Source organism: Pseudovibrio sp. SCP20, assembly GCF_057774105.1.
The window spans coordinates 1-114401 of sequence record NZ_JBYMDH010000003.1 but is presented as its reverse complement, the minus strand read 5'-3'; the positions used below and the strand labels follow the sequence as shown (position 1 = coordinate 114401).

Sequence of the window (114401 nt, the reverse complement as noted above, 5' to 3'; positions counted from 1 at the left end):
CCATGGCGATATCTTCATGGTCGGATCTTTCGTTGCACTTATTCTAATTGTTGCACTTGGCATTACTGCCGCTACACCGGTGCTTCTTTTGATTTTGGCTCTGGCCCTCGTTCTTGTGGTGGCCATGGCTCTGACTGCTGTTTGGGGGTGGACAGTAGAACGTATTGCCTATCGGCCTTTGCGTGGCTCATTCCGCCTTGCACCGCTGATTACTGCAATTGGTGCATCAATTGCTCTTCAGAACTTTGTTCAGGTTTCTCAAGGCGCGAAAAACAAACCACTTCAGCCGCTGATTCCGGGAGGATTTCAGCTGACTGATGGTGGAGCTGACGGCTCTGGCTTTATCGTTAATCTGTCTTACGTGCAGATCCTGATTGTGGTGACCACCGTCATTCTGATGGTTGGGTTTACTTACCTCATCAACAATACAAATCTTGGCCGTTCGCAGCGCGCTTGTGAGCAGGACCGTAAGATGGCAGCGTTGCTTGGCGTGAACGTCGACCGCACCATCTCGCTGACCTTTGTGATGGGTGCTTCTCTGGCAGCTGTAGCCGGTCTGATGTTCCTTCTCTATTACGGCGTTGTTGACTTCTACATTGGCTTCCTTGCTGGTGTTAAGGCGTTTACCGCTGCGGTGCTGGGTGGCATTGGCTCCCTGCCGGGTGCAATGCTTGGTGGCCTGCTGATTGGTCTGATCGAGACATTCTGGTCCGGTTATTTCTCAGTTGAGTATAAGGACGTGGCCGCATTCTCGATCCTGGCGATCGTGCTCATCTTTATGCCGGAAGGTCTTCTCGGCCAACCTGAGGTGGAGAAGGTATAATGCAAGCAAGACAAAGAGATAGCTTGCTTGTTGCAAGCCTGAAAGACAGTCTGGGTGGTGCGGTTATTACCTTCGCACTGGCCTGTGTCATGGTGGGTCTCAAGGTTGATGTTGCCTCTGGCCGTGGTGCCGAACTCTTCCTTGAACACCGTTGGCTGGCGGTTGCCACCGCTGTGATTGTTGTGTTCGCAGGTCGCTTCCTGCTGAACATGTTCTTCTGGAAGCGCGAAGATGCACCAAGCATCGGGATTTCCGGTTTTCTGCCAAAAGGTGGTTTGGGTACCGGCAGTGCGAACATGCTGAAATACGGCATGCTGGTGCTGGCTGTGGTGCTTCCGTTTGCGTTGATGTTCTGGCTCGGCTCCCGTGGTTCCCGTCAGTATATTGACCTTGCTATCCTCGTGCTCACCTATGTGATGCTGGGGTGGGGCCTGAACATTGTGGTTGGCCTTGCTGGTCTTCTGGACCTTGGCTATGTGGCCTTCTACGCGGTGGGTGCTTATTCCTACGCGTTGCTGGCGCACTACTTCGGCTTCTCCTTCTGGATCTGTCTTCCGCTGGCCGGTATTCTGGCTGCATTCTGGGGCATTATTCTGGGCTTCCCGGTTCTGAGGCTTCGAGGGGACTACCTTGCCATTGTGACGCTTGCGTTTGGTGAGATTATCCGTGTGGTTCTGCTGAACTGGTACGAGTTTACCGGTGGTCCTGATGGTCTTTCCGGCATTCCGCGCCCAAGCTTCTTTGGCCTGGAGTTCACCCGTGGTGAAGGCGGTTTTGCTGACTTCTTTGGCCTGAAGTACAACAGTATCCATCGCATTATCTTCCTGTACTACCTCATCTTTATCATGGCGATGGTCACCAACTTCGTGACTATGCGTTTGCGCAGAATGCCGATTGGTCGTGCATGGGAAGCGCTGCGTGAAGATGAGATTGCGTGTCGTGCGCTTGGCATCAACACCACCAACACCAAGCTGACAGCTTTTGCTCTTGGCGCGATGTTCGGCGGGTTTGCTGGCTCCTTCTTCGCAACACGTCAGGGCTTTATTTCTCCCGAGAGTTTCACCTTCCTTGAATCTGCGATCATTCTTGCGATCGTGGTGCTGGGTGGTCTCGGTTCGCAAATGGGCGTTGTGATTGCAGCGGTTGTGATGATCGGTGGCTTCGAGTTCTTCCGTGAGTTTGAAGAATATCGCATGCTTGTCTTCGGTCTGATCATGGTTGTCATCATGGTCTGGAAGCCTCGTGGGCTTGTTTCCAGCAGAACGCCGAGTGTGGCACTTTCCAAAAACGCAAAAGGCATATCTGCCGATCTTGTTCAGGAGGGCCACGGATGAGCACCTGGGACAACAACCCTGTTCTGAAGGTCGAACACCTGACCATGCGCTTTGGCGGTCTGACCGCTGTTGGCGACCTGAGCTTTAACGTTGGGCGCGGTGACATTACTGCGCTGATCGGACCGAACGGTGCGGGTAAAACCACAGTGTTTAACTGCATCACCGGGTTCTACAAGCCGACTGAAGGTCGTCTGGTGATGAACCGCTCCAACGGAGAAAAGCATCTTCTGGAGCGCAAGCCGGACTTCAAGATTACGGCTGAGGCGAAAGTTGCCCGTACCTTCCAGAATATCCGTCTGTTTGGCGGTATGACCATTCTGGAAAACCTGATGGTGGCACAGCACAATCCGCTGATGGTTGCTTCCAACTGGACGATTGGTGGTCTGCTCGGTCTGGGCGGCTACAAGAAGTCCAACGTGGATGCGATTGAGACTGCCAAGTACTGGCTGGAGCGGATCGATCTGATTGATCGGGCTGATGCACCTGCTGCGGACCTTTCCTATGGTGATCAGCGCCGTCTGGAAATTGCCCGTGCCATGTGTACCGGTCCTGAGCTTCTTTGTCTGGATGAACCAGCTGCTGGTTTGAACCCGAAAGAGAGCCTGGAGCTGAACACTCTGCTTCAATACATCCGTAAAGAGCACGACACGTCTGTTCTGCTGATTGAGCATGACATGTCTGTTGTGATGGAAATCTCCGACCACGTTGTGGTGCTGGATTACGGCGTGAAGATTTCTGATGGCACCCCAGAGTTCGTGAAGAACGATCCGCACGTGATTGCGGCTTACCTGGGTGTTGAGGATGATGAAGTTGATCAGGTTGAAGAGGAGGTGGGCATCGTATGAGCGCACAACAACCACTCCTGAGCATTCGCGGTGTTCAAACTTTCTACGGCAAGATTCAGGCGCTGCATGGTGTTGATCTTGATGTGTATGAAGGGGAGATCGTGACGCTGATTGGTGCCAATGGCGCCGGCAAGTCGACCCTGATGATGACCGTTTGCGGCACGCCGCAGGCCCGTCATGGTTCGGTGTCGTATTGCGGTGAGGACATCACCTACAAGCCGACGTTCGAGATCATGCGCACCGGTATCGCTCAATCTCCTGAAGGACGCCGTATCTTCCCACGCATGACGGTTCTGGAGAACCTGATGATGGGCGGTATGGTTGCTGGAAACGAGCACTTTGAAGAAGACTTGCGTCGTGCGTTTGAGCTGTTCCCGCGTTTGAAAGAACGTCAGCAGCAGCGCGGCGGGACGCTTTCCGGTGGTGAACAGCAGATGCTGGCGATTGCCCGCGCGCTGATGAGCCGTCCGCGTCTTCTTCTGCTGGATGAGCCGTCTCTTGGTCTGGCACCGATTATCGTATCGCAGATCTTTGAGGCGATTGCTGAGCTGAACCGCACCGATGGTCTGACCGTGTTCCTTGTTGAGCAGAATGCGTATCATGCGCTGAAGCTGGCTCATCGGGGTTACGTGATGGTCAACGGCACAATCACCATGACCGGCACAGGTAAGGAGCTTCTGTCTCGTGAAGAGGTGAAAGCGGCTTATCTTGAAGGCGGCGCACATTAGAGCATGGCTATGACAGACGAAATTTTGAGCCATGCTCTAATGAATTGTTTTTGCGCGGATCCTTGTCCGAAAACCGGTTCCCACTTTTCGGGAATGCGCTCGACGGAGGCTTAGAGATGGGTATTCTTTATGGCAGCTCGATGCCTGCCTTTATCATGCTGGTTGTTGTTCTTGGCGGTTTGGCTGCTGCTGCAACGGGTCGTTCCATTGCGACCACGTGGCGACCTTTGCCGATCCTGTTCTGGTTCATCTTCCTGCTGTCGCTGGCGATGCGTTTTCTGTCGTTTGCGCTGTTTGAAGAGCCGCTGCTGTCTATTCAATATCTGGTGGTGGACTACGCCATTCTCATCGGCATTGCGCTGGTGAGCTACCGCGTGACCCGCACCAACCAGATGGTGACGCAGTACAGCTGGCTTTATCAGAAGACAGGTCCGTTTGGCTGGAAGCTGAAGCCGGGCCAGCAAGATAATTACTAATTCGCAAAATTACTTAGATAATTGTTGCGCATTCGGTCAGTTCTGGTTCAAACTGGTTTCTGGCTAGGCATCCAGATGATGAGTACGGAGAGGTCTCATTGTCGGAAGCATTGAGCAGGCGAGGGGTTTGCCTGCTCTGGTGGGAGACGGTTGCGTTTCCCGCTCAATTTCAATTGAGAAATGCACCTGACTCGGGGAGTTTTTTATGAAAAAGTATCTTTTGGCGAGCGTTGCCGGTGTTGCTGCTATGGCAATGTCTGGCGCGGCTATGGCTGAAATCGTTATTGCTACTGCAGGCCCAATGACTGGTCAGTACGCATCGTTTGGTGCGCAGATGAAAGCTGGTGCTGAGCAGGCTGTTGCTGACATCAACGCTGCTGGCGGTGTGAACGGCGAGATGCTTGTTCTGGAAGTTGGCGATGATGCATGTGACCCTAAGCAGGCTGTTGCGGTTGCGAACCAGATGGTTGGTAAAAACGTAGCATTCATGGCTGGTCACTTCTGCTCCGGTTCTTCCATCCCAGCTTCTCAGGTATATGCTGAAGAGGGTATCATCCAGATCACCCCAGCTTCTACCAATCCGAAGTACACCGACGAGCGTCCTGGTCCTGGTACCTACCGTGTGTGTGGCCGTGATGACCAGCAGGGTAAAGTTGCCGGTACTACGCTTGCGACAGAATTCGGCGGCAAGAACATTGCTGTGATCCACGACAAGACCGCTTACGGTAAAGGTCTTGCTGATGCGACCAAAGCTGTGATGAATGCTGCTGGTAAGCAGGAAGCGCTTTATGAAGCTTACACCGCTGGTGAAAAAGACTACACCGCGCTGGTTTCCAAGCTGAAGTCTGAAAAAGTCGACGTGCTTTATGTTGGTGGTTACCACACTGAAGCTGGTCTGATGAAGCGTCAGATGGTTGATCAGGGCATGGACACCATTCTGGTTTCCGGTGACGCCCTGGTGACTGATGAGTACTGGTCCATCACTGGCCCTGCTGGTGAAGGCACTCTGATGACCTTCCCACCGGATCCACGTAACAACGAAGAAGCTGCTGCTGTTGTGGCTGCTCTTGAAGCTGCTGGTAAAACCACTGAAGGTTACGCACTTTACACCTACGCTGCGATCCAGACATGGGCGGCTGCTGCTGCCGAAGCTGGCACCACCGACTACGACGCAGTTGTAGAAAAGCTGAACGCAGGCAAGTTCGACACAGTTCTTGGCGAACTGTCCTTCAACGAGAAGGGTGACGTGTCTCTGCCAGGTTACGTTTGGTACGAGTGGAAAGACGGTTCCTACGGTTACCGCTAAGATTTAAGACCTGATTATCGTCAGGTTTTATGAGGGTTTCGGGGCGCTGCTCCGGAACCCTTTTTTGTTGCAGTTTAGCGAGGCTGGCAGAACACCATTAAGGGTGAAAGTGCTTGATTACGGTAACCTACAGTAGGCTTAAGGTTCAGTGCGTAAACTAGCACCTTCCCAAAGCAGTTGCAGATGAACTGCTTGCGTTTGTATTGCGTATCTTTGCCAGAAACCGGTGTCCATTTTCCGGAGATACGCACTGATGGAAGGTGTGCCATGATCATCCGGTGTCTGGTGTTTCTCGCGTTTTTGAGTTCCTCTGCTGTTGCCCTTGCTCAAGGGCCGAACCAGCCACGAGCTGATGAGATTAAGGTGTTTCATGAGTGCCTGCAAAAAGGGGGGCTTGTGTTCACTAACAGAGTCCAGTGCATTGGAAAGGTGTTTGAACATTGCGCCATGAAGTTGCAGGACCAGACCAGCATGGGCATGCGGGAATGCTACTCACGGGAAACAGCGCTTTGGGAGAAGATGATTTCGAACTCTGAAAAGGAGTTGAGGCGGAACGAGAACAAGGCCACGAAGACCGAGCTTGTTGAATCCACTCGGAACTGGAAGGCCTTTCGAAACAACGCCTGCAACATTCCCTTTGCCATGAACCCTAAGGGAACACTGGCGCCGGTGCTTGGGATGGAGTGTTTTAACCGCATAACGGCTTTGTGGGCGCTTCAACTGTCAGAGTTTGCAACACCTTTGGGAGATTAAGGCCTGATGAGATTATGGGCGTGTTTGGTTGTCTTTACTGCGGTTAGCTTTAGCTCCGTTCAGGCTGCGCAGATTGATCTGCCGGTGTGTAAGGCTGGTGACGGCAAAACACCTGTGCCGCGCTGGGAAGTGACGGCAATGCCCGTCGATACGCCTGAAGGGGAACCAGCCGAGCCTTTTACCTACACAGTCACCTATCCGCCGCCTGCCTATCACGGATTGATGGGCCACCTGCGGGTGAAGCTGGGCACGTTGGATGAGCAGTATTGCAGTGCTTTGCGGGAAGAGCTTATCGAGATCAAAAGAAGCACGGGTCAACCGATCCCGATCGTGATTGAGTGGCTGTTTGATGACAACGGCCCAAAGGATGATGTGCGGTCGCTGGACTTTTATGAGCTTCCCGAGTTTACGCAGGAAGGGTGCTGGCTGGATGGTGTCTATCAGTTTGTCGCGCTTGGGCACTCAGAGGCGCAGCCCGAAGAATACATGCTGAACCTGGTGCCTCTGGAAGCCATCCAAAAGTCGGGTTCTTTCTGTCGTCCTATTCAAGAAGGGTGAGCTGGCTCTGTGACGCCTTGCTTGTTTTGATAGTACTTCAGCCGTGTGTGCGGGCCCGGCGTCTTATCTCTTTTGCATATAGCCCTGTTTCCCTAAGGTGAGAAACGGCGTAGGCTTGGTTGTTGCAGCCAATGCGTGAGGGGGAGTTATGGGGCAGACGGTTGAACATGATACGATCATCATTCGGGAAAAGTTGGAGGCATCTGCTGACGAGGTGTTTGCTGCTTGGGAAGATCCAAACGCCCGGATGGTTTGGGGCGTTCCTTCTGATGATGAAGCCATTGCATTCTTAGAAAATGACTTTTGTGTTGGTGGTTTGGACGTTCACCAGTGCGGCCAGAAAGGTGATCTGCGATTTCGTGTTGAGACGCGTTATCACGACATTCGTCGCCCGGATCTCCTGCTGTTTACTGAGCGGGTCTCAACCGGTGACATGCTGCTGAGTGCTTCCCTGATCACGGTTGTTCTGAAAGAGCAGGGCAGTGCTACTGAGCTTGACGTGACTGTTCAGGTCACATCCATGGTTGGCTCCGACATGATTGAGGCGACCCGTGGAGGTTGGCAAGCGTCTCTGGCGAGGCTGGCTGGTTATCTGGAGCGGTCCTATCGCGTACAGTCCGGTGCTTGATTGCCCGCTGGTGAACTGCTGTTGCACAGGTGTAAAGCTTATCAGTACATGCCAGGTGCAGTGCTGATTAAAGCCGGATAGCATTTTGGTTCTGTTTGCCGGCTTACTAAAGCAGGATGATCCCTCATCCGCAGTATAGTGGAATATTCTCTCTGTAATTCGAGGAATTACCTTATGTATTCATGGTGTTGTATGCTGTGATGCGTATGAGGAACTCACTTTAATAGTGAATACTTCAGAGTTTTGTCTGTTCAAATCACTCCCAGGTTTACTAGGGTAAAATATCAATTTGATTCAATTTTTCTGTATTGGAAGATTGAAGGATATGGGTGCAGGCAGCTGATGTGGGGCGTTTTAGCGGTTTGTCTGTGCATGGTCAGGGGCATACATGCGGATCAAAACCCTTTTAATTTCAACCTGTTTGGTCGTGTCCGGCTGCGTGCCGCACATTAGCGACAGTGTTGAGGAACTGGCTGAGACGACGGTTAAAAAATCTAACGAAAAACCCGTTGTTGAACGTGCCAGAAAAACCGAAGCAGAGCTAGCCGCTGTCAATGCGCTTGCTGGTAAATGGTCTGTGGTGCGCAAACAAGGGCAAAAACCGTGCGCGCTGCAGCTGAAAACAGCGCAGTTTGGCAAGAATTATTCGGCGAGCTCCGTGTGTTCCGGCAAGCCAAATGTCTGGGCCTGGAACACAAAAGAGGATGCTCTTGTCCTTTACGATCACAGAAGTGAGGTGATCGGGTCTTTTCATAAAAATGAGGTGGGCAGCTGGAAGGAAGCGAAAGCGGGTGGGGACCCTGCGCTTCGTCTGATCCGGCACGGGCAATAAGACCCAACGTATTCTTTGGGGGGAATGACATGAGGAAGTTTGTTGTTGCTGCAAGCCTGTTGGCGCTTGCTGGCTGTCAAAGTGCCGGAGGCGGCGGGGAGACCTACAGCGCGCCTGCACCCGCAGCGCAGCCACCTGCCAGCGTTGCCGATGCTCAGGCCGTGGTGGCGCAGGACCAGACCGCGCAAAGCAAAACCTATCGCAAAGCAGATGGGACGGTTGTGACCGAGACCACTACGACCTCAGCGCAGGCCAATGTTGATCCGGGGACAGCAACGGCATTTCTGGCGGGTGTTGTGGCCGCTGCTGCTCTTGGCAAGAAAGAAGAGCGCAGGTCTCAGCCCATTGTGAAAGCTGATGATATGGTTGGCAAATGGACGGTTTATCTGAACTCTGATGACCGCGTGTGTCAGCTCAATCTCAGTACTGAACCCAAGGATGAAGGCTTTGCTGCGAGCTTCAATCACTGCATGGATGGGGACCTGTTCTTCGTTTCCAACTGGCGGATGAAAGGGCAGGAGCTCGTGTTGTTCGACAACTTCTCCCGCGCCAAAGGCAGCATGCGCATGACCGAATGGAACCGCTGGGAAGGCCAACTGGCCAGCAACAGTAAGCCAATTACTATTGCGCGGTAAGGCATTGGTGTTCAGGCAGGCACTGCGCTCTTAAGTGCTGCTGAGAGCGCAGTGATGGCTTCTTTGCTCTTGGAGTCCTTCACTATTGTATGCAGCATGATTGGTAAAGATGGCAATGCGGGTAGCGCTAGCCGTTCTCCCACATCCACCGCACCTATTGGCAACATCCGCCGTGCGAGGGCTGCAACGCCCAACCCTGCCATGACGGCGGCAGAAACAGCAGTGACACCTCCACCGACAAACACTTCCGTCCATGGGATGTCTGCGTCATCGAGCAGCTTTCCGGCCATAATACGCACGCCGCATGGCTCTGGCATGGTGGCGATGGGAAGCGGCTCATCTGCGCGGGGCTGCCAGTCTTGAGAGGCAAACCAGCCAAACTTTTCATTTGCGATGAGCTTGCCGTCATTTCTGTCTGCATGTTGGCGGATGATGACGGTGCTGAGTTCCTGCCGGTCGAAGCTCTTGAGGAGTTCGCCTGAAGAGCCAATCCTGATCTCGATGAGAAGCTGCGGGTCTTGCGCGTTCATGCGGGCGATCAGCAGGGGCAGCTCAGGCCCTGCAACGTGATCGCTGATGCCGATGGTCAGACGTTGACGTGTGTTGGTGAGGGAAGCGAGGGCGTGGTCGTGTTGTTTCAGGAGTTCTCTGGCATGCTCCAGAAACGTGGTGCCTTCTGCTGAGAGCTGAACGTAACGCGGAGTTCGTTCAATCAACTGGCAGCCCAACCGCTTTTCCAGCCGTTTCAGCTTTAAACTTACTGTCGACTGGGTTGTCTGAAGTGCTTCGGCAGCCTGCGTAAAGCTGCCAAGTTCTGCAATGCGAACAAAGGTTTGCACGGCGTCGAGATCAAGTGGCCGGTTTGTCATTTGAATGCTCAATAACTGATATCGCTAAGTATTGTATATTCAAATAGATGGGGTGCGTCTAGGTTTCTTTCCATGACTTAAAGGAGGAAGCGTCATGCCACTTGTCCATATCTCATTGCGTTCAGGGAAATCTGATGTCTATCGACAGGCTATTTTTGACGGTGTTTACCACGCCATGCGGGATGTGCTGGATGCGCCGGAAGACAACCAGTTTATGGTGATTACCGAGCACACAAGTGCCAACTTCCGTTTTGGGGCGTCCTATCTGAACATCGCCCGAAGTGAGGATTTGGTTTTCATCCAGATTACACTCAACAACACGCGGAGCTCAGAGCAGAAGAAGGCGCTGTTTCGTCGGATTGTTGAGCTGCTGGGAGAGAGCCCTCAAATCCGGCCTGAGGATGTCTTCATCAATCTGGTTGAGGTTGAAAAAGAGAACTGGTCGCTCGGCAATGGCGTTGCGCAGTACGCATGAGCGCACAGTTACCCTGTCAGTTGCGCCTGCAGCTGACGAGTGAGATATAGCAATGTCTGATACGAGGTTGTATCAGACTTGCTTGTCCATGATTTCTGCTGGCAGGTGGGCCATCCACTTGCGGCGGATTGCTTTTTCCAGGTCCAGGTTGTTGCGGTCCGCGTAGAGCAGAAGGTGAGCCAGCAGGTCTGCGGCTTCGTCTTCTTTCTGGGCGTGCAACTCTTTTGGTGTTGCAGAACCGGAGCGGCCACGGCGGGTTGCCTTCATATGGGCTGCCGTCAGCTCTCCGAGCTCTTCCTGAAGTTTGGCAAGGTACCAGATCTCATCACGGTTGATGTTGAACCGCTTGGCGTAGATTGCTGATACTGTTTTTACAATGTGCAGAAGTACTTTGAATGTCATCGGCTCTGACGGAATGGTTGGGCTCTCTGCGAACTGGCAGAAGGAAGCTGAAGGATTGTCAGGAACTTATGTGAAAGCGTATCTTTATCCGAAAACCGGTTCCCACTTTTCGGAGATACACACTAGAGGAATCTCTGCGTGGCATCATATGAGCTATTTATGCGCTTGTCATTCAGGGCGAGGCAAAGATCTTTGACTGCATCCAGCGAATGGATTGCCCGAAACTCATCGGTATGGGGCAGTATCGCCTGAATTCCGCGGGCTTTGGCTTCGAACTTATCGTAGCGCAGCAGCGGATTGAGCCAGATGAGCCGTCTGCAAGATCTGTGGAGACGATCCATCTCAACGGACAACTCATCGTACGCTTCCCGCTCCAGCCCATCCGTGATGAGCAGGACGATTGGTCCGCCGTGGCAGACGCGTCTGAGCCAGGTGCGGTTGAAGGTTTGCAGGGAGCTGGCAATGCGGGTGCCGCCGGACCAGTCCTCTACTTCATCGGTACAGGCTGCGAGGGCCTCGTCCGGGTCCTTCATGCGCAGGGCGCGGGTGATGTTGGTGAGCCGTGTGCCAAACAGAAATGTATGAGTTTTGCGCTTTTCTGACAGGGCATGCAGGAAGTGCAGCATGATGCGGGAATACTGGCTCATGCTGCCGGAGATATCGCAGAGGGCGATCACGGGCGGATGGACCTGTGCCGGTGCTTTGTGCTTGAGATCGATGATTGACCCGCCCGCCTTCAGTGTGGCACGCATGGTTCTTCTGGCATCCACCTGCTTGCCGATGGTGTGTGAATGTACCGGCTTGAAGCGGCGGGATCTGACCTGATCGGCTGGCATTGTGAGATGAGTGAGGGATCTGCGTGCTTCCGCGATCTCCTCAGCTGTCATCTGAGCGAAGTCCTTCTTCTGCAGGACTTCCTTTTCTGAGACGGTGAAGCGGGCATCTACCTCCAACAGCGGCTTGGTTTCCTTCGCCTCACGCTGTTTGTTGGCTTCAAACGCGTTGGCGACGCGGGATTGGGCTGCGCGTGGCTTTTCCGGTTCACGCTGTCCGGCTGGAGCAACTGGAGAGAGCAGGGCGAGCATCTTTTCGACGAGGCCTTTGCTTTGCCAGTAAAGGCGGAAGGTTTCGTCAAAGACGGGTTGCTGGTCGCGTTTGTGGACGAAGACGGAGTGCAGGGTCCAGTAGAGGTCCTGCTTGTTTTCAATGCCATTGATGGTTACTGCGCTTACCGCATCCACCACGGAAGACGGCCCCGCAGGCAGACCCGCTTTGCGCAGGGTTCTGGCAAAGTGGACGATGTTTTCCGTGATGCGCCCGTGAGGTGGGCGGGGAGAGGGAGCGAAGTCGTCCTGCATCAGATGAGGCTACACGGTTGGGGCAGGCATGCTGCCGGCAATGGTGGCCTGTGAGTTGGCTTCCATGCGGATCTCATCAAGGATCGCGCGGGTTCTGGAGCCTTTGATGCGGTCGATATCTTCCTGATACTTGAGCAGCACGCCGAGGGTATCGGAGACCATCTCCGGATCCAGCGCAACTTCCTGCAGTTCAGTGAGCGCGGTGGCCCAGTCCAGTGTTTCAGCAACGCCGGGTTTTTTGAAGAGAGCCTCATCCTTACGCAGCTTTTGTACAAAGGCGACGACTTGTGCTGAGAGCGTGGCGGCTGCTGCTGGCAGTTTGGTCTGCACAATCTGAAGCTCGCGCTCGGCGGTTGGGTAATCCACCCAATGATAGAGACAGCGGCGCTTCAGTGCGTCGTGGATTTCTCGCGTGCGGTTGGTGGTGATGATGGTGATCGGCGGTTCTTCGGACTTGATGGTGCCGAGTTCCGGGATGGTCACCTGACTGTCTGCCAGCACCTCCAGCAGGAATGCCTCAAAAGCTTCATCGGTGCGGTCGAGTTCGTCGATCAGGAAGATCGGAGCGCCGAGCTCTGTAGTCTCCAGTGCCTGAAGCACAGGGCGCTTGATGAGGAAGCGCGGACTGTAAAGAGCAGTGTTGAGATTCTCGCGGTCTACACTACCTGCCGCTTCTGCCATGCGGATTTCGACCATCTGTGCGGCGTAGTTCCACTCGTAAACGGCGGAGGAGATGTCCAGCCCCTCATAACATTGCAAACGGACGAGGGGGCGGTTGAGGGTGGCTGCGAGGACCTTGGCGATCTCGGTTTTACCGACGCCTGCTTCACCTTCCAGAAACAGAGGGCGTTGCATGCGCAAGGACAGGTGCAGCACGGTTGCGAGCGCACGATCTGCCAGATACCCGCCCGAACTTAAGAGCGTGAGGGTTTCCTCAATGGAGTTTGGTAGATCAACCTTGCTGCTCATAGATAATCCGCTCCTGCCCTGTCTTATGTTTCGTCGTGCTTTGATTTGCGCACCTCGATCATAATAGGGAGAAAAACGTATATTGAAAGCGGATTGTTGCCAGATGAACGGCCTGCGCGTTCTAGCGGTTTGTAAGGCCTAGGCCCTTGCCGTCGCGCATCACAGTTGTGGCTTGGGCAGTGAAGGCACCGCCAGCTTCTTCGTGCAGGGTGAAGCCGGGAAGGATCTGCAACGGAGCCCGGCTGGCTGCCACAGCGCGCACGATAATCCGGGTGGCTGGTGCGTCCGCTGTTGGGCGGATCGGGATGATGTCGATCGCGCCAAAGCGGCGTTGCATTGGGCCCAGAAGATCCTGCAGGCCGTCTGCTCTGAAGATGATGGAGAGCGTGCCGCCATCCTTCAGCAGGTCTTTAGCGGTTTTAATCCACGGCTCGATGCCGCGCTCATCCAGAGCATGCGCCGGTGCGCGGTCTGATTGAGGCGTGACCCGAAAGCGCGTGCTGTCGTAGTAGGGCGGATTCATGATCACGTGATCTGCGATGGATGAGCCCAGTCCGCTTTGGTGGCGAATGCTGCCTTTGGCGGTGAGGTTGGCTTCCAGAATAGATACACGATCTGCGAAACTGGCGTTTTCCGGCAGGGACAGACCTTTGCGGGCTAGTGCTGCGGTTACAGGATCGACCTCTACACCCACGGCTTTGATCGTAGGCAGACGGCGAGCTGCGCAAAAGGCTGCGGTGCCTACGCCAGTGCCCAGATCATAAAGCGTACCTGAGGTATTCTCCGGCAGGGATGCAGCCAGATACACTGCATCCAGCCCGGCACGATGGCGGCCTTTGGCTGGCTGTTCCACCATAACTTTCCCACCAAGGAACTTGTCCTTCGTGGTTGGCTGTGGTGTTTCAGGTGTCTCTGGGTTGGTCATGGCGTTGCCGGATCAAATAAATGCATTAAGGCACTGATACAGGCTGCCGATTTTCATGCAATCCCTATTGTTTATCTAACGAGAAGTTTTCACGCGTCTTTTAGGTAGTGCTCGAGACCTGCATCGCGCATAAGTTGACAGGCTTCGTCTAATCGATCGGCCTCAACCATGATCCGGCGCGGAAGAAAGCCAAGTGAGCCATCCAGAATGCTCATGTTGGTGTCGGCGACGAAGTAGATGATTTCCGCTTCTCCCAGCAGGGCTTCAAGATGAGAGATGAGGACCGGGTCTGTTGTTCTGATGAGTTCTTCCACGATGGTGTCCTCTTGATGGGAGTTGCCTGTTACGCCAGAAATTATGCAGGTTAGGGTTGGTATTGTGAAAAAAACTAATTGTGATTGGTAAATTATCCATTGGACACTACTTTATTGGCAGCAAATTCTTACTAAAGCTTGCCCGAGCCTAACTACCAACCTATTGTCCCGTTGGAATCAAAATAGAGGTATCCCGTGGGCGTTGTTGGTCTTCAATCACAGACAGCCAAACCAGCTGGAATTCAAGGGCTAGTCGAGCTCGTTTCTGGTGACATGGAGAAGGTGAACGAGCTGATCCTCTCCAAAGCCGGTTCTAATGTTGAGCTGATCCCGGAAATTGCGCGTCATCTGATCGATTCAGGTGGGAAGCGTTTGCGCCCTATGCTGACACTGGCATTTGCCCAGATGTTTGGTTACGAGGGCGAGGGGCATGTCATTCTCGCTGCATCTGTTGAGTTTATGCATACTGCAACTCTGCTGCATGATGATGTGGTGGATGAGAGCGATATGCGCCGTGGCAAACTGGCAGCCCGCAAGCTGTGGGGCAACCAGGCCAGCGTACTGGTTGGTGACTATCTGCTGGGTCAGGCTTTCAAGATGATGGTTGATGTGCGCTCTCTGGAAGCGCTGCGCATCCTCTCTGAAGCCTCTGCGATCATTGCTGAAGGTGAAGTTCTGCAATTGGGCGCGGCTCAGGATACGACCACGACCTACGACATGTATCTACGGGTGATCGAAGCAAAGACTGCAGCGCTGTTTGCAGCAGCTTGTGAAGTGAGCCCTGAGATTGCGGATGAGGGCGACGAGATGCGTGCTGCTGCGCGCAAGTTCGGCCTTGAACTTGGCTATGCCTTCCAGCTGGTTGATGATGCGCTGGATTATGGCGGGGCGACCGTTGATCTTGGTAAGGACGTTGGCGACGACTTCCACGAAGGTAAGATCACTTTGCCAGTGATTTACGCCATGGAGCGTGGCAGCGATGAGGACAAGGCGTTCTGGAAGCGTTGTCTGGAAGACGGCGACATCAAGGACGGCGATCTGGACCACGCGATCAAGCTGCTGAAAGACACTGGTGCTCTTGCTGACACTGTTCAGCGGGCACGTGACTACGGCGCATCAGCGATTGATGCTCTTTCCGTCTTCCCGGACGGCCCAGCCAAACAGGCTCTCAAAGAGGCCGTAGACTTCTGTATCGCTCGCGTGAGCTAAGCAGAGAGCAATTTTAAGAAATTGAAAAGCGCCGCGGCAGAAATGCCCGGCGCTTTTTTGTTGGGCGAGGAGGAAAGCTTTTTCTCTGAGTTCATGAGAAGTTAGCACTGCTGCCTGCTTCAATTAACGATGCAGCAGTGCATTGAAAAACAAACCTAAATCACGCCGATTGTAGTTTGTGGGCGTAATAGTCTCGGTAGTTTTTGTTGTAGTCTTCTTGCTCAATCGGCAAATCGAGTGTTGCCCGCAATCTGTTGGCAATATGCTGTTTTGACCAGGTAATTGCCGCAAGCTCGGAACCGTCTTCTGTTTCCAGCTCTGATATGATCTGGAGGACTTTGGCGCTCAGATCATCCTCATTGTTGCTTGCGCTCCAGGCATTGCTCGCAACGACAGATGCCCCAGTGGCGATAGCCATTGTAGAGCCGGCCGTTAAAAGTGCACGTCGATTGATATGCATGTCTTCACCTTTGCGATCCATTGAATTTTTTCCTTAGGATGTAGTTCGGCAATTGTAGATCAGGGGCTTTTTCTGATGGGTTGTCGGCTTCTGCCGAGCCCCTGATCTGTGGCTATCAATGCAACTTAGATGTCACTCACATCTGCAATGTTGATGTTGAGTGCTTCTGCAACACCGGTTCCATAAGCAGGGTCAGCCCGGTAACAGTTGCGGACATGGCGGTGCTGGATTTCGATGCGTGCAGGGCCAATTGAGCGGGCTGTGTTTGCAAACAGAGCTTCTTTCTGCGCAGCATTCATTGAGCGGAAGAGTGCGCCGGGCTGAGAGTAGTAATCTTCATCCTCTCGATGATCCCAATGACCAGCAGCTCCCTCGATGGAAAGTGGTGGCTCGGAGAAATCTGGTTGCTGTTGCCACTCCCCAAACATGTTTGGTTCATATCCGATACGTGACCCGTTGTTGCCATCAACCCGCATGGCTCCATCGCGGTGGTAGGAATGGAATGGGCAGCGCGGGGCATTGACCGGGATTTGCGAGTGATTAACTCCAAGGCGATACCGCGCAGCATCACCATAAGAGAACAGGCGGCCCTGAAGCATTTTATCGGGTGAGAAGCTGATACCAGGCACGACTGTTGAAGGGGCAAATGAAGCCTGCTCAACCTCAGCGTAGTAGTTCTCTGGGTTCCGGTTCAGCTCAAGCACGCCCACTTCGATCAACGGATAATCTGACTTGGGCCATACCTTTGTCAGATCAAACGGGTTGATGTGATAATTGCCGGCCTCTTTTTCTGGCATGATTTGGACAGAGAGTTTCCATTTCGGAAAATCACCATTCTCGATGCTGTCATAAAGATCTCGCTGGTGGCTTTCTCGGTCATGGGCAACGATCTGAGCGGCCTCTTCATCCGTCAGGTTTTTGATACCTTGTTGGGTTTCAAAGTGGAACTTAACCCAGTACCGTTCGTTATCTGCGTTGATGAAACTGTAGGTATGGCTGCCAAAACCATGCATATGGCGATAAGTTGCTGGAATACCGCGATCTGACATGACGATCGTCACCTGATGCAGTGCTTCTGGCAGATTTGTCCAGAAATCCCAGTTGTTATCCGCGCTGCGCATGTTGGTGCGCGGGTCACGTTTTACGGCATGGTTCAGATCCGGAAATTTGAGCGGATCGCGGAGAAAGAAGACCGGTGTGTTGTTGCCCACCAGATCCCAGTTGCCTTCCTCAGTATAGAACTTGATAGCGAAGCCACGAATGTCACGCTCTGCATCCGCCGCGCCACGTTCACCTGCCACAGTAGAGAAGCGCATGAACAAGTCGGACTTCTTGCCAACTTCAGAGAAGATCTTTGCTCGGGTGAACTTTGTGATGTCATGGGTTGTTGTGAACGTTCCATAAGCTCCTGACCCTTTGGCATGCATTCTGCGCTCAGGGATAACCTCACGATCGAAGTGGGCCATTTTTTCGAGGAACCAAACATCCTGCAGCAGAGCAGGGCCGCGAGGTCCGGCAGTTTGAATGTTTTGATTGTCTGGAACTGGGGAACCGAAGGCGGTGGTCAATTGGGGCTTATCAGTCATTTTCTCTCCGCGTCTTGTTATTCCCGAAGGATGATTTCGGAGGAGAGAAAAACAAAATCAGATAAACTTATTGAGCCATAATTAGTCTTGATGATGCCACTTTAACGCGTAGAAAAGACAGGGTTTGCCTGAGTTTTATCTGCTTGAAAGTCCGCAATCATTGTGTAGGTTACCTGAGGACAACTGCGGATTGCATATGAGCTGCGAGGTAGATCATGTTCAAGCTACATGTGTTCTGCTCATAAATGATCGCATGAATCAGTGAGGAGATAGGTGTGTCTGCTTCGGAGGAAAAGATGGGAGGTGAGCCCCCATCTTGGAACCGCTTAGATGCGCGTTGGTTAGATGGTTGCCGTGGCAACCTACACCTCTGCCGCTCTGATCCACCAGTCGCTGTGGAGGTCCTGCAGGTGGGTGGCGATGGACTGGGCGTCCTCCAGGGTTTCGCAAAGGGCAAAGCAGGTGGCGCCGGAGCCGGACATGCGGGCGAGGAGGGTTTCTGGCTGAGAGGCCAGGAGGTCCAATACCTCTGAGATTTCGGCAGCCTGTGAGATCGCTGGCTTTTGCAGGTCGTTGCGGCAGGATTTGAGCCAGTTGGCGAGGGCTTTCATGCTCTCAAACTCTTCCGGCATTTCTGGCAGAGGCGCGTTGTCTTTCTTTTCAAGCGCACGGAAGATGGTCGGGGTGGAGATCTCGATCATCGGATTGACCAGCACGATGGCGCCCGATGGGAAGCCAGCAACGGGTTCAATGACTTCGCCAATGCCACGGATGCGGGCTGGTTTTTCTTCCAGACACATGGGTACATCAGCGCCGAGGCTGAGTGAGAGCCTGGCCAGATCTGCCGGTGCCGGAGAGGTACCCCAGAGTTTGGCGAGGGCGCGCAGGGTTGCGGCTGCATCGGCTGAGCCTCCGCCAATGCCTGCTGCGACAGGAAGGGATTTTTCCAGTTCAATGCGGGTGCCGGATGCGTTTGGAACGTGCTCTGCCAGCATCTGTGCTGCTTTGTAGACCAGATTGTCGGAAGGATCGCCCTGTATCTTTTCTGCGAAATCACCGGTGATCTGCAGTGACAGGTCTGGGGCAGCTTCCACGGCGATGCGGTCGCCCACCTTTGGAAAGATGACCAGACTGTCGAGCAGGTGATAGCCGTCTTCGCGCTGACCGGTGATGTGGAGGGCAAGGTTCACCTTGGCACGGGCTAATTCCTCAACCCGTGCTGCCTTTGTGTCTTCCAAAGTCATAGCAATATGATCGCTTTATGAATTACTTACTGTCTGCAGAGCTGGCGACGACCGGAACAGCTTCTTCCATGCCGTTCTCGATCTTGTCCAGAATGCGTTCCAGATCTTTTGGTTCTGGCTCAAGATCGCGGGCGTGGTTCCACTTGTAGCGGGCTTCCAGTTTGCGACCGACCTGCCAATAGGCATCGCCCAGGTGATCGTTTATGATCGGATCATGCGGGCGCAGGGCGACGGCGCGTTCTAGTTTTTCGACGGCTTCTTCATAGCGGCCAAGGCGGTAGTAAACCCACCCAAGGCTGTCGACGATGTAGCCGTCGGTTGGGCGCAGGCGGACTGCGCGTTCAATCATCTTCTGCGCTTCATCCAGCTTCAGACCCCGATCCACCAGCGAGTACCCGAGGTAGTTCAGGATCATTGGCTGTTCTGGCTTTAGGGTCAGCGCTTCGCGGAAATCTTCCTCCGCTGCATCCCATTTGTCCTGACGTTCGCGGGTGATGCCGCGGAAGTAGAGCAAGGTCCAGTGGTTGGATTGAATTTCGTTGAGGGTGCTCAGGCCCTGATCGTAAGAAGTCTCAGCTTCTTCAAAGAGGGAGTGGCCACGTAAAACGTTGCCCAAAGAGGTGATGGCTTCCAGGTCGGTCGGATCGGATTCAACCAGCTTTTCCAGATGGGCGCGGGCTTCTTCCAGATTGTCCAGAATGTTGTAGTGGAGTGCGATCTGGATTTCGGCTTCCCGTTTCATCGGGGAGCTTTCAGAAACCTCAGAGAGGTATGCAATGGCACGTTCGTTGTCGCCAAGCTGCTCAAACAGAGAGGCCAGACCGATCAGCGCGGAGTCGTTGCCCGGATTGAGGTAGATGGCGAGCTGCAGGTAGTTTGCGGAAAGCTCTTCGCCTTCCTTACTGACTGCGATGCCAAGACCGTGCAGAGCTTCAGCTAATCCGTCTGCTGGTGTTTTGGCAACGGATTCAATGACCTCACCGCTTTCAATCTGTTCTCTCAAGGAGACGAGAAGTGGGTGTTCTGGGATGAGCTGTTCGTATTCAGCAACGATGTCCAGTGCTTCCTGCTGTCTGCCGGATGCGGCGAGCATGCGGGTGTAGGAGATGGCGTTGCGCAGGGCGCCGCGGTCAATCTCGTAGGCAGCTTTATAGAACTCAGCGGCTTTGTGCGGATCGTTGTTGTATTCTGCCAGCAGGCCAGCGTTGAAATTGATGAAGAGGTCAAACCACTTCGCACCTGTCGTGCTTGTCAGGTCTTCAATAGCTTCATTCGTTTTGCCCTGACCGGCCTTTTCCCATGCGGAGACGAGGGCAAAGGTGAGACGAGAGAGTGGATTTACATTCTGAGTGACAGCGTCTGGCAGCGGGGTGGTGTAGTCACCTTCGTGGATACGCTGCGCGGCAATGGCCAGCTGCGCAAGAAAATGCTCGTTGTCTTCTTCCAGAATCTGGTTTGCCAGCGGAAATGCTTTCTCAACATTGCCGTTGGCCAGAGATGTGACAAATGCGCGGTCCAGAATGTAGAAATTCTCCGGATCACGCTGCAGAGCGGCTGTGAAATAGTTGGAGGCTGCTGCCAGATCCTGTGCGAGAAGGGCGCTTCTGCCTGACAGGTAACTTCCTGACAGAGAGCTTGCAGCCGGCAAGGATTGGGAGTTTGCTTTTGCTTCTTCAGCTGGCACCAGCGGGGTGCCTAACATGACAAGCATCAGCGCTGAGGCCATAAGGGCCTTTTTGAAAAATCTGTTTTTAATAACAGAATGATAGGTCATACGGCCATTGTTCTGAGCAGAAGCAGAATTGGAGCGGAACAGCGCAAAAGAGCTTGTCAGGGTCATATATGTCTCTCATTGAGAGCCGATTGCGACTCAATATTACATCAATCTGTTAGTAGCGAAGAATGGCGTTTTTATAGCAGCCGGATTACTCACCGCGTTCTAAAGAGTGTATCCGATCATTCTTTCAATTGAACCTATATTTTTTCAAGTATCTGCGGATAAGTAAGTATATTGATATTTCTCAAGAATTCAGAAGTATTTACGCAATAACACTAAGGTCGAGGTCTGAGTCTCTTGCTATAATGAGCCTGTTCATTGCAGATAGTAGGCAGTGGTGCAATTCCAAGTGAGATTGGTTGATGTCTCACTCAATAAAGGGGGGTGTTATGACCAAGTGGGTCTACATCTTTGGAGAAAACAAAACCGAGGGCGATGCTTCTATGAAGGAGCTGCTTGGAGGCAAGGGCGCCAACCTTGCAGAGATGAGCAGACTAGGATTGCCTGTCCCTCCCGGATTTACCATTACAACGCAAGTTTGCACGCACTATTATGAGGAAGGCCAGCAGTATCCGTCCGAGCTCAAAGAGCAGGTCCATGCTGCGATTGCCGCCGTTGAAGAACTGACAGGGCGTGAGTTTAACAGCACGACGAAGCCGTTGCTGTTGTCTGTGCGTTCCGGTGCCCGCGTTTCTATGCCGGGCATGATGGACACAGTTCTCAACCTGGGTCTGAATGACCGGACCGTTGAGGCGCTGGCCAAAGATGCAAATGACGATCGGTTTGCTTATGACAGCTATCGTCGTTTCATCCAGATGTATTCCGATGTGGTGCTGGACGTTGACCATGACTATTTCGAAGAAATTCTGGAAGACTTCAAGGACGAGCATGACTACTCCCTTGATACGGATCTGACCGGTGATGACTGGAAAGAGATCGTAGCCGCCTACAAGGACAAGGTTGAAGAAGAGCTTGGTCGTCCATTCCCTGAAGATCCTGAGGAACAGCTCTGGGGTGCGGTTGGTGCTGTGTTCAAGAGCTGGATGATCCCACGGGCAAAAACCTACCGCGCCTTGCATGAAATCCCAGAGGACTGGGGCACTGCAGTGAACGTTCAGGCGATGGTGTTTGGTAACACGGGCGAGAACTCTGCCACCGGTGTTGCCTTTACCCGTAACCCGTCTACCGGTGAAAATGCGCTATACGGCGAGTTCCTCATTAATGCGCAGGGTGAAGATGTTGTGGCGGGTATCCGTACGCCGCAAGACATCACCGAAAAAGCCCGTATTGAAGCGCATTCTGAAAAGCCATCTCTTGAAGCGACCATGCCTGAGGTGTTTGCGGAGTTCAAAGCTGTCTGTGACAAGCTGGAGAACCACTACCGTGACATGCAGGATCTGGAGTTCACCGTTGAACACGGTAAGCTTTGGATGCTTCAGACCCGTAATGGTAAGCGCACGCTGAAAGCCGCGCTGAAGATTGCGGTTGATATGGCAAAAGATGGCCTGATCACCAAGGAAGAAGCAGTTGAGCGCATTGCGCCTTCTTCTCTGGATCAGCTGCTGCACCCAACCATTGACCCGAACAGCGAACGTGATGAGCTGACCGTTGGTTTGCCAGCTTCTCCGGGTGCTGCTTGTGGTGCGATCGTGTTCAACTCTGACGATGCCGAGACAGAAAAGGCCAATGGCCGTTCCGTTATTCTGGTTCGTACAGAAACCAGCCCGGAAGACATCCACGGCATGCATGCTGCGGAAGGTATTCTGACGACCCGTGGCGGCATGACCAGTCACGCGGCTGTTGTGGCGCGCGGCATGGGTAAGCCATGTGTGGCCGGTGCCGGTTCCATTCGCGTTGATGCGCGCAATGAAATCATGAGCGTTGATGGCCGCAGCTTTGGCAAGGGTGATGTGATCACCATTGATGGTGGTAACGGTCAGGTGCTGGCTGGCAAGGTTCAGATGCAGGAGCCTGAACTTTCCGGCGACTTCAAGAAGCTGATGGAATGGGCGGATGATATTCGCCGCATGAACATTCGTACCAATGCGGAAACACCTGCTGATGTGAAGGTTGCGCTTTCTTTTGGCGCTGAGGGGATTGGTCTTTGCCGTACCGAGCATATGTTCTTTGAAGGAGAACGTATTCTTGCTGTGCGTGAGATGATCCTGTCTGACACCGTTCAGGAGCGTAAAGCTGCACTGGCGAAGTTGCTGCCGATCCAGCGTCAGGACTTCATCGACATCTTTGAGTTGATGGTTGATCGTCCGGTGACCATTCGTCTGCTTGATCCGCCACTCCACGAGTTCCTTCCTAAGACGGATGAGGACATTGCTGAAGTTGCCAAGCAGATGGATATTGATCCAGAAGAGCTGCGAGAGCGTGCGGAAGAGCTGGAAGAGTTCAACCCAATGCTCGGCAACCGTGGCTGCCGTCTGCTGATTTCCTACCCGGAAATTGCAGAGATGCAGGCACGTGCGATCTTTGAAGCTGCTCTGGATGTTTCCAAGCGTCATGGCCGTAAGGTGACACCTGAAATTATGGTGCCGCTGGTTGGTCTGAAGAGCGAGCTGGATATTGTCCGCGCTTCCATTGATGGCACTGCTGAGGTTGTGGCGAAGGAACTGGGCGAGAAGCCTGAGTATTCTGTTGGCACCATGATTGAGCTGCCACGCGCTGCGCTTCTTTCTGAAGATATTGCAGCGTCTGCGGAGTTCTTCTCCTTCGGTACCAATGACCTGACACAGACCACCTTTGGTATCTCCCGCGATGATGCTGCGTCCTTCCTGGGCAAGTATCAGGATCGCAAGGTGATGGAAAAGGATCCGTTTGTGTCTCTGGATATTGATGGTGTTGGCCAGCTGGTGAAGCTTGCAGCCACGAACGGTCGTAAGACCAAGGCTGATATTAAGCTTGGTATCTGTGGTGAGCACGGTGGTGATCCGGCTTCTATCGCGTTCTGCGAAACTGTTGGCCTGAACTACGTGTCCTGTTCTCCATTCCGTGTTCCTGTTGCGCGTCTTGCAGCTGCTCAGGCAGTGCTGGCTCATCGGAACAAGGGGTGAGTGGTCCAACCAAAAAGGTGAGGAGCTGGCCTAAGGCGGCTCCTACCTCTCTTGAAGAGTTGAGAGCTGGCGGTAAGCCAGCTCTTGCACGTTTGCTCAGCGCGATTGAGAGTTATGAGGGGCATCCTCAGTTGATCTCTCTTCTGGATGAAGCGCTGCAGAACCCAATGGCGCATGTGGTTGCGCTCACCGGTCCACCCGGCGTTGGGAAATCCACCCTTACCAATGCAATGATTTCCGAGTACCGCGGCGCAGACAAAAGCGTTGGGGTGATTGCGGTAGACCCTTCCTCTCAGGTGACGGGCGGATCGCTGCTGGGTGATCGAACCCGTCTTTCGACAGATCCGGAAGACCAGAAGATCTTCGTGCGCTCTATGGCTGCCCGGGATCGGCTTGGTGGGCTTTCTGAGCATGCTATTGCAGCTGTTATCCTGATGCGGGCCGTGATGGACCGGGTGATTGTGGAGAGTGTTGGTATTGGTCAGTCAGAGGCGGATGTGGCTCTGGTGGCTGACAGCTGTGTTCTTTGTATTCAACCGGGGTCGGGTGATAGTCTTCAGTTCATGAAGGCGGGCATCATGGAGTTGCCGGACATTATCTGCGTGACCAAAGCGGATATGGGTGATGTGGCCAGCCGAGCGCGTGCGGACGTGGAAGGTGCCATGAGCCTAAGTGCGCGGCGAGGGGACTGGAAGGTTCCTGTTCTGATGCTCAGCGCATTGGATAGTACAGGTCTGAATGATCTGGTGGAAGCCTGCGATCAGCACGTGGTTGCTTTGAGTGAACGCGGTGAGCTTGTGCAGCAGCGCGCTGAGCAGGTGAAGGCCTGGTTGGTTGATCAGCTGAAAGTGCAGTTTGGCCAGCATGGGGTTGCTGTGCTGCAGGCGTCCGGTGTGCGTTGGGAGGCGGCGGTGAAGAGGCCGTTTGCTTTCAAGCAGGAAACCAGTGAGACGTTTGCTGCGTTCTGGAAGAGTTTTTCTTAAAGCCTAATCTGAATAGCCGACTGGCTTGGAAGGGCGCAGGTTATTCTGCTGCGCCCACTCTGATTTTACGTGGCTTTTGCTCCAGCTCTTCGTCCATATCATCACGCCACAGACGGAACTTGCCGAGCGGGATTGGGCGGGAGAACAGGTAGCCCTGCATCATTGGGCAGTCCATGGTGAGCAGCAGTTCTTTTTGCTCTTCTTCCTCAACGCCCTCAACACAAACCTGCATGCCGAGACGCAGACCCAGTGTGATTGCGCTTGCCAGAATTTCCCTAGCTTTAGCATCGGTAACTGCGCCATTGATGAAGGAGCGGTCGATTTTGATCTTGTCGAACAGATCGCGGCGCAGGTAGCTGAGGGAAGAGAAGCCGGTGCCGAAATCATCCAGCGCGATCTTCACACCCAGATTGCGCAGGCGCTCGATCACTTCAACCACTGTCTCAGAGTAGTTGATCAGGACGTCTTCGGTAACTTCCAGTTCCAGACGGTTTGCTTCCAGCTGGTACTTCTCAAGCAGCTTGCTGACCAACTCCGGGAACTCCGGATGGCGCAGCTGGGTTGGGGAAACGTTCACGCACATGGTGACTTCATCAAGGGTTGCACCGTCCTTGATGGCGTTCTCCAGCACCCACTCACCGATACGGTTGATGAGCATAGATTCTTCTGCAACCGGCAGGAAGGCTGCTGGTGGCAGGAGACCTTTTTTCGGATGGTTCCAACGGATAAGTGCTTCGGCTGCCAGAATATTGGTGCCAGACTGATCCATGATCGGCTGGTAGTAATTCTGGAACTCATTGGCGTTGAGCGCGCGTTTGATGTCCTCTTCAATCTCACGGGAGATCTGGAGAGTATCTTCCATCTCTTTTTCAAAGAGCACGTAACGACCGCGGCCCAGCTTTTTGGCCTGATACAGCGCGATGTCCGCGCGGCGGAGCAGCTCGGTAAGGTCATGACCATGTGCCGGAGCGATAGCCACGCCCATGCTGGCGGTGGTGAGGATCTTGTGCTTTTCGACCTTGAATGCATCGGAGAGCATCTTCTCGATGTACATGCAGGTCTCGATGATCTCTTCCATCTTGGTGCGGTGAGACAGCACCAGCAGGAACTCATCGCCACTGACACGAGCAACACGGTCTTCTGGATTGATGGAGGCTTTCAGACGTTCAGCAACCAGCTTGATGACTTCATCGCCGATGGAGTGGCCAAGGCTATCGTTGATCTGCTTGAAGTGGTCGAGATCCAGAAACACGATGCCGGTGATGCGTTGCTTCTGGCGGTCGCGTTTGAGGACATCGGCCGCAAAGACTTCAAACCACGTTCTGTTGGGCAGACCGCACAGGGCGTCATGGAGAGCTGCGTGTGTTGCATCGGCTTCATTCTGCAAGATCCGGTCAGTCATTTTGATGTAGCGGAGCAGAATGAGGATGGTCGTCAGCAGGATCGCTGCGATGGTTCCTAGGAAATACGGGGAAGAATTGGTGAAGATCGCGCCTGAGGCTGCGGTTGTCTTCCAACTCAGGTTGGCGATTGTCTCACCACTGCGACGAAGCAGAGGAACAGATACGCGCTGGAAATCGGCTTTCGGCTTGTTCGTGGTGATGAACATTTCAGAAAGGCCGGTGGATTCTTCAAAGGAGCGAATGGAGCGGATGTCCAGAGAGCGGACCCACAGCAGATAACCGGCTACTGCCGGCATGCCTTTTGGTGGTGCAGTGGACGGTGTGATTGCTGCGACAGTGACGAGTCCAATCGCGCCATCAACCATAACGACATCGCGCAGGCTGAGAGAAAGCGGTGCGTGGCTGCGCAGAGGTTCTGGAACGCGCAGTTCTTGCTGCTTAGTGTTTGCCTTGGTTTCGAGCTCCATCAGCGTATCGTTGATCTGGCCGCGCAGCTGATCTTCAAAGACCTCGCTGTGCCATGGCAGATCGCGGCGGTAGGTGTAGAGCGGCTTCATGTCCTTGTTGAGGATCACGAAGATGTCTCTGTCCCCGCGTGTGCTTGGGGTTGGTGTCAGGTCTTCATCCAGCAGGATGTTGCTTTCTTCAGACAGAACAGACGCATAGGCCTTGTTGGAGATGGCGATACGCTCTGCCTCGTTGGCCAAACCGTTGCGGAACACCTTGAGGTTACTCTGAACCAGCCTGATTTCTTTCTCGACTTCAAAATCGAGGGCGCGCTGGGTTGACCAGTAGAAGGCCACGTAGCCAACGGCCAAGGCGGCGGCGACCACAGAAAGGATCAGCAAAGCCATCATACGGGCGCCGACTTTCTTGCCACGTGTGATCGTGTTGCCGAAAGCACTTCCCAATACTGCTGCAGAAATCGGGGTTTTCGAACTCAATTGTCCCGCCATCGGCATTCTACTCATGCTGCCTTTTAAACTCTTGATTGTATGCGTAAACGCACTTGCCCATGCTTATGTTCTGAAAGTTTGCTTGAGTGAGCCTGTACAGAAGGTGCGTTTTATCGATGACTTGGGAAATTTATGTGAATGGAGTTCTGTTGATGCGGGAAACTCAGATGAGTTGCAGTCCTCTGAAGCTGACATGACCTGAGCCGGCTATGATGATGTGATCGTGTAGCACAATGCCGAGTGGTTCCAGTGTGCTGGCGATTTTTGTTGTCATCTCAATGTCTTGCCGAGATGGCGTCGGGTCGCCAGATGGATGGTTGTGAACCAGAATGATGGCGCAGGCAGATAATTCCAGTGCGCGTTTGGTCACTTCGCGCGGATACACCGGTGTATGGTCGACTGTTCCGGTTTGTTGGACTTCATCGGCGATCAGGCGGTTCTTTTTGTCCAGAAACAGGATGCGAAACTCTTCTTTATCATTGTGGGCCATGGCAGCTCGCACGTATTCCAGCACCTTGCTCCAGGAGGAGAGGGGATCGCGCTCTACAACCTGTGCTTTTGCATAGAGGATGGCGGCAGCCTGTATTTCCTTGATGAAGCTTGCGGTGCGTGGCCCGCAACCGGGAACCTCCTCCAACCGCTGTTTGGGGGCAGCGAGGACTTGTGCGAATGAGCCGAACTGAGCCAGCAAGGATTTGGCGAGGGGTTTGGTGTCGCCTTGTTTGATGGAAGAGAACAGCAGCATCTCTAGTATCTCATAGGACTGGAGGCCATTCAGGCCGTTTTCCTCGAAACGCTCGCGCAGGCGTGCACGGTGGCCGTGATAGTGTTTGGCTGCTGGTTTGCTGGTTTTGCTCTGCCGGGCGGCAGGCTTGACCGGTCGTGGTGCCGGTTCATCCAGAGGGATCTGGTTTGGGAGTGCAGGCACGGTAGGTGCCTGCTCCTGAGGAGAGGGAGTTGCCTCATGAAACCCGAAACTGGTTTGCTTCATTCCCCCTCCTTGTTTGGTGCTTTATGCAGCGGCTCCGGTTTCCGGTTCCATTGGGTTGAACAGGCCTGCTGGTGACGTTGTGAAGATATCGCAGCCTGATGAGGTGATGCCGATGGAGTGCTCAAACTGAGCAGACAAGGTTTTGTCCTTGGTCTCTGCTGTCCAGCCGTCTTTGAGCACGCGAACGTCCGGGCGGCCGAGATTGACCATTGGCTCAATGGTGAAGATCATGCCCGGCATCAGCTTGATGCCAGTGCCCTTCTGGCCGTAGTGTAGGATGTTTGGCATGTCGTGGAACAGCTTGCCAACTCCGTGACCGCAGAAATCACGCACGACGGAGCAGCGCTCTGATTCCACATACTCCTGAATGGCGTGGCCAATGTCGCCTGTGGTGTTGCCCGGCTTGGCAACTTCCAATGCGCGCATCAGGGACTCGTGGGTCACTTCAATCAGGCGCTTGGCGGCTGGCTTCAGTTTGCCAACCGGATACATGCGGGAGCTGTCGCCGTGCCAGCCATCAACGATGTAAGTGACATCGATATTGACGATGTCGCCTTCCTTCAGCTTCTTCTTTGGATCTGGGATACCGTGACAGATGACACGGTTGATGGAGGTGCAGCAGGACTTGGTGTAGCCACGATAGTTCAGCGTTGCAGGGACGCCGCCGCGCTCCTTGCCGAACTTGAAAACGAAGTCATCAATGTCCTGTGTCGTGACGCCAGGTTGCACCAGAGGCACGAGTGCGTCGAGGCACTGCGCAGTCATCTGGCTTGCTTTGCGCATACCTTCAAAATCTTCCTGGCTGTAGATCTTAATCTGGCCAGTGTTTTTCAAGGGCGCTTTGGCAGCGTCTACATACTCAATCATTTTCCCGTTTTTTCCTTGTTCCGTTCGCGCAGGGACCAGCGCAGATTACATCATGAGGAACTGTAAAATGCGCTTATGCGAGCTCGCAAGCCCTGCTTCTCCGTAGAAGCTTCTCCTATTTTTTTAGGGGCGATCTATGGAGTAATCTCGTGTTTCCCCACTTATATCGGGTATTTCTAAAAGGGATAGAGAAAAAAGAAGGTCAGATCCTTAACTGCGCACGCATTTTGTGAAGGCCGCTGTTTTTCCCTGTTTAACGCAGGGGGAACGGCGATTTTGATGGTCGTGTCATCCGGGGTAAGTCACAGGAACTTCTTGGATAACGGAAAACAGGCACTTGCACGATGCTGGTTTGCTCGTGTACTCAAGTGCCTGCAAGCGGTCGTGGTGGAATTGGTATACACAGCAGACTTAAAATCTGCCGCCCTTGGGCTTGCGGGTTCGAGTCCCGCCGTCCGCACCAAACTCTCTCCCTGAAAATATAGAGCAAACTCGTAATAGAAACTGTCTACACAGTTTTCTTGCTGGAAATGCGTGATCGTTTTTCAGTGCGCTTCGAAGTAATGTTCTTGTGTTGCCCTCAAGAGAAGATTCGCTAGCGCAATAGGTTAGATCACTTCACCTGTTCTCTACATATTGTTGTTTTACCTAATAGGCTGATTTTAAGAAAATTGTATTTTCTGCGCTGTTGTAAGGCGATCAATGGAGCGGAAAATGCAAAAAGTACTAGCCGGGGCTTTCTTGGCAATGTTCGCGATATCTTTAGGTGTAGGGGTAGCTGCTGCGCATAGTGGTGGGACTAATAGCGATGGATGTCATAATGATCGTAAGCGCGGAACCTACCACTGCCACTAGGTGAAATAGATAAGTGAACAGATAGCTGGGGCATTGCTCCAGCTATCTGTTTTATGTGTGTAGGCTAAACATTGAACTTGTAGTGCTTATCTTCCGCAGAGACAGCTGGTGGTATGCGGTTTTGTTCGAAGAGGTCGTAGCCTTGTTTCAGGTTGCGCCAGAACGGATGCCATTTGGAGCTGCTGTGTTTGCTGAGGTTTTCTTCGGTCATCTCGAAGGGGAAGATGTGAACCGGGACAGTGTCTTGTCCGCTTTGCAGTGCAGCTTCGACAAGCAGGTAGATTTCCTCGATATGCTGATTGGTCATGGCGTAGCAGCCGATGGAGAGGCAGTTGCCGTGGACCATGAGGTAAGAACCCGTTCTGCTTAATGACTGGTCGAAAGCGTTCGGGAAACCGAGGTTGAAGGAGAGATGATATCGGCTGTTCGGGTTTAGCTGTCTGGCTGAGACGTTGTAGAAGCCTTCCGGTGACTGGCCGTCGCCTTCTTTCAGTTTTGGTCCCAGATCGCCAGAGTATTTGCAGATCTCCCAGGATTTATAGGGTTGATAGGTCTGGCCAGTTCTGACCCAGGCTTCCAGTCGGCTTTCTTCTTTAAAGACCCGCAGGAAGATTGGGCTTCCCAGCTCCATACCTTTGAAGGTGAGGTCAGCGCGAAGGGCTGGCAGGCGTTCTTCTTTTACTTTCGTCAGGTTTGCAGAGCCGGGTAGGTCGTAAGGCAGCATCAGATAAGTGCCGAAAACTGCCAGCATCACGAAAAAGGCTGTGCCCGCGGCCCAAAGGAGCGGACGTGAAATGGTTTTTGCCATGGAAGGTCCGATTGCAAATCACTGAAAACTGTTGCTTGCAGATAAGAGAGGCAATGTGGCCAAGTGATGGTTCGCCCCATGAACCCTGTGAACAGACTGCTCTGGTATTCCTGTGGCGTAAGAACGCAGCGCATTTGTTTTGCTTTTCTTTGAGAAAACAAATGCTAATGCAGTTCGCATCTGGGCTGTATCTGGTGAACTGCATTAGCAATTTTTGCTTGCGTATCTTTATCCGAAAACCGGCTTCCACTTTTCGGCGATACGCTATAGTGTCCGTGCCCATTCTGATCTGATTGCTCTATTGTGCTATAGAGCATTTCTATCAAGCGTTGTGTGAAGGGTGAGCGTTCTTGGATATTCGGCAGTTACAATACCTCGTTACTCTGGCTCAAGAGCGGCATTTCACTCGTGCTGCAGCGGCTTGTAACGTGACGCAGCCAACGCTGTCTGGCCGAATTCGCCAGTTGGAAATTGAGCTGGGTGTGCCGATTATTGAGCGCGGCAAGAAGTTTCATGGACTGACGCCTGAAGGGGAGCGGATCCTCGTCTGGGCGAAGAAGGTGCTTGCGGACTGCAACAGCTTGCGGAATGAGGTTGCCGGCAAGAGCGCTGAGGTGTTTGGCAAGGTCAATATTGGCGTTATTCCATCCGCTGATGTGGCGACGGCGTCTCTTATTCTGGACCTGAAGAAAAGCCATCCGCATGCACATGCTACGATCCAGCTGATGAGCCATGATGAGATCCATAAGGCGCTTGAAGATTATCAGATTGATGCGGGCATCACCTACACTCAGTTCAGCGATGCCAAGAAGCACAGCAGCTTTACGCTCTATGAGGAAGACTACCGCCTGTTCATGCCCGCTGGGCACCGCTTGCAAAATGCTGAGGCTGTGGAGTGGGAAACGGCTGTGAATGCTGGGGGCATGGTCGCGCTTTCGCCTAATCTGCAGAACCGTATGATGGTGGACAGCACGCTCAGGTTCCTTGGCGTGGAGCTTGATCCTGAGATTGAGGCGGAGACAATTCCGTCGCTGGGTGGTTTTATCCGCGCAGGTTATTGTGCGATTTTGCCGGAGTTTTCAGCTCTGTCGCTGGGAGCAGGGATTGTGTCTGTTCCACTGATTAAGCCGGTTGTTTCTCACAGTATTGGCATGGTGATGACAAAGCGTGAGCTTGAGCCTGCGATTATCACCTCACTGGCAGAGTGTGCAGCTCAGTATAAGAAGCCGGTTCTTCCTGCCTCTGCTGAGTAGAGCTTTCATTTATGATGATGAGATAAAAAAAAGCCCGCGAAGATCGCGGGCTTAGTTTGTTTGGGTTTGCTTTGTTATTCGGCAGGCATTGGCGCTGAGGTCCGCTTGCCAGTTTCTGCCGGTTTTGTTGTTGGTGCTTCTCCTTCACCCAGTGCGTCTTCTGCCATGTGGTACTTCGGGTGGACTGGTTTCATGAGAAGGTTGGAGATAAGTGCTGCGACGAGCAAACCAGCCATCACATACATTGTTGTGTTGTAGAGGCTTGGGGTCGGATCAATAGTTCCTTCCGGAGCCACTTCCATCAATCTGGAAACAGAGATGGATTTTGCTGCGATGAGTTCTGCCAGCTTTTCTTTGCCTTCACCGAAGGTTTGGAGGAAGACAGTTGGATCAACTTTTTCTGCCAACTCATAGATCTTGGCGTTTACAGACCGTTCGCGCAGGAATGTGATGAGGAACGGACCGGCCACACCAGCTGCTGACCATGCGGTGAGCAGGCGACCATGGATACCACCGACGAACTTTGTACCGAAGATATCTGCCAGATACGCAGGGATTGTCGCAAAGCCACCACCGTACATGGTGAAGATGGTCATGGTTGCTGCGTAGAACATCACCAGCCACATCACGGATGGGCTTGCGCCTGCTTCAGCTGCGATGAGCGGAATGGACAGGTATAGGAAAGAGCCCAGTACGAAGAAGACGGTGTAGGTGTTCTTGCGGCCAATATAGTCAGAGAGAGTAGACCAGCCGAGGCGACCCATGGCGTTGAAGACAGAGATCATCAAGACGTAGGTTGCGGTGAATGCACCATCCACGATGGTTGGCATGCCGTTGCCGAAGATCTCGTAGATCATGGTTTTGGAGACAGAAATCACACCGATACCAGCTGTCACGTTGAAGCAGAGCACGATCCAGAGCTGATAGAACTGTGGAGTGCGCAGAGCTGTATCAATATGCACGTGGTTGCGAGTGATCAGGCCTTGCTTTGCTGGGTCTTCCTTCGGAGGTTCCCAACCTTCCGGTTTCCAGCCTGGTGCCGGAATACGGTAGGCGAAAGATGCCAGGATCATTACGACGAAGTAGACGATACCCAATGTGAGGAAGGTGGATGCAGCACCGGTGTTGCCTGTGCCAGCAACATAGACGCCTGCCTTGGCACCTTCGAAGGCTGCCTCTGCCTGTGATGCGCTGACTACGATTGCTTCTACTTTTGCGCCAGCGACCTGTACGTAGCGGATGCCGTTTTCTACGGTTGTCTGCACATCGGCGAGTGGGCCGAGATAATCTGGTGCTTTGGCATAGAGGCCCAGAAGCCAGCTTTTCAGCGGAACAGCGATGATCGCGCCACCGCCAAAGCCCATGATGGCCATGCCGGTTGCCAGACCACGGCGGTCAGGATACCAGCGGATCAAGGTAGAAACCGGAGAGACGTATCCGAGGCCCAGACCACAGCCACCGATAACGCCATAGCCCAGATACAGCAGCCATAACTGATGTGTCATGATGCCGATTGAGCCAATGATATAGCCTCCACCCCAGCAGAAGGCAGCTGTTGTGCCTACACAGCGTGGACCGACTTTTTCCAGCCACTTGCCAGCAACTGCTGCTGACAGGCCGAGGAACAGGATCGCTACAGAGAAGATCCACACGACAGAGCTGAGGGACCAATCTTCAGCTGCTGGTGCGATGCCGCCAATTTCTCTGATGAGCGCCGGGTTGTAGATACTCCATGCATAGGCTGAGCCGATGCACAGGTGAATTGCAATGGAAGCCGGTGGAACGAGCCAACGATTGAAGCCCGGCTTGGCGACAATCGCGTCTTTCAGCATAAAGCTTGGTATTTTAAACATCAGCAAACCCCTAGAGCAATCAAAGCGGTTTGCATTCGCCTCGCTCGGCAAACCGCTTCAATCTTGTGTTGCGGCTACATCCTGTTTCCGAAAACCGAGCCCCATTCCGGGGATGTGCCTAGGAGGCAGGCGAGAGGGAGGAGGCCTGCATCCATACGTTGAGTTTGCATCTAACACATGGCGAGTTGAAATCGCCAGAGTCTATCACGTTATAGATGTAATCTATTACAGAGCTGGTTCGTGATGGTCTGAAGTGGGGAGTTGAGCAAGGATAGTGCGGTGAAAAATTTTGCACGCTCTGATTTATTTTGAAATATCAGAGAAGTAGCTTCGCTTGCTATCTTTGTTTATGCCAGATTGAGTGCTGGTTGTCATCCGTACTGTGCGTTACTGACGTCAGGTTTTACTCAGGTGCGTATTGTCGCAGTGGTTGCAAATGCAAAAAAGCGCATCGCTGGGCGATGCGCTTTTTCTGATTTTTGTTGCTCAGGATTACAGCAGTGCTGGAATACCTGGGAGCATGCCAACTGCGGCCATTGCCAGGGTACAGATGATCACTGCACCTGCTGGGATGACGATGCGGTCTGCAAAGCTCAGACGTTCTGCACGTTCTTTGTCACCAATCAGACCGTTGTTGTCGAGGAACATGGTGATTGCCCATGCCAGAACAGGGTTGGTGACGATTGCTGCGAAGATGCAGATACCAGCGGAGTTGGTGTCGTTGCTGGATTTCACCATCTGCAGGCCAGCTTCCAGAAGTGGAAGGAATACGCCGACGAGAAGAGCACAGGACATCACTGGCTGCCATACTGCTACGTCCATTGGGTAGCCGATGGTTGCGATAACGATGCAGAGGGTGCCGAGCAGGATTGCGCCTGCTGGGATTGGACGCTTCGCGATCGCAGCTGGGATCATGTAAGTGCCCCAGGAAGAAGTGATGTTACCACCGCCGAAGAAAGTGCCGGTGAACTGGCGCAGGGAGCAGCAGGTCATGGTGTCATCAACGTCCATCAGAACTTTATCGGTGTTCTTAGGGTAATTGAGTTCCTGGAAGATACGGTGGCCAAGGAAGTCCGGGGACCACATTGCTACTGCCAGAATTGCCCAAGGCAGGGAAGCAACGAAGTGGTTGAAGCCAGGAATGCCAAGCTGCCAGCCGGTTTCAGTGGAACCCCACCAGTACCATGGGTTCATGTTTGGCAAGCCAGGAGCTGTGGTGAACTGGAGGTCAACACCAGCGCCAAGAGCAAGAGCCAGAACAACTGCTACGACGGAGCAAGCCGGGATTGCGAGCCAGCGTTTGCCGACCTTTGCGAGGAAGGCATAGAGAACGATGTTGACTGCAAAGATTGCCAGAGCAACGTATGACAGGCTGTAGGCAAGATCATGCTTCGCCTGCAGGCCGCCGGCCCAGGTGAAGAGGGATGTGATCTGCCCCTTTGCCCCCATGAAGCCGAGGAACACGAGCAAGCCACCTGCTACGCCCTGACTGGTCAGGTTCACCAGACGAGAGCCGCCTTTGAAGTAGCTGAGGAGCAAGCCGAAGAGACAGACGAGTGCTGCCAGTGCCAGTGGGTGTGCACCTGCAAGAGCGATGGAACCAATGAGAGGGATCATTGGACCGTGGTTACCTGCAAGGTTTGCACGTGGGTTCAGGAAGCCGGAACCGATGATGCAGAAGATCAGAGCAGGGATGAGCATCTCAACGCGAACCACCTCGATGATCCACTCAGCGCCCAGATTAACGTGAGGCCATTTTGCGGTGAGGCCGGTTGCCCATGCAGTCATAACCGCAGAGTACATCACGGAGATGCCGATGGTGCCTGCAATTGCCGGAACAAAGTCTTCCATTTCGAAGCGGAAGTCGCGGCCTGGGAGGTTGAGGCCCCAACGGCGTGGTTTCATGATCTGGAGTTCGTGGTCCAGATAATCGGACCGTTGCTCGAACTCGCTGGCAGGCTTGTGTGCCTCGCTATAGGATTCTTCGTGCTTGTCTGTCTGCTGAAGCATAACAGCCATTCTCCATAAAACTGACGGGGGAAAGGAGAGGCTGGCTTCATGACGCTTGCTTGCTGAGCGAAGCTGATGAAGGCATCTCGTTTCATGGTCTTGATTTCTGGTTTGCGGGAGGAGCTGGAACCGTCAGGATTTCGGGTTTGAGCTGCAGCTTTATGGGAGGTTTTAAAGTGCAACTGCGTCAGCGGTTACAAACTCGCTTTGACTTTCCTTCCGGGTTCCCGGGTCGTTGAAACGGACCCTGCAAACCACAAATTCAGACCATGAGTACCCTTCCCCTGTTCTTCAGTACCGCAAGGCCCTACCTGAAATGACGTAGGGAAGCTTACGGTGTTCAGCGAGAACTTGCAGAAGGTTGCAGCTTAAATAAAATCGTATGAGTCTATCGTGTCATTGATGAAATCTATAAGGCGAAAAACTGCGACAATATGAGCTATCTAGTTGATTTTGTTGAATTGCCTTGTTTTTGAGTGTAGTGAAATTTCAGTCTTCAATATCTCATTTAAAACAATAGTATAATGAAATTAATTCAGTTGGAGCGCATGTTAAGGCTGATGAAAAATGTGATCTGAGAGTCACATCCTGTCACGGTAGAATGACTTATAGGTAGTATTGTCGCAGTACTGTGGGAATGTGCGGTGCACGTGTTTTTCCGAGTTTAAATCGTGCTTTAGTGACACTAAGTCGGCGTCACACACGGCAGAATTGCAGTTCTATTATGCTGCACACCCATGCCGAGGGGATATCCTGATCAGAAAAAACTTGGCGGGGTTCTACTTTTGGCGTAGATAAACGCTCCATGCTGCCGGACTGTTCTGGTCCGATATGACCCTTCAGATTTTCACGGTCCAGTAACCTCAAACATCATCAGAGTGATTTACTGCGCTCTTCTGCTGAGAAGCTTAACCGGGATTCTGTAGGATTTGAGATTAAAGCTTGTTGGTGCAATTGCCTGAGGCTGCGCCCATCTTGAGATGAGAGATATAATGGCGACGGTGGGTCCCGTATTACGGGTGCTTGGATATTTTCTGGTTGGGCTGGCCATTTTGATGCTGGCGCCTGCATTGCTGGATATCTACTTCAGTAATCCTGACTGGATTGCGTTTGCACTTTCCTCTCTGTTTGTGGGCCTTCTGGGTCTGCTGCTTGCGGTTTCAACCGCCAACTACAAGCTTGAACACCTCACCATTCGCCAAGCGTTTTTGCTGACCACGACGTCGTGGTTCGTGATGCCGGTTTGTGGTGCGCTGCCATTTCTCAGTCTTGGCATCGGGTTTGAGAATGCCTTCTTTGAAAGTGTTTCGGGCTTCACAACGACCGGGTCGACTGTTCTGATCGGGTTGGATGGGATGCCTCCGGGTTTGCTGTTCTGGCGGTCTCTGACGCAGTGGATTGGTGGTATTGGTATCATCGTTATGGCGATCCTGCTTATGCCACTGTTGCGTATCGGTGGTATGCAGCTGTTCCGGACTGAAAGCTCCGATCGCGGTGAGAAGATCGTGGCACGTGCTACTGATCTGACGCGCCTGATTGGCGGTGTTTACATCATGCTGACGCTGACCTGTGCGATCCTTTATGTGTTCTCTGGCATGTCTTTGTTTGATGCGGTGAACCATGCGATGACGACGCTGTCTTCCGGTGGTTTCTCGACGCATGATGCCTCGTTTGCGTACTTTGAGAGCACGGCGGCAGAGTGGGTGGCTGTGGTCTTCATGCTGGCTTCTGGTCTTCCGTTTGTTGTTCTGATCAAATCCCTGACCAAAAATCCGATGGCGCTGCTCCAGGATCCGCAAGCACGGGCGTTTATTTTTGTCATCATCATTCTTTCCAGCATGACGGCGCTGTATCTTGGCATCGAAAACAAGTTCACGTTTGGCCGTGCTGTGGTGGAGGCGCTGTTTGTGGTGATTTCCATCATCACCACCACCGGCTATGGCCTTGGCGATTACACGGCCTGGGGTCCGCCGATGATGGGCTTCTTCCTGATGCTGACGTTTATTGGCGGCTGTACAGGGTCGACCAGTGGTGGCATCAAGATCTTCCGTTTCATCGTGTTCTTTGGCACCGTTCGGGCTTACATGAACAAGATGATCCGGCCTGATCAGGTGGTGCCGGTGCGCTATGGCGATACCAAAATTACACCTGATCTTGCGTTCTCCGTTCTTGCGTTCCTTGTTGTATATATGGCGACGGTTGGTCTGATTACGGTTATCCTTGGTGGTCTGGGCCTTGATCTGGTGACGGCTATGAGTGCGGCGACCACTGCGATTTCCAATGTGGGACCGGGACTTGGTGATGTGGTTGGTCCGGTCGGAAACTTTGCGGACATTCCAAGTAGTGCGAAGATCGTTCTTTCTGCAGCCATGTTGCTGGGGAGATTGGAGCTCTTCACTGTGCTGGTGCTGTTTAACCCTGAATTCTGGCGGTGACGCTACGTCCCTGAGAGATCTTGGTTTTGTGTAGTGGGCATATCCGCGTGGACTGTGCCCATTCTATTGTGTGAATAGGTAGTTGCCCGATTAATTCAATTGCCAGATATCACTAAGTGGCCTAAAACCAATGCTTCATAAATGTTTGAGAGCATACCGTTCCAATCTCGTCCGTGAAGGGACAATATGTGACTAGCGGGCGGGCTAAATTGGATTTGATGTCGGCGGTATAGATGTTGGTTTCCATACGACCGGTTTTAAGTGTGCTTGGGTACCTTTATGTCGGCCTTGCTGCTGCCATGCTCATCCCAGCATTTGTGGATGTTGTGTCGCGTAATGCTGACTGGCAAGCCTTTATTATTTCAGCATTAATCACTGGTCTCGTTGGCATGTTGCTTATCGTTGCCATGGGTGGTGCGCTGCGTGATGGGCTGGATACACGCCAGACATTTATCCTGACAACTTTGTGCTGGGTTTCGCTGCCTGCGTTTGGTGCATTGCCTTTCCTTTGGCTTGGTATTGCGTACGTGGATGCTGCGTTTGAGGCTGTTTCCGGGTTTACGACCACGGGCTCCACGGTGCTGACGGGGCTCGACTCACTTCCTCCGGGCTTGCTGGTGTGGCGCTCGCTGATGCAGTGGATGGGCGGTGTTGGGATCGTCGTTATGGCGATCGTTCTTTTGCCGTTTCTGCGCGTTGGTGGAATGCAGCTGTTCCAGACCGAAAGCTCTGACCAGAGTGAGAAGATTGTTAGTCGCTCCATCGAGCTGATCCGCCTGATCAGTATGACTTATCTGCTGCTGACCAGCCTTTGTATCGTGCTTTACTGGTTCTCCGGTATGACCATGTTTGATGCGTTCAACCATGGCCTGACGACGATTGCGACCGGTGGGTATTCCACGCATGATAACTCCTTCGGATACTTCACCAACCCAGTGACCGGCTGGATTGCTGTGGTGTTTATGATCGTTGGCGCACTTCCGTTTGTGCTGATCATTCAGGCGCTGCGCGGTCAGCCGATGCTGCTTTGGCGTGATCCGCAGGTGCGGGCATTCCTGTGGCTGGTGGGGCTTATCTCTCTTGCTCTGACGATTTATCTGGGCACCTCCGGCAATGCTGACAGTTTTGGCAGTGCGATCCTGCAGTCTGCGTTTAACGTGATTTCTGTGGTGACTGGTACGGGCTATGCCATGGGGGATTACACCTCTTGGGGTGCGCCGGTGATTGGTCTTGCGTTCCTGCTCAAGTTTGTGGGCGGGTGTACCGGTTCCACGACGGGCGGTATCAAGGTCTTCCGCTTCCTCGTATTCTTTGGCACCGTGATTGCGCATATGCGCCGGATGGTGCGTCCGAACCGTGTGATTTCCGTGAGCTACGGTAATACGCATCTGACCCCTGAACTGACGTTCTCCGTTCTTGCGTTCCTCGTGGTTTATATCGGCACCGTTGGCATTCTGACGCTGATCCTTTCTCTGTTCCATCTGGATCTGGTGACTGCCGTTTCTGCTGCTGCGACGTCTGTTGGTAACGTTGGTCCGGGTCTTGGCACCATGATTGGTCCGGCTGGTAACTTTGCGCCGCTGCCAGATCCTGTGAAATGGATTTTGTGCGCAGCGATGTTGCTGGGGCGTCTGGAACTGTTTACGGTTCTCATTCTTCTGGATCCTGATTTCTGGTCCAAATAATCTGAACAATTTGGAAGGTCGCGATGCGATTTGATGTGCCGCTGGTTACGGGCCGGCTGATTAAGCGTTACAAACGGTTTCTGGCTGATGTGACACTGGATGACAGCGGAGCGGAAATCACTGCGCACTGCGCCAACTCCGGTTCCATGATGGGCTTGAAAGAGCCGGGCATCAAAGTTTGGCTGACACCGAATGACGATCCAAAGCGCAAGCTGAAGTATTCCTGGGAGATGCTTGAGATTGATGGTGCGATGGTGGGGATCAACACCAGCCGTCCCAACGGTCTTGTAGAAGAGGCCATTGAGGCGGGACGTATCCCTGAGCTGAGCGGTTACGACAAGTTGCGCCGTGAAGTGAAGTACGGCAAGAACTCCCGTATCGATATCTTGCTGGAAGGCGAGGGTGATAAGCGCACCTATGTTGAGGTGAAGAACGTGACGCTGGCTCGTGAAGATGGTGTTGCGGAGTTTCCTGATGCTGTGACTGCTCGCGGTGCCAAGCATCTGGATGAACTTGCTGATATGGTTCGCGAAGGTCACCGTGCCGCTATGGTGTTTCTGATCCAGCGTGATGACTGTGATGCGCTTGTTCTGGCCCGTGACATTGATAAGAAGTACGGCGAGGCCTTTGATGCGGCTGTGAAAGCAGGCGTTGAGGTCTATGCGATTGGTTGCCGCCTGACGGCTGATGAGATCATTGCGGATCGGGCTATTGAGGTGCGGTGTTGAGCAAGATTGTCTCTATTTTGAGAGGTAGTCTTCTGCGGCCTGTGAAGTTGGTTGATGTCTTTGTTGTGGCGATGGCTGCTATATCCAGCATTGGGCTGTATTGGGAATCTAGCTTATACTCTTGGGACTTGATGGTAACGGGAAAAGCATCTTTCTTTTACTTTGCCTTCCAAATGCTTTTGCCGCTGTTGGGATTTGTGTCGCTGAGCTCGTGGACTTTCTGTCCTTTGTTAGGAACACAAGGTAATTGGAGCTTCTTTCTATCAATTGTTGGAGTGATTTTTATTGCTTCAACTTCAGCTGCTTTTTTCTCGTTGTTTTATTTGGTTATTGATCAATACAGCACAACTCCATTCTTTATGATCGAAGGAGGGGTTCTTCATTGGGTAGCTCTCGCGATTATGGGAGGAGGTATCATACTCCTCGAGCTAGCCAAATTTTGGTGGGCCACGTTACCAATCACACTAGGCGTGCATTTTGTTGCTCAGTTACTCCGCCAGCGTGAAGGCCGGTAAGTAACCGAGCAATAAAAAGCCCCAGCGGTGAGGCCGAGGCTTTGAAACTCTTATGCAGACTTCCGCCAGGCTGTTTAGCCTGCGGTATCTTTCGAGATTGGTGGCTGGAACTGCATGCCCAGATCCCATGGGAAGTACACCCAGGTGTCCTGAGAGACTTCGGTCACAATGGTATCAGCCAGATCGCGGCCCATTGGCTTGGCGTATACGGTTGCAAAGTGTGCTTTTGGCAGCATTTCGCGAACAACTTTTGCTGTCTTACCGGTATCGACCAGATCGTCAATGATGAGGATGCCTTCGCCGCCTTCAGAGCCGATCACTTTTGGATCGATTGGCTTGATGACCTTCAACTCACCCTGATCGTCGTAGTCGTGGTAAGATGCGATGCAAACTGTCTCAATGGTGCGAACACCCAGTTCACGTGCAATTATGCCAGCTGGAACAAGGCCACCACGTGTGATGGCTACAATCGCTGTAAATTCGCCTTTGTCGGCGAGGCGCCAAGAGAGGGCACGGCAATCGCGGTGGAATTGGTCCCAAGAGACCGGGAATGCTTTGGATTGCTGCTGATTATCCATGTGTCTTCTTTCAAAGAAATTTTGTCTTTGCAGCTTCTACGGCTGCTCGGACGGCTTCACTGGCCTGTTCCAGTACATCATTTGACCTAGATCGCACAACAACCTGTGTGGAAAATACTCCATCTTTTGACTGCGGATACGAGCCAATTGAGGTTTCCGGGTAGTTTTTCTGGATTTCCCCTAGGTCTTGCGCGATGCGACTCTCAGGAAGAGCGGCCTCAATTGTCACGGAAAGCATCTTTTGGCTGGTTTTCAGAGTCGGTGCAATAGCATCCACCATGGCCTGCATGATTGCAGGAACGCCGGCCATCACATGGACGTTCTCAATACGGAAGCCCGGTGCGATGGAGACCTTGTTTTCGATCAGATCTGCACCATCAGGAATACGGGCCATGCGCTGGCGGGCAGGGGTGAAGTTCTCTGCACCGTAGTGATCTTCGAGCAGCTTATAAGCGCGTGGGTCAAGATCAATGGAAACGCCAAAGGCCTTGGCGATGGCATCGGCGGTGATGTCATCATGGGTTGGGCCAATACCGCCGGAGGTGAAGACATAGGTGTACTCAGCGCGCAGAGCATTGACTGCTTCTACGATCTTCTCCTCAACGTCTGGCACAACACGCACTTCGCTTAAGTCGATACCGATGTCGGTCAGGTAAGATGCCAGAAAGCCGATGTTCTTGTCTTTGGTGCGACCTGACAGGATTTCGTCGCCGATTACGACATAGCCCGCTGTGATGATTTTGTTGGTCATGGCTTTCTGTATTCCTTCGAAACTCAATATGCTTCGATAAAGCAGTTCGACATGATCCTTGATCACGCGGACTGCTTTATCGTTTGCTTATGCGCATCTCCGAAAACTGGTGCCCACTTTCCGGAGGTCCGCTTTAGATATCTTCGTCTTCTGGAGACCACTCGTAGATCCAGTTCAACCGGTCCAGAAGCTGGCTCGGTGAGCTGGAGCGCATGACGATGTCCCGTGGTATACGCAGCGGGAAGCCCATGTGGTAGACCCAGTCATTCCACTTTACGAGCTTGCTCATCTTTTGGATGCGTGGACGACGAGCAGCTTCATAGGCCTGAAGCGCCTGAGGCGTTGCGCCATGTTTGTCGACCATTTTGGAAAGCACTGCTGCATCCTCAATAGCCATAGCCGCCCCTTGCGCAGAAAACGGCAGGATAGCGTGGGCCGCATCACCGATGAGAGTGACCGGACCTTGGGTCCAGGCCGGACGGGTGTCGACCTCGCACAGGGACCAGCGTGTCCATGTTTCCGGCAGGTAGACCAGACGGAGTGCTTCCGGTGTCCAATTGCGGAAATGCTTACGCACGTCATCACGGCCAACAGGATGAGACCAGGTGTCTTCTTCCCAGCTTTCCTTGGTGATGGCGACGATGTTGAGCAGCTTGCCGTTTTTCACCGGGTATTGAACCAGATGCGCGTTGCGGGCGAGCCAGAGGCCTGAGGTGCTGAGCAGATGCTCCAGATTGAACGGCGGTTCTGCTGTTGCGCGATAGGCCACGAAGCCAGTGTGCTTTGCAGGTGCTCCGCCCAGAGTGTTCTGGCGAATGCTGGAGCGCACGCCATCTGCGCCAATGAGCAGATCAAACAGCTCCGGCACGCCATCTATGCCAGAGGCAAAGGCAGCGCCGTTCAGCTTAACGGTGTCGCCACTGATCTCAGCGTTGTCGATCTTGGTGTCCAGGCGCAGGGTAACTTCTGGCGTATTCTGAACAGCTTCGAGCAGGAGCTGCTGAAGATCTGCACGGTGGATCACATAATATGGTGCGCCGTAGCGATCTTCTGCGATCCGTCCCAGAGGAACCGTTGCCAGTTGAGAGCCATCCTGACCGGAGCGAATGTTGACGCTGGAAGGGGAAACGGCTCTTGCCATGAGGGCAGGGCCCAAGCCAAGGGCCTGCAGGCATCTCATCGCATTGGGGGACAACTGAATTCCCGCGCCGACTTCGGAAAGCTCTGGAGCAGCGTCGAACAGGAAAACACTGTGGCCCTTACGGGCGAGATATAGCGCAGCTGTAAGGCCGGCGATCCCGGCTCCTGCGATAGCAATATTTCTTGGTATCATTGCGCAGCTTTCCTGCCGTGCTTTGCCTGAAACAGGGGAACAGGCATCGCAGCGGGATTACTGATTATTCGTTTTATCGTCTAAGTGATGCGGCTGTTAAGCCGCATCAGGTGTCCATACGCAATCAGCCGGATTGGATTCGTGAGAACCCAGGCTGGCGTCGTAGTGATATAGGGTAGAGCAGTAAGGGCAAACCGCGTTGTCATCAGCACCCATGTCGAGGAACACATGCGGGTGATCCAGTGGTGGCTTTGCGCCGATGCACATGAATTCTTTGGCGCCAATTTTGATGGCTTCTACACCGTTGCTGTTGTGGAAGTGTGGTACGACTTTATCGGCCATTTGTTTGCCAAGCTCCATGGAACATAAATTTTGCCGGTGACAATAAATTGGTTCTGCGTAAAAAAACAGGTTTTCTAGGAGATTGATTGCACTGCATCCTATGCGGTCCACAACTGTACTGCGTTTTTTCACCTAGCACTGAGGTTTTAAGGCGAAAACGGTTCTGTTTCGTTCTGTGTGTATAGTTAAGGGACTAATCCAAATTGATAGGTCTTTGGCCTTTTCTTTCTTGATACTTACATTTACCCTCCCTTGATCCCATAGTTTTCCTTTACGTAAACGTTAGGTAATATGCCAATATTCAACAATAATGATCGTCCTATCGCTTATCTTGATGAAGGAGAGGGCGACCCAATCCTGCTGATCCACGGATTCGCCTCCAACAAGTTCGTCAACTGGGTGTACCCTGGTTGGGTCGATTTGCTGGTGAAGGATGGTCGCCGTGTGATTGCGATTGATAATCGCGGTCATGGCGAGAGCTACAAGTACTACAATGGCGAAGACTACGGCGCGCCTGTCATGGCAGAGGATGCGCTGAAGCTGCTTGATCATCTTTATATCGATAAAGCAGACCTGCTTGGTTATTCCATGGGAACGCGCATCTCAGCGTTCTGCGCTTTGCAGGCACCTGATCGGGTGCGTTCTCTGACCCTTGGCGGAATGGGATATGGCCTGATTTCCGGCGTTGGGAATCCTGAGCCTATTATTGAAGGCCTGCTGGCTGACAAAATCTCTGATGTGAAAGACCGGACGGGTCGTGCCTTCAGAGCGTTTGCCGAGCAGACCAAGTCTGACAGACGTGCATTGGCTGCTTGCATGCAGTCTGCCCGTAAACCGATTTCCGAGGACATGGTATCGACCATTACTGCGCCTACACTGGTGGCTGTCGGCACCAATGATGATGTGGCTGGTGATCCAAAAGCGCTTGCTGATCTGATGCCGAATGCCAGCTATCTGGAAATCACCAACCGGGACCACATGACGGCTGTCGGCGACAAAATTTTCAAAAAAGGCACATTAGAATTTTTGGAGCAGTTTTCATGAATAGAGGTACCCACGAATTTATCGGAGCCGATGGCAACCGTATTGTCGCTGACCGGTATGGCACAGAAGGCCAGACCGTGATGATGATGCATGGCGGCGGGCAGACGAGACATTCGTGGGGCAAGACTGCAGAGATGATCGCCAATGCAGGGATGCAGGCGTTTTGTCTTGATATGCGTGGCCATGGTGACAGTGCATGGGTGGATGGCGAGAGGTACTTCTTCTCCGATTTCGGTGCTGATGTTGCTGCTGCGGCGACGCAGATCCATGAGGAAACCGGTATCAAGCCAATTGCGATCGGTGCCTCGCTGGGTGGTCTTGCATCTATTCTGGCGGAAGGGGCGCTGCGCCCCGGTGCTCTTGCTGGTGTGATCCTTGTAGATGTAACGCCTCGCCTTGATGAGGGCGGGGTGAACAAGATCCTCTCTTTCATGGCGGAAAAGGTGGAGGACGGATTTGGCAGTGTTGAAGAAGCTGCTGATATGATTGCTTCCTATCTGCCACATCGCAAACGTCCTAAAACGCTGGATGGCCTTTCCAAAAACCTGCGGTTGCGGGAGGATGGCCGGTATCGCTGGCATTGGGATCCGCGTTTTATCACCCACCATGCAGATCGGGCTGATATGAAGGAGCAAGTGCAGAGCCAGTTGCTGGAAGCTGCGGCCAACCTGAAGGTGCCGAGTATGCTGGTGCGCGGTGCGGCTTCAGAGCTTGTGAAACAGAGCCACGTTGATGAATTTCTTGAACTGGTTCCGCATGCACAATTCACAGATGTGAAAGAAGCTGGTCATATGGTTGCAGGCGATGTGAATGATATTTTTACTGCCGCGATCATGCCATTTCTAAAAGAGTACCAAGCTGCCGCCTGAAATTAGAATGAAGTTCTGCATTTCTTGGAAAATGTAGTTTCCCTTTCTCTTTGGTGTTGTGGGTTTGGTACGCGCTTTCTCTAATGGCAATACTGCGTGATGTACTATAGGCGGATAACTCAAAGCGACTAGGTGGGACTTGGATTGAAATGGTCTGCACCTATGTAAGGTTGAATAGGTCCTATCCATAAAGGAACATTCTTTCATGGTGCAAATTTCTTCAAGTAGCCCCAAGGAGCTGGCCTCTCACGATCCTGTTTGGGATCGCGTGAAAGCAGAAGCTCAAGCCATGGCCAGCTCTGAGCCAGCGCTTGCGTCTTTTGTGTATGAGACGGTGCTGAATCACTCTTCTTTGGAGGAAGCGATTGTTCATCGTGTGGCGGATCGTCTGGGCCACGTGGTTGTTTCTTCTTCTCTCATTCGTCAGACCTATCTGGATGCGCTGGATCAGGCGCCGGAGATCGCGCAGTCTTTCCGCGTTGATCTTTCAGCTGTTTTTGATCGCGATCCTGCCTGCGACCGTTTTCTTGAGCCGCTCCTTTACTTCAAAGGCTTCCACGCGCTGCAAACCCATCGCCTGGCAAACTGGCTTTGGGCTCAGGGCCGTGAGGATTTTGCGCTTTATCTGCAGAGCCGTAGTTCTGAAGTGTTCCAGATGGACATTCATCCGCAGGTTCCAATCGGGCGCGGCGTGTTCTTCGACCACGGCACAGGCATTGTGGTTGGCGGTACCGCTGTTATTGAAGATGATGTTTCCATCCTTCAGGGGGTTACCCTTGGCGGAACAGGTAAGGTTTCCGGTGATCGTCATCCGAAGATCCGTCAGGGTGTTCTGATTGGTGCCGGTGCCAAAGTTCTTGGCAATCTGGAGATCGGCCATTGCTCACGTGTGGCGGCTGGTTCTGTTGTTCTGAAAGACGTTGAGCCATGCACCACAGTAGCGGGTGTTCCTGCAAAGGTTGTGGGCGAAGCTGGTTGCGACCAACCAGCCCGGGCCATGGATCAAATGTTAGGCCAAGGTCAAGGACTTTCCTCGCAAAACAAACAAGGATAAGCTAGTTTCCTAGGGTTGGCACGAGGATAAACTTGTATAGTTTGTGCCCCAAGTTTGAAGTGAAACTGGTAAGGAGACGGCTGTGAAGCCTGATGAAATTCGTAAGGTGCAAACCTACATGCGCAACACATTCAAGTCGCCAGAACTTGAAGTGCGCGCGCGTCCTCGTAAAGATGACTCTGCTGAAGTTTATATCAATGACGAGTTTCTCGGCGTGATCTTCCGCGATGAGGAAGATGGCGAACTGAGCTGGAATTTCCAGATGGCTATCCTCGATATTGACGTGGAAGGCCTCTAAGGCACCACGCAAATCTGATAGGTTTGAAGGGCTCCGTTTCGGGGCCCTTTTTGCATCATAATGAGACGTGGAATGCGCTCTGCATCCTGAAATGAAACGTATTCTCCTCTCCGGCCTACCCGGAAATTTCCACTGCCTTCCTATATGTAAATATTAACAAGAGGTTAACTGAGGATGGTATGCGGCATAGGATTTGCTTTCATCTGCACTGTATCGCGATTGAGCTGGGATGAACCAGCGAAGAGTGGGGGAGTGCATGCTGGGCGAATTATTGTTGGCCGCGTTTATAGCGGCTTCTGGGTTTGTGACCGCGGGTATTCTGGGTAGTTTTTATCAGTTGGTGACGGGAGAGCCGCCAAAGTTCTTTGCCGAGATGAAAGGGCCAGTTTCCTGGTTGATTGTTGTCGGCCTCTGGCTGGTTGCTGGACCGTTTATATTCATGCGCAATGCGATCCAAGGATATTACTGGGAGAGCTTCAGTCCGGGCATGCTTGCTGCCGCTGGTGGCTTAACGGCTATATGGAGCATTCTTTCCGGTACGTTTGTTTTGAGTTTTCTCTTGGCACTTTAAGCAGGGCCTATGCTAGATTGCGCAGGATTTGATTTGTGCAATCTAGGAGAACCTTGTGCCATTTTATAAGCTTGGAGACAGAAGCCCTAACGTTCCTGAAAATGGAAACTACTGGGTCGCGCCATGTGCAAGTCTGATTGGGCATGTGCAACTGGATGAGGAAGCGAATGTTTGGTTTGGCGCCATATTGCGTGGTGACACTGAACTCATTCACGTTGGTGCGCGCTCTAACATTCAGGATGGTTCTGTACTTCACACGGACTTGGGGTATCCGCTTGTTATTGGTGCGAACTGCACCGTTGGGCACAAAGCTATCCTGCATGGCTGTACAATCGGTGAGGGATCGCTGATCGGCATGGGTGCCACGATCCTGAACGGTGTCAAGATCGGCAAAGGCTGCATTGTTGGCGCGAATGCGCTGGTGCCAGAAGGGAAGGTTATTCCGGATGGCTCCCTCGTTGTCGGTATGCCGGGTAAAGTGGTTCGTGAGCTGGATGAAGACGCACAGGCAATGCTGATCCGCTCCGCTGATGGCTATGTGATGAATGCGCAGCGCTTTAAAGAGCAGCTTGTTGAACTCTGATAGTGCATTCGCACTTTAAAACAGAAAAGCCGCGGACAGGTTCCGCGGCATTTTTATTGCTATAGGCACTATGTTCAATGCAAGTATTACTCTGGGATGCTTGCCACGGTGGTGACGCGCTTATCGGAAATGGCGGACCATGCTGCTGCGTGACGGGCGGACTGACGTTTGACATAACGGTATGGGGTTGAATACCAAGGCAAAATGGATGAGATCTGATTGTCGAGAATAAGATCTCCCTGATCCGTGCGCACGCTTAAGACAGCATGTCCACCATTGTTCAGGTCTTTCACAACGGTGATGAGCAGGGCGCTTGGCGGCCATCCCAGCGCAATCAACTGCCGTTGCTTTTCCAGAACATACTCTTCGCAATCACCGGCACCTTGCGGGTAGGTCCAGTACTCCGCCACGCCAAAGAGCTGCTCATCTGTGAGCGGGCGCACCTGAGTGTTGATGGAGGCGTTGACGTCCAGAAGCTCTTGCCAGCGCTCTTTGGTCAGGCGAACGACAAGAGGGGTGTTGGTGCCATAGCGGCATTGCTGAGGGTAGTTCTGGCAGAATTCGATATGACCAACAGGGGCACTTGCTTGTCCGATGACGGGCATGAAACGACCCGGAATCTGCTCGGCATTCGCCTGAGACAGACCCATAAATCCGCTCAACGCGATACCCAATACACTTTTCGCGAACAGCTTATACTCAAACACAAGTAGCGCCCTCCAATCATGGCTGGCTCTACTTTCATTCGGGCGCTTTTATTTGGTTATAACCTTTAAACTCAGTATTTAATCAAATTCGACTCGCATTTAACTCAAGTTTGCATCGTAATTAAATTAAATCAGATGAAAATAAGAGCTAAATTTAATTCAAATTGTAATGAATTAAAGAGTCCGCAGAAATCTCTAGTTTTTGAAGGCTACGTTGCGAGAGTTCGTCGGCATAAGTACGGTTAATTTAAAGATAATTGCGGAAAGCTGTGCTTCTTGCATATAAAATTCACCGCAAATATTTTTTTATAAATTTATCGAAAAGCTGATGCTTAACCGTTGAAAACGAGGAATCGCTGCGGTTGAGCCTTAGCGCTTTTCAGCGTTGGAGATGTGGTGTTCCAACAACTCCTTGTTCTGGACGGTTGCAAACTCAACTGCGATGCCCTCTTCGAAATGACGGACAATGCGTGCACGCATCTTGCCGAGCGTAATCGGAGTTCCAAGGGCTGGGCGCACATCTGTTTTGAGTGCAGCGCCAGAGAGGGACACGTCCACGATACGGCAAGCATACTCTCTGCCATCTGGCAAGATGATCTTGGTCATTGGGTTCTTTGGAACAAAGCGGTCGAACCTGCGATCTTCAGGCAGGTTGAGCTCATCTTTGTTCGCCAGCCATGTGAGGACGGATGCCAGCTTGTCGCGTTTGCGTGCGCTGGCGTTCACAGTCATGGCAAAGCCGCCGTCGATTTCACGGACGATCTTACCTTCAACGCGGCCAATGTGATCGAGATAGGCAACAACACGTTCGCCGATTTCGCCCATAACAGGGGAGATGAAAGCGGCGCCGCCAGGGGACATGTTGACCACCTGACAGGGGTACTCGCGTCTGTTTTCCAGCATGAAGCGGCCAAGCACGTTGATTTCAACGCGGGAAAAACGGCGTCTGTCAGGTTCTTTTGCCGCGAGTGCAGCAATTCTGTTGGTCGCTGTGCGCCCTGCCATTTTCCTAGGAATCCCGAGTACGCGATTATTGTCTAATACGAAACTTGGGTCACACCCTAGGAAAACAAGGTTAACAGAATGGTAACTCAGGTGAGCCGTACAGGTTTATATTTTGCCACCATCAACAACTCTAAGATGTCCTACCTGTCGGCTGTTTGGAATTTCAACGGCTTTTGGTGCGGCAGGGCGTGACAAGCGGCTACCACGACTTACCCTTGGTTCCATCGGGCCAACGGCGCGATGCGCTGGCGTTCCGAAATGTGGGACGCATTCATTTTCTTCGCTGAAAAGTGGTGCGTCTTCGTCCGGCCAGATCAGGCGCAAGCTGTTCACTTTTTGCTTGGAGATGGCCTGAACGCCGAGCCAGAACGGACGCTTCAAAGGAGCCATGCAGCCGAGGATGCGTGTGCAGCCTTCGCCCTGAACGCGTATTGGCAAGAGCAGGAGCTCCAGATCGACGGACTGGCCCATTTCTGTGGTGCCGGTGAAGCTGATGACAGCGGCTGCGCCGTCCTGCGTGATTGCGGAGAGCATGGCTGTGACGGCCTGCTGGTCTTTTTCATCCCAACCGTCCAGGAAGCTACGGCCTTTCAGCTCGCGGCAGAACAGGGAGCACAGGCGTGTACCTGCCAGGCGGAACCGGAAGTTGTTTTGCTTTGCCAGTTCCAGAATAAAGGTATCACCCAGAACACTTTTGATGGCGGAGGGTTGAATGTCGCCCCGTTCTGGTGCTGGACGTTCAGCCCGAATTTCGTCCCAGTATTCAAAGAGTATCCGTGATGCGCCGTGTTTCATATTCCTGCCTTCCCCAGTCCGCTTATTGGGTGTTCCCATTGGGGTCAGTGTCCTTTTTATGGACAACTTTAACTATCCGCTGGTCTATGGTGGGGAATAAGCAGGGAGCATGCCAAACTACAAATATCATAAAAATTTAATAAAATATTAACCTTAACAAAGGGTTTAAGTTGTGGTGTGCAGCAGTTTATATAATCTTGGTTGCAGTTGCCTCACCTGAACCCTTGAGGCCATAAGAATTGAGCTATTTTCGGCGGAAAACCTAGGTTTGCTGCGTTTTGTACGTAGCCAGAAAAATCGGGAAATCACACGCCAAACGGGGAGAAGCTCCGATAAACCGTCAGCGCTTGGGGGAGTGCTGGCGGTTTATTGTTTTTATTTGATCCTTACATTCTGTGCCAAACCTTGCGAACTGTGCCAAGTTACCCTAGTTCAAAATGGGACAGCAATTTTCGGGTCTGTAATGAAATGAACCAATCCAACGAAGAGCATCAGGGCCCGGACGGTCCGTATTTTCACCGCCCAGCACGGGAGCCGATGTTCAATCTGCCAACTGTCGTTGTTGGTCTCTCCCTTGTCCTCATAGGGATCCATCTGGTTCGGGCTTACGTTCTTTCTCCGAATGAAGAAGTACAGACGCTACTTCTGTTTGCCTTCTGGCCAGTTCGTTATGTTAGCGGCTTTATGGCTCAATATTCCTGGCCGGGTGAAACGGCTTCTGCGGTCTGGAGCTTCCTGACCTATGGTTTCCTGCATGGCAGTGCTGAGCATATCGGCTTTAACGTGCTTTGGATGGCTGTGTTTGGCAGTGCGGTTGCCCGCCGGTTTGGCGCGACGCGGTTCCTGCTTCTTTCTGCCGTTTGTGCCGTTGCTGGCGCCGGTGCGCATCTGGCAACCAACTGGGGAGATCAGGTGCCGGTGATTGGTGCTTCTGCTGCAGTCTCCGGTCAGATGGCTGCTTCTTTGCGGTTTATCTTTGAAGCAGGCGGGCCGATGAGTTCTTTCCGCCGTCATGATACTCATGCTTATTCCGTGCCTGCGTGTCCTTTGATGGAAGCGCTGAGCGATCGCCGTGTGCTCACCTTTATCCTTGTCTGGTTCGGTCTCAACTTCCTGTTTGGAATCTGGTCAGCACCTATCGCAGGTGAGGGTGTAAGTATTGCGTGGCAAGCTCACGTAGGTGGATTTGTGGCTGGATTGATCCTCTTCCCACTCTTAGATCCGATTAAACGGCGTTGGTCCTGACTACTTAATAGTTAGCTAACTACATATGTTAACAGCACCTAAGTTGGTGGCTAGGCAAGTATTGTTTTTTTGTGCCATGATACCGTAGGGTTAGATTTGTTCTCTTCCTCTTTTTTCTCTGAGAAAGAAGGATGGCATAAACAAACGAGGAGGTCGCCATGACAGTTGCTGCCATATTGAACGGCAAAGGGCGGGACGTTTATACGGAAACGAGCACACGTAGTTTGAGCGAAATATGCGCGAGCCTTGGTGGACGCCGCATTGGTGCGATTGTGTTGTGTGACGAGCCGGGCGTGATTGTCGGTATCGTTTCAGAACGTGATGTGGTTCAGGCGATCGCCATGGAAGGTCCTGACGTTCTCGCTCAACCCGTTAGAGAGTACATGACCAAAGAGGTTGCTGTTTGTACGGAAGCAGACTCTGTAAACGGTGTTATGGCACGCATGACCGAAGGTCGCTTCCGCCATATGCCTGTTGTGGAAGATGGCAAGCTGATTGGCCTTGTTTCTATCGGTGATATCGTGAAGTTCCGTATCGCTCAGGTGGAGCGTGAGGCGGACGACCTGCGTAATTACATTCAGGCAGTCTGATCTGCTGGTTTACTGCTGTGCTACTCAGGCACAGCAGTCATTTCTTCCAAAAATCGTGATTTTACACCGCATCATTCGTGTGATGCGAGTGCCGGTATTATGGCTGCATTTCTGCCAGCTGGTGGATCTCCGGCAAGGCCCGGCATGTTGTTTCATAGCCGACGCGGATAGCTTCTTCTCCGCGATGGAAGTCGAACAAGCCGAGATGAGACAGGCGCAGGGTGAGGATGGTGTCTGGTGGATCCCCTGCCAGACGTGAGCGACCAATCCTATCTTGTATGATGTTGTAGCTGTCCATCATAACACCGGAAATGCCAGGCAATCCCTTTTGTTTTCCGCCAAAAATCTGGCGTCTCAGGACGCGTTTTATTGTGCCGCCGGGATCTTTGTTGAGTTTGCTGTCGATCTCCGGGATCATGTCTTTTGGGATCGGGGGCAGCTCGTGCACCACTGTGGAGCCGCGACCAAATGTGTCTGAGTTCAGATTGACGGCAATGACTGCTCTTGCACCCATGGCCCGGCAGACGGAGACGGGAATTGGGTTGACCAGTGCGCCATCCACCAGCCAGCGGCCACCGTACGCAACGGGCTCGAACACGCCGGGGAGGGAGGTGGAGCAGCGCATGGCTTGCGTGAGCAGACCTTTCTTCAGCCAGATCTCATGGCCGGTGCCCAGTTCTGTTGCGACTGCTGCAAAGGGGCGGTCGAGATCTTCAATCATGATGCCGCCGAAGTGGTCTTCGAACAGGGAGAGGACTTTTTTGCCAGAGATGAGGCCGGAGCCACCGAAGGAGAGATCGACCATGCTGAAGACGCGGCGGCGGGAGAGGGAGACAACCCATTCCTCAAGCTGCTCCAGCTTACCACAGAGATAGCAGCCGCCGACGACGGCGCCGATCGAGGTACCTGCGATGAAGTCCAGTTGGATGCCTGCTTCTGAAAGAGCTTTGAGAACGCCGATATGGGCCCAGCCGCGGGCTGCACCTCCGCCAAGTGCCAGGCCAATGCCGGGGGTGATCTCCGGCTCTGGAATGGTGGTGGGTGTTTCTGGCTCTTCTTCTACAGGCTGTTTGCTGTTGGGCCACAGAGGTAGATTTTGCAGCACTGCCATCTCCCCGACTGTCTTTACACTGGTTGAATAGTCAACATTACCTTGGGGTAACTATGCTATTTAAACCTATAAAAAGACTGAATCGGGGCGCAGCGAAACCTACTGTTTTTTCCCGTAAACTTCTTGGGGGTCATATACCGGAGCGACTTCCGTCTTCTCCAGCCAGACATCGCCGGTTTCGTTCGAGTTTACTTTACGGAAAAAGCAGGAACGATAGCCGACGTGGCATGTGGCGCCGTTGCCATGGACTTTGACGCGAAGCCAGATTGCATCCTGATCACAATCAGTACGGATTTCAATAACTTCCTGTATCTGACCAGAGGTGCCACCCTTCTTCCAGTACTCCTGGCGGGAGCGGCTCCAATACCATGCTTCACCAGTTTCGATTGTGCGGCGCAGGCTCTCGGAGTTCATATAACCCACCATGAGAAGCTCACCGCTGTCGAAATCAGTGACTGCAGCAGCAATCAAGCCATTTTCGTCAAATTTCGGGCAGAGTTCATCGCCCAGCTCAATTGCGTTTTTGTCAGCGCGCGGTGCAAAGCCGTCGGCTTTAATATTCGTCGACATGAAATGCTCGAATTTTCTGATGAATGGTCCGAGCTTACGAACGGACCATTGTCATGAAGCGTACCTGTTCAGAGGCGTTGTCTTCAAAAACACCGGAGAACCGGTTGGTGAGGGTGGAGACACCCTGTTTTTGAATGCCACGCATGGACATGCACTGGTGCTCTGCTTCAATCATGACAGCGACGCCACGAGGAGCCAGATACTCTTCCAATGCAGTTGCTATCTGAACGGTCAGATGTTCCTGTGTCTGAAGACGACGTGCGTAGATTTCTACAACACGTGCGATCTTGGAAAGGCCCACGACAGCATGGTTTGGATAATAGGCGATATGCGCCTTGCCTGTGAATGGCAGGACGTGATGCTCACAGAAAGATGTGAAAGTGATATCTTTCAGCAGCACAATATCGTTGTATCCACCGACCTCTTCAAAGGTGCGTTCCAGATGCTCGCGAGGATCTTCCTTGTAACCGGAGAAAAGATCTTCGTAGGCTTTGACCACGCGCTTTGGTGTATCCAGCAAACCTTCGCGCTCCGGATCATCTCCGATCCATTGAAGAAGTACGCGCGCAGCAGCCTCAGCTTCAGCCCGGCTAGGGCGGTTGGGGAGCTTGTTGTCTTCTGTAGCCGTGGGATCGGTTTCTGTAACCGGTCTCAAAACAGCGTCCATATTATGTCTCCAACAATACGCAGGCGATGGGTGTAATTTAAGACATACTTCTCTTAAAAAAACACTGAACCCGCCATAGGTTCCTGCGCAACAACTATTTTCGTCGGCCTGTTTTCAGTTCAGGCTCTTCCCATTGTCATACGCAAATCTACGGCTTACCTAAGGAGATGTGAGTATGGCGCAGGGTATAATCTGCGACAACCCGTTTAGACCGCCAATAAATTGGCATCTATGGTTTCTTCTAGGTAATGTGTGCTAGATTGCGATATTCCGCTTTTGACCTCTAGCAAGGTCTCGGCAGCACCACCTATATAAGATAGATGTCTTGGTTAGGAAAGGGTCTTCCCTTATTAGTGAGTGATCCAAGCTCGCTTTAGGTTATAAAGCGGGCGTGAGAAGAGTAGCCAGAGTTTTGCATGTTGGACGACATTTACAATACTAAGATCCTTGAGTTTGCAGGGAATATTCCTCTGTTGGGGCATATTGATAACCCGCAGGCTCAGGCAAAAGCACACTCGCGGCTCTGTGGTTCGACGGTGAGTGTTGAGGTTTGTGTAGCCAATGGTCTAATAACCTCATTTGCGCAGGACGTGAAAGCGTGCGCTCTGGGGCAGGCTTCTGCATCCATTCTGGGCCAGCATGTTATTGGCGCAACACCTGCAGAAGTGCGGGAGGCTTATGCGCAGCTGCACGCTATGCTGAAGGATAACGGCCCTGTGCCGACCGGTCGTTTTGCTGACCTTTCTTTCCTTGAGCCAGTGCGTGACTATAAAGCACGCCATGCGTCCACCATGCTTGCGTTTGAAGCGCTGGTGAAGGCGCTTGATGATGTTGAAGCTGCTGTTGCCTAAGGCATTTTGTTATGTGTAAGCCCGATCCGCTCCCAAAAGAGAGGCCTGCCAGCTTCTTGGCGCGGCTAGGGATTGGGCTTATCTGGATTTATCAGCATAGCCTGTCGCTGATTTTGGGGCGGGCCTGCCGCTATCAGCCATCCTGCTCTCATTATACAGCTGAAGCCATAACACGGTTTGGGTTTTGGCGAGGCGGCTGGATTGGGTTGTCGCGGATTATCCGCTGCAATCCTTATGGGGCAAGCGGGTATGACCCGGTTCCGCTCAGCTTACCCAAGGCATCGAGATGGTATTTGCCGTGGCGGTATGGTCATTGGAACGGTGATCATATTGATCCCAAAACACGTTTTGATCTGAAAGACTGAGGCTGCTCTGAGTATCAAGGGCAGCTGAACTCGGTCTTTTCTTCGGCTGTTGGTACCGGAAGAACGGTGAACTCTCCCTCAATTGCAAGGTTTTCGTAGGGCTGTGAGTTGACGACCACGCCATATGCCTTGCCGCTGGCTTCATCGAGCGTCCACACCCATCCCAGATTGGATTCCTGCGGATTATCTTTCCAAGAGATCTGAGTGATGTCTGGTGTGATCTGCTGAACCGTATAGGTTGCGGTGCCCTTGCTCTTGCCGAACTGCGAGGTGGTGTTCCAGGCCAGAGCTTCTGCATTGCAGATGAAGGCGGTGAACTTTTCTTCGATGGCTTCCGCCCCATCCTTGGTGATGCTCCATGCAAAATTCAGGGATTTGCCGAGCCATTGTTCTGCGGTTTTTGCAGCAGACGTGTTGCTGCCGGTTTCAGCAAGTGTGTGGACTTCGCTTTGAAGGCTTTTGCTTGTGGGAACCGGCGGACCGTCGCCAGGAACCTGGGCTGTTGTCACGCTGGCTGATTGAAAAAGGAAAATTGCAGTGGCGCTCAGGAGGGCTGGGGTTCTCATTGTATTCTCCTGTTTCAATTTTGTTATCCGGCCATTCAAAGAAGATCAGCGTTTGTCGTCGTCTTCCTGATCTTGCTGGGTGGCCTCATTATCGGGCTTCTGTGTGGTGACAGGTGGCGCGGGCATCATGGATTGGTTGCTCATCGGATAATCAGGCATGCCGGATATCATTGAAGGGTCTTCCTGAGCGCTGTTATCTTCTTCCTCAACACTTCCTGAGGTTCCCAGAGATGGTTCATTGAACATCTGCGCAGGGGAAGGGAGGGACCATGCTGCGATGGATAGTCCCAGAACGATGATATGAGTTGGAAGCCAATGCCTGCTCATTTGGACGCCTTTGATGATCTTCGGGATGTGCACTCCACTACAGAAACTCATAATTTCGTTTGAAGATAATGGCTTAATGTAGAAAGGCGTCCAGCAACCAGCAGTGGTTCCCGGTCCTTCGCTTAACAAAGCGCTACTCGCCGAGGTGGGAATTCGTGAAATTTTCGCGGTGATGATTACGTAAATACCCCTGGTTAAAGCTGCTGGAGTGGGGTGTTGTTCACAGATTGCCGGCTAAAAACGTTTTTTCCGATGTTTTCCCAACTCAAATTTCAAAGGGGCGTTGACAAGAGGGCCTCAAATGAAGATAACCCGTCCTCACACGGCGCGGCCAACTTGGCCAATGCGACGGAGGAGTGCCCGAGTGGCTAAAGGGGGCGGACTGTAAATCCGCTGGCTATGCCTACGTTGGTTCGAATCCAACCTCCTCCACCACCTTTCTTTTTCGTGAAATCAAACAGTTACGGTGGAAGCGCATGTCTTCTGAAGAATTCGATCATCTCCCTAGTTTTGCATTTGGCGACAGCCCTGAGCTGGCTGACAGTTTGCTTGAGCTTGTTCTGAATGGAACAAAGACAGCGACCTGCGGTGATCTGCATTCCTATGAGAAAGACGGAGAGCCCCTTCCTCAGCCGGGCGATCAGTACGTTATTCTGGATGGTAAAGGGCAGGCAGCCTGTGTCATCGAGATGGTGACTGTTGATGTACGCCAGTTTAACGAGATCGATGAAGTCTGGGCTGTGCTGGAAGGTGAAGGCGATCTGAGCCTTGAGTTCTGGCAGGAAGGCCATCGCGAGTTCTTTGAACGCAATGGCGTTTATGCTCCTGATATGAAGCTCGTTTGTGAGTACTTCCAGCTGGTGAAGATCTTCAAGCGCGATCAGGCGAAACCTAAGCCGAATTAAGTTTCTTCCAGCTTTTGCTGCTTGCCTTCTGCACCGGATGAGCGTTTGTCTGGTGGGGTGCTGTTGTTCTCAATAATCTTCCAGATATCCTGCTGCACATTCTGCCATTGGCGGAGTTCGTCCCTTGCTGGCAGTTCTGCGCGTAGAGCTTCTTTCGATTGTATTGTCGATAAGATCAGGGCAGCCAGTTCTTCCGCGTTGTGCGGGTCAAAGTATTGGCAATGATCTCCACCGACCTCTGGAATTGAGGTTGCGTTTGAGGCCAATACGGGTGTGCCCATCCAGAGCGCTTCACCGACTGGCAGGCCATAGCCTTCAAACAAGCTTGGGTAAACCAGTGCGATAGCTTCTTTATAAAGTGCTGTCAGCTCTGCGTTTGTTGGTGACTGGACAATTGTCACGAACTTACCGATGGGCGTGTACTTTTGGTCTTTGTTGAGGCTGGCAAACGCGCCGTTGGGGATCGCTCCCGCACATATGAGCTGAGGTAACTGCGCGTTTTCGTCTTGCTCCACGATATGCAGGTATGCGTCAAAGACCAGCTTTGCGTTTTTTCGGTAGCGAATGTCTCCAAGCAGCAGGAAGAAACCGTGCTCGGGCCGTTGCCGCAGAGGGTAGATAGGCTCTGCCTCCTGAAACTCATGAGCCAGATGCACCACACTGGTGCTTTGCGGGGAGGGGAGCTTTTGCTCTGCGAGGAACTTCAGGAGATCATTGCGCGTATATTCGGAGTTGGCAATCACGTGCGGCCTTGTGGTGACCGTTCGTCTAAGGTGCTCCAGCCAAAGCTTTGCGCCGAGATCCTCCTCCGGATCGTTGAGGCGTAATGGGGAGATGTCGTGGATCATGACATAGACGGGCACATAGGGTGCGCGGCTCTTCACATATTCTGTCAGTCGCCGTGCTTCTTCCAGGTTTCCCAGTGACAGAAAGGGGGCGTCGATGTCTGTCAGCGGTTCCTGCAATGCTTCGCCATCATGAGCGCCGATGGTTTTATTTGCACGTGCGCGCAGTGTGTGTCTGAGCTTGTGGAACAGGCCTTTGAGTTTGCGGTTTCTGTATTTTTCAGAGCGGAATGCTTTAACGGGAGCGCCCAGCAAATCAGGGAGACATGCGGGGTTCAGGTCATCTGATGCGAACAATGGATCGGCCTGCACGCTCACATATTCGTTTTTGCGGGCGTCATGACAGATGAAGGTGACTTCGATGTCGTCTTTATAGAACCGCTTTGCTGTCTCGTAGAGCGTTCTGGTGACGCCGTTGGCCTGTAATGAGGTGGATCTGTTCTGCCTCAACGTGGTCAAGTCAAAGTAGAGCTTTGGCTTTGGCGTGGTCATGCTCAGCTCCTGACAGCTGGTAGAGTGTGCGTCATGCATTCCTTGTGATGGAGTTTGCGAATCCTGTTCTGGCCAGCAGTATGAGGAGGTGGAGCGGGTAAGGCCAGCTAAACCCTTGCTAACCCGTAATAATTCAAGGTGTGTAACCTGTCGATTACGTGCCTGTGCCCGCGGAAAACAGAGTTGATCTGCCCCAGATTCATCTGGACGCGTCCTTTAGAATTGGTTATTCAGGCAACCCATGATTAACACCAAACCGCTTACCTGCCTTGTTTGCAGGAGTGAGCTGGAGAATTGATATGCTTCAATTGACTTTCCCTGACAATTCCGTTCGCGAATATGACGCTGGTTCCACCGGCGCTGATGTTGCAGGGAGCATTTCCAAATCTCTCTTGAAAAAAGCTGTTGCCGTCGCAATTGATGGTGAACTGCGCGATCTTTCTGATCCTATTGAAACGAATGCTGCGATTGAGATCGTAACCCGTGATGACCCACGTGCGCTGGAGCTGATCCGCCACGATGCGGCGCACGTGATGGCGGAAGCTGTGCAGGAACTGTGGCCTGAGACGCAGGTTACAATTGGTCCTGTTATCGAGAACGGCTTCTACTACGACTTCAAGCGCGATACGCCATTTACCACTGAAGACCTGCCGAAAATCGAAAAGAAGATGCAGCAGATCATTCAGCGGAATGCGAAGTTCACCAAAGAGATCTGGAGCCGTAACGAAGCAAAAGAATACTTTGCTGCCAAAGGGGAAGACTACAAGGTTGAGCTTGTTGATGCGATCCCTGAGGATGAAACCGTCAAGATCTACAAGCAGGGTGAATGGCTTGACCTTTGCCGTGGTCCGCACATGGCGTCCACTGGTCAGATCGGTCAAGCTTTCAAGCTGATGAAGGTTGCCGGAGCCTACTGGCGCGGTGATGCAAACAACGAAATGCTGACCCGTATCTACGGCACTGCATGGTCTAGCGATAAGGATCTGAAGGCTTACCTCCATATGCTTGAGGAAGCTGAGAAGCGCGACCACCGCAAACTGGGCCGCGAGATGGATCTCTATCACTTCCAGGAGGAAGGTCCGGGCGTTGTCTTCTGGCACCATAAAGGCTGGCAGCTGTTCCAGAACCTGACCAACTATATGCGTCGTCGTTTGGAAGATGACTATCAGGAAGTGAATGCACCGCAGATCCTGGATAAGGCTCTTTGGGAAACTTCCGGTCACTGGGAGTGGTACCGCGAGAACATGTTCGCGACTGAGACTGAAGATCACCGTGTCTTCGCGATCAAGCCGATGAACTGTCCTGGTCACGTGCAGATCTTCAAGCACGGACTGAAGTCCTATCGTGATCTGCCACTGCGTATGGCTGAGTTTGGTGCGGTTTCCCGCTATGAGCCGTCCGGCGCGCTGCATGGCTTGATGCGCGTTCGTGCGTTCACGCAGGATGATGCGCATGTGTTCTGCACTGAAGAGCAGATGGCTGCAGAGTGTCACAAGATCAACGACCTGATCATGTCCGTTTACAAGGACTTCGGGTTTGAAGAGATCGTTGTGAAGCTCTCCACACGTCCTGAAAAGCGTGTTGGTTCTGACGAAGTTTGGGATCACGCTGAAGCTGTGATGGGTGAAGTGCTGAAGGAGATCGAAGCGAACTCCGGCGGTAAGATCAAGACCGGCATTCTGGAAGGTGAGGGCGCGTTCTACGGTCCTAAGTTTGAGTACACTCTGCGCGACGCGATTGGTCGTGAATGGCAGTGTGGCACCACTCAGGTGGACTTCAACCTGCCAGAGCGTTTCGGTGCCTTCTACGTGGATAGTGATGGTGAGAAGAAGCAGCCGGTGATGATCCACCGTGCGATCTGTGGTTCTCTGGAGCGCTTCCTTGGTATCCTTATCGAGAACTTTGCAGGTCACTTCCCGCTTTGGCTGGCACCTCAGCACTTTGTTGTTGCGGCGATTACTTCTGACGCTGATGATTACGCAAAAGAAGTGCATGCTGCGCTGAAGAAGGCTGGTCTGCGTGGTGAGCTTGATCTTCGCAATGAGAAGATCAACTACAAGGTTCGCGAGCATTCACATGCCAAGATCCCAGTGATCATCGCTGTTGGTAAGCGTGAAGCGGAAGAGAAGACTGTAAGTATCCGTCGTCTTGGTTCGCGCAATCAGACTGCTATGACTCTGGACGAGGCCGTTGCAAGCCTGCGTGATGAAGCTACAGCACCTGACCTTAAAGAGCAGGCTTCCTGATCTTTAAAGGGACACTGATTTAAAAGGCTGGCAGCGTGTTTGCGTTGCCAGCCTTTTTCTTTTTTGGCCTCACTGTCGCCTAATGTTCACGTAAGTTTGCGAAAGCTTACGAAGCCAGCTCACAGAAAAGCTGGGCGAGTGAAGTGAGGTTAGCGGTGAACCACGCGGAGTTAAGCTACGCCAATGATGGTCATCCCCTATTGAAGCGATGGCTTATCCGGAGCATTGAGGGGCTCTCTGGTCGCAAGAGACTGCTGGATCTTTATGAGGTCTGGCGGAGTGATTATTCTGTTTCGGACCAGGCCCTCTGGCGGGACCTGCTGGATCTGATTGACCTTCGTGTTGAATGCACCGGTCATTGCTGGCCACCCTCTGATTTGGATGGCAAGCCGCTGGTGCTGATTGCGAACCATCCCTATGGCATTGCTGACGGTATTGCGATCCTCTCACTTGCCGAGCAACTGAACCGTCCTTACCGCGTGCTCATCAATAATGAACTGCTTAAGGTTCCTGAGGTCCGCCCCTTTGCACTGCCGGTTGATTTTGAAGAAACTGAAGAAGCTCTGCGAACCAATCTGAAGACACGGCAAGAGGCGTTGAGGCTGCTACAGGAAGGGGTGACGATAGTTATCTTTCCGGGTGGCGGTGTTGCGACGGCTGCTAAGCCCTTTGGTCGTGCAGAAGAGCTGCCGTGGAAGACGTTTAGTGCAAAGCTTATCAGGAGTGCCCGAGCGACGGTGCTGCCGGTTTACTTTGAGGGGCAGAACTCACCGCTGTTCCATCTGGTTAGCCGCTTTTCACTGAGCTTGCGCTTGTCTCTGTTGATCCGTGAGTTCAAGAGCATTCTGGGGCAAACAATTTTGGCGCGGATTGGAGATCCAATCCCCTATGAGGCTTTGGAGAAATGTGAGAGCCAGCGGCAGATGATGGAGCAGTTGCAGGCGGCTGTTCTGGATTTGCGGCAAAAGGCCGAGACTGCAAAGCCCGAGACGTTTTATCTGCCGTAGGGAATAGCAGGCCAATAAAAAAGGCGCCGTTTCAGGCGCCTTGGTTATCGTTGCTGTGGTCTGTCTTACATTGGGTTCTCTGCAAGCACTTCCACTTCCACGTTGTTCACGCTTGGGTTCACGGTGAACTCATCGCGGTACATCTCGCCGTTGTTGCGTGCCATGACGGTGTAAGTGCCTGCCGCGAGTGTCAGGTCGAGGAATGCGCCGTTGCCGCTTGCAACGGTGTCGCCACCTGGTGACAGGATGGTCCAGGAGGTGTTGGCCAGAGATGTCTTGTTCTTGGCGCTCACCAGCTTCAACGTGATGTTGCCTGCCTGATGGTAGAGAGTGGCTTCTGTCAGCTTGCCAGCCTGTACGTGAATGTCAGCCCGCACAACAGCGTTGATGTCGCCGTAGCGGCTCTCAACGTGATAGGTGCCTGCGCTCACAGGGACAAGTTCGCCCGGCTTGATGCCTGATGCGATGAGACCACGGTCGCCTGTTGCATCGTAGGTCATGTCATAGATATTGAAGCGCACATCTTCACGCGGCATCTTCTGATCGTTACCAAGGGCTGCATCCAGACGAATGCCACCTGCGTTTAGAATGATGGTGCCGGTCTTCACGCCGCTCTTGAGTTCATAGCGTGTAGTCGCCGTGACTTTGCCAAAAGAAGTGTGAACCAGATAGGTGCCTGGATCGAGACGGAACTCTGCATCCTGATCCTGTGAGGATGCGACCATGTTCAGGGAGCCGTCGGCATTTTCTTTTGAAGAGTATACGCGCCACTTCAAACCACGAGTGAGGTTTGGTGTTCCCTCAGCCAGCTTGGCAACCAGATAGAGCACGGGCTGCGCACCGATTGGTGCTTGTTCTGCGCTGACTGCTGGTGGTGCGTATGGCAGGAAGCTCGTGCCCAGTGTTGGTGCAAGAGACTGGCCCTGATATCCGCTGAGTGGGTCATAGCTGATTGGAGGTGCAATGGTCTTTTCTGGCTTGGCGGCCAGATCCAGCACTTCCTTGGAGAACGGCAAAGCGGGTTTGGAAACAGGAATAGGTCCTGCAGCCTGAGCGGCGTTTCCAAGCAATGCCAACCCAGCACAAAATGCTGTGGCGGCGGCTGCGCGTTGTAGCGCTTTGTTGAACGTCGATATCCGCTCTAACTTCACGTGTGCTCTCGCTACTACTTCAGAAAGTGTTACCCATGTGTGACAGTAAATACAAAACCGTCACCAGCCCGAGTGAAATCAGATTACAGTGACAAACTGTGTTTTGGAAGTGTTTTATAAATTTTTACTCAGTGGGTTGGGGATTGGTAGGCAATGTGGCAAGAATGGGGCAAGACCATCCTTTAATTGACACAGTTGATATTCTGTATAGGACTATTGCGTAGCTTTAATCCTTGAAATCCTGAAAAGAATCGAGACCGTGGAAATCAAAGACCTTCCAGAACTGAAGAGTTTTCTGAAAACTCGTCGCTCTCATCTCGCTGCAACACTCGTACATCCTGGCCCTGATCAAGCACAAATTTCTGAGCTGCTTGAGATGGCATGTCGTGTGCCGGATCATGGGAAAATTTCTCCTTGGCGGTTTGTTATCTATGACAATTCACAGGCGGACACCATCGGTGAGAAGCTTGCTGAAATTGCTGAGAAGCGTCAGGGACCGCTTGGAGAGAACACTAAGGCGATGGAGCTGGAGCGTTTCAAGCGTGCGCCTTTGGTCATTGGCGTTCTTTCTTCCCCAAATCGTGAGCATAAAGTGCCGGTCTGGGAGCAGGAGCTGGCCGTGGGTGCCGTTTGTGTGTCTCTGCTTAATGCTTGTTTCTCAATGGGATTTGCTGGTCAGTGGCTGACAGAGTGGTACGCTTTTGATGATGAAGCTGCTGCGCATCTGGGTGCTCGTGACGGTGAACGATTTGCAGGCTTCATTCATATTGGAAGCCCGAGTGTCGTTCCAAATGAACGTCCACGGCCTGATGTAGCCCAATTAACCGAATATTTTCAGAGCGCTCCATCCGGTGTTGATGCGTAGGAGCTGAGATAAGTCTATGTTTTATGAAGCAAATAAGCCGCATGGGTTGCCGCACAATCCATTCAAGGCCATCGTTGCGCCGCGTCCGATTGGTTGGGTTTCAACTGTCTCCAAAGACGGTGTGAAAAATCTGGCACCTTACAGCTTCTTTAATGCTGTCTGTGACACGCCTCCGATGGTGGTCATTGGCTCCAGTGGTTACAAGGATTCCGTAGGCAACATTGAAGAGACGGGTGAGTTTGTTTGTAACCAAGCAACGCTGGATCTGGCCGATGCGATGAACCAGTCCTCTGCGATGGTGGGTTCTGACGTTGATGAGTTTGAGCTTTCCGGCCTGACTGCTGAGGCGTCAAAACTGGTTGCAGCTCCGCGTGTTTTGGAAGCGAAAACCGCGTTGGAATGCAAGCTGATCAATGTGCAGCGCCTGATCGATATTGACGGAAATGAGACCAACAGCTGGCTTATACTGGGTCAGGTTGTTGGTGTGCATATCGACGAGAGTGTGCTGGAAAACGGCATGCTCAATGTGGCGAAAATGAAGCCATTGGCGCGGTTGGGCTACATGGATTATTCGGTAGTTGATTCCGTATTCCAGATGGATCGACCGGCACTTCCGGAAAAAGTCTGAGAGTAGGGCGCTTCGGCGCCCTTTTTCATAGGGCTGCGAAAACCTGTTGTATCAGGCTTGCTTCTTCCGGTGAATTTGCTGTTTTTCCAGCAAAGCCCTGCGAGGCGACCAGATCAATCAACTCCAGCATTTTGGCTCGCGGTAGATGAGAGGGCACGGCGGTGTCCAGTGGGAGCAGGTGGGCTGCTCTTGCGGTGAAAAGGCATTGTGTGCGGGCATGCTCGAATGGTGGAAGGAGCTGGCCTTGCTCATCTCGTGAGTGTTTTGCTGCCAGAGCAATTTTCAGCACCTCTTCATTCCAGCAAAGTGCAGAAAGGCGCGGGCTTATGCCATTCAGGTTTGCAAGGGCCGTGAATGCGGACGGGAATCTGCCAAGCTCTGGAATGATTTTAAGGGAGCCATCCTGTAGCCCGTGTTCGGCTTCATAAACCGACAGGATTGCATGCAGGCGCTCAATGTCTGCTGCTGATTTGACGAAGGTCGGGATCACACCATTCTGTTTTACATCAGTGTATGGCTTGAGTGTCGACAGGATGGTGTTTTCTGATGGATCATTGAGAACGAAATAGAGGTGGTTTTGCTTGCTGAGCTGCGCCAGTGCGTCAGGTGAACCATAAGGGTCGACTTCTCTGGCTGGCTTTTCCGGCAATATGGCATAGGCCAGCTCAGCGTGTGCCGTGAAGTCCTTGCTTTGAGCGATTGCCGATGCCGTGGTTTTGAGCAGACAGTTCATTGGCTTTCTCCGAATCCAATCAGAAATTGAATTGTAAAGCATAATTGGCAGTGATCAGGATATGCGAAAACTCTATTTTAGCTCAAATAACTCAGTGATTTCAGTAGGGCATATTTAAAAGTTAACTATTTGTTAACTAATATTAAGGGATATTAACTAATGGTATTATAGGGGGTAGATTCTAGTGAAGGTTGCAGGCGATCCTTCCATAGCTGGGCGTATTGAGTTGGCTTTTCAAAAGGCCAGTTCCAAAACGGGTACGTCCTTTGATTTCCTGCTGCAAGCTGCTGCCCGTGAATCCTCTTTTGATCCCAACGCCAAAGCCAAGACGTCTTCTGCGTCCGGTTTGTTTCAGTTTATCGAGTCGACCTGGCTTGAAACTCTCAAGAAAAATGGTGAGGAGCTGGGGCTCGGGGACTATGCCCAGCACATTCGCGTGGATGGTAGCGGCAAATACCGGGTAGACAACAAACACCTGAAGCAACAGCTGCTGGACCTTCGCCATGATCCGGAGATTTCATCTCTGGTTGCTGGTGCGTTGGCGAAAGACAATGCGTCCGGTCTTTCTTCAAATCTTGGGCGCGATCCGTCAGCTGGTGAGTTGTATCTGGCGCACTTCCTTGGTGTGAACGGCAGTTTGCGTTTGCTGAACGCGATAGAGGATCGCCCTCAACATCCAGCTGCTGATCTGTTTCCTTTGCAGGCCCGGGCCAACAAAGCTGTTTTTTACAGTAGGGATGGACAGCCTCGGTCAGTGAGTGATGTTCATGATCGGTTGGTCGGTCAGTTTAATGAGACGATTGCCGGCGCTGAGCGTCCTGCCGTTGGGCTGCGCAAAGGGCCGATTACCAAGCCTATTGATAGCCACCGCGTTGAAAGCCGTATTCTGACGGCGTGGCGGGCGACGACTGTCGACAAAAATGAAGCACCATTCCAGTCCTTGTTCCGGACTGATGAAGCAGCTGCTGTGACGGCCTCTAAAGCTGTCAGTGAGACGAAGCGGTCAGGGGTGGAAGTACAAGAATCCATCAGTCAGCAGTTTGTTGCACCTAAACCTGTTGCGCGTCCTTCCGGGTCTCCATTGGACCTGACTAAATTTCTCGCCCCAGCGCAAACCAGTGGAAAGTCCTTAAGTAAGAAGGTCTAACCCCTGTGATTTACAGGTGTGCCCTGGTGTTCTGATCTCTCAAAAAACACGTTTTGCGAGAAACTGCGGGTGCGGTGAACGAAGCCTTAAGAATTATGATTAATTATTTCTACCCATAGTTGGTGGACACAGGTTTCCGAGTACCATGATTATCAAGAGTTTCCTGAATTGGGTGCAGTATGCGCCAAGTGGTAGTCGCGCACAGGCGGCTGGTGCTTTGGCACGTGCGTTTTTGTACTCTGACCTTGAAGGCTCTGAACACAGTGAAGCAGAAGCGGCTTTGACCTTCCTGCTTGATGATCGTGATGTTGCCGTTCGGGTCGCCCTTGCAGAAGCGTTTGGCGCTGCTAAGGTTGTGCCTGCGCACATCATTTCTGCTTTGCTGGTGGATGAGGATGAGGTTGCGCTGCCTTTGCTTTCCGGTGCAACGGAAATCCCGGAAGGGGAGCTGGTTGATCTGGTTGCGACAGGGTCTGCAAGACGCTGCGTGGCTGTGGCCAGTCGTCCTGATATCTCGGTGGGCTTGTCTGCGGCTATCTGTGAGGTTGCTTGTGAAGAGGCCTGTGCGGCTTTGCTAAGCAATGAGAAAGCTGAGCTGACTTCCAGCAGTATGGAGCGTATCGTTGCGCGGTTTGGTGAAAGTCGTGACGTTAAAGATGCTTTGATGTCTCGTGATGATGTTCCGCTGCAGATCCGTCACATGATGCTGCGTCGTTATACTGAAAGCCTTGGTGATCACCCGCAGGTGCTGGGAGCGCGGAACATGCGCGCGCCAGAGCAGCTGGTGGCTGACGCTCAGGACCGTTCGACGATTTCACTGGCCTGGAGTGCTTCTGACAAGGAGCTCCAGGGTTTGGTGGAGCATCTGGTGGTGTCTGCTCAGATGACGAGCGTTCTGCTGCTGCGTGCTGCTGTAACTGGTTGTTTTAACTTGCTCACCAACTCTCTGTCGCGTCTGTCTGAGTATGATGAAGATCAGGTCTTTGACGCTCTGGCAACGCCGTTCAGTCCTGCTCTGCGCCGGGTGCTTTCAGCAGCTGGCTTGCCGGATCGGACGCATGCGCTGTTTCAGGAGTGTATTGCCAGCTGGCAGCGGGTTGAGAACATGCAGATCGACCACTGGTCCAAGTCCCGTATCGTAGCGGGGGATCTGATTGCACTGGAAGATGAGCTGGGCATTGAGGATCTGGGTGATCTTCAGGATCTGCTGCATCGTCTTTCCAACGAGGCTGCTCGTGAAAGTGCGCGGACCCGTGTTGCTGAAATGCTGAGTGACGTTGCTTAAGGCACTCAGTTCGTTGCCCGATTAGCTATCGATGAGCTGAGTGAGCGGTTCGCTGGCTTCTTCCAGACGTGAGACAAGCGCTACGCCGAGCTTGTTGGTATCATCGCGGGCGTCTTCTGAAATCATTGCATTGATCGCGCTGACGTGTTGGGCGATGAGCTCTTTCGGGTAGGTGTCCTGCGCTTTGGCTGCGACGAGCAGGAGGGTCAGGTTGTTTGCGACGCGACCGACCAATGGGAAGCCCAGAGTTTCAGCCTGACCTTTGATGTCATGAGCGCAGCGGAACAGGCTGTCGTAGGTTTCTTCAGTAAAGTCAGCGTCTTGTGCTGCCTGATTGGCTTCCTTAAGGCAGTCGACTTCCGAGCCCATCCAGCTTTCAAACTTATCTGAAAGCTTTTCAATCGCCTCTTCGGCTGCTTTGACCGGATCAAACTTGGCTGCTTCGATGGTCGACATCTTCCGAACTTTTTTGGAAAGGTCGTTGGGAACGCGGATGTGTTCCTGAGAAGATTTATCTGAACCAGTTGTAGAAGCCATTGTCCTGCGCAATTCCTGAGCCTGCATTGCTGTAGGCGCGATTATATTTCGAATTCGTAATAATATCTAACGGTTTTATGGGCAATCCCAACCCGAAGTTGTCTCTAATAACATATTTGGCATGGGACTGCCATAAACGGGTGTGGCTCAGTACTTAAACATCTCTGAGAGGATACGTTCGTCCCAGCTGTGTTCATGATCGAACATGATGCAGCTTTCGGCGGTTGCGTCCTGATAGATGGTGGTGCTGATAACATTGCGGAACTCGCGGTGATCAGCTGCCGCGTTGACCGGGCGCTTATCAGCCTCAAGTACCTCAATCTTCACGGTGTTCTGCGTGGAGAGCAGGGCGCCGCGCCAGCGTCGTGGGCGGAATGCGCTGATGGGCGTAAGTGCCATTAATGGCGAGTCAATCGGCAGGATCGGTCCATGGGCTGACAGGTTATAAGCCGTGCTGCCCTGGGGAGTAGAAATAATAATGCCATCGCAGGCCAGCTCTTCCATGCGCACGCGGCCATCAACGGAGATGCGCAGTTTAGCGGCCTGATGTGACTTGCGCAGGAAGGACACTTCATTGATTGCGCGGGCGGTGAACTCGTTGCCGTCTTTGTCGATCGCCTCGATGTTCAGTGGATGCAGAGGCGTTATCTCTGCTTTTTCAAGGCGTTCGACGAGATTTTCGGTGCGGTACTCGTTCATGAGGAAGCCGACTGAACCTCGATTCATGCCGTAGATGGGCATGCCGGTGTTCATAAACTTATGTAGACAAGAGAGCATAACTCCGTCGCCACCAAGCGCGACAATGACGTCTGCTTCATCTTGTGAGGCAGATCCATACATCTTTTCAAGAGCTTGGCGTGCAGCAAGTGCTTCTGGTGTGTCACTGGAAACAAAAGCGATGCGGTTGATAGTTCTTCTCTTCAAAGACGGCTCCTCCCTTAAAAAGGAGGTAGCATGACTTTCTGAAAATTCAAACTGCCTTTATGTCGCTTCTCGTCGGTTTGCCAAGGGATTAGGCGTTGCTGGCGTGATTTGAGCTGTTAAAAATACATAGATACTATAAGTATTGTGTTGTGTATTTGTGCAATACTACTTGTTTGTGTTCGAATAAACATCAAGGTACTGATTTGCAACAGTCTGCTTTTCAGTTGATCGGAGGGGTTTTTGTTAAAATAACTTTCGAGTATGTTGAATGTGTTGCAGATGGTTGAAATTCTCTCAAGATATCAATTATCTACAATGTTGCGACCAGAATATACTGCTTACCTTTTCTTATAGCTATTTGTAGCAGAGACCTTTTGAGCCTTAAGCAAGAGGTCGGTGGGAGCTTTTGCGCGGCGGCAGGGGCTCCCACCTTTTTATGCGAAGGTCACTTGGTTGTCTGGCGCGGTAGCGCTTTGGTACCGCCGGACATTGCGGCTGGAACACCTGTGGTTCCCGGAAAACTGATCGGTAAATTGCGGTCGCATCTGGCGGCGAGGAAGGCGAAGCATTCTGCTTCCACGGCATCTCCTCGCCAGCCAAGTTCTTCTGCCTGCACGATTTTTACATTCGCTCGCGCTTCGATTTCCTTCAGAAGCTGCGGGTTTTTGCGTCCGCCGCCACAGGCTACCAGGCGAGCTGGGTGTTTTGGTAGCATGTCCAATCCTTTGCCGACTGCACTGGCTGAGAAGGCGGTGAGTGTTGCTGCGCCGTCTTCGAGAGAGAGGCCGGTTGCCATGTCTTTGGTGAAACTGTTGCGGTCGAGGGATTTTGGGAAGGCTTCTGCTAAATAGGGGTGTTTGAGGAGTGACTGGAGGCGGGTCTCGTCCACTTGTCCGCTGGCGGCGATGAGGCCGTCGCGGTCCATGTCACCGCGATTGTGTGAGCTGATCCAGTCGTTTATGGGGGCATTGGCCGGGCCTGTGTCGAAGGCGATCAGGGTGTTGTGCCCGTCCCACCAGGAGATGTTGCCAACGCCGCCGAGGTTCAGGATGGCTGTATCCGTTGGATCGTCAGAAAGACCCGCGCTGCGCAGGAGGGCCTGATGGTAGATAGCGGCGAGGGGTGCACCTTGACCACCAGCTTCGATATCCTGTGTTCTGAAGTCGTAGATGACTGGAATGCCAAGACTATCGGCGATGATCTGCCCATCACCGAGCTGGCGAGTTGCGCCCTTCTGGCCATCTTTAGGTGCGCGGTGCAGGACGGTTTGACCGTGAAAGCCGATCAACGCAATATTTTGCGTTGAAATGGAGTTTTTTGAAAGGAAATGTGAAATCGCGTGGGCCTGTCCCTCGCTGAGGGCCTTTTCAGCTCTTGCGAAGATCTCAGGTTCCTCTGATGCGAAATTCCAGTCCTGAGCTGCGGCCATGGCTTCGGCGATCAGCTGATTGGTTCCGGGGGGATAACTTGCCAGAGTATAGGGGCCGAATTCCTCGATGGTTTCGCCATCGGTTTTCAGCATGGCAATGTCGACGTTGCCGTCCATCACTGTTCCGGTCATGAGACCGATGCACCATTGCGCCGCCATTTATTCCCCCACTTCCCCATTCTGGTAGACTTAAATCAGTTCGCAGTTTGTGTTTTGCAGCAAGGGGGCAGACCTTGCGACAGAACACCTGCGAGGCCCTCACTTCATAGCGGGTTCCGGTGTTCCTGACAAACTTGGAACACCGCAAGGTTGCAGGCTTTGGTTGAAAGGAGGCGGTTGTCGATGGGGATGTTTGGTAGTCTCGGTGCGCATTACACATCAATCATGGTGATTGGTTGTGGCTGGTTATTCACTGCGCTCACTTGTTGGTATTATCGAATTATGTTAAGTTTTATGTCGAAAATGTCTATTTGAAATCTACTTTTCTGGATTATTTATCCGTCAAAATTACTATTATAAATAGTACTTATATTATCAATGTCAGTTTGATGCATCTCAATGCTGCTCTGATCCACTCTCAATAATTGGAATAAGTGTAAAACTCACTTATGCAACTGGAGGTGGAGATGAGTTTGAAAAGGGTGATGGGCCTGATGGCGAGCGCAGCGCTTATGGTGTCTGCTGGTCAGGCTCTGGCAGCGGATATGCCTGTGCCACAGGAAGATATCGCTGCTGCGGCTGCATCGGAAAAAAGCCCTTGGCAGATCCGTGTGCGCGCTCTGGGTGTTGTGACTGAAAATAGCGGCCATGTGAACGGCGTAGCGGGTTCAGATCTGACTTATTCAGACACTGTCGTTCCTGAGCTGGATATTACCTATTACTTTACTGATAATATTGCTGCCGAGCTTATTCTGGGCACCACATGGGCCAACGTCGATGGTGATGGTGTACTTGATGGGGCTGCTATTGGTGAAACCTGGGTTCTGCCACCAACCCTGACACTGCAGTATCACTTCACTAACTTTGGCAGCTTCAAGCCATATGTTGGTGCTGGTATCAACTACACGATTTTCTATAATCAGGATGGTCGTGGCGATTTCAAAGATATTGATATTGAAAATACCTTTGGTGCGGCTCTTCAGGTTGGCTTCGATTACATGATTGATGATAACTGGGGCGTCAACTTCGATGTGAAGAAGCTGTTCCTCGAGCCAGATTACAAAGTGAAGACCAAAGCCGGCCCGACGCTTAGAGGCACTGCTGAGCTTAATCCTTGGCTGATTGGTGCTGGTGTTACTTATCGCTTCTAAGGCTGTTTTGGCTGCTTAGAAAAGTAAGGCTTGGATGTGTGAGCACCCAAGCCTTTTGTTTATCGGGATTGCCTAGTGTTTCAGGCAGGTTCTGCTGCCTTCTCGCTGTTCACCCGCACAGCTTTGCCATCTGCGTCGAAGAAGTGGGTGAGGGCAGGGTCGAAGGAGAGGCCGACCGTGTCGCCTGCGCTGTAGTGCTCTAGACCGGACAGTCTGACCAGAATGGTGCCGAGCCCTTTGGCAGCAACATAGATGAACAGATCTGCACCCAGATATTCGACATGCTCCACCGTACCCGTCACAGCGGCTTCTGCTGGCGGAACAACGCTGATGTGTTCCGGGCGGATGCCGAGTTTGACCGGTGTGCCTTCGTTATCTCTGAAAGGTGAAGGCTGCTCGGAGAAGCCAGCTAGCGTGAAGGTATCGCTGCTGAACTCAACGGGCATGATGTTCATCTTTGGTGAACCGATGAACTGCGCAACAAACAGGTTGTCCGGGCGCTCATAGAGCTCACGAGGAGAGCCGACCTGTTCGATACGACCAGACTGCAGGACCACGATCTTGTCCGCCAGTGTCATCGCTTCCACCTGATCGTGGGTCACGTAGATCATGGTGGCATCCAGATTGCGGTGCAGTTTTGCAATCTCGAAACGCATTTCAACGCGCAGGGCTGCATCCAGATTGGAGAGCGGCTCATCAAACAGGAAGGCGGCTGGATCGCGGACAATGGACCGGCCAATGGCAACACGCTGGCGCTGACCACCAGAGAGGGCCTTTGGGCGGCGGTCCAGATACTCTTCCAGCTGAAGCACTTCAGCGGCCTTGTTGACCTTGGCTTCAATCTCAGCTTTTGGAGCGCCTGCTGTTTTCAGAGCAAAGCCCATGTTTTCGCGTACGCTCATGTGTGGGTAGAGCGCGTAGCTTTGGAACACCATGGAGAGCCCACGCCCGGATGGTGGCAGGGCGGTGACGTCCTTGCCATCAATGTGCACGCTGCCCCGGCTGGCTTCTTCCAGACCGGAGATCACGCGCAGAAGTGTGGACTTGCCACAGCCAGAGGGCCCAACAAAGATGACGAACTCACCGGGATTGATCTCAAGATCAATCCCTTTGATGACCTGTAGGTCACCAAACCATTTTTCGACACCCTCAAGGCGAATAGCTCCCATTATTCCGTTCCTCCTCAGGCTGCTTTAGCGGTCAGGCTTGGTGTGGCCCATGTGAGCCAGATGGCGGATGTCCAGGAGAAGGAGTTGCCGCCAGCGCCTTCGCCGGTGATTGGATCAAAGTATTCTGCGAAATCGCTCTTTTCGATCAGCGCAACTGTGTCGGTGCGCAGGCGTTCTGCGCGGGCGGTGTCGCCCAGTTCTGCAAAGCCGGTTGCGATCAGGTAATTGATGATGCCCCAGACAGGACCACGCCAGTAGCGCATGCTTTCAAACAGCGGGTGATCCGGGTCATAGCTTGGCATGGTGTAGTTGACCTTTGCCGCGATCCGATCGAAATGCTCGCGTGTTGGGTTGATGTACTTCTCTTCGCGAATGCCTGCATATGGAGCAAGGAAAGACGCGCTGGAAATGCCATCGCCCAGTACATCATTGCGCAGATCGTAAGTGCAGAAGGCCTGCTTATCTTCGTTCCAGAGTTTGGCGATGCCTTTTTCTGTAAGGGCGATCCAACCTTTCAGCTCTTCAGCCGCTTCGGTTTCGCCCAACGCCTCGGCCATAGCCAGCAAGTCGCGGTCTGCGCGCAGCAGGATGAAGGTGTTGCCCGGGTCAGCGACGAAGAACGGACATTGCTCCGCGACGATCTTTGGATCCCAGTTGTTGTCGCGGCCAAACTTCACGATTGCCAGATAGCGGTCGTAGTCGATCTTCTTTGGACGCATCTCTGGGTTGACGTGGGATGTGTCTTTGCGGGTGTACTCACCAATATCAGAGATATCGACATGGCTTGCTGCGTTGTCCCAGTCTGGCAGGTTGTCACGACCAGATTCCCATGGGTGCATGATGGCGATGACGCCGTGGCCTTCCGGATCACGATAGGTGTGGTACCAGCGGTGCCATGCCAGCAGTTTCGGGAAGAGGGCTTTGATCTTCTCTTTACCTGTTGCGGATGTGTCCTGCTCAAACAAGCGGCGAACAACTGTGGCTGCCACTGGTGGCTGGGAGTGACCGGAGGTTGGGATCTTCGGGTTTGTGGTGCCCCAGACGGATGGACCTGGGAAGTAGCTTGGGTCATCCTTGCGGAAGATGATGTGCGGCACCATGCCGTCATCCCACTGACCTTCGAAGAGAAGTTCAATCTCTTCCCAGGCCCGTTCCATGTTGAATGTGGCAAAGCCGAGGGCGACGAAGGCGCTGTCCCAGTTCCACTGGTAAGGGTAGAGACCTTTGGTCGGGATGGTGTAGCCGCCCAGGTCATTTTCCTTAAGGATGGAAATGGCCTGATTATCGAGTTGTGCGGACATGTTAGATACTCCGATGTTTTTTCTTTTTGACAGTGCCACTTAGCCTTTGACGCTACCTGCTGTGAGGCCTTGAACGAGGAACCGTTCGAACCACAGGAAGATGCAAAGCACAGGGACTGTTGCGATGACCGCACCGGCCATCAGATGTTGACGTGGGACTTCTGAAGAGTTGAGGGACACAACACCGCGGGAAAGGGTGAAGATGTCCGGATCATCCAGGAACATGAAGGCAAAGAGGAACTCGTTCCACGCGATCATGAAGACGTAAAGGGAGACGGAGGCTAGCGCTGGCAGAGACAGTGGCAAGGTGATTTTGAGGATCACGCCCAGACGGCTGAGGCCATCCATGAGGCCCGCTTCTTCCAGCTCGGCTGGTAGGCCTTTGAAGTAGCCTTGCAGCATATACAGGGCGACCGGAATGGTGGTTGCCGGATAGACGATGAGCAGGCCAGTCAGCGAGTTGCGCAGACCCAGCTGAGAGAAGACAGCATAGAGCGGAATGACCAGAACAATGGCCGGCACCATGTAGATGAGCAGCACAGAGCGGGACATCCAGGGGCGGCCTGGGAAGTTCAGGCGGGAGACTGCATAGGCACCCGGAACTGAGAACAACAGGGTCAGGATGACGGTTGCCACTGAAACAATGGCAGAGACTGTCAGATAGGTGCCGAAGTTGAACTGGGTGAACAGCTCGATGTAAGAGCGGAACATGCCTGAGAGGCCGCCAGACAGGTCGATGGACAGATCCAGTGGGTTTCCGAGCAGTTGCTGCTGGCTCTTCAGGCTGGTCATAACCATGACGTAGAACGGCAGAGCCACCATGACGGTGAAGACGACAAAGCCAAAGCCTTTTGCCACACGCAGGAAGATGACTTCCTTCTCATAACGGGTGAGGCTGCCTTTTGGGGTTCCGGCCATGGTTTGGCGGTTGGCCCAGAAGGTGACGGCTACAAAGGACACCAGTGCGATGAGCTGCCAGAGCGGCTCTACGGAGAGCGGCAGAGCAAAAGGTGCGCCGAAGGTTGCGGCCAGCAGGGCCAGCAGGATGATGGCAGCTGGGGCGTATTTCTGTCCGATGCTGGCGATCTTACCTTCCCACAGATGGGTGAAGAGCGCGCCCAGCGCAGCGGCGAGGGTAGCGGCACCCACTTGTGGGATGGTCAGCTCGCCGGTGATGAGTGTCAGGGTGACACCAATCACGATCATGGACAGAAAGCCCCAGACGGCTCCGCTTACAGCAGAAAGAACGTAGCTGTTTAGCAATCTCATAGTCCTTCCTCCTTGGTTGAGAAGCGGATGAACAAGGTGGCGAAGGTGACAAGAACAACAAAGACGACCACAGCAACGGCTGCACCAGCACCCAGGTTGGAGAGCGCGAAGCCTTGCTCATATACATCCACGGTCAGGGTGCGGGTTCCGGCATTGCCGCCGGTGAGTAGGAAGATGTCGTCGAACTTGTTGAAGGTCCAGATGAAGCGTAGCAGGAAGAGGACTGACAGGATGCCCATGAGCTGTGGCAGGGAAATGTACCAGAACTGCTGCAGCGGGGTTGCGCCATCCATTTCTGCGGCCTCGTAAATGTCCGTTGAAACGGATTGCATGCGGGCCAGAATGAACAGGAAAGACAGCGGGAAGTACCGCCAAGCTTCAAAGGCGATGACTGTTGAGAGCGCCAGTGGGAACTCAAAGGAGGTTCCGAACAGGTGCAGGTCGACTGCGCGCTGGCCGAAGAAGTTCACCGGCTCTGCGAAGACACCCATCTTGGTGAGCAGGGCGTTCAAGGTTCCGGAGAATGGATCCAGCAGTACGACCCAGGTGAAGGCGACGGCGATGACTGGAGACACATAAGGGAACAGGAAGAGTCCGCGCAGGATGCCTCTGCCTTTGAAGGAGGTATTGAGGAGCTGCGCTGCAAACAGGCCAAGGACGAGTGCACCCACTGTGCCGAAGATGGTGTAGTAGAACGTGACGCGCAGAACGCTCCAGAACTCATCGCTGTCAAACACGCGGCGGAAGTTGTCGAGTGTAAAGGTGCTGTTGGTGAGCACGCTGTCAGCCTTGCCGAACACTGCAGGCTTGCTGGCTTTTTCCGGCTTCTTCAGCGCAAGGTATTCGTCAGAAACGGTGCCTGCGATGACGAGTTTCTCGCGGGCTTTGCCTTCAAGCGTGCCGATGTTGCAGGTCAGGTTGATCCCAGTCAGAGAGCAGGCATCCGGCAGTTTTTGCGCGGTGAAACCGGGTGGGAGAAGATCGGTAAAACCAGCGTCTGCGATGGAGTTTTTCTGGGAGGAATTGCGGACACGGTACTCCAGCGTTGCCGGATCGCCTGCTTGTTGGGGTTTGCCTTTCACACGCTCGTTGATAAGGACTTTGGGGGCACGCAAGTCGCCCAGCTCCACGGGTTTGAAGCTGATCCAGAAGTTGGCGACCAACGGTCCAAGAACAATTGCGAGGATGATCAGAAACGTGGGCGCCAGCATGGTGTAGGCGAGGCGGGCCTCCCGCTTTTGCATGGGGCCTGCGCCTTTGGGCGGCTGGCTTACGCTTTCACCTTTTGTGGTAACAGTTTTTCCGGCCTGATCGGCTATGGCGCTCATTGCGCTGTGCTCCTGATATCACTGTGGTTTTGGTGGTTTAAGAGCCCGCAGACCAGTGGCCTGCGGGCTGGAATCACGGCGGCGTCAGGCCTTACTTGATCTTGGCAAGTTCCTGATTGATCCGGGCGACCGCTTCTTCCGCAGAGAGTTCGTCATCAATGAACTCGCGGGTGTAACGGTTGATTGCCATGGAGTTCAGGATCTTGGACGCAAGACTGAGCTGGCCTTCCTTCACCCCCCAACGGCTAGCCGTGTCCAAACCTTCAACAATCTGGGAGATTGTTTCTGCCGGATAAAGCTCTGTGAGCGGTGCTTTGCGGTCCACACCAACTGGCAGGGTTGCCCAGCCTTTGATGAAGGCTTCTTTGTCTTCCGCATTACCGCGGCGGACAGGGAACTTGCCTTCCGGTGCGATGGACAGGGTCGCCATGTAGCCTTCGTTCATGGAGTATTCCACGAACTGCTGTGCAGCTTCTGTGTCAGCATCGTTGGTGATGGAGAAGTAGCGGATGTCGCCCCATGCTGCGCCGGCCTTGTTGGATGGACCGGACAGAGTGGTTACAACGCCGGTTTTACCTGCCAGTTCCTTAGAGGTCGGGTCGTCGTTGATGGTTGGCGGTGCGCTGTCACGCAGACCAGCCAGCTCGTCCAGAATGAACGGTGACCAGATGATCATAGCTGCTTTGCCAGCGAAGTAGAGTTCGCGTGACTGTTTCCAGTAAAGGTCGCCTGGAGGAGATGCCTTTGCCAATGCCTTATAGAAGGTCAGTGCTTCCGCAAGTTTCTTCTCGTCAAAGCCTTTGAAGCCGTTTTTGTCGACCGGAGTTGCGCCGTTTGCCAGAAGCACATGTTCCAGAAGCTGGCTCATGAAGCTTTCGTCGATCTTTGTTGCAGCCACAAAGCCGAACTGCTCAGGCGGATTGTGCAGCTTTTCGATGGCAGCAAGGATGGATGCGTAGGTGTTTGGTGCTTCCAGACCGGCAGCGTCAAACAGATCCTTGCGGTAGACGATCATCTGGGTCCAGCCATCAACCGGAACAGCTGCGTAGCCATCTGGCAGGGCTGCCATGTTCAGAGCGCCGGATGCGAAGGTGCCTTCTTCCAGATCTTCGATGACTTCGGTTGCTGCATCTGTGTCGATGATGCCAGCTTCTGCCCATGGCAGAACGTGGATCAGCGGATGATAGATGACGTCTGGCAGATCGCCTGCTGCGTAAGCTGCAGTTGCACGGGTGCCCATGTCTTTTTCTGTTACCGGAATAACGTTGACTTCAATGCCAGTTTTCTCGGTAAACGCCTTCGCCATTGCCTCCTGCTTGGCGAGACGTGCAGGCTGTTCTTCTGTGGTCCAGAAGCGCAGTGCTTCAGCCTGTGCCGCACTCATTGCAAATGCAAGCGTGCCGACGAGGGCTGTTGTCCTTAAAATGTTCCTCCCGAACATAATTTCCTCCATTATGCGGTTGCGAAGTATGTGCTGAGGTGAGCTTTCAGCTCCTCAGGTGTTTTGCGCGGCGGACCATCAGAGCCACGCTGAATGAGTTTTGCTTCAGCCAGTATCTGCAGCTCGCGTGCTGGCTGACCGCTGATTGCTTTTGTGAGAAGTTCCGCCAGTGTGCTGCCTGCGAGAACCGGCTCTTGGGCAAAGCTGGTGAGCGGCGGATCGAAGTGTTCGCAAACAGGCAGGCCGTCGTAGCCGATGACGGTGATGTCTTCGCCGACGGTCAAACCATGACGACGGATGATTTTGGTAACGCCGATGGCGATGGCGTCTGTCATGCAGATGATGGCTGTTGGCGGGCGGTTCTGACGGAGTAGTTGAAGTGCTGCCTGTTCGCCGCCGGGTTCGTCCAGAGTTGCCTCGGCGATCAGCTGGTCTTCAAAGGCAAGGCCAGCATCTTCCAGTCCTTGCTGGAAGCCTTCGATGCGCAGGCGGCTGAAGTTCATCTGCGGGTTGGACATCACCAGTGAGATGCGGCGATGCCCCTGTGCGATGACCTTTTGCGCGGCAGCGTAGAAGGCGGCGTGGTTGTCGATGTCGAACCAGGGATGTTCGCTCTCACGGGCGGTGCGACCATGGCTGACAAACGGGAAGCCGCGATCCAGTAGATAATCGACGCGTGGATCATTGGTTGCTGTTCTGGTGAGAACGAAGCCGTCGACTTTTTGTGAGGAGATGAGGCGGCGGATTGCCAGCACTGCATCATCCATAGAGCTTGCTGTTGTGACCAGCAGATCTTTGTCGACTGCATTGAGCGCCCGTGTCATGCCATCCAGAAACTCGGCAAGAAACGGATCGGCCCCTTTGCCGGGCATGAGTGGCAAGACGATGCCGAACGTGTCGACACGGCCACGCTTGAGGTTGCGTGCTGTAGAGGAGGGGCGATAGCCCAGCTCTTCGACAGCTTTGAGCACGCGCTCACGTGTGTTTTTGGAAATGTCCGTGTAGTTGTTCAAGACGCGGGACACGGTGCCCTTTGCTACGCCTACATGGCGTGCCACGTCTCCAATGGTCACAGATTTTCTCTGCTGCACATTCTGGTCAGTGATGCTCACAGAATTCCCACCCAAATACTTTGTCACCAGATCGCTCCCATGCATGATCTGATTTCATCAATGATGCTTACAAAACCGATTTTGGAAGTCAACAAAATCGGTTTCGAAGACTCCGAAATCGGTTTTGGAAACCGAAACACAAGGTTTTTCCGAAAGAGGGTTTCGGGTGGTTTCGGTGAGCGAAACTAAGCTTGAAAAAAGTTCTGCAGGGGCTGGGGACAACTTGGTTTCGATGGCTCTGACGTGGCGAGAAGGGGTGTTTGAGGCTCTGAAACCGGTCTTGCAAATAGACTCAGAGCCTTCATTTGCGACTAGGCCAAAGGGCTAGGTTGCCCATTAGGTCAACTGGAAATAGCTTCTTTAAACGAAGTTAAATTTGAAAAGGTGCCGGAGCCGGGAATGAGTGGAGCGCGACGAAGCTTTGCAGGTGTTGACTGCGCAGTTGCCCAAGCCATCGAGCAGATGGGGGATCCCTGGATCCTGCTTATTCTGCGATGTCAGTTTCAGGGCATTAAGCGCTTTGATGATTTTCAGGGGCACTTGCAGATTTCAACCAGCGTGCTGACAGATCGGTTGAGGCGGCTTGTTCAGGCCGGGATGTTGCGCAAGGAACAAGACCAGCATGACAAACGCGGCACGGTTTATCTGCTGACCGAGAAGGGAATGGATTTCTATCCGGTCATGATTGCGCTGCATCAGTGGAGTGAACGCTGGGAGGCCCGTGAAGATGGGCCACGGCTGGAGCTGCTGGACAGGCAGAGCGGAGAGCCGGTGCGCGAGGTGCGTGTGCTTTCGCAGGATTACAGAGAATTAGGTGCCCGGGATGTTCAGGCTCTGGTTGATGACCGGAGCGGAGAGATGATGCAAGACATTCAGGAGCGGTTGAAACGTCGGAGAGGGGATGCTGCCTGAGCCTTCTAGAGGCAGGCAGATTGTCGGATTTGTAAGGGAGTATGTTTGAAATGGCTTTGCCAGATATTTTGAAGACTAAACTTCGCCTGCCAGTTGTTGGCAGCCCATTGTTTATCATCAGTAATCCTGACCTTGTGATTGCACAGTGTAAAGCGGGGATCGTTGGATCTTTCCCTGCGCTTAATGCGCGCCCAAAGGAAAAGCTGGAAGAGTGGCTGATCCAGATTACGGAAGAGCTGGCAGCCTATGATGCCGCCAATCCGGATAAGCCGTCTGCTCCATTTGCAGTGAACCAGATTGTGCATCGCTCCAACGATCGTCTGGAGCATGATGTGGAGCTTTGCGTGAAGTACAAGGTGCCAATCGTGATCACCTCTCTTGGCGCACGGCCAGAGGTGTTTGATGCGGTACACTCTTATGGTGGCATTGTTCTGCATGACATCATCACCAACACACATGCGCATAAGGCGATTGAGAAGGGGGCTGATGGCCTAATCGCTGTTGCAGCAGGTGCAGGTGGTCATGCAGGGACGACCTCTCCGTTTGCACTTATTCAGGAGATCCGTGAATGGTTTGATGGTCCTTTGCTGCTGTCTGGCAGCATCAGCACCGGCCAGTCCATCCTTGCTTCTCAGGTGATGGGGGCTGATCTGGCTTACATCGGTTCTGCGTTTATCGCGACTGAGGAAGCGAATGCGGAGCAGGGCTATAAGCAGATGATTGTTGAGAGTGGGGCAGAGGACATTGTCTACTCCAACCTGTTTACGGGCGTTCACGGCAACTATCTGAAGCCTTCCATTGAGAATGCCGGTATGGATCCGAACAATCTGCCCGAAGGCGATCTGAAGACCATGAACTTTAACAGTGGGTCTGGTAAGCCGAAGAGCTGGAAAGAGATCTGGGGTTGCGGTCAGGGCATTGGTGCGGTGAAGACTATCGGCACTGCTGGTGATCTGGTTGCCCGCCTTTCTGAAGAGTATGCGGCCGCGCAGAAAGCAGTTGCGGCGAAGATGCCTGCCATGGAAGCGGCTGAGTAACCAAAGCGCTGATAATACTGGTTTGAATAGGAGGCTGCCGAGTGTCGTGCTCGACGGCCTTTTTCTTCACAAAAGTGCGCATGCTTCGTCCTTAAGATTGTCCTGCCATGATTTCGTAGGAGGTGGGACCAACGAGAAGGAAGAAAAATGCGTATTTTTTGGTGTCTCGGCCTTCTGCTGGCCGGTACTTTCATGGTCGCTTCTGAAAGCTATGCTCAGGGCAACGACACACAAGTCACTCCTCCCATGACCCAGTATTGTAACCGCGGTACAGCGCTCTATGCGGATGGAAGCAGTGCGGGTGGCCCAATGCCAATGATCAAGTGTGGTCAGAACACGCTGGTTTATCAGCGCACCAACATGAGCTTCCCGCTCTCCGTGGTGGCCAATGGCAAGCTGTCTGTTAACAACGCAAATGGTGCCTGTCAGAGCGCAAAGGCAGCTGGTGCTGATGCGATTGTCAGCAATATTCAGTCCCTTTGTAACACGACTCTTTGGCCGAACTCTTGTTCTCAGTGTAATTGAGTATAAGATATATCAGAGGTAGTATTGGTTGCTGTAGAGCTAAAGTAATCAATACTACTTATCTTATTGAGTTAATCTCACCATATGCCGCGTAGTAATCAGTATTACTTTTTTATGGGCATCGTGACACCCAATAGTCATATATGAGAAACTCTGTTGCATAAATGGGGTGTATCTCTGGCGATATATTGCTAGAATCGGGCAACTTGTGAAAGTTGATTTCAAAATACACTTAAGCAAAATCAAAAAAGAATGGCTTAGGTCACATGCAACGAGAGCATTGGGGAAGTCGTATCGGCTTCATTCTGGCTGCTGCAGGTTCAGCGGTTGGATTAGGTAATATCTGGAAATTTCCGTATTTGGTTGGCGCAGAAGGCGGCGGGGCATTCCTCGTGGTCTACATTGCGTTTTTGATCGCGATTGGTTTGTGTGTGATGATCGCGGAGATTGCGCTGGGCCGTCAGGCTCAAGCCAACCCATTCAGCGCTTTCAAGCGTGTCGGCGGCGCAGGCTGGTCGATTTTTGGTCTCATGGCGGTTTTGACCGCGTTTCTTATTCTCTCATTCTATTCCGTTGTCGGCGGCTGGACTATCGCTTACGTGGTTAAGACGTTAACCGGTGGCTTTGCTGGTTATTCCGGTGCAGAGTTTGAGGGACACTTCGGTGCATTGGTGACAGATGCAGTTGAGCCGATCATTTATCACGGTGCCTTCATGGCAATTGGTGTGCTGATCGTGATCAACGGTATTTCCGGTGGTATCGAGAAGGCATCCAAGATTATGATGCCGCTTCTGTTCATTCTGCTGGCACTGCTGGTGGTTCGTTCTCTGACCCTCGAAGGGGCCTGGGCAGGTGTTGAGTACTTCCTCGTTCCTGACTGGTCACATCTGAACCCGGACATGGTTGCCGCAGCTCTGGGACAGGCGTTCTTCACGCTGTCACTGGGTATGGGTGCCTTGATCACCTATGGTTCTTATTTGGGTAACAAAGAGAGCATTCCAAACGCAGCTGTTTGGGTTGTTGGCCTCGATCTCTTGGTTGCCATTCTGGCTGGCTTCCTTATTCTGCCAGCTGTGTTTGCGTTCAACATGGATCCGGCTGCAGGCCCAGGCCTGACCTTTATCACTCTTCCGGCGATCTTTGCTGAGCTGCCATTTGGCACCTTCATTCAGCTTTGCTTCTTCCTGCTGCTGTTTGTGGCTGCGATCACCTCAGCAATTTCCTTGCTGCAGGTTGTGGTTGCTTTCATCTGCGAGGAGTTCAACGTGGGCCGTAAGGCGGCGACCATCTGGGTTGGTATCGTGATCTTCCTGTTTGGTGTTCCAAGCTCTCTGGCGCTGGGCGTCTGGGGCGATGTCACGTTCTTCGAGCTGAACTTCTTCGACTTCCTTGGCTATCTCACTGACAACTACTTCCTGCCACTGGGCGCGATTGCGACCTGTCTGGTTGCTGGTTGGGTGAGCTATGACAAGTTTGCTGCGGAAGTGACCAATGAAGGCGAGCGTCCATTTGCCTATCTGATCGCATGGAAGTGGATGTGCCGTGTGTTTGCGCCAATCGCAATCATCTACGTGATGGCTCACTCCATCTTCGGCGTATAAAGCTTCGCTCAAAAACAATGAAAAGGCCGCCAGTTTTGGTGGCCTTTTTTAATGCTGTTCTGAGGTCATGCGTAGTTTGACTTAATCTGGGCCGGATGAAGGAGGAAGATGTGCTTGTTGGGCATGGTCCCTTCACCCGAGATGGTCTTGATAAGGAACTGGGTTATGTTGAGGCAGCTAAAGCGCTACTGGGTGCATTCCATGAATGCCAGATTGCCGCGTGAGATGGCATGTCTGGACGAGGAAAAGCAGGCCAGATATCGCAGTGTAAGGGGACGCTGGCCTCAAGCATAAGGCCTGATGATCGTCCCAACGAGAAAAAGAAGCACCGTTTTGGCGGTGCTTTTTTGTGTCTGAATTGTGGTTTTGGGGCGCTGCAGCAGGGCATGCGACGAAAAAACCTGTGGGCCGCATATGAGGACAGGAAATTGCGCTCATATATCGTGGTTAATTCAATAATTGAATGAGTCTGCTAATAAATTGCATTCCTTGGGTGTAGTGTGCCTATTTATCGGAAAATATGAGTTCATGTGGCCAGTTTTTGATCTCACCCAATAATTGCACTCGCAGAAAACGCTTATTTTTTCGGGTACGTAGTTTTGCTTGCGACAATCTGTCAGGTCAACAAGGCTAAAAATTTCATCAAAAGAGCTGGAACAACGAATTCATTTCAAGCTTTTGCGCTTGATTGAAACAAACCATCACATGTTGATTGGCAACAATAAGAATGAAACGTGAGCAATGGGGAAGCCGCTTCGGCTTCATTATGGCTGCTGCAGGGTCTGCAGTCGGTCTCGGTAATATCTGGAAATTTCCATATCTGGCAGGTACCCAGGGCGGCGGCGCTTTTCTGGCGGTTTATCTGATCATCATGGCGACCATCGGCGCAGCGCTGATCATGGCGGAAATCGCTATTGGTCGTTCAGCGAAGAAGAACCCAGTGGGTGCGTTCCGCGCGCTGGGTGGCAGCCTCTGGTCCACCACGGGTGTGATCGGGGTGGTCACGGGCTTTATGATCCTGTCGTTCTACTCCGTCGTTGGCGGCTGGACGATCGCCTATTTGGTGAAGAGTATCGCAGGCACCATTGAATCTGCTCAGCCTGAGCTGCTGGAAGCGCAGTTCGGCGGGCTGGTTTCTGCGGTTTGGGAGCCGATCTTCTATCATGGTGTGTTCATGGTTCTGACCATGGGTATTGTGATTGCAGGCGTAGCGCAAGGTATTGAGCGCTCCGTTAAGGTTCTGATGCCTCTGCTGTTTATTCTCCTGATGGTTCTTGTGGTTCGCAGTGTGACCCTGCCGGGTGCATGGGAAGGTATTGAGTTTTTCCTCGTACCAGACTGGTCTCAGGTGAATGGTGAGATGCTGCGTGCAGCTCTGGGGCAGGCGTTCTTTAGCTTGTCTCTGGGTATGGGCGCGATGATCACCTATGGTTCCTATCTGGACAAAGACGCGGACATCCCGAATGCATCCTGCTGGGTGGTGTTCCTTGCGGCGCTTGTTGGCGTGCTGGGTGGCCTGCTGGTTCTGCCGGCTGTGTTTGCCTTCGGCATGGATCCAGGAGCAGGTCCGGGCCTGACCTTCATCACTCTGCCAGCTGTGTTTGGTGAGATGATTGGCGGCTACGTGTTCCAGATCATTTTCTTCGCGATGCTGCTGATTGCAGCGCTGACCTCTTCCATCTCTCTGCTGGCTATTCCGGTCGCTTACTTTGCAGAAGAATACGGCATTGAGCGCAAGTGGTCTGCGATTGTGGTTGGTATCCTGATCTTCCTGATTGGCGTGCCTTGTTCCCTCGCATTGGGTGTTTGGGGTGAGTACAAGCTGTTCGGCATGAACTTCTTTGATCTGATGGTTTATGCGGTCGACAACTACACTCTGCCAATCGGTGGTATTCTGACTTCCCTGTTCGCAGGTTGGATCGTGCTTGAGAAGATGGGCAAAGAGCTGAGCAATAATGGTTCTTTGAACTTCAAGTGGATGGCAGCGTTCACTTGGATCATGCGGATCGTTGCTCCGCTGGCAGTAGTCTGGGTGATGTTGAGCGGTCTGCTCGGCAGCTAGTCGCATCTCACATTAGAAATCAAAAAACACCCCGGTCAGAAATGGCCGGGGTGTTTTTGTGAGACTAGGAGAACACACATCGAAAGTACTTGCTGAGTGCTAGATCAGTGAATGTCTTTCTTGTGATGCTCTCTGGTGTGTTCTTTGTGGTCATGCATTTTGGTGCGGTGGTGGCCGTTATCTGAATGGCCTTTTCCGGCGCGGTTTTTATGCGGGTGTTTGTGGCCTTCCGGATCGCCGCCATGCTGAGTGGCCGGATGGCTCTTGCGACCGCGCTCGTACTCCAGATGATCTTTGTTGTGCTTATGCTCACGTCCGTCATCATAACGACGGGCCATCTTTTCCTGAGTGTGGGCTGATGTGTTTTGCTGTTTTTCTGTCATCGCTTCCCCGCAGAACTATTGCAGCTTCTGTTCTACCATACTGGTTATAGCTGGTTTTGATGCGGTGGGATGACAGTTATTGAAAGCTGAGTGTCAGGCTTAAGTCTTGACTTAAATGCACTATGAGAACAATGAGCAGGCAAGAAAAAAGGGCTGCGCGGGGCAGCCCTTTTCGGTGTTGTGACGGAACCTGATTTATCCGTTCGTTGGAGCCGTGAAGACTTTGACGTCTGGCAGTTCGCCTTCGAATTTTTCGAAGTCGGCGATGACGGTGTGGCCGCAGTTGCCCTGTGCCAGCTTGGAGGTGCCAAGGTCTGGGGTGAGGGTGTTGACGTCACCGTATGCGCAGAGGCTACCGATTTTGCCGCCTTCGACTGGGTCATACCAGCCACCCTCGTAAAGGCGGATGACGTTTGGCATGATGTCTTCGCTGACGATCGCACCTGCCAGTGTCTGGCCGCGATCATTGAAGATGCGGATGACATCGCCAGACTTGATGCCGCGCGCTTCGGCGTCTTTCGGGTTGATCATGCATGGTTCGCGGTCTGCAACAGCGTATCCTTCGCGAAGGATTGTACCGTTGAGCTGCGAGTGCAGACGATCATTTGGATGGCCGGTGTTGACGTGGATCGGGAACTTGGCATCCGGGCCATCGAGGCGTTCGAGTGGTTCCATCCACATTGGGTGCGGAGGACAGTCGTCGTAGCCCATTTTCTCGATGTTCTTGGAGTAGATCTCGATCTTACCGGTTGGTGTGCCCAGTGGTTCCAGAAGAGGATCTTCGCGGAAATCAGCGTAACGGACGTATTCCTTCGCAGCTTGTGAGACTGGATGAACGACGATGCCGTCTTCCCAGAACTTCTCGAACGCAGGCATTTCAAGGTTCTTGCTTGCAGCCTGTTTTTGAGCTTGCTCGTAATAGTGACGGATCCAGTCCATTTCGTCACGACCGTCAGTGTAGGCTTCTTTGTTGCCAAGGCGGTCTGCCAGATCAACGAAGATGTCATACTCACTGCGGGCTTCGAAGACAGGATCAACGATCTTCTTCATCGCTACAGTTGCTTTGTTGGAGTAGGAGCCCATTGCTTCGATGTCATTGCGTTCATAAGCAGAAGCTGCCGGAAGAACGATGTCAGCAAAGCGTGCTGTTGCGGTCCACTGATAGTCCTGAACGATCACTGTTTCCAGTTTCTGCCAGGCCTTGATCATGCGGTTGCGATCCTGATGGTGGTGGAACGGGTTGCCGCCAGCCCAGTACGCAATCTTGATGTCAGGGAAGGTGTAGCGGGTGCCGTTGAAGTCATACTCTTCACCCGGACGTTCTAGCATTTCAACAACACGAGCCACTGGAATGGACACCGAGCCTTCCATCGCACCGCCGTCGTTCATGCCGGAAAGGGCAGGGCCATCGGAGGTTGGGGTGCCGCCGTTGGAGTAATGATAGGAAAGACCGAAACCACCGCCTGGCAGGCCGATCTGACCCAGCATAGAAGCCAGTGTGACCAGCATCCAGTGTGGCTGCTCGCCATGGTGTTGACGTTGCAGGGACCAGCCGCTGGTGAGCATGGTGCGGTTGCCCATGAACAGGCGTGCCAGTTCCTTGATCTTGTCAGCTGGAACACCGCAGATTTCTGAGGCCCATTCAGCAGATTTCGGTGTCTGATCTGTCTCACCAGTCAGATATGGGAGGAATTTGTCGAAACCTGCGGTGTATTCGTCCATGAAGTCGACGTCATACAGCTCTTCAACAAAGAGCGTGTGTGCCATGCCGAGCATCAATGCAACATCGGTCTGTGGTTTGACCTGCACCCACTCTGCATCCATGAACTCTGCGGTTTTGGATTTGAGTGGGTCGATGCAGATGACTTTTTTGCCGGTCTTCTTGAATTCTTCAAGATAGGTGTAGCTGTCATGGTCTGCGATGAGCCAGTCGATCTGGTTGGTCTTGATTGGGTCTGCGCCCCAAACGACCAGCACTTCTGTATTTTCGACGACAACTGGCCAGACCGTCTGCTGTTCGTAGACTTCCAGTGTGCCCATGACGTGCGGCATGATCACCTGAGAGGCGCCGGTTGAGTAGTCGCCGGTGTGGGTGACGTTTGGCATTTGCAGGCCGCGGTTGATCAGGCGGCGCAGCAGGCTGCGGCTGTTATGGATCTTACCTGCACTCTTCCAGCCGTATGTGCCGGTAAAGACGCTGCGCGGGCCATGTGTTGCCTTGGCGTATTTGAGTTCCTGAGCTACCAGATCCAACGCTTTGTCCCAGCTGACGCGAACAAAATCGTTGCTGCCACGGTCTTCAACGTCTGCACCACGGCCCTTTTCAAGATAAGCGCGGCGAACCATCGGATACTTGATGCGTGATGGTGAGTAGACGGAGTCCATAACACCTGCCAGCTGGTGGCTAGGATGCGGATCCTGCTCCCAAGGTTTTACTTCTGTCCAGCGACCATCTTTGACCACTGCGCGGAAAGCACCCCAGTGACAACCGGAGAGAACTTCTCCGTTGACTGCTGCTTGTGCAAAGCGTGGTGAGAAGATGGATGGAGCCAGTACACCCAGAGCGCCCAGTGCGGAAGCGCCCTTCAGGAAGCTACGACGAGACGTATAGTTTGCAATGATTTTCGACATCTCTGCTGTCCCTTTATTTTGGCAGAACAAATCGATGAGTTGAGCAAGTAGCCCGATGAAAACAGCCCGTTTTCTCTGAGTGTTACCGTAATCACAGCGTGTAAACGTGGTTCGCGCGTTGATTGAACGGGATGTAAAATCGAGTAAACAGGTTGTAAATGGTGAGGGTCAGTTGGTCGTGCCTGCTTCGTTTAAACGTGCCAGATCCATGCTGAGCCAGGTGTTGAGAGCAGCAGCCAGCTGCTCATAAAAGCCCGAAGGATCAAAGCGTTTGCAGCCTTCGCAGAATGACGGCACCCAGTTGAGCAGATGGTTTGACAGGAACCAGATCTGATTTTCATGCAGTGATTGAGCTGATGCCTGATCGCCATTGGCTTCTGCCAGAGCTTCCCTGTCGATGTATTCCGCCAACACGTTGAGCTGTACACCCAGATGGTCTGCTGGTTCTTTCAATGAGCTTTCAATGGATATGCCAAGTTCCTGCAGGAGTTTATTCATGTCCGCTGTCGGCTTTTGGAAGAGCGTGCCTTTTTCATTGTAGTAAGCAGACTCATAGGGAGGTGCAGAGTGCGCACCACCGGCGCCTAGAAACAGGCGGGAGTAGGCGGTTGCCAGATCCAGTACCTGTGTCTGGTAGTCTTCTTTGGGAAGCTGCGCCATTTGAGACAGCTGGTTGATGAAAGAGGAGAGCTCTGGTGCCAATGCAAACACATCAAGCAGGGCTTTGCCTTCCGGAGAGCTGTAACTCTCCAGAGTCTCGATTTTTACTTCGCTGGTGAAGAAGCTTGCCAGCCAGCGGTAGACCAGAGATCTGTCACTGTTGGAAAAGGTGATGGTTTCGTGCTTACCCATGAGCTCCACTCCCACCTGTGTCTTTGGCATTGAGCTGCAGGTACTTTTGCAGGATGCGGTATTGTTCTTTGTCCAGTGAGATGAACCGCTTCATAGCTTTGAGAGAGCCGATCCACTGGTTGGCGAGGAAATGCTCAGGATCGCGCAGGCCATGACATGTGGAGCAGGCTGCGGTGTACATCTCCTTGGTGTATGCCCAGAGCTGATCACCCTCTGAGATCAGGTTCTCCTTGGAAACCCAAGTGTCGATCTGCACCTGATGCCAGGTCAACTCGGTGTCCGGATCCACCTCCGTCTTCAGGCGCTCGATCTTGTCGACGACCTTTTTGCCAACCGTAGCGGAAAAGATGCGCTGGCCTCTGAGGGCATAGATCACGCGGTCGACTTCATCCTGCTGCCAACCTGCAATGCGGACCTTCAGGAGATCACCACTGCGCTCAAGTACAGTCACATCCGTGCCACCCATCAGGCGCCCATCGCTCTTGCCGTTGCTTTCCGCTTTGGCCTGCTCAACGAAGAATGGCTTGCTGGTAATGGCGTAGAGATGATTGGAGGTTGCGCCTTCGTTTGTGGAGAGGGCCTGCAATTCGTCGTACATGGCTTTGTAGCCCTGAGACATATCCGGCAGTTTGTGGGCGATGCCTTTGTGGCAGGAGATGCAGGTCTCGCCATCCTTGAAGCCTTTCTGCATGGTTTCAGAGGCTTTTGGATGCTGCTTTGTGAAATCCATAGAGTCTTGCTTATGGCAGTTGCGGCATTGCTGGGAGTCGTTGGCTTCCATCTCTGCCCAAACACTCTTGGCCATAGTCAGGCGGTGTGCTTCGAACTTCTCCTTGGTGTCGATCTTACCGGTGAGCTTGGAGTAGACCTCTTTGACTGCTTTGATTTTGCGAATGATCTTTGGGTAGGTTTCCTTGGGTACATGGCAATCTGAACAGACCGCCTGAACGCCGGATGCGTTCGAGAAGTGCGGAGACTTCTTGTACTCCTCATAGACCGTGCTGCGCATTTCGTGACAGGAGACGCAGAAGTCCAGCGTGTTGGTGTAATCCATCGCGGTGTGAAAGCCGCCCCAGAACACAATGCCACCCGCAAATGCGCCGATGAGTAATAAGCTTATTGGAAATATTGCGGTTTTCGTCCGCAGGAGTCGCCAGATTTTCATCTTTTATCTCTTTTGCACTCTCGGACAAGTCGGTCCGTTCAATGCTCAGAGAATTAGACTAAGGTTGTAAATAGCGTTTGGAGGAAATATGAACGGGGTGTAGAATGGTGTAAACATGATGTAAACACACAAGCCGACAACAAGCATATGACAAACAAGGCACATATACTGGTCGTTGATGATGACCTGACCAGCCGCGTCGCTCTTTCCGGATATTTTGAGACTGAAGGATACCGTGTTTCTGAAGCCGAAGACGGTGCGCAAATGCGTTCGATCTTTGCAGGCGGTGATGTTGACCTGATCATGCTTGATATCCGGCTGCCGGATGATGATGGCCTGACTTTGCTGAAGGAAGTGCGCAAGCAGTCGGATGTGGGGGTCATCATGGTGACGGGTCGAACGGACGAAGTGGATCGCATTGTTGCGCTTGAAATGGAAGCGGACGACTATGTGATCAAGCCGTTCAATCCGCGCGAGTTGCTGGCTCGTTCCAAGAACCTGCTGCGCCGGGTGAAAGCTGCGCGGGTACCTGTTGTTGCTGATGAGCGTGTGTTGAGCTTTGCGGGCTGGTCTCTTGACTTGGACAAACGTGGGCTGCAGTCGCCGGAAGGGGAGGATGTGCGCCTGACACGCGGCGAGTTTGAGCTTCTTTCCGCGTTGATCGAGAACAAAGGCCGCGTGCTGACCCGAGATAATCTGCTGGATCACCTGAACCACCGGGAATGGGACCCAAGTGACCGCACGGTCGATGTGCTTATTGGCCGGCTGCGTCGCAAAATTGAAGCGAACCCCAAAGACCCAAGCCTGATCAGGACGGTGCATGGGATTGGTTACGTGTTTACGGGTGTGCACTGACGCCGAGCTAACCTGATGCCTCTGTGAGGCAGTTGAGCCAGGTTTCATTCAGCTTATGCTTTGAGGCCGTGTAGCTGACTTCCAGAGCGCTGAATATCTCCATGACTTTATGCTTTTCTTCCTTTTGAGCGGCCTGCTCCAGCTGCTCGGAGAGCTTCGCGACATGAGTGAGGCCTACATTGTAGGAGGCTCCCTTCATGCTATGGGCTTTGTCTCTGATCTTGGGCAGATTTTGTGTTGCGATGAGGTTGCGTAGTTCTGGGATGAAGTAGCGCGATGTTTGCATATATGCATCGACAATGCGTTTTGCGCGGTTTTCTCCCAACATGTCGAAATGACCACGTAACACTGTTGTATCAATGAGTTCTGTTGGTTGCTCCTGCAGGCTCTGTTGGGATTTGCGTGCGAACATGGCTCTGTCGGAAAGGCAGGAGGCAATGGCGTCTTCCAGATCTTCCTGGGAGTAGGGCTTGCCGAGGAAACCATCCGCACCAGCGGTGAAGCTCATTTCAATGTCTGCAAGGAAGATACCGGCGCTTTGAACGATGACAGGAATGCTGGAGATATGGTGGTAGTGGGATGCGCGAATGCGGGCGATGGTGTCTGTCCCACTTAAGCCAGGCATGCGGTTGTCCATCAGCACCAAATCAAAGCGATGTTCATGTAGTTGAGACAGAGCCTCTTCACCGCTCGCGACGGTGAAGCAGGTGTGGCCTGCCTTCTCTAAGAAACCTTCTGTGACAAGCTGATTGACCTTGTTGTCCTCCACCAGAAGGATCTTCAGCTTCTTGGGCTTCCAGGTATCCTGCTTATCTTCGATGATGCTAACGGTCTGATCTGCTTCGTAAAATGGTACTGTAAAGTGAAAGATTGCACCTTGCGTCTGGTTTGCTTTGCAGCCAATCTCACCACCCATAGCATTCACGAGGCGCTTTGAGATGGCGAGACCGAGGCCTGTTCCGCCATAAAGCCGGTTGGTGGCCGCGTTTTGTTGCACAAACGGTTCAAACAGGTAGCTGTGATCACCTGCTGGCAGCCCCACGCCTGTGTCTTTCACCATGATCTGCAAACAACGAGCACGCCTGATCTGGCTTATGGGGATATGCACGCTGATGGTGATGGAGCCTTCATTGGTGAACTTGATGGCGTTGCTGACGAAGTTCAGCAGGACTTGCCGGATTTTAGTCGGGTCGGCGCGCAGGATTTCTGGCACGTGTGAGTGAACGTCGATCAGCAGTTCAAGGCCTTTGTCTTCGGCCTGCTGTCTTGTCAGATCTACCACTTGTTTGATGACTTGCCGGATTTTGAAATCGACCGTCTCTAACTCCAGTGAGCCTGCTTCCACCTTGGAGTAGTCCAGCACATCGTTGAGAATGGAACGCAGCATCTCACTTGAGGATATGATGCCGTCGAGGTAGCGATGCTGCTCGGGCTTAAGGCCTGTATCCTTCAGGAGATCTGCCAGTCCAAGAACCCCATTCAATGGTGTTCTGATTTCGTGACTCATTGATGCGAGGAAGGTAGATTTGGCACTGTTGGCCGCTTCTGCTTCTTCCTTTGCCTTTTTATGATCGGTGACATCGTTGAGAATGAGGATCATGCCGGGAAACTTGCGGCTGAAATCTACGATGTGCTGGGCACGAATATCGAAAACGCGCGGACCAACAGCAGTGTCCAGCGTGACATCTGTAAAACAGCTCTCCAGTTCCTGAGGTAGGTAGGGCTGTAGCTGACTGGTCAGCACATCGCGCGTAGCTTCGTTGACGTACTTGATCTTGGTGTTCTGCAGGCCGCAAAAGACTGCCTGTGCCGCATAGTTGAGGTCGTTGACCTTGCCATTCTCATCCATCAACACGATAGGATCGCTCAGGCTCTCCAAAATGGTGAGATACTTGTTTTTCTCATTGGTGATGCGACGGTTTTCTTCGTAGGCTTCATGCAGCTTTCTCTCTTCTGCAACACCACTCCATTCTGTGGAAAATCCAAGCTCCATGAAATCGAAGTAGCGTAGCAGATAAGATCGGTACCGAGCTTTCTCAGTCTCTGAAAAACCTTGAGATTCAATGAGATCCATATAGGCGCTGCGGTAGTATTTTGTCAGGCCGAGGAAGTAACCCAATGTTACTCCTCTGGATCGGTGGCTTCTGGCTTGTTCTACGCCAAATGCAGCGAAGGGGTGGCAGGAGAAGTCTGAGCTGACATCTATTTCCGGAGGAGTATCGTAGGCTTCCATTGCTTTCACAATGGATCTAGAAAGGCCCTCAACAGATACGCGCCATGCTTCCCGAAGTGTTGCAGTGTACTGGGTGTAGCCCTGATTTTTGGCATAATAGAAGATGCGATCTATCAGGGTGTTTTCGTTTTCTAAGATCAAATCTCGCAGCACATGCATGGCGGCCTCCGCGTCCTGCTTTCAGGCATGATACGAAGGGCAGGGATGGTCAATCCAAAACCGCAGAGCTACGTGCTGGATCGTACGGGGCACTGCCTATGCTTTGTGTGCTTAATTGAGGTAACGGGAACCGAAGCGATTGAGAGCGTCTCTCAGGGTTTCCTGTTCATCCAAATGACGGTTGCTTTCCATCTCGTGATGGTCCAGCTGGGGGCTTTCCTCCGTCATGCGCAGATGATCGCCTGAGTTCTCCTGAAGCTCTTCCAGAATGTGTTCAAAGACTTGCAGCCGCTCTTTCAGTGAATGCTCGCCGCTGTGTTCTAAATAGTCTTTCAGCTTGGCTAGCTCAGCCTGCAAAATGGTGTTGTCTCTAATCTCTGACTGATAGGTGCTCATGATCCCTTCAAGAGCATTGACGTCTTCACCAGCATTGGGATTTTCTAAGCTCATTACAGGCCTCCTCATTTGGGGGAGTGTATGTTTGTGCCTCGGGCAATACTTGTAATTATTATCTAGCCAAAAAATACAGTTGTTGGCGTTGCCTCTTGAAGTTTGGGTAAGTCTGTACCTAAGCAGAACCTGAGAGTTCTCAGAGAGTTTTAGCGGTTTCCATTCCTATTACCGGCGTTCTCCTAGGGCTCTACTTTGAGTTCTTTAACCATGATCGGAGTCTTGTTGATACTTTGCCTCACGGAGCAGTCTGGCTCCCGTCTTTCCTCACATGATGTCTAATGCAGGTACTGCGAGGAACTTGATGTGAGAAAAACAATAGGAGCGCATGAACTGGATGCTGCCACTTTGGAGTTTGGGCTTCTTGTCGGTCTCTTGATCCCGGAGGGCAAAGACCCAAAAGAGTATAAGCTCAACAAAGACTGGCTAAAAGACCCCGTTGCGCAGCTTCGCAAGCAATTGAAAACAATCAATAAAGATCTCAACGCCTGTCTGAAGGACGCCTTGCACGTGCTGAGAACAGACGCTGATAAGGCCGTGGATGATCCGGCTGAGATTCTAAGTGAATGGAACCCGTTTCTCTTTCCTGCGATCGGCTTTGGTGGCCATGTAGGAGATCTGGGAGAGGTGCCCGCCATCGATTGGTTGTCTCTCATCACGAACGGCGGAGATGTGCCTGAAACGATTGCAGACTGGATGCAAAAAGTGGCTGGCAATCGCAAGACCCTCAAAGCCTGGGGTGCAGCTCTCGTTGGACTTTTCACCGGCAAAATTGATCACCCAACCGGGAAGGGAACTCCAGAGGATCCTTATCTTTTTGAGATCAGAGAAGTTGGTTCACTTGGCACTCTCTATCTCTCACTGGCTGGGAAGAAGGACGAAGATGGCAACCCAACACTGGTTCCCGGCCTCTCGTTCGATAGTGAGCCGATTGATTTAGATGATGAGAGGTAATGTGAGGGAAGCTGTTTGTCTTTGAGAAAGTGCTAGGCCAGAAAAGCAAAAAGCCTCCTGGAGGAGGCTTTGAAAATCAAAAGAGAAGGTGGTGCCGGCAACAGGTATCGAACCCGCGACCCCCTGATTACAAGTTGCAATTTGCAACTCACGTCTACTTACACTCTACTACGATTCAGTACTATGAATCAATGAGTTGTAGAAAATTATTTGCTCCTGCCTACCTTGCATTTCGCTGCGAAACTCGTACATTTGCTTACAATATGCTGACACAGAATGGTAGGCATTTGCTAGCCGACCTATGAGGGTCTGGATGCCTGTTTTGCACAGGCTCTGGAGAAAAGCCCAGAAGGTCGTCACAAGCTGTCAGGCCGTCAGAAACAGCAGCAAACGGGGAATACTTTCAACTGACATTTTTGCATGTGTGATGGTTCTTGTCATGGGCCGTCAGCGGGAGAGGTGTGCCTGATGCCCAACGTTACAAAGCGGACTGTGGATGCTGCTGAGCCCAAGGCGAAAAAGTACTTCGTGTGGGACGGCAAGCTTTCTGGGTTTGGCCTGCAGGTGATGCCAAGTGGGCACAAGTCGTTTGTTGTTCAGTATCGCACCTTGGAAGGCCGGTCGCGTCGAATGACGCTTGGCAAGTATGGTGGGCTCACTCCCGATGAGGCGAGGGGGCTTGCTATCGAAGTTCTTGCTAAAGTACGCAACGGGGAAGATCCAACGGTGCATCGCAAGGTGATCCGGCATGCTCCCACGGTGAATGATCTGCTCGACATGTATCTGAGTGAACATGTGGAGGTGCACAATAAGCCGAAGTCGCTCATTGAGATCCGGCGCATTTTGGATCGTTGTGTACGCAAGCCTCTGGGCAAGTCAAAGCTGGCTTCTGTAACTCGTCAGGACATTTCTAAGCTGCATCGTTCCATGAGGCGGACACCAAGGCAAGCCAATCATGTGCTGGCGATCATCTCGAAGGCTTTCAATCTTGCTGAGGTGTGGGGCTTGAGGCCTGAGCATAGCAATCCAGTGCGGCTTGTTAAGCGCTACAAAGAGAATGAGCGAGATCGTTTTCTTTCAGGTGATGAGTTACAGCGTTTGGGCAAGACGCTGAAGATTGCTGAGAAGGAGGGGCTGCCCTGGATCATTAAAGCCAAGCCTGAAAATCGGAAGCATCTGCGCCACGACATTGAGAAGCGTCGGACGCCTGTGAACCCCATGGCGCTCTATTGCCTGAAGTTGCTGCTTTACACTGGAGCACGGCTCATGGAGATCGCATCGCTTGAATGGGATCACGTGGACTTTGACCAAGGCACTATTGCTCTGCCATCCAAGAAAGGAGATGGGCGCAAGCCACACCCGGTGAGTGAGAATGTTCTCGATATCCTTGCTGACATTCCTCATCTTGAGGATTCACCCTATGTGTTGGCCCGGATCAATGATCCAACACGGCATATCACCAAGGAGCTGGTGGAGAATGCATGGCAGCGCGTACGTTACCATGCAGGCATCCCTGATGTACGCATTCACGACCTGCGCCACACGGTTGGCACCTTCGCAGCTCAAGCAGGTAGCAACGCCTTCCTCATCAGCCACCTTCTGCGCCATCGCAACGTGACCATCACCAACCGCTATGTGAACCATGATGCGCATCCAATCCGGGTGTTGTCAGAGACGGTTGGGGAGCGGATAGAGGCGGGGTTAGAGGGAGGGGAGTAATCGCAACGATTGCCAACCCGTTAAAAGCAATGCCATCCTGAAATAGCTCAATAAGTTAAATCCATTGGTTGTGAACGTATGCAGATTGAAACTATAAGGAGATATTGAATAAAATAGTGATGATGCGTGGATCTTAAAGCATGTCTATAAGGCCTTTTTTCAATAAATCAATTTCTGATCTGGAAGACACGTTTGCAAACAATCGTGGGGATGCAGATATCCTTAATCTGCTGTTAGATGAGTTAGAACATCGTAAAACTGGTCGTGCGTTGAGTCTGAAAGAAAATGTGCTTCAGGCGCAGGATGGCGCAGCTGCTCTGCAGCAAAGCGACAGCCTCACTGAAACTCCAGCTATCAATAACTACTCCAACCAAGCTTGGGATGTTGCAGACGTCGTAGAACAAGCGAACCAGGGAAAAAGCTTTGCTGCAAGCAAGCAATCTCCGAGCAAGTCTAAAGTCGCTGACGATCCTCAGAATATTCTCAGTGCATGGACAGCGTTAGAAGTTCTCTCCCCTCAAGGCTTTCGACGGGAAGAAGAGCTCGTTGGGGGAGATAAGAGCCGCATCGCCCGATTTGAGAACCGAGAGTTACCTTGGGTTGTCGGAGAAAAATCAAGACGAAACAAAAAGCTCTATTACGAGCTTTTTTTAGGAACAGTTGAGTTGGCTCCTGCTGTGGAAGCGCTCCTTAAATGTTATGCAGATAAACGCCCAGACAAGCCGAGTATGCGTGGGCAAAATGCAGTTGCTACCGTCCTTCTAGACAAAGATGGACGACCGGTTGACGAGGAAAACTCAATTGGTGTTTCGAGTTTTGCTTGGGGTATGCCAATTGCTCTTAATGGTGATCTGGAAAAGCTGGCAGCTTGGCCCGTAGCAGAGAAGCAGATTATAGCTTTCTTGCGGAAGCGATTGTTTCAGCGAGACGATGAGGGCGAGCTAGTTCCTCTCAGTAAACAGTCCATCAGCGATGTTTTTGGCGAGTTAACAAGTCGCTTAGGCTTGGTGGGTCATAAGATCAAAGAGCCGTCTTTTGCCATAAGGGTTTATGAATTTTATGGTAGCAAAACACCACCAGAAAGCACGCTGCTTAATTCTTTCTTTCTTGGAGATCTCGCTAAAGCGCGAAACTTAGCTTCCGCTGGTCAATTACCTCACGCCCTAAAACATTATTTGAAAGCTGAATATGTAGACGGTCGAAAGGACCTGTTAGAAGACACAGATGCACTTCAAGAGCTTTTGCAACCGGCACTGACCCCAACTGGTCGATGGGCAAGCAGAGGGCGCTTTCCCCTGGCTCTGCTTCAACAAGCTGCGGTCAATGCTTCGAGCAAGCAACAACTCACTACTGGCATTTTGGGAGTAAATGGGCCTCCAGGGACTGGAAAAACAACACTTCTCAGAGATGTTGTCGCTGCGCGCATTATTGAGCGGGCTGAGGTCATGTGTAGTTTTTCTATTCCTGAAAGTGCATTCAAGCCGACAAATGTTAAGTTGCAAAGAAACAAGGCAAAGGTAACGCTTCATGAATTAGATGCGCGCCTTAAAGGGTTTGAGATGGTTGTTGCCTCATCAAACAATAAGGCCGTGGAGAATGTAAGTGCCGAGTTGCCCTCGCTGAATGCGATAGCGGAGGACGCTCCCGAACTGAGGTACTTTAAAACGATCTCTGATAGCATCCTTGAAACGGAGACATGGGGCGTTATTTCAGCCGTTCTAGGGAATAAGTCCAACAGATACAACTTTTCGCAGAGATTTTGGCGTGACCCGGAAGTTGGGTTATCTACCTACCTTAATCATGCATCTGGCGTTCCTCAAATCATTGACGAAGAACAAGAGGATGGAAGTGTCCGAAGACGCAATCGAAAGATTATAGATTTAGAGCAAGCTCCCAATAATTCACGAGAAGCAAAAGCTCGATGGGGGAAGGCAAGGTCAAGGCTCAAAGAAGCGTTTGACACATTTAGGCAACTTCAAGACGAGCTCCAAAAAGTTCATGTGCAGCTTAGCCAATTGGAAAAAGCGAACAGATGGCTTGAGGAGAATTCCCCTAAGATTTCAAAGATAAAGTCTGACTTTGAAGAGCTAGGGAAGCGTTACGCTGAGATTGATACGCGGCGAGAGACAGCTCGAGAGCTAGTTACGGCTTCTAACGAAGAAAAGCAGGATCTTTATGAGCGGCGACCTGGCTTTTTTGCCAGACTTTTTCGAACGCAATCTTTTCGCGACTGGTCACCTCATTTTGACGAGGCTTGCTCCAGGTTAAAGGATTGTGATCGTGAGCTGGCGGTAATTCAAAAGGAGGCAGCACGCTATTTTGACGTCCTGACAGAAAAGAAGCTGCGTCTTGAAGAAGCCGAGAAAAAGCTTGAAGAGGTACGGGCTGTTGAAGTGAGATTGAAGCAAACCGTAAAGGCTGCGCGAGAACGTTGTGCTGCTATTGTTCCTGATGAGCAGCTTTTCTCAATGCCTCATGAGCAACTCCAGATGTCGAGCGTTTGGTTCGATAAACTTGGAAGCCGCATGCGTGATGAGATCTTCGAGGCGGCTGTATCGGTTCACCGGGCATTTATTGATTGTTGCGCTGATCGGCTCAAACAGAATCTAACGATCTTTATACAAAACTTTGGCACCCGCAGCTTAGGCTCACCTGCGAAGGATGCACTGCTTCCAGATCTCTGGGCATCGTTCTTTCTTGTTGTTCCAGTGGTATCGACAACATTTGCTTCTATTGACCGTATGTTTACGCGTCTAGGTACCGAGAGTTTAGGTTGGCTGCTCATTGATGAAGCAGGACAGGCTGTGCCGCAAGCTGCAGTTGGTGCGCTTATGAGGTCACGGCAGGCAGTGGTAGTAGGAGATCCACTTCAAATCGAACCAGTAGTAACACTCCCAAATAGTCTGACTGAAGAGATTTGTGCTTACTTTGCTATCGATCCATTGAAATTCAATGCGCCAGAGGCTTCCGTACAAACCCTTGCTGACACCGCAAGTGTCTATGGTGCTCGCTTTCCATCAGGAAGTGGCTATCGTGATGTAGGTGCCCCGTTGTTGGTGCACCGCAGATGCAGTAGCCCGATGTTCGAAATTTCAAATGAAATCGCTTATTCGAACTTGATGGTCCAAGCGAAGGCAGGCAAGCCATCTGAGACAGTTTTGGGTCGTTCTTCATGGATAGATGTCAAAGGTACGGCAACTCAAGATAAATGGTGTGTTCAAGAGGCCAAAGTGCTGATTGAGATGCTCTCTAAGCTACGAGCATCAGGAAAATCCGCAGATATCTATGTCGTAACACCATTCGTAATCGTACAAGACAACCTTCGCAGAGAAATTCTGAATAGTGGTGTTTTGCAAGATTGGGTGGAGAAGCCAAAATCATGGGTCTGTGAGCACGTAGGCACTGTCCACACTGTACAAGGTCGTGAAGCCGAGATTGTCTTCTTTGTGCTGGGAGCACAAGCACAATCGCAAAACGGAGCTCGAGCATGGGCAGGCGGCAAACCCAATCTCGTCAATGTCGCTGTAACAAGAGCTAAAGGCTTTCTATACGTGATCGGAAATAGAAGCCTTTGGAAGAATGCAGGGGTGTTCTCTACCTTGGATAGGCATTTGCCTTAGTGTTTCTTGCTTCGTTATTAAACATTGGCATGTTTTCTCACGGACCAATAGATAGTGTAACGGAAGTACCTTCTGTGGGACGTTAGTCAAGTGTTGTTAAACTTGTTTGTGTCGTTGATTTTGCATTGATTGCTCACAAAGCAAACAATGCGACTTCTCGTAGGTGTTTAACAGAACTCTTGATGACGTTTGCTCGTCACTGATGAAGAGCAGGTAATGCAATGAGAATATTCAAGAATTTATTGTCTCATCCCAAGTCAAGTTCATGCTCAGCAGTTGCTTCTTCTGCGCTAACAAAGATTGATTTTGACTTTATTACTTTCGACCTTGAAACAGCAAACGGATCTCGGAGCAGCGTTTGTCAGATTGGTATTGCCACAGTGAAAGACGGCATGGTGGTGAATGTTTTCTCAGAGCTGGTTAATCCTGAAGAGACATTTGATTGGGGCAACATCAGTATACACGGCATTGATGAAGACCTTGTAGAGGGAGCTATGCTGTTTCCTGATTTGGTTCGCAAGTATGGTCCGTTGTTTGAGAACAACATCGCGATTAGCCACAGCGCCTTTGATAGAAATGCGATGGTAGAAGCATCAACAAAATATGATGTAAAAAACCCGCTTTCTGAATGGATAGATAGTACAAGGGTCGTGCGACGAACTTGGCCAGATAGGTTTGGAAAACGAGGGTATGGGTTAAGCAACTTAGCAATGGAATTTGGTTTTTCCTTCAAGCATCACGACGCTGGAGAAGACGCGAAGTGTACAGCATGGGTCATGCTAAAAGCGCTTGAGAAAAGCGGGTTAAGTGTAGATGAATGGAAAGATGCATCTCGTCAAGTTAGGCGAAATCCTTCAAAGTCAATTCATGTTGAGCCCAATCCCGAAGGTTCGCATACCGACCATATAATTGTCTTTACAGGCAAACTTGAAATGAGCCGACGAGAAGCAGCTGGCATTGCCGCTAATGTGGGCATGACTGTCGATTCAGGAGTAACGAAAAGGACCACTCTTGTCGTTGTTGGTGAACAAGATCTTGCTCGGCTTGCTGATCATGAGAAGAGCAGTAAGCACCGAAAAGCAGAAGAATATATTGCTCGCGGTCAAAAACTTGAGATTATTGGCGAGAAAACCTTCCTCAATTTGGTTAGTTGAGTTAGCGCTTTTCTGTACGTAGCAGAGCCCTCTATTAGCCTCTAGTTCTTTCGCTTCGGCCCCGATTACAAGCATATTGTTGTGGTAGCTATTATTCTATCCGTTCTGCTTATAACAAGTTTAAGATCTATAAAAACGGGGGAACGAATGGAGCAAAGTGACAGATCGATATTTCCGTGGAGCCCGTAGGATACAAGTTTCGCATATGGCCCGATATAATTATACTTTAAATCCATCTCAGCTTCAGATTGCAAAGTTTAATCCCCTTGAGTCCATCGCACAAAGAAATTAGTCTACCAATACAGCGCGATAGCAAAAAATTGCATGTGTTGACACCAGTTGTAGATAGCATATCGAAGTCTCCAATCACGAGATATTATGGAAGCAAGAAAAAGTTATTACCCTGGCTTTATGAAAATCTTAGACCACTCAAATTTTCGACGGTTTTAGATGCTTTTGGAGGCACCGCATCAGTTTCATATCTACTTCGGTCAATGCGGAAGAAAGTTAGTTACAACGATGCGTTTTGTTTTAACTCAGATGTCGCAAGAGTTGTTCTTAGTGATGATTTGTCTTTGACACGTCAGCAAATCATAGATTTCGTTGAAAGCGTAAATCCATGTGAAGGAATGGTCAGTTCGCATTATAACGGCGTATTTTTCCTTCAAGAGGAAAATTGTTGGATCGACGGATGCATCAAGGATGTCATGAGGGGTGCCTTTTCAACTAAGCAACAGAGCCTAATTCGATATCTTTTATATCAATCTTGTTTGAAAAAACGCCCATTTAACTTATTTCATAGAGCCAATCTTAAATTAAGGACAAATAAAGGGATAACAAGATCTTTTGGCAATGCCGTAACTTGGGAACGTTCATTTAAATATCACATGGTTCGCAGTTTTGATGAGCTCTCAAAGCGAGAGCCTCTTACGGCACCTGCAGCAAGGATCTTACCTGCCACCAATGCTTCTGATCTGCCGACAGGGTTCGACTTAGTTTACCTCGATCCGCCTTATGTCAGCGAAGAAAAGAAATCCTTTCATGATAATTATTGGAGGAAGTATCATTTTCTTGAGGGGCTTGCCAGATATACGGAATGGCCTGACCTTATCGATCTGAGTTCACCAATAAAATTACCAAATGCGCCCAATGTATTTGGGACCTGGTCGAATCCTGATCAGTTCAAAGACAATCTGTTTTCTTTGGTGAAGAAGCATCAGAATTCGATAGTTTGCTTATCATATCTAAGAGGTACAGTTCCGTCGGAGGAGCAACTTAAGGACTTGTTTGAAAGTACTTTCCCCAAGGTTTCAATTCATTCGCTAGATCACACACACGCCTTAAGCAAAAAAGAAAAACGAGAGCTTTTGTTTGTAGGGATACCGCTATGAGCGATTTAACCAAGAATATTAAGATACCGAAATGGGTGCTTATTTTGGTTGGGCTTATCATGCTCACACTTTTATGCGCATACTTTTTTCTTACGATTGAAGACCCGAAATGGAATGCACTTTTTACCGGCTTGCTAAGTAGCTTCATAGTATCAATATTAATATTTTATTTCTCAATTCAACCCTTGCGGGAGCTTCAAAAATTTCACGACTCGGGTGTTGTTTCATTATTAAGTGGTAGGCATGACAAAGTTTACTACAGTCCGATAGTTAGTAAATCTAGGGGAAAAGTCTTTGTTATGGGGGCTTCGTGTTCTAGGTTTGTTGATGATTTCCTGGATGGAGACGCAGATGATCACATGTTACTGGATGCGATGAATAGACACTCGACACTTACAGTAAAACTTCTGGTCCCCAGCAAAAAACATATGGATGATGCTAGCGAGAAGAAGTTTAGCATAGCACAGCCCAAATTGAAGAAAGTGCGTGAGAAATTCCCTGAACAGTTTGAAGTAAAGAGTATGGATTCACCTGCATCGCACAGTTTTGTAATTACAGACAATGAGTTCATCGGAGGTCCAATTTTCGCTGACGATGAAAGCAAAAACTCTCCAGCTGTACATGTTAAGAGCTCGACACCTTATGCTCGAAAGCATCAAAACTTTTTTGAGCGAGAATGGAACAAAGGAACTGATGCCCTTGAAAGTTGAGATAAAGGCCTTTGGACGAATTCATCTTGGATTGATTTCTCTGCACCATTCAGGCTTTCGCCAAAATGGTGGCGTTGGTTTTATGGTTGAAGGACTTAATATCTCTGTTTCAGGAAGCAAAAGTCAAACTATCGACATTTTGGATAAAAGATCAAAACCGTTGGGTGCAGAAGAGTTATCTGACTTAAGAAAGACACTTCTTGATGTTCAACGATATCTGCGGATAGAGAGCGGCATATCGATTGAGATTGATGGAAATATCCTTACGCACGCTGGTGCAGGCTCAGGTACGGCTATCAGGCTCGCTTCGGTGGAAGCATACTTAATTCTTGCTCGTCGAGAATATGATAAGAGATTAGCGCAGCAGTTATCTAAAAGAGGTGGTACTTCCGGTGTCGGGATACATGGCTATTTTGAAGGGGGGTTTCTTTTAGATCTTGGCGTTCGTGCTCGAGGGCAGTCGTTTAAACCTTCTTCATCAAGTATTAGTCCTGAGCTTCCTTTGCTATGCAAAAACTCGGTTATGCCAAATTGGGAGTTTTTGGTTGCGCTTCCTCAGAATCTGTCTTGCCTTACAAGGGAACAGGAGCAGATTTTCTTTTCTGAGAACCTGCCCTTTGGTGAATCCGATACTCTCGAGACTGCTCACATCGCTCTTATGGGACTCCAAGCCGCTGTGATGGAAAAGGATTTCGAAATATTTTGCTCCGCTTTAGGTATGCTCCAAAAGTCACGCTGGAAGGCGACAGAAAGAGCAATTCATGGGACAGTCTTAGAAGAACTGGATCTGAGTTTGAGAAATCTTGGAGCCGATGCCGTCGCTATGAGTAGCCTAGGCCCACTTTTAGTAGTTTTTGGTCAAAGCAACGTTCTGAACGCAATAACTGAACAGGCAAAAAGTTTGAAGATAGGAGTAGTTCGAAGCCTGCCCCAAAATAGTGGCCGGATAGTGAGGATTTTAGAATCTTGATTGACCTAACATTTTTCACGACCAATACTACAAAGATAGCGCACGCTAGACATTTCCTAGGAAAATACGGTGCGCGAGTTCTCAGTTTTCGGGAGCGCACTTACCACGCTAGCTATGAAGAACCACGTTTGCTTGATAGATTTGAACTATTGAGAAGCAGCTACGAAAGCGCATTAGATAAAGCTAGAAGCGCAGGCACTTTGTCCTCCAAAGCATTTTTTTTTCTAGAGGATACGTCAGTAGAGATCGAAGCATTGAGCTCTGAAGGCAATGAGGTTCCGGGGCTTGATATCAAGTATTGGATGCGAGAAAACGATTTTCAGACTGTAGATCAATTACTAAAAGATGCTGGGAACAATCGGAGAGTAATAGTCCGGTCACATATAGTGCTACATATACCAGAGTTTTATAAGAAAAAATGGAATGTGCAGGAGCCATACCTCATTTTCAAAGGTGAACAAGAAGGGACAATAATAAGCAACGAAATCGAGATTAAATCTAATGTTGTTTATCCGTGGTTAGACAATTTGACTTTTAATAAGTGGTTCTGTCCTGGCAAGACTAAATCACCAATTAGCAAGATGGATATTGAACTTGCTGAGAAATATGACTTTAGAGGTAAGTCTCTGATAAATATGGCGGAGTTCTTACAGTCAAAGGGGGTGTTCTATAAAATACCTCAGCAGCTTAGCTTGAATTTTGACAATAGAAAGTGTCTTGTCATTTGCGGGTATACTTGCGCGGGGAAGACTACTGCGGGGCAATTTTTAGCAGAGAATTATGGTTACCTCCATGTTGAAGCAAGTGATTTTATACACCTAGCATACTATAAACGACACGGCTTCGAAAATGAGATACCTATATCTAGTTTTGCACTTGCTGCCTTGGCTGAAAAACCACAAATAGCTGCCGAAGAGATCTTAAAATATCTTCGACGTTCAGACGCGTCTGCATGGGTTTTAACAGGATTTCGCGCTCTTGAAGAGTTAACTTGGTTCAGGCGAGAAGCTGCGAGCCTCGGTATACAATTTACCACGTTGTTTATAGATGCAGACAATGAAATCCGCTTTAAACGGATGGGCCTTCGTGGTCGAAAAGGCGATGCGGAAACTAGAAGCAAATTCAAAGTTCGAGACAGTGAGCAAAGTGAAATGGGTCTCGATGCAATCAAAAATGCAACAGAAGTCCAACTGGTTACCAACGAGAGTAGTATCGAGGAGTTTCTAACTGTTGTGAGTTCATATACGCATTTACCAAATGAACACATGTCGACGTTGAGCTCCGAACTTCCTCGCCCAATCGTCATGCCCAATAGTGAAATATTGCTAGAAGACGCCATACTGATAACGTTGCTTGATTGCTGGGCAACTCCGGAAACCAGGAAGTACTTTACGACCACTGACATAGCACATCGCACAGGCGCTGTGTTTCCAAACGCTACACAGAAACAAAAAGACAATGTGAGTAGACATTTTAACCAAACATTCTCTCCCTATTACGAGATGATGACTGAAACAGAAAATGGGCCGAGAAAATACCGGCTTTCCAATACTGGATATGGGGAAGCGATTGCAAGGTATCGAAAAAATGCTGCGCTAAGCGGAAGGTAGCTCTTGTTTCAAGTGCTACCTCAAACCACTCTTCAGCATATGCTATAGGATCTATTTTCGGGTTGATTTTGCAACAATTGCAAGTGGTTACTTTTCGTCTAAGATGTGCTTTTTGTGCTATCTGCGAAAAAGATAATCATCTTCATATGTGAGTCGGATCGACTGCAATTGAAGTTGAAAGTAGGCTCTGTCTAAGGTTGTTCCTCAGGTTAATCCCGATTTCATAATGTGCGTAGCTCGACTTAATTCTTTTCAGCAGAATCTCTCCTAGGTTGCTCTAGTCTATAGTGATGTTCTTGGCCGGGAGGTGAGGAAATCTAATGGGGGAGTCTATAGGCAGTGACTCGATGCTTTTAGAAGGGCTTGGCTTCAACGATGCTTTCAGGAGATTGCTGTTTGGTCGAGGGGAAGTGAGTGAAGCAATCTATAATGCCAGCGTAATTGCATCTGTTTATGATTGGACATTCGAGGGTATCTGCTCTTACTTTTCTAACCTCTCGCCGAGCTGTTGGCCTGTTGTTGCCGACCTTCGATCTTTAACTCAATGTCACAAAAAATCAGTTCTTCTAGAATGGCTGGACGATCATGGGCTTATGGAGATTCTAAGCAGTGGTAAGGCCCCTAGAAAGGCCGAGGAAAAGCTAGCAACTCAACTGATCTTTGAAACCTATCTAGCTCTAATATCAGCTCTGCAAAACGGTGAACTCATAGCTAAGGGGCGCGAGAGCGCCTTGGCTGAAGCTGTTGAAGTGCCAGCCTCTCTTTGGTCTTCTGAGTTCTCGTATGTCTCATTACGAAAAAACGAACTTTTCCGTGTTGATGGTGAAGAGTGGCAGGTTTTGGCTGAAGACTTGACGCTCTTCGCGGCAACACACAGCAAGACAAAGCATAGACATAAATCTGAAAATGAAGGTCGCTTTGTGGAGGTCAATGTCATTCGCTTTCTGGAGGCGCTTGAGGGCCAGATACGGAAACCGAAGGCAGATATTAAGAAGGACGCCTTGCAACGGTTTCCGGGATTGAGTGGTCGCGAGTTTGATCGCTTATGGGCGAAGTATGCACCGAAGCAATTTACACAGCCAGGCCGCATTTCTTCAAAAGAAACAGAAGCATAAATTGAAACACCCACACTGATTAATCGTGTCGCCTATTTCTGTAGGTGGAATCCATCCAGCATTTCCTCGTCGCAATTGAGCGAAAGGGAACGCAATGAGGACGGAACTGAACAGCGCCGAGAACGCTTTGATTACGGAAGCGGCGGCAGCGGACTATCTGGGAATTTCTATTCGAACCATTCAGGCGTGGCGGGTGCGCGGTGGAGGGCCGAACTACGTTAAGCTTGGCAAGGCGGTGAGGTATCGGCCTTCCGATATTCAGGCCTGGATTGAAGCTCATTTGACCAGCTCCACGAGTGACGCGGAGGCACGGTTATGAGACGACGCTTTAAGCCAAAACCCCGGATTGCTTTTCAGCGTGTTGCCAGATCTGCTTTGCTGCATGGGGATACGATCTGTCGGCAGTGGTTGCCTGGAGGCAAGCTTTCAGGCTCTGAGTATTCAGTCAAAAACCCGCGCCGGATGGACCGGCGGGCGGGCTCCTTCAAGATCAACATCGATACAGGCTTGTGGTGTGACTTTGCCACCGGCGAGGGTGGGCGCGACTTTATCAGCCTTGGGGCTTATCTATTCTCGCTCTCACAAAAGCAAGCGGCCTGTAATCTGGCAGATATGATTGGAGTGGATGCATATGAGTGATCCTTTTGCTCCAATCAAAGCAGATCTAGCAACCAAATCCAAACGAACGCAACCTTGCAAGGTGGTTGTAAACCCGGTGCCAGATGAGGCACCGGAACCGCCTGTCTTTCATCCTAAGCTTGGAGTACCGTCATATCGATGGACTTACCGAGATGCGAGCGGTGCAGTGCTTGGCTATATCTGCCGGTTTGATATCGAAGGTGAGGGCAAAAGTTTTCGTCCTTTGTGTCTGTTTCGAGTTGAGAAGAAGCTTCGGTGGCGGTGGGAGACCTGGCCGCAGCCGAGGCCGCTTTATGGTTTGGATCTTCTGGCTAATGCTCCAGATGCATCTGTTGTCATCGTAGAAGGGGAGAAAGCTGCAGATGCTGCGCGGCAATTGCTACTGCAACATGTTTGTATCAGCTCATCTGGTGGTTCCAATGCAGCTAGGAAAGCGGATTGGTCAGCGCTTCATGGGCGAGACGTAATCATCTGGCCGGATGCGGATGAAGCAGGAGCAAAATTTGCAGGAGAGGTGAAGGTTTGTCTTGAAGAGGTGGGCGTTGCATCTGTTTTGGTGCTGGATGTGCCGGAGGGTGTTTCCAAAGGTTGGGATGCAGCTGATGCTTTGAGTGATGGTTGGACCTGTGAGCAAGCCGATGCCTTTGTTTGCTCCGTGAGTGGGGCTAAGCCTTCAAATGGTGAAGCTCAAGAGGAAGCTGAGTCAAAGCGGCCTGCATCTCGTTCAAGCTTGCTTGCTGTCGCAGATGGGATTGAGCTTTGGCATTCACCGCAGAAAGAGGCCTTTGCTACTTTAAACATCAACGACCACCAAGAGCATTGGGCTGTTGGCAGCACGCGCTTTAAGCATTGGCTTGTGGGGCGATACTATGAGGAAACAGGCGCTGCCGTTTCTTCTCAAGTGCTCAGCGATGCGCTGCGGGTGTTTGAAGTCCGCGCCATAGAGCAGGGGGCTTGTTATGAACCCTTCTTGCGAACCGGTTGGTCGCAAGATGTGAGCTGGCTGGACTTAGGCGACGAAAGTTGGCGGGCAGTTCGTATCACGCGAGATGGTTGGGAGGTGGTTGATAGTCCGCCGGTGAAGTTTGTTCGCAAACCAACCATGACTGCTCTGCCGGAGCCGTGCAAAGGGCAGATGATTGAGGAGATGCGGCATCTCATCAATGCAGAGGATGAGGATTACAAGCTTATCATTGCCTGGTTGATTGCCTCGCTATGGGGGCGGAGTAGCAGTTATCCGGTCCTGGCACTTGGGGGAGAGCAAGGCAGTGGTAAGAGCACTATGGCGCGGTTGCTGCGTTCTCTGAGTGATCCTTGTGCGGTGGCTGCATCGTCCTTGCCTAAGGATGAGCGGGACCTGATGGTGATGGCGCAGAACGGTCATGTGATCAACTTCGATAATGTCTCCAAAATGGAAAACTGGCTTTCTGATGCGATCTGCCGAATGGCGACAGGAAGCGGGTTTATCTCTCGCAAGCTGCACACGGATGGGGATGCTTACTGGTTTCATGGCTCACGGCCTGTTCTCTTGAATGGCATTCCCACGCTTACTGAGCGAGCTGACTTAGCTGAGCGCGCCCTTTCTGTTCGCCTCAAGCGGATTGATGAGGAGGGTCGTCAACCAGAGGACTTGTTCTGGCACGAGTGGGAGCGTCTCAAGCCGGGAATGCTGGGAGCTTTGCTGGATGGCTTGAGTGCTGCGATCCGCAACATCGATCAGGTGCATCTGGAGCGTCATCCACGCATGGCGGATTTCGCACGGCTCATGGTGGCTGCATCTTCCGGGCTTGGCTGGGAAGATATGGAGTTTCTGGAGGCCTATGAAAGCAACCGGCGCGGAACGATAGAAGCCGTGTTTGAAGGTGATCCTGTAGCCGTCGCGATCCACGAGTTTGTGATCGGGCAGCATGGTGGTGAAAACTGGATGGGGACAGCTACTGAGCTTTATGGTGAACTCATTAAGCTCGTGAGTGATCAAATCAGATCATCGCGCTTCTGGCCGCAAAAGGTGAATGCATTTGGCAATGCAGTGGATCGGGCTGCACCTTTACTGAGATCGAAACGGATACAGGTGACTAAGAAGGCGACTGGGTCAAAGCGGTTGATCTATCTGGATGTGATATGACGTTTTTTCGCGAGTGTTCCTCTGATCGAAGAGCTGAGATCCTATGTATTGTTACCGGCGAGGCTGCAATCGTATAATCGCGATATGATCAAAGACTTTTTCGGAAAGCTAGAAAGATCAAAGTGGCCGCGCAGGATCGGTCTATCGATATTTGGGACTTTTTTGGTATTCGGAATTCTCAAGGGGGAGATCAAAGGAATTTTAGGGTTGCTGGCTTTGCTTGGAAGTTTGTATGCGGGTCTTTCCGTTGGAGCTCATACGGGCGGTTTTCTGGCCGCTCGTGTTTTGCGATTGTCGCCATCGTATTCGGATCGGCTCAAAGCAGGTTGCGCTGCCTTTGGTTTCTTGTTCTTACCGCCACTCGTGTCTTCTTTTATGAATGAACACTTTGCTTTTGAGATTGAGATGAGATCTTTACCAACCCATTTTGTGGGAGCTTGTATAGGTGGGCTGATTTTCTTTTGTGTCTCACCTGATCGATCCAAGAAATAGGTTGAGCAAGTAAGTTATTGCATGAACGTGAAAATGCTTTAGCAACAGGCGCACATTTCTCCATTTACCGAGCTCATAGGTTATACGGGTCCTTCTCAGGCGTTTGCCTGCCTACGGGTAGTTCGAGACCACGGCGCAAGCGCCTACGTGGTTTTCGCGAGGGCTTGGTGTTTATGTTCGTGTTGTTGTTCTCCCTTTACATCGTCCAGTTTGGCCCAGTTAATCCCATGGGTTTGTGGAGGAATTCAGTTTCCCTGCATTGACACCTTGTCTCATACATCGCATGGTCATCTTGAGGCGTCAGAACCTCATGTACGAGCGGTCACCGCAACCGTTAATCCGCGGTTTTTTTGTGTCTGGAGTTAGGTCTCCATTCGCAAACTCTCGCTTATGGGCGGGAGGGCGGTGAATACAATACCCTTTGCGGGGGAATAAACCCGCCTGCCTCGTACAGGTTCTGAACCTCCCGCTCACCAGTGGGCCATCAGAAGCCTTCTGTTGAGTGGTGTTCTAACTACTTACGAGGGTTTTTAGATGACTGATACTGGTAAAGAGAAATGTGCCCATACGTCCCTTCGCAATGAAGTGGACCAGCTTAGCCTCTCAGCCAACCACCTCAAAAATCTAGTTTATTCTATGAGTGTGGTTCTGAGTGAACGCATGGAGCACACACAGGAATATGAAGCGTTGCTGACGCTGTTTGATACTGTGCGCAATCACATTGAAGATGTGCAGGGAAGTAGCGCGAAGATTGCTGAGCTGCTTGATCCTTGCGCGCTGGAAATCTCCAAAGACTAAAATACGGAATGAAGGGGGCTTTGCCTCTCGCGGAATATTCTGGCTTGGGAAGCGTGAAGCTTCTCAGGCCTTTTTTGATTGATGGTTAGTAAACAGGCTCTGACTGTATTGCCTTTGCTGCAGCGTGTTTGTGATCGATATCGTTTAGGAAGCGCTGCGCCCGTTCAATTGGATCACCCCAGTATTGGTCTGGTCCGAGATGTTTTCGACGATTTAGCTCGACTGTGTCTAAGAGTGAGAAATCGATGCTTTTGATATCGGCTTGCCATCCGGGATACTTTTTTGACCAACCAGATCGAAAGTGGCTGAGTAAGTTTTCTCTCAATGAGTAGCCATGAAAATCAAAAGCCAGATGGCCATCCGTGACATACATGTGGTGGCCGTTAAAGCCTTCATGAGGCACTATCCATTCTCCGTAGAAGCCCTCCAGAGGCTTTTCCTGCAGATAGACACCCGCCAATATGTGGCAAGCGCCAAACCCAAAGAAAATGCGATCAGGTTGGTTCCATCGCTTTTCAGGATCTTTTTTTATTCCGGGTTTTGGCCAGTACATGATGGATCCAATCAGGGGCTATTGGGTTTACTGTTGTCTGTATCGTATCGCGTCATCAAGCGGGATGGGTAAGATATTGCTTGGACTCTAGGCCCAAAACTGTCTGCAAAAAAAAATGACGAGTTTTAGCTCGCTTAAATGCGATTTAGTTGTGGCTGACAATTACTGACAACTAACTGTCAGTTCTCATTTCTCAAAACCTCACGGAATGCCTTGCTTCTGACGGCTAGTGACGGCATTCACAGCTTTTCCAGTATTAAGTTGAAAGTGTGCAGAGGGGTGTCTGTAAGGTGCAGATCCTGCTGAGGATTTCGCACATTTGCTTACATATTGCTTACACGGAGAGGGAAGGGGGCTAGAAAAGCAAAAAGCCTCCCGAAGGAGGCTTTGAAAAACTCTTGAAAATCAAGAGAGTAACGATGGTGCCGGCAGCAGGGATCGAACCCGCGACCCCCTGATTACAAGTCAGGTGCTCTACCATCTGAGCTATACCGGCGTCGCCTTCGTTGGAGGGGTATTTACGGGCGCTGGCGGGGTTTGTAAATCCCAAAAATGCAAAAATTTGGAAGAATTCACAGGGGAGGGAATTTTTCAGGGTAATTTGGGCTTGATCTGATGGATTTGAGGGTTCTTTTCCACATGTGGCGGGTGCAGCCTATTGATATTGATAGAAAAATTAGTGGGATGCGCATTTGCGTTGTTTTGTGCGTTTGTTTGCGTTGATTGCGATTTTTCTGCGTTCGTGTGTGTCTGGCTGAAGCTGAAGGGAGTGGTTTGCTTGAGGGGAGCTATGCACTTATCCCCCTGTGGTGCAAGTGGAGCGGTATCAGTGTTCGGTGCCGATTATTGCCCCTGAAGAGTAAGAGGCATGCATATGCGAAATCACACTGCCGGATATCGATTGAGTGAGATTGCCGCTTAGACGGGATTGCCGCTTTGCCGGGAACTGCGTTTGGATGAGGTCAACCGTTGGTAGGGAGTATCATTTGATTGGAGTCGGGGTGTTGCTGTGATGGTGGGCTCAAGTCTTTCGGATTTAAGTGTGGCGCTGTGGTGATTGGCGCGAGTCTTGGAGATGCGAGCGTATTGCAGTGGGGCAGCTCTAGTTCTGTTAGTGTGAGAGTGTGATGTTGCGGTGGTTGGTTGATGTGAGTGGCGCGGTCGCGGGGCTTTGGTGTGAGGCGGCATGGCAGTGGAGTTAGCGAAGCTAGGGTGTGGTGCGGCTTGCTTGGCTCGGCTGAAAAGGAATGCTGCTTTGTTGGCGGCGCAGCGAAATAGGTCTTGACGCAGCTGGTGGCCTGTTGGATTGCAAGCTCGATAGCTCGATAGCTCGATAGCTCGATAGCTCGATAGCTCGATAGCTCGATAGCTCGATAGCTCGATAGCTCGATAGCTCGATAGCTCGATAGCTCGATAGCTCGATAGCTCGA

General features: G+C 51.8%; 107 protein-coding genes and 3 tRNA genes (1 of these 110 running past the window's edge). 62 read left to right on the top strand and 48 right to left on the bottom strand.

Translation table 11 applies throughout. From position 1 onward, the window contains the following. The 11 genes from AC3CB2_RS13205 to AC3CB2_RS13155 all read left to right on the top strand — a co-directional run. Positions 1–823, top strand: the 3' portion of a protein-coding gene (locus AC3CB2_RS13205) for an ABC transporter permease subunit (RefSeq protein WP_352933196.1). 113 nt of this gene lie to the left of the window's left edge; only the last 823 of its 936 coding nucleotides appear in the window; its start codon lies off the left edge, out of view; it ends in the stop codon at positions 821–823. Next, positions 823–2157, top strand: coding sequence for a high-affinity branched-chain amino acid ABC transporter permease LivM (livM, locus tag AC3CB2_RS13200; protein WP_054782777.1), 1335 nt, complete (start codon positions 823–825; stop codon positions 2155–2157). Before AC3CB2_RS13205 ends, livM begins: the two co-directional genes overlap by 1 nt. Beyond that, positions 2154–3002, top strand: coding sequence for an ABC transporter ATP-binding protein (locus AC3CB2_RS13195; protein ID WP_014286419.1), 849 nt, complete (start codon positions 2154–2156; stop codon positions 3000–3002). Before livM ends, AC3CB2_RS13195 begins: the two co-directional genes overlap by 4 nt. Beyond that, positions 2999–3730: an ABC transporter ATP-binding protein gene (locus AC3CB2_RS13190; RefSeq protein WP_008547419.1), complete on the top strand. Its 732-nt coding sequence runs from the start codon at positions 2999–3001 to the stop codon at positions 3728–3730. Before AC3CB2_RS13195 ends, AC3CB2_RS13190 begins: the two co-directional genes overlap by 4 nt. 116 nt (positions 3731–3846) lie before the next feature. Then, positions 3847–4206, top strand: coding sequence for a DUF6867 family protein (locus AC3CB2_RS13185; RefSeq protein ID WP_008547540.1), 360 nt, complete (start codon positions 3847–3849; stop codon positions 4204–4206). A gap of 205 nt (positions 4207–4411) precedes the next feature. Beyond that, on the top strand, positions 4412–5512 hold the full coding sequence (locus AC3CB2_RS13180) for a branched-chain amino acid ABC transporter substrate-binding protein (protein WP_008547633.1): 1101 nt from the start codon (positions 4412–4414) through the stop codon (positions 5510–5512). A gap of 267 nt (positions 5513–5779) precedes the next feature. Then, positions 5780–6265 (top strand): lysozyme inhibitor LprI family protein, encoded by a 486-nt coding sequence (locus AC3CB2_RS13175; protein WP_008547466.1) that lies wholly within the window; start codon positions 5780–5782, stop codon positions 6263–6265. 6 nt (positions 6266–6271) lie between these two features. Continuing rightward, positions 6272–6823, top strand: coding sequence for a hypothetical protein (locus AC3CB2_RS13170; protein WP_352933192.1), 552 nt, complete (start codon positions 6272–6274; stop codon positions 6821–6823). A 148-nt stretch (positions 6824–6971) separates the two neighbouring features. After that, on the top strand, positions 6972–7451 hold the full coding sequence (locus AC3CB2_RS13165; protein ID WP_352933190.1) for an SRPBCC family protein: 480 nt from the start codon (positions 6972–6974) through the stop codon (positions 7449–7451). 388 nt (positions 7452–7839) lie between these two features. Further along, positions 7840–8283 (top strand): AprI/Inh family metalloprotease inhibitor, encoded by a 444-nt coding sequence (locus AC3CB2_RS13160; protein ID WP_352933188.1) that lies wholly within the window; start codon positions 7840–7842, stop codon positions 8281–8283. 29 nt (positions 8284–8312) lie between these two features. Next, entirely contained in the window at positions 8313–8918 is a 606-nt protein-coding gene (locus tag AC3CB2_RS13155) for an AprI/Inh family metalloprotease inhibitor (protein ID WP_352933186.1), read from the top strand. 11 nt (positions 8919–8929) lie between these two features. On the opposite strand, the gene AC3CB2_RS13150 is transcribed toward AC3CB2_RS13155, so the two are convergent. After that, a complete protein-coding gene (locus AC3CB2_RS13150) occupies positions 8930–9787 on the bottom strand; it encodes a LysR family transcriptional regulator (RefSeq protein ID WP_352933184.1) in 858 nt (285 codons plus the stop codon). Between the two features lie 94 nt (positions 9788–9881). On the opposite strand from AC3CB2_RS13150, the gene AC3CB2_RS13145 reads away from it, so the two are divergent. After that, a complete protein-coding gene (locus AC3CB2_RS13145; protein ID WP_352933181.1) occupies positions 9882–10262 on the top strand; it encodes a tautomerase family protein in 381 nt (126 codons plus the stop codon). 72 nt (positions 10263–10334) lie between these two features. Here the strand turns inward: AC3CB2_RS13145 and AC3CB2_RS13140 are convergent, their stop codons facing one another. The 5 genes from AC3CB2_RS13140 to AC3CB2_RS13120 all read right to left on the bottom strand — a co-directional run bounded on the left by AC3CB2_RS13140 (position 10335) and on the right by AC3CB2_RS13120 (position 14230). After that, complete coding sequence (locus AC3CB2_RS13140) at positions 10335–10664, bottom strand: nucleoside triphosphate pyrophosphohydrolase family protein (protein ID WP_008547434.1); 330 nt, start codon at positions 10662–10664, stop codon at positions 10335–10337. A gap of 122 nt (positions 10665–10786) precedes the next feature. Then, on the bottom strand, positions 10787–12022 hold the full coding sequence (locus AC3CB2_RS13135; protein ID WP_352933179.1) for a vWA domain-containing protein: 1236 nt from the start codon (positions 12020–12022) through the stop codon (positions 10787–10789). Between the two features lie 9 nt (positions 12023–12031). Beyond that, entirely contained in the window at positions 12032–12991 is a 960-nt protein-coding gene (locus AC3CB2_RS13130; RefSeq protein WP_352933177.1) for an AAA family ATPase, read from the bottom strand. Positions 12992–13112: 121 nt separating this feature from the next. Next, positions 13113–13916: a tRNA1(Val) (adenine(37)-N6)-methyltransferase gene (locus AC3CB2_RS13125; protein ID WP_352933175.1), complete on the bottom strand. Its 804-nt coding sequence runs from the start codon at positions 13914–13916 to the stop codon at positions 13113–13115. A gap of 89 nt (positions 13917–14005) precedes the next feature. Next, a complete protein-coding gene (locus AC3CB2_RS13120) occupies positions 14006–14230 on the bottom strand; it encodes a putative signal transducing protein (RefSeq protein WP_008547375.1) in 225 nt (74 codons plus the stop codon). A 195-nt stretch (positions 14231–14425) separates the two neighbouring features. Between AC3CB2_RS13120 and AC3CB2_RS13115 the strand changes: the two genes are divergently transcribed. Further along, positions 14426–15439, top strand: coding sequence for a polyprenyl synthetase family protein (locus AC3CB2_RS13115; protein WP_352933172.1), 1014 nt, complete (start codon positions 14426–14428; stop codon positions 15437–15439). 160 nt (positions 15440–15599) lie between these two features. Here the strand turns inward: AC3CB2_RS13115 and AC3CB2_RS13110 are convergent, their stop codons facing one another. From AC3CB2_RS13110 to AC3CB2_RS13095, 4 genes are all read right to left on the bottom strand, one after another. Continuing rightward, on the bottom strand, positions 15600–15920 hold the full coding sequence (locus AC3CB2_RS13110) for a hypothetical protein (RefSeq protein WP_352933170.1): 321 nt from the start codon (positions 15918–15920) through the stop codon (positions 15600–15602). Between the two features lie 104 nt (positions 15921–16024). Continuing rightward, the gene (locus tag AC3CB2_RS13105) at positions 16025–17485 is read right to left on the bottom strand and encodes a catalase (RefSeq protein ID WP_352933168.1); all 1461 of its coding nucleotides are present in this window, start codon (positions 17483–17485) and stop codon (positions 16025–16027) included. Between the two features lie 362 nt (positions 17486–17847). Next, on the bottom strand, positions 17848–18729 hold the full coding sequence (locus tag AC3CB2_RS13100) for a 4-(cytidine 5'-diphospho)-2-C-methyl-D-erythritol kinase (RefSeq protein ID WP_352933166.1): 882 nt from the start codon (positions 18727–18729) through the stop codon (positions 17848–17850). 22 nt (positions 18730–18751) lie between these two features. Continuing rightward, positions 18752–20569 carry a tetratricopeptide repeat protein gene (locus AC3CB2_RS13095; protein ID WP_352933163.1) on the bottom strand — a complete coding sequence of 606 codons (1818 nt, stop codon included), beginning with the start codon at positions 20567–20569 and terminating at the stop codon, positions 18752–18754. A 326-nt stretch (positions 20570–20895) separates the two neighbouring features. Here AC3CB2_RS13095 and ppdK point away from each other — a divergent pair, with 326 nt between their 5' ends. Both ppdK and AC3CB2_RS13085 read left to right on the top strand, forming a co-directional pair. Further along, positions 20896–23568 carry a pyruvate, phosphate dikinase gene (gene ppdK / locus AC3CB2_RS13090; protein WP_008548092.1) on the top strand — a complete coding sequence of 891 codons (2673 nt, stop codon included), beginning with the start codon at positions 20896–20898 and terminating at the stop codon, positions 23566–23568. Between the two features lie 59 nt (positions 23569–23627). Next, positions 23628–24551 (top strand): ArgK/MeaB family GTPase, encoded by a 924-nt coding sequence (locus AC3CB2_RS13085; protein ID WP_425328951.1) that lies wholly within the window; start codon positions 23628–23630, stop codon positions 24549–24551. Positions 24552–24591: 40 nt separating this feature from the next. Here AC3CB2_RS13085 and AC3CB2_RS13080 read toward each other — a convergent pair whose 3' ends face one another. The 3 genes from AC3CB2_RS13080 to map form a co-directional block, all read right to left on the bottom strand. Then, on the bottom strand, positions 24592–26898 hold the full coding sequence (locus tag AC3CB2_RS13080) for a bifunctional diguanylate cyclase/phosphodiesterase (protein WP_352933159.1): 2307 nt from the start codon (positions 26896–26898) through the stop codon (positions 24592–24594). A gap of 175 nt (positions 26899–27073) precedes the next feature. Beyond that, on the bottom strand, positions 27074–27901 hold the full coding sequence (gene radC, locus AC3CB2_RS13075) for a RadC family protein (protein ID WP_352933157.1): 828 nt from the start codon (positions 27899–27901) through the stop codon (positions 27074–27076). Between the two features lie 21 nt (positions 27902–27922). Next, the gene (gene map / locus AC3CB2_RS13070) at positions 27923–28768 is read right to left on the bottom strand and encodes a type I methionyl aminopeptidase (protein WP_352933154.1); all 846 of its coding nucleotides are present in this window, start codon (positions 28766–28768) and stop codon (positions 27923–27925) included. A gap of 378 nt (positions 28769–29146) precedes the next feature. Here map and AC3CB2_RS13065 point away from each other — a divergent pair. Both AC3CB2_RS13065 and AC3CB2_RS13060 read left to right on the top strand, forming a co-directional pair. Next, positions 29147–29231 (top strand) — tRNA-Leu (locus AC3CB2_RS13065). 239 nt (positions 29232–29470) lie between these two features. Beyond that, positions 29471–29623, top strand: a complete 153-nt coding sequence (locus tag AC3CB2_RS13060) for a YHYH domain-containing protein (protein WP_352933152.1) — start codon at positions 29471–29473, stop codon at positions 29621–29623. A gap of 64 nt (positions 29624–29687) precedes the next feature. On the opposite strand, the gene AC3CB2_RS13055 is transcribed toward AC3CB2_RS13060, so the two are convergent. After that, positions 29688–30431, bottom strand: coding sequence for a L,D-transpeptidase family protein (locus AC3CB2_RS13055; RefSeq protein ID WP_352933150.1), 744 nt, complete (start codon positions 30429–30431; stop codon positions 29688–29690). A 350-nt stretch (positions 30432–30781) separates the two neighbouring features. Between AC3CB2_RS13055 and AC3CB2_RS13050 the strand changes: the two genes are divergently transcribed. Next, complete coding sequence (locus AC3CB2_RS13050; protein WP_352933147.1) at positions 30782–31684, top strand: LysR family transcriptional regulator; 903 nt, start codon at positions 30782–30784, stop codon at positions 31682–31684. Positions 31685–31758: 74 nt separating this feature from the next. Here AC3CB2_RS13050 and AC3CB2_RS13045 read toward each other — a convergent pair whose 3' ends face one another. After that, the gene (locus AC3CB2_RS13045; RefSeq protein ID WP_352933145.1) at positions 31759–33537 is read right to left on the bottom strand and encodes an OFA family MFS transporter; all 1779 of its coding nucleotides are present in this window, start codon (positions 33535–33537) and stop codon (positions 31759–31761) included. 492 nt (positions 33538–34029) lie between these two features. Further along, positions 34030–35547 carry a DUF3360 family protein gene (locus AC3CB2_RS13040; protein WP_208982197.1) on the bottom strand — a complete coding sequence of 506 codons (1518 nt, stop codon included), beginning with the start codon at positions 35545–35547 and terminating at the stop codon, positions 34030–34032. Between the two features lie 1019 nt (positions 35548–36566). Here AC3CB2_RS13040 and AC3CB2_RS13035 point away from each other — a divergent pair. The 4 genes from AC3CB2_RS13035 (at position 36567) to AC3CB2_RS13020 (ending at position 40910) form a co-directional block, all read left to right on the top strand. Beyond that, positions 36567–37982, top strand: a complete 1416-nt coding sequence (locus AC3CB2_RS13035) for a TrkH family potassium uptake protein (RefSeq protein WP_352934160.1) — start codon at positions 36567–36569, stop codon at positions 37980–37982. A gap of 233 nt (positions 37983–38215) precedes the next feature. Continuing rightward, the gene (locus tag AC3CB2_RS13030; RefSeq protein ID WP_008547878.1) at positions 38216–39667 is read left to right on the top strand and encodes a TrkH family potassium uptake protein; all 1452 of its coding nucleotides are present in this window, start codon (positions 38216–38218) and stop codon (positions 39665–39667) included. A gap of 23 nt (positions 39668–39690) precedes the next feature. Next, the gene (gene sfsA, locus AC3CB2_RS13025) at positions 39691–40395 is read left to right on the top strand and encodes a DNA/RNA nuclease SfsA (RefSeq protein WP_352933141.1); all 705 of its coding nucleotides are present in this window, start codon (positions 39691–39693) and stop codon (positions 40393–40395) included. Next, the gene (locus AC3CB2_RS13020) at positions 40392–40910 is read left to right on the top strand and encodes a hypothetical protein (protein WP_352933139.1); all 519 of its coding nucleotides are present in this window, start codon (positions 40392–40394) and stop codon (positions 40908–40910) included. Before sfsA ends, AC3CB2_RS13020 begins: the two co-directional genes overlap by 4 nt. Before the next feature lie 74 nt (positions 40911–40984). On the opposite strand, the gene gpt is transcribed toward AC3CB2_RS13020, so the two are convergent. The 4 genes from gpt to AC3CB2_RS13000 all read right to left on the bottom strand — a co-directional run bounded on the left by gpt (position 40985) and on the right by AC3CB2_RS13000 (position 43914). Next, positions 40985–41488, bottom strand: coding sequence for a xanthine phosphoribosyltransferase (gene gpt / locus AC3CB2_RS13015; RefSeq protein WP_014286390.1), 504 nt, complete (start codon positions 41486–41488; stop codon positions 40985–40987). Positions 41489–41498: 10 nt separating this feature from the next. After that, a complete protein-coding gene (locus tag AC3CB2_RS13010) occupies positions 41499–42239 on the bottom strand; it encodes a competence/damage-inducible protein A (RefSeq protein WP_352933137.1) in 741 nt (246 codons plus the stop codon). 133 nt (positions 42240–42372) lie between these two features. Next, positions 42373–43572 carry an FAD-dependent oxidoreductase gene (locus tag AC3CB2_RS13005; RefSeq protein WP_008547384.1) on the bottom strand — a complete coding sequence of 400 codons (1200 nt, stop codon included), beginning with the start codon at positions 43570–43572 and terminating at the stop codon, positions 42373–42375. Positions 43573–43668: 96 nt separating this feature from the next. Beyond that, a complete protein-coding gene (locus tag AC3CB2_RS13000) occupies positions 43669–43914 on the bottom strand; it encodes a zinc-finger domain-containing protein (RefSeq protein ID WP_174519171.1) in 246 nt (81 codons plus the stop codon). Between the two features lie 291 nt (positions 43915–44205). On the opposite strand from AC3CB2_RS13000, the gene AC3CB2_RS12995 reads away from it, so the two are divergent. From AC3CB2_RS12995 to AC3CB2_RS12970, 6 genes are all read left to right on the top strand, one after another. Further along, positions 44206–44958, top strand: a complete 753-nt coding sequence (locus AC3CB2_RS12995) for an alpha/beta fold hydrolase (protein WP_008547659.1) — start codon at positions 44206–44208, stop codon at positions 44956–44958. After that, entirely contained in the window at positions 44955–45827 is an 873-nt protein-coding gene (locus tag AC3CB2_RS12990; protein ID WP_352933134.1) for an alpha/beta fold hydrolase, read from the top strand. Before AC3CB2_RS12995 ends, AC3CB2_RS12990 begins: the two co-directional genes overlap by 4 nt. A 205-nt stretch (positions 45828–46032) precedes the next feature. Next, positions 46033–46881, top strand: a complete 849-nt coding sequence (gene cysE, locus AC3CB2_RS12985; RefSeq protein ID WP_008547507.1) for a serine O-acetyltransferase — start codon at positions 46033–46035, stop codon at positions 46879–46881. A gap of 82 nt (positions 46882–46963) precedes the next feature. Beyond that, on the top strand, positions 46964–47179 hold the full coding sequence (locus tag AC3CB2_RS12980; protein ID WP_008547690.1) for a DUF3126 family protein: 216 nt from the start codon (positions 46964–46966) through the stop codon (positions 47177–47179). A 256-nt stretch (positions 47180–47435) separates the two neighbouring features. Then, positions 47436–47750: a DUF6949 family protein gene (locus tag AC3CB2_RS12975; RefSeq protein ID WP_352933132.1), complete on the top strand. Its 315-nt coding sequence runs from the start codon at positions 47436–47438 to the stop codon at positions 47748–47750. Positions 47751–47805: 55 nt separating this feature from the next. After that, positions 47806–48333 (top strand): gamma carbonic anhydrase family protein, encoded by a 528-nt coding sequence (locus AC3CB2_RS12970; protein WP_352933130.1) that lies wholly within the window; start codon positions 47806–47808, stop codon positions 48331–48333. Between the two features lie 86 nt (positions 48334–48419). On the opposite strand, the gene AC3CB2_RS12965 is transcribed toward AC3CB2_RS12970, so the two are convergent. From AC3CB2_RS12965 to AC3CB2_RS12955, 3 genes are all read right to left on the bottom strand, one after another. After that, the gene (locus AC3CB2_RS12965) at positions 48420–49040 is read right to left on the bottom strand and encodes a transglutaminase-like cysteine peptidase (protein WP_352933127.1); all 621 of its coding nucleotides are present in this window, start codon (positions 49038–49040) and stop codon (positions 48420–48422) included. Positions 49041–49409: 369 nt separating this feature from the next. After that, the gene (locus AC3CB2_RS12960) at positions 49410–50045 is read right to left on the bottom strand and encodes a PilZ domain-containing protein (RefSeq protein ID WP_008547755.1); all 636 of its coding nucleotides are present in this window, start codon (positions 50043–50045) and stop codon (positions 49410–49412) included. A 105-nt stretch (positions 50046–50150) separates the two neighbouring features. After that, positions 50151–50840, bottom strand: a complete 690-nt coding sequence (locus AC3CB2_RS12955; protein ID WP_008547925.1) for a PAS domain-containing protein — start codon at positions 50838–50840, stop codon at positions 50151–50153. Between the two features lie 468 nt (positions 50841–51308). Here AC3CB2_RS12955 and AC3CB2_RS12950 point away from each other — a divergent pair, with 468 nt between their 5' ends. Both AC3CB2_RS12950 and AC3CB2_RS12945 read left to right on the top strand, forming a co-directional pair. Beyond that, positions 51309–52085: a rhomboid family intramembrane serine protease gene (locus AC3CB2_RS12950; protein WP_352933125.1), complete on the top strand. Its 777-nt coding sequence runs from the start codon at positions 51309–51311 to the stop codon at positions 52083–52085. A 158-nt stretch (positions 52086–52243) separates the two neighbouring features. Continuing rightward, entirely contained in the window at positions 52244–52675 is a 432-nt protein-coding gene (locus AC3CB2_RS12945; RefSeq protein WP_352933123.1) for a CBS domain-containing protein, read from the top strand. A gap of 97 nt (positions 52676–52772) precedes the next feature. Here AC3CB2_RS12945 and AC3CB2_RS12940 read toward each other — a convergent pair whose 3' ends face one another. The 3 genes from AC3CB2_RS12940 to folE all read right to left on the bottom strand — a co-directional run bounded on the left by AC3CB2_RS12940 (position 52773) and on the right by folE (position 55023). Further along, positions 52773–53786, bottom strand: a complete 1014-nt coding sequence (locus AC3CB2_RS12940; protein WP_352933120.1) for a patatin-like phospholipase family protein — start codon at positions 53784–53786, stop codon at positions 52773–52775. 99 nt (positions 53787–53885) lie between these two features. Beyond that, complete coding sequence (gene hisI, locus AC3CB2_RS12935) at positions 53886–54356, bottom strand: phosphoribosyl-AMP cyclohydrolase (protein ID WP_352933118.1); 471 nt, start codon at positions 54354–54356, stop codon at positions 53886–53888. 34 nt (positions 54357–54390) lie between these two features. Continuing rightward, positions 54391–55023 carry a GTP cyclohydrolase I FolE gene (gene folE, locus AC3CB2_RS12930; protein WP_008547794.1) on the bottom strand — a complete coding sequence of 211 codons (633 nt, stop codon included), beginning with the start codon at positions 55021–55023 and terminating at the stop codon, positions 54391–54393. 416 nt (positions 55024–55439) lie between these two features. Here folE and AC3CB2_RS12925 point away from each other — a divergent pair, with 416 nt between their 5' ends. Beyond that, positions 55440–55874: an iron-sulfur cluster assembly scaffold protein gene (locus tag AC3CB2_RS12925; RefSeq protein ID WP_014286379.1), complete on the top strand. Its 435-nt coding sequence runs from the start codon at positions 55440–55442 to the stop codon at positions 55872–55874. A gap of 11 nt (positions 55875–55885) precedes the next feature. Further along, the gene (yidD, locus tag AC3CB2_RS12920; RefSeq protein WP_352933115.1) at positions 55886–56239 is read left to right on the top strand and encodes a membrane protein insertion efficiency factor YidD; all 354 of its coding nucleotides are present in this window, start codon (positions 55886–55888) and stop codon (positions 56237–56239) included. 14 nt (positions 56240–56253) lie between these two features. On the opposite strand, the gene AC3CB2_RS12915 is transcribed toward yidD, so the two are convergent. Both AC3CB2_RS12915 and AC3CB2_RS12910 read right to left on the bottom strand, forming a co-directional pair. Beyond that, on the bottom strand, positions 56254–56805 hold the full coding sequence (locus tag AC3CB2_RS12915) for a hypothetical protein (RefSeq protein ID WP_352933112.1): 552 nt from the start codon (positions 56803–56805) through the stop codon (positions 56254–56256). A gap of 45 nt (positions 56806–56850) precedes the next feature. Next, positions 56851–57132: a hypothetical protein gene (locus tag AC3CB2_RS12910; RefSeq protein WP_352933109.1), complete on the bottom strand. Its 282-nt coding sequence runs from the start codon at positions 57130–57132 to the stop codon at positions 56851–56853. A gap of 350 nt (positions 57133–57482) precedes the next feature. On the opposite strand from AC3CB2_RS12910, the gene AC3CB2_RS12905 reads away from it, so the two are divergent. Together AC3CB2_RS12905 and AC3CB2_RS12900 are read left to right on the top strand one after the other, a co-directional pair. Further along, a tRNA-Tyr gene (locus AC3CB2_RS12905) sits at positions 57483–57567 on the top strand. A 41-nt stretch (positions 57568–57608) separates the two neighbouring features. Further along, positions 57609–58037: an ASCH domain-containing protein gene (locus AC3CB2_RS12900; RefSeq protein ID WP_054782803.1), complete on the top strand. Its 429-nt coding sequence runs from the start codon at positions 57609–57611 to the stop codon at positions 58035–58037. On the opposite strand, the gene AC3CB2_RS12895 is transcribed toward AC3CB2_RS12900, so the two are convergent. Beyond that, on the bottom strand, positions 58034–59374 hold the full coding sequence (locus AC3CB2_RS12895) for a glycosyltransferase family 4 protein (protein ID WP_352933107.1): 1341 nt from the start codon (positions 59372–59374) through the stop codon (positions 58034–58036). The two genes, AC3CB2_RS12900 and AC3CB2_RS12895, sit on opposite strands and share 4 nt — an antisense overlap. 299 nt (positions 59375–59673) lie before the next feature. Between AC3CB2_RS12895 and thrS the strand changes: the two genes are divergently transcribed. Next, positions 59674–61620: a threonine--tRNA ligase gene (gene thrS, locus AC3CB2_RS12890; protein ID WP_054782804.1), complete on the top strand. Its 1947-nt coding sequence runs from the start codon at positions 59674–59676 to the stop codon at positions 61618–61620. Between the two features lie 155 nt (positions 61621–61775). Further along, positions 61776–62627: a lysophospholipid acyltransferase family protein gene (locus tag AC3CB2_RS12885; RefSeq protein ID WP_352933105.1), complete on the top strand. Its 852-nt coding sequence runs from the start codon at positions 61776–61778 to the stop codon at positions 62625–62627. A 65-nt stretch (positions 62628–62692) separates the two neighbouring features. On the opposite strand, the gene AC3CB2_RS12880 is transcribed toward AC3CB2_RS12885, so the two are convergent. Continuing rightward, positions 62693–63778: a hypothetical protein gene (locus tag AC3CB2_RS12880; RefSeq protein WP_008548002.1), complete on the bottom strand. Its 1086-nt coding sequence runs from the start codon at positions 63776–63778 to the stop codon at positions 62693–62695. 259 nt (positions 63779–64037) lie between these two features. Here AC3CB2_RS12880 and AC3CB2_RS12875 point away from each other — a divergent pair, with 259 nt between their 5' ends. Both AC3CB2_RS12875 and AC3CB2_RS12870 read left to right on the top strand, forming a co-directional pair. Next, entirely contained in the window at positions 64038–64643 is a 606-nt protein-coding gene (locus AC3CB2_RS12875; protein WP_352933103.1) for a nitroreductase family protein, read from the top strand. Positions 64644–64659: 16 nt separating this feature from the next. Further along, positions 64660–65271, top strand: a complete 612-nt coding sequence (locus AC3CB2_RS12870) for a flavin reductase family protein (RefSeq protein WP_352933101.1) — start codon at positions 64660–64662, stop codon at positions 65269–65271. Between the two features lie 25 nt (positions 65272–65296). On the opposite strand, the gene AC3CB2_RS12865 is transcribed toward AC3CB2_RS12870, so the two are convergent. Further along, a complete protein-coding gene (locus AC3CB2_RS12865; protein WP_352933099.1) occupies positions 65297–66004 on the bottom strand; it encodes a citrate lyase subunit beta in 708 nt (235 codons plus the stop codon). 184 nt (positions 66005–66188) lie between these two features. Between AC3CB2_RS12865 and AC3CB2_RS12860 the strand changes: the two genes are divergently transcribed. Together AC3CB2_RS12860 and AC3CB2_RS12855 are read left to right on the top strand one after the other, a co-directional pair. Continuing rightward, the gene (locus AC3CB2_RS12860) at positions 66189–67151 is read left to right on the top strand and encodes a transglycosylase SLT domain-containing protein (RefSeq protein ID WP_352933097.1); all 963 of its coding nucleotides are present in this window, start codon (positions 66189–66191) and stop codon (positions 67149–67151) included. A gap of 145 nt (positions 67152–67296) precedes the next feature. Continuing rightward, positions 67297–68436 carry a DUF2336 domain-containing protein gene (locus tag AC3CB2_RS12855; RefSeq protein WP_352933095.1) on the top strand — a complete coding sequence of 380 codons (1140 nt, stop codon included), beginning with the start codon at positions 67297–67299 and terminating at the stop codon, positions 68434–68436. Between the two features lie 21 nt (positions 68437–68457). Here AC3CB2_RS12855 and AC3CB2_RS12850 read toward each other — a convergent pair whose 3' ends face one another. From AC3CB2_RS12850 to AC3CB2_RS12840, 3 genes are all read right to left on the bottom strand, one after another. Further along, positions 68458–68973, bottom strand: a complete 516-nt coding sequence (locus AC3CB2_RS12850; protein ID WP_008547517.1) for an Hpt domain-containing protein — start codon at positions 68971–68973, stop codon at positions 68458–68460. Between the two features lie 147 nt (positions 68974–69120). Further along, on the bottom strand, positions 69121–69897 hold the full coding sequence (locus tag AC3CB2_RS12845) for an NAD kinase (RefSeq protein ID WP_014286364.1): 777 nt from the start codon (positions 69895–69897) through the stop codon (positions 69121–69123). A gap of 445 nt (positions 69898–70342) precedes the next feature. After that, positions 70343–71485: an anhydro-N-acetylmuramic acid kinase gene (locus tag AC3CB2_RS12840; protein WP_352933093.1), complete on the bottom strand. Its 1143-nt coding sequence runs from the start codon at positions 71483–71485 to the stop codon at positions 70343–70345. Between the two features lie 467 nt (positions 71486–71952). Here AC3CB2_RS12840 and AC3CB2_RS12835 point away from each other — a divergent pair, with 467 nt between their 5' ends. Further along, positions 71953–72636 carry an OmpW/AlkL family protein gene (locus AC3CB2_RS12835; RefSeq protein WP_352933090.1) on the top strand — a complete coding sequence of 228 codons (684 nt, stop codon included), beginning with the start codon at positions 71953–71955 and terminating at the stop codon, positions 72634–72636. Positions 72637–72716: 80 nt separating this feature from the next. Here the strand turns inward: AC3CB2_RS12835 and AC3CB2_RS12830 are convergent, their stop codons facing one another. The 6 genes from AC3CB2_RS12830 to AC3CB2_RS12805 all read right to left on the bottom strand — a co-directional run bounded on the left by AC3CB2_RS12830 (position 72717) and on the right by AC3CB2_RS12805 (position 80283). After that, positions 72717–73805 (bottom strand): ABC transporter ATP-binding protein, encoded by a 1089-nt coding sequence (locus tag AC3CB2_RS12830; protein ID WP_352933088.1) that lies wholly within the window; start codon positions 73803–73805, stop codon positions 72717–72719. Between the two features lie 14 nt (positions 73806–73819). After that, positions 73820–75106 (bottom strand): MGH1-like glycoside hydrolase domain-containing protein, encoded by a 1287-nt coding sequence (locus tag AC3CB2_RS12825; RefSeq protein ID WP_352933086.1) that lies wholly within the window; start codon positions 75104–75106, stop codon positions 73820–73822. A 39-nt stretch (positions 75107–75145) separates the two neighbouring features. Further along, positions 75146–76375: a carbohydrate ABC transporter permease gene (locus AC3CB2_RS12820; protein ID WP_352933084.1), complete on the bottom strand. Its 1230-nt coding sequence runs from the start codon at positions 76373–76375 to the stop codon at positions 75146–75148. Next, complete coding sequence (locus AC3CB2_RS12815; protein ID WP_352933082.1) at positions 76372–77703, bottom strand: carbohydrate ABC transporter permease; 1332 nt, start codon at positions 77701–77703, stop codon at positions 76372–76374. The genes AC3CB2_RS12820 and AC3CB2_RS12815 overlap by 4 nt, the downstream gene beginning before the upstream one ends. Positions 77704–77794: 91 nt before the next feature. Further along, a complete protein-coding gene (locus AC3CB2_RS12810) occupies positions 77795–79144 on the bottom strand; it encodes an ABC transporter substrate-binding protein (RefSeq protein WP_352933080.1) in 1350 nt (449 codons plus the stop codon). Positions 79145–79155: 11 nt separating this feature from the next. Continuing rightward, positions 79156–80283 (bottom strand): substrate-binding domain-containing protein, encoded by a 1128-nt coding sequence (locus AC3CB2_RS12805; RefSeq protein WP_128647316.1) that lies wholly within the window; start codon positions 80281–80283, stop codon positions 79156–79158. A gap of 372 nt (positions 80284–80655) precedes the next feature. Here AC3CB2_RS12805 and AC3CB2_RS12800 point away from each other — a divergent pair, with 372 nt between their 5' ends. From AC3CB2_RS12800 to AC3CB2_RS12775, 6 genes are all read left to right on the top strand, one after another. Next, entirely contained in the window at positions 80656–81168 is a 513-nt protein-coding gene (locus tag AC3CB2_RS12800; RefSeq protein ID WP_014286353.1) for a winged helix-turn-helix transcriptional regulator, read from the top strand. A 50-nt stretch (positions 81169–81218) separates the two neighbouring features. Further along, positions 81219–82205, top strand: coding sequence for an NAD(P)H-dependent flavin oxidoreductase (locus AC3CB2_RS12795; protein WP_352933078.1), 987 nt, complete (start codon positions 81219–81221; stop codon positions 82203–82205). 147 nt (positions 82206–82352) lie between these two features. Then, entirely contained in the window at positions 82353–82730 is a 378-nt protein-coding gene (locus tag AC3CB2_RS12790) for a hypothetical protein (RefSeq protein WP_352933076.1), read from the top strand. A 266-nt stretch (positions 82731–82996) separates the two neighbouring features. Then, positions 82997–84331 carry a sodium-dependent transporter gene (locus AC3CB2_RS12785; protein ID WP_014286350.1) on the top strand — a complete coding sequence of 445 codons (1335 nt, stop codon included), beginning with the start codon at positions 82997–82999 and terminating at the stop codon, positions 84329–84331. A 95-nt stretch (positions 84332–84426) separates the two neighbouring features. Further along, positions 84427–84555, top strand: coding sequence for a hypothetical protein (locus AC3CB2_RS12780; RefSeq protein ID WP_352933073.1), 129 nt, complete (start codon positions 84427–84429; stop codon positions 84553–84555). A 503-nt stretch (positions 84556–85058) separates the two neighbouring features. Next, entirely contained in the window at positions 85059–86393 is a 1335-nt protein-coding gene (locus AC3CB2_RS12775; protein ID WP_352933071.1) for a sodium-dependent transporter, read from the top strand. Positions 86394–86497: 104 nt separating this feature from the next. Here AC3CB2_RS12775 and AC3CB2_RS12770 read toward each other — a convergent pair whose 3' ends face one another. The 4 genes from AC3CB2_RS12770 to AC3CB2_RS12755 all read right to left on the bottom strand — a co-directional run bounded on the left by AC3CB2_RS12770 (position 86498) and on the right by AC3CB2_RS12755 (position 91424). Beyond that, complete coding sequence (locus tag AC3CB2_RS12770; RefSeq protein WP_008547867.1) at positions 86498–86776, bottom strand: hypothetical protein; 279 nt, start codon at positions 86774–86776, stop codon at positions 86498–86500. 195 nt (positions 86777–86971) lie between these two features. Further along, positions 86972–89407 carry a trimethylamine-N-oxide reductase TorA gene (gene torA, locus AC3CB2_RS12765; RefSeq protein WP_352933069.1) on the bottom strand — a complete coding sequence of 812 codons (2436 nt, stop codon included), beginning with the start codon at positions 89405–89407 and terminating at the stop codon, positions 86972–86974. A 168-nt stretch (positions 89408–89575) separates the two neighbouring features. Beyond that, a complete protein-coding gene (gene torD / locus AC3CB2_RS12760) occupies positions 89576–90259 on the bottom strand; it encodes a molecular chaperone TorD (RefSeq protein ID WP_352933067.1) in 684 nt (227 codons plus the stop codon). Then, on the bottom strand, positions 90252–91424 hold the full coding sequence (locus tag AC3CB2_RS12755; RefSeq protein ID WP_352933065.1) for a NapC/NirT family cytochrome c: 1173 nt from the start codon (positions 91422–91424) through the stop codon (positions 90252–90254). Before AC3CB2_RS12755 ends, torD begins: the two co-directional genes overlap by 8 nt. A gap of 147 nt (positions 91425–91571) precedes the next feature. On the opposite strand from AC3CB2_RS12755, the gene AC3CB2_RS12750 reads away from it, so the two are divergent. Continuing rightward, positions 91572–92279, top strand: coding sequence for a response regulator (locus AC3CB2_RS12750; protein WP_352933062.1), 708 nt, complete (start codon positions 91572–91574; stop codon positions 92277–92279). 7 nt (positions 92280–92286) lie between these two features. On the opposite strand, the gene AC3CB2_RS12745 is transcribed toward AC3CB2_RS12750, so the two are convergent. Both AC3CB2_RS12745 and AC3CB2_RS12740 read right to left on the bottom strand, forming a co-directional pair. Next, positions 92287–94671 carry an ATP-binding protein gene (locus tag AC3CB2_RS12745; protein WP_352933060.1) on the bottom strand — a complete coding sequence of 795 codons (2385 nt, stop codon included), beginning with the start codon at positions 94669–94671 and terminating at the stop codon, positions 92287–92289. 111 nt (positions 94672–94782) lie between these two features. After that, positions 94783–95121 carry a hypothetical protein gene (locus tag AC3CB2_RS12740; RefSeq protein WP_008547559.1) on the bottom strand — a complete coding sequence of 113 codons (339 nt, stop codon included), beginning with the start codon at positions 95119–95121 and terminating at the stop codon, positions 94783–94785. A 306-nt stretch (positions 95122–95427) separates the two neighbouring features. Between AC3CB2_RS12740 and AC3CB2_RS12735 the strand changes: the two genes are divergently transcribed. The 14 genes from AC3CB2_RS12735 (at position 95428) to AC3CB2_RS12670 (ending at position 112418) form a co-directional block, all read left to right on the top strand. Next, the gene (locus AC3CB2_RS12735; protein ID WP_352933058.1) at positions 95428–96075 is read left to right on the top strand and encodes a hypothetical protein; all 648 of its coding nucleotides are present in this window, start codon (positions 95428–95430) and stop codon (positions 96073–96075) included. Between the two features lie 468 nt (positions 96076–96543). Further along, positions 96544–97794 carry a tyrosine-type recombinase/integrase gene (locus AC3CB2_RS12730; protein WP_109316747.1) on the top strand — a complete coding sequence of 417 codons (1251 nt, stop codon included), beginning with the start codon at positions 96544–96546 and terminating at the stop codon, positions 97792–97794. A gap of 140 nt (positions 97795–97934) precedes the next feature. Beyond that, entirely contained in the window at positions 97935–101414 is a 3480-nt protein-coding gene (locus AC3CB2_RS12725; protein WP_352933056.1) for a DEAD/DEAH box helicase, read from the top strand. Positions 101415–101635: 221 nt separating this feature from the next. Further along, complete coding sequence (locus AC3CB2_RS12720) at positions 101636–102568, top strand: BRCT domain-containing protein (RefSeq protein ID WP_352933054.1); 933 nt, start codon at positions 101636–101638, stop codon at positions 102566–102568. 326 nt (positions 102569–102894) lie between these two features. Continuing rightward, the gene (locus AC3CB2_RS12715) at positions 102895–103959 is read left to right on the top strand and encodes a DNA adenine methylase (RefSeq protein ID WP_352933052.1); all 1065 of its coding nucleotides are present in this window, start codon (positions 102895–102897) and stop codon (positions 103957–103959) included. Beyond that, on the top strand, positions 103956–104669 hold the full coding sequence (locus tag AC3CB2_RS12710) for a hypothetical protein (RefSeq protein ID WP_352933050.1): 714 nt from the start codon (positions 103956–103958) through the stop codon (positions 104667–104669). The genes AC3CB2_RS12715 and AC3CB2_RS12710 overlap by 4 nt, the downstream gene beginning before the upstream one ends. Then, positions 104602–105639: a beta-ribofuranosylaminobenzene 5'-phosphate synthase family protein gene (locus AC3CB2_RS12705; RefSeq protein WP_352933047.1), complete on the top strand. Its 1038-nt coding sequence runs from the start codon at positions 104602–104604 to the stop codon at positions 105637–105639. Before AC3CB2_RS12710 ends, AC3CB2_RS12705 begins: the two co-directional genes overlap by 68 nt. Continuing rightward, on the top strand, positions 105636–107249 hold the full coding sequence (locus AC3CB2_RS12700; protein WP_352933045.1) for a non-canonical purine NTP pyrophosphatase: 1614 nt from the start codon (positions 105636–105638) through the stop codon (positions 107247–107249). Before AC3CB2_RS12705 ends, AC3CB2_RS12700 begins: the two co-directional genes overlap by 4 nt. 347 nt (positions 107250–107596) lie before the next feature. Continuing rightward, complete coding sequence (locus tag AC3CB2_RS12695; protein ID WP_352933043.1) at positions 107597–108364, top strand: hypothetical protein; 768 nt, start codon at positions 107597–107599, stop codon at positions 108362–108364. A 94-nt stretch (positions 108365–108458) separates the two neighbouring features. Continuing rightward, the gene (locus AC3CB2_RS12690) at positions 108459–108683 is read left to right on the top strand and encodes a helix-turn-helix transcriptional regulator (protein WP_014286313.1); all 225 of its coding nucleotides are present in this window, start codon (positions 108459–108461) and stop codon (positions 108681–108683) included. Next, entirely contained in the window at positions 108680–109003 is a 324-nt protein-coding gene (locus tag AC3CB2_RS12685) for a hypothetical protein (RefSeq protein ID WP_352933041.1), read from the top strand. The genes AC3CB2_RS12690 and AC3CB2_RS12685 overlap by 4 nt, the downstream gene beginning before the upstream one ends. Beyond that, positions 108996–111128 (top strand): DUF6371 domain-containing protein, encoded by a 2133-nt coding sequence (locus AC3CB2_RS12680; protein WP_352933039.1) that lies wholly within the window; start codon positions 108996–108998, stop codon positions 111126–111128. The genes AC3CB2_RS12685 and AC3CB2_RS12680 overlap by 8 nt, the downstream gene beginning before the upstream one ends. An 84-nt stretch (positions 111129–111212) precedes the next feature. Further along, positions 111213–111620, top strand: a complete 408-nt coding sequence (locus AC3CB2_RS12675) for a hypothetical protein (protein ID WP_352933038.1) — start codon at positions 111213–111215, stop codon at positions 111618–111620. A gap of 534 nt (positions 111621–112154) precedes the next feature. Beyond that, positions 112155–112418 carry a hypothetical protein gene (locus AC3CB2_RS12670; RefSeq protein ID WP_352933037.1) on the top strand — a complete coding sequence of 88 codons (264 nt, stop codon included), beginning with the start codon at positions 112155–112157 and terminating at the stop codon, positions 112416–112418. An 85-nt stretch (positions 112419–112503) separates the two neighbouring features. On the opposite strand, the gene AC3CB2_RS12665 is transcribed toward AC3CB2_RS12670, so the two are convergent. Together AC3CB2_RS12665 and AC3CB2_RS12660 are read right to left on the bottom strand one after the other, a co-directional pair. Further along, positions 112504–112971: a hypothetical protein gene (locus AC3CB2_RS12665; RefSeq protein WP_352933036.1), complete on the bottom strand. Its 468-nt coding sequence runs from the start codon at positions 112969–112971 to the stop codon at positions 112504–112506. A gap of 420 nt (positions 112972–113391) precedes the next feature. Continuing rightward, a tRNA-Thr gene (locus tag AC3CB2_RS12660) sits at positions 113392–113467 on the bottom strand. Between the last annotated feature and the right edge of the window lie 934 nt (positions 113468–114401).

Coding starts and splice junctions, on each gene's coding strand:
- livM (WP_054782777.1), top strand. CDS start 823: ATGCAAGCAAGACAAAGAGATAGCTTGCTTGTTGCAAGCCTGAAAGAC.
- AC3CB2_RS13195 (WP_014286419.1), top strand. CDS start 2,154: ATGAGCACCTGGGACAACAACCCTGTTCTGAAGGTCGAACACCTGACC.
- AC3CB2_RS13190 (WP_008547419.1), top strand. CDS start 2,999: ATGAGCGCACAACAACCACTCCTGAGCATTCGCGGTGTTCAAACTTTC.
- AC3CB2_RS13185 (WP_008547540.1), top strand. CDS start 3,847: ATGGGTATTCTTTATGGCAGCTCGATGCCTGCCTTTATCATGCTGGTT.
- AC3CB2_RS13180 (WP_008547633.1), top strand. CDS start 4,412: ATGAAAAAGTATCTTTTGGCGAGCGTTGCCGGTGTTGCTGCTATGGCA.
- AC3CB2_RS13175 (WP_008547466.1), top strand. CDS start 5,780: ATGATCATCCGGTGTCTGGTGTTTCTCGCGTTTTTGAGTTCCTCTGCT.
- AC3CB2_RS13170 (WP_352933192.1), top strand. CDS start 6,272: ATGAGATTATGGGCGTGTTTGGTTGTCTTTACTGCGGTTAGCTTTAGC.
- AC3CB2_RS13165 (WP_352933190.1), top strand. CDS start 6,972: ATGGGGCAGACGGTTGAACATGATACGATCATCATTCGGGAAAAGTTG.
- AC3CB2_RS13160 (WP_352933188.1), top strand. CDS start 7,840: ATGCGGATCAAAACCCTTTTAATTTCAACCTGTTTGGTCGTGTCCGGC.
- AC3CB2_RS13155 (WP_352933186.1), top strand. CDS start 8,313: ATGAGGAAGTTTGTTGTTGCTGCAAGCCTGTTGGCGCTTGCTGGCTGT.
- AC3CB2_RS13150 (WP_352933184.1), bottom strand. CDS start 9,787: ATGACAAACCGGCCACTTGATCTCGACGCCGTGCAAACCTTTGTTCGC.
- AC3CB2_RS13145 (WP_352933181.1), top strand. CDS start 9,882: ATGCCACTTGTCCATATCTCATTGCGTTCAGGGAAATCTGATGTCTAT.
- AC3CB2_RS13140 (WP_008547434.1), bottom strand. CDS start 10,664: ATGACATTCAAAGTACTTCTGCACATTGTAAAAACAGTATCAGCAATC.
- AC3CB2_RS13135 (WP_352933179.1), bottom strand. CDS start 12,022: ATGCAGGACGACTTCGCTCCCTCTCCCCGCCCACCTCACGGGCGCATC.
- AC3CB2_RS13130 (WP_352933177.1), bottom strand. CDS start 12,991: ATGAGCAGCAAGGTTGATCTACCAAACTCCATTGAGGAAACCCTCACG.
- AC3CB2_RS13125 (WP_352933175.1), bottom strand. CDS start 13,916: ATGACCAACCCAGAGACACCTGAAACACCACAGCCAACCACGAAGGAC.
- AC3CB2_RS13110 (WP_352933170.1), bottom strand. CDS start 15,920: ATGGATCGCAAAGGTGAAGACATGCATATCAATCGACGTGCACTTTTA.
- AC3CB2_RS13105 (WP_352933168.1), bottom strand. CDS start 17,485: ATGACTGATAAGCCCCAATTGACCACCGCCTTCGGTTCCCCAGTTCCA.
- AC3CB2_RS13100 (WP_352933166.1), bottom strand. CDS start 18,729: ATGACTTTGGAAGACACAAAGGCAGCACGGGTTGAGGAATTAGCCCGT.
- AC3CB2_RS13095 (WP_352933163.1), bottom strand. CDS start 20,569: ATGACCCTGACAAGCTCTTTTGCGCTGTTCCGCTCCAATTCTGCTTCT.
- ppdK (WP_008548092.1), top strand. CDS start 20,896: ATGACCAAGTGGGTCTACATCTTTGGAGAAAACAAAACCGAGGGCGAT.
- radC (WP_352933157.1), bottom strand. CDS start 27,901: ATGAAGCAAACCAGTTTCGGGTTTCATGAGGCAACTCCCTCTCCTCAG.
- map (WP_352933154.1), bottom strand. CDS start 28,768: ATGATTGAGTATGTAGACGCTGCCAAAGCGCCCTTGAAAAACACTGGC.
- AC3CB2_RS13060 (WP_352933152.1), top strand. CDS start 29,471: ATGGAGCGGAAAATGCAAAAAGTACTAGCCGGGGCTTTCTTGGCAATG.
- AC3CB2_RS13055 (WP_352933150.1), bottom strand. CDS start 30,431: ATGGCAAAAACCATTTCACGTCCGCTCCTTTGGGCCGCGGGCACAGCC.
- AC3CB2_RS13045 (WP_352933145.1), bottom strand. CDS start 33,537: ATGTTTAAAATACCAAGCTTTATGCTGAAAGACGCGATTGTCGCCAAG.
- AC3CB2_RS13040 (WP_208982197.1), bottom strand. CDS start 35,547: ATGCTTCAGCAGACAGACAAGCACGAAGAATCCTATAGCGAGGCACAC.
- AC3CB2_RS13030 (WP_008547878.1), top strand. CDS start 38,216: ATGTTGGTTTCCATACGACCGGTTTTAAGTGTGCTTGGGTACCTTTAT.
- sfsA (WP_352933141.1), top strand. CDS start 39,691: ATGCGATTTGATGTGCCGCTGGTTACGGGCCGGCTGATTAAGCGTTAC.
- gpt (WP_014286390.1), bottom strand. CDS start 41,488: ATGGATAATCAGCAGCAATCCAAAGCATTCCCGGTCTCTTGGGACCAA.
- AC3CB2_RS13010 (WP_352933137.1), bottom strand. CDS start 42,239: ATGACCAACAAAATCATCACAGCGGGCTATGTCGTAATCGGCGACGAA.
- AC3CB2_RS13005 (WP_008547384.1), bottom strand. CDS start 43,572: ATGATACCAAGAAATATTGCTATCGCAGGAGCCGGGATCGCCGGCCTT.
- AC3CB2_RS13000 (WP_174519171.1), bottom strand. CDS start 43,914: ATGGCCGATAAAGTCGTACCACACTTCCACAACAGCAACGGTGTAGAA.
- AC3CB2_RS12995 (WP_008547659.1), top strand. CDS start 44,206: ATGCCAATATTCAACAATAATGATCGTCCTATCGCTTATCTTGATGAA.
- AC3CB2_RS12990 (WP_352933134.1), top strand. CDS start 44,955: ATGAATAGAGGTACCCACGAATTTATCGGAGCCGATGGCAACCGTATT.
- cysE (WP_008547507.1), top strand. CDS start 46,033: ATGGTGCAAATTTCTTCAAGTAGCCCCAAGGAGCTGGCCTCTCACGAT.
- AC3CB2_RS12975 (WP_352933132.1), top strand. CDS start 47,436: ATGCTGGGCGAATTATTGTTGGCCGCGTTTATAGCGGCTTCTGGGTTT.
- AC3CB2_RS12960 (WP_008547755.1), bottom strand. CDS start 50,045: ATGGCAGGGCGCACAGCGACCAACAGAATTGCTGCACTCGCGGCAAAA.
- AC3CB2_RS12955 (WP_008547925.1), bottom strand. CDS start 50,840: ATGAAACACGGCGCATCACGGATACTCTTTGAATACTGGGACGAAATT.
- AC3CB2_RS12950 (WP_352933125.1), top strand. CDS start 51,309: ATGAACCAATCCAACGAAGAGCATCAGGGCCCGGACGGTCCGTATTTT.
- AC3CB2_RS12945 (WP_352933123.1), top strand. CDS start 52,244: ATGACAGTTGCTGCCATATTGAACGGCAAAGGGCGGGACGTTTATACG.
- AC3CB2_RS12940 (WP_352933120.1), bottom strand. CDS start 53,786: ATGGCAGTGCTGCAAAATCTACCTCTGTGGCCCAACAGCAAACAGCCT.
- hisI (WP_352933118.1), bottom strand. CDS start 54,356: ATGTCGACGAATATTAAAGCCGACGGCTTTGCACCGCGCGCTGACAAA.
- folE (WP_008547794.1), bottom strand. CDS start 55,023: ATGGACGCTGTTTTGAGACCGGTTACAGAAACCGATCCCACGGCTACA.
- AC3CB2_RS12925 (WP_014286379.1), top strand. CDS start 55,440: ATGTTGGACGACATTTACAATACTAAGATCCTTGAGTTTGCAGGGAAT.
- yidD (WP_352933115.1), top strand. CDS start 55,886: ATGTGTAAGCCCGATCCGCTCCCAAAAGAGAGGCCTGCCAGCTTCTTG.
- AC3CB2_RS12915 (WP_352933112.1), bottom strand. CDS start 56,805: ATGAGAACCCCAGCCCTCCTGAGCGCCACTGCAATTTTCCTTTTTCAA.
- AC3CB2_RS12910 (WP_352933109.1), bottom strand. CDS start 57,132: ATGAGCAGGCATTGGCTTCCAACTCATATCATCGTTCTGGGACTATCC.
- AC3CB2_RS12900 (WP_054782803.1), top strand. CDS start 57,609: ATGTCTTCTGAAGAATTCGATCATCTCCCTAGTTTTGCATTTGGCGAC.
- AC3CB2_RS12895 (WP_352933107.1), bottom strand. CDS start 59,374: ATGACCACGCCAAAGCCAAAGCTCTACTTTGACTTGACCACGTTGAGG.
- thrS (WP_054782804.1), top strand. CDS start 59,674: ATGCTTCAATTGACTTTCCCTGACAATTCCGTTCGCGAATATGACGCT.
- AC3CB2_RS12870 (WP_352933101.1), top strand. CDS start 64,660: ATGTTTTATGAAGCAAATAAGCCGCATGGGTTGCCGCACAATCCATTC.
- AC3CB2_RS12865 (WP_352933099.1), bottom strand. CDS start 66,004: ATGAACTGTCTGCTCAAAACCACGGCATCGGCAATCGCTCAAAGCAAG.
- AC3CB2_RS12855 (WP_352933095.1), top strand. CDS start 67,297: ATGATTATCAAGAGTTTCCTGAATTGGGTGCAGTATGCGCCAAGTGGT.
- AC3CB2_RS12850 (WP_008547517.1), bottom strand. CDS start 68,973: ATGGCTTCTACAACTGGTTCAGATAAATCTTCTCAGGAACACATCCGC.
- AC3CB2_RS12840 (WP_352933093.1), bottom strand. CDS start 71,485: ATGGCGGCGCAATGGTGCATCGGTCTCATGACCGGAACAGTGATGGAC.
- AC3CB2_RS12835 (WP_352933090.1), top strand. CDS start 71,953: ATGAGTTTGAAAAGGGTGATGGGCCTGATGGCGAGCGCAGCGCTTATG.
- AC3CB2_RS12830 (WP_352933088.1), bottom strand. CDS start 73,805: ATGGGAGCTATTCGCCTTGAGGGTGTCGAAAAATGGTTTGGTGACCTA.
- AC3CB2_RS12825 (WP_352933086.1), bottom strand. CDS start 75,106: ATGTCCGCACAACTCGATAATCAGGCCATTTCCATCCTTAAGGAAAAT.
- AC3CB2_RS12820 (WP_352933084.1), bottom strand. CDS start 76,375: ATGAGATTGCTAAACAGCTACGTTCTTTCTGCTGTAAGCGGAGCCGTC.
- AC3CB2_RS12815 (WP_352933082.1), bottom strand. CDS start 77,703: ATGAGCGCCATAGCCGATCAGGCCGGAAAAACTGTTACCACAAAAGGT.
- AC3CB2_RS12810 (WP_352933080.1), bottom strand. CDS start 79,144: ATGTTCGGGAGGAACATTTTAAGGACAACAGCCCTCGTCGGCACGCTT.
- AC3CB2_RS12800 (WP_014286353.1), top strand. CDS start 80,656: ATGAGTGGAGCGCGACGAAGCTTTGCAGGTGTTGACTGCGCAGTTGCC.
- AC3CB2_RS12795 (WP_352933078.1), top strand. CDS start 81,219: ATGGCTTTGCCAGATATTTTGAAGACTAAACTTCGCCTGCCAGTTGTT.
- AC3CB2_RS12790 (WP_352933076.1), top strand. CDS start 82,353: ATGCGTATTTTTTGGTGTCTCGGCCTTCTGCTGGCCGGTACTTTCATG.
- AC3CB2_RS12785 (WP_014286350.1), top strand. CDS start 82,997: ATGCAACGAGAGCATTGGGGAAGTCGTATCGGCTTCATTCTGGCTGCT.
- AC3CB2_RS12780 (WP_352933073.1), top strand. CDS start 84,427: ATGAAGGAGGAAGATGTGCTTGTTGGGCATGGTCCCTTCACCCGAGAT.
- AC3CB2_RS12775 (WP_352933071.1), top strand. CDS start 85,059: ATGAAACGTGAGCAATGGGGAAGCCGCTTCGGCTTCATTATGGCTGCT.
- AC3CB2_RS12770 (WP_008547867.1), bottom strand. CDS start 86,776: ATGACAGAAAAACAGCAAAACACATCAGCCCACACTCAGGAAAAGATG.
- torA (WP_352933069.1), bottom strand. CDS start 89,407: ATGTCGAAAATCATTGCAAACTATACGTCTCGTCGTAGCTTCCTGAAG.
- torD (WP_352933067.1), bottom strand. CDS start 90,259: ATGGGTAAGCACGAAACCATCACCTTTTCCAACAGTGACAGATCTCTG.
- AC3CB2_RS12755 (WP_352933065.1), bottom strand. CDS start 91,424: ATGAAAATCTGGCGACTCCTGCGGACGAAAACCGCAATATTTCCAATA.
- AC3CB2_RS12750 (WP_352933062.1), top strand. CDS start 91,572: ATGACAAACAAGGCACATATACTGGTCGTTGATGATGACCTGACCAGC.
- AC3CB2_RS12745 (WP_352933060.1), bottom strand. CDS start 94,671: ATGCATGTGCTGCGAGATTTGATCTTAGAAAACGAAAACACCCTGATA.
- AC3CB2_RS12740 (WP_008547559.1), bottom strand. CDS start 95,121: ATGAGCTTAGAAAATCCCAATGCTGGTGAAGACGTCAATGCTCTTGAA.
- AC3CB2_RS12730 (WP_109316747.1), top strand. CDS start 96,544: ATGCCCAACGTTACAAAGCGGACTGTGGATGCTGCTGAGCCCAAGGCG.
- AC3CB2_RS12725 (WP_352933056.1), top strand. CDS start 97,935: ATGTCTATAAGGCCTTTTTTCAATAAATCAATTTCTGATCTGGAAGAC.
- AC3CB2_RS12720 (WP_352933054.1), top strand. CDS start 101,636: ATGAGAATATTCAAGAATTTATTGTCTCATCCCAAGTCAAGTTCATGC.
- AC3CB2_RS12710 (WP_352933050.1), top strand. CDS start 103,956: ATGAGCGATTTAACCAAGAATATTAAGATACCGAAATGGGTGCTTATT.
- AC3CB2_RS12705 (WP_352933047.1), top strand. CDS start 104,602: ATGCTCGAAAGCATCAAAACTTTTTTGAGCGAGAATGGAACAAAGGAA.
- AC3CB2_RS12695 (WP_352933043.1), top strand. CDS start 107,597: ATGCTTTTAGAAGGGCTTGGCTTCAACGATGCTTTCAGGAGATTGCTG.
- AC3CB2_RS12690 (WP_014286313.1), top strand. CDS start 108,459: ATGAGGACGGAACTGAACAGCGCCGAGAACGCTTTGATTACGGAAGCG.
- AC3CB2_RS12685 (WP_352933041.1), top strand. CDS start 108,680: ATGAGACGACGCTTTAAGCCAAAACCCCGGATTGCTTTTCAGCGTGTT.
- AC3CB2_RS12680 (WP_352933039.1), top strand. CDS start 108,996: ATGAGTGATCCTTTTGCTCCAATCAAAGCAGATCTAGCAACCAAATCC.
- AC3CB2_RS12675 (WP_352933038.1), top strand. CDS start 111,213: ATGATCAAAGACTTTTTCGGAAAGCTAGAAAGATCAAAGTGGCCGCGC.
- AC3CB2_RS12670 (WP_352933037.1), top strand. CDS start 112,155: ATGACTGATACTGGTAAAGAGAAATGTGCCCATACGTCCCTTCGCAAT.
- AC3CB2_RS12665 (WP_352933036.1), bottom strand. CDS start 112,971: ATGTACTGGCCAAAACCCGGAATAAAAAAAGATCCTGAAAAGCGATGG.